The sequence below is a fragment of the Cellulomonas sp. HD19AZ1 genome (assembly GCF_004535805.1).
Classification (GTDB): domain Bacteria; phylum Actinomycetota; class Actinomycetes; order Actinomycetales; family Cellulomonadaceae; genus Cellulomonas; species Cellulomonas iranensis.
Map to the genome: position 1 here is coordinate 345,318 of NZ_SPHX01000002.1, position 113,124 is coordinate 458,441.

The window sequence follows — 113,124 nt, forward strand, 5'->3', positions numbered from 1 at the left end:
GCGCGTCCTGGCGGGCGCCCAGCTCGTGGTCGGCGCGACGCTCGCCGGTGTGCTGCTGTTCGCCGGTCAGGCCCTGCACAACGTCGCCCACGGCGCGTACGCGGTCGACGACGTGTGGACCACCGTGACCGACCCGCTGACCGCGGGGCTCGGCTGGGCCGCGCTCGTCGCGGCACCGCTCGTCGCGCTGACGACCGTCGCGCTCACGGCCGTCGGGCTGGCGCGCGCCGCCCGCGCGACCGCCCCCGCGGTCGCGGCGTGAGCGTGCGCCTGGACGTCGACCTCACGTCGGGCGTCCCCGTCTACGAGCAGGTGCGCGCGCAGGTCGTCGGCCACGTCGCCACCGGCCGGCTGCGGCCCGGCGACCGGCTCCCCACGATCCGCGCGCTCGCGACCGACCTCGGGCTCGCGCCCGGCACGGTCGCGCGCGCGTTCCGCGAGCTCGAGCGGGCCGGCGTCGTCGTGACGCGGCGGCGCAGCGGCACGGTCGTCGCGGCCGACGCGGCCCCGGCGCAGGCGCAGGCACGGCGCGCGGCGGCGGACTACGCGCGAGCGGCACGTGCCGCGGGCCTCTCGACCGACGAGGCCGTGGCCCTCGTGCGCGGCGCCCTCACGACCGGCGACGAGCCGCCGACCGTCTGAGCCGACCCGTCACAGCGCCTGCCAGGCGGGCTTGGCCGCGTACGTCTCGCGGTAGTAGTGCGCGAGCTGCAGGCGGCTCGCCGCGGCCTCGTCGACCAGCACGGTCACGTGCGGGTGCAGCTGCAGCACGGTCGCGGGCCACAGCGCGCTCACCGGCCCCTCGACCAGCTGGTGCACGGCCTCGGCCTTGTGGCGGCCCTGCGCGAGCAGCACGAGGTGCCGGGCGGACGAGATCGTCGCGAGCCCCTGCGTGAGGCAGTGCGTGGGCACGCGGTCGACGTCGCCGCCGAAGAACCGCGCGTTGTCCTCACGGGTCTGCCGCGTCAGCGTCTTGATGCGCGTGCGCGACGCGAGCGACGACCCGGGCTCGTTGAACGCGACGTGGCCGTCGGTCCCGATGCCGAGGACCTGCAGGTCGACGCCGCCCGCGTCGACGATCGCCGCCTCGTACGCCGCGCACGCCGCCGGCAGGTCGTCGGCCAGCCCGTCGGGCCCCTGCACGGCCTCCGGCCGCAGGTCGACGCGCGCCACGAGCTCGGTCTCGATGACGTTGCGGTACCGCTCGGGGTGGTCGGCGGGCAGCCCGACGTACTCGTCGAGCAGGAACGCGCGGGCCCGCGCGAACGACAGGCCGCGCTCGGCGTGCCGGCGCGCGAGCTCGTCGTACACCGCGAGCGGGCTCGAGCCGGTGGCCAGGCCCAGCACGGCGTCGGGCCGCGCCGTGAGCAGCCGCTCGACGGCGTCCGCGGCCAGCCGGGCCAGCTCGGCACCGGGTGCGATGACGACCTCCATCAGACGTGCTCCCCTCGTCCCACGAGCGCGGCGCCCACGGCCGCGACCGGCACGTCCCGCGGTGCCAGGTGCACGCGGTCCGTCACCCCCAGCGACGCCAGGAACGGCGACGCCGCCGCCTCGCGCGCGAGCTCGGCGCGCAACGGGTCCAGCAGCCGCGTGCCGAGCTGGCTCACGCCGCCGCCCACCACGACGCGGTCGACGTCGCACGTGAGCACCAGGACCCGGACCGCGACCGCGACAGCGCCGACGAACCGGTCGCGGACCGCGACAGCGCGCGCGTCGCCCGCGTCGGCGGCGTCGAGCAGCGCGACGGGAGCCGGCCGCGCGTCCGGCGACGGCCAGGCCGCGTCGAGCGCGCTGCCCGACGCGTACTGCTCGATGCACCCCGCCTGACCGCACTTGCACGGCAGCCCGCCCGGCACGAGCGTGAGGTGCCCCACCTCCCCCGCGGCCCGGTGCGACCCGCGGCGCAGCGTCCCGTCGAGCAGCAGACCCGCGGCCACGCCCGTGCCCAGCGCGAGGAAGGCCACGTCGCGCGCCGTCGCACCCGGCTCGACCGTGTGCGCGGCACCCAGCACGGCGGCGTTGAGGTCGTTCTCGACGCGCACGCGCGCCGCGGGGCCCAGCACCGACGCGACCGCGGCGGCGAGCGCGAACGGCTGCGCGACACCCACGTTGACGGCGTGCTCGACCGTGCCCGTGACGGGGTCGACGACCCCCGGCACGCCGACCCCGGTGCCCGCCAGGCGCTCGACGGGCACGCCGTGCGCGCGGGTCAGGGTGCGCACGGCGGTCGTGACGACGTCGACGAGGCCGTCCGGGCCGGGGCGCGTGGCCGCGCGGTGCGTGCGCGCGACCCGCCCCGCCGGGTCGAGCAGCGCCGCGAGGACCTTGGTGCCGCCCACGTCGACCCCGACGGACCAGCCGGGTCCGCGCGGGTCGGGCGGCGCGGCGGGCACGCCCGTGGTCCCCCCCAGGGTGGTGCTCTCCATGGCTCAGCCCTTCACCGCCCCGGACACGAGCCCGCCGGTCATGCGTCCCTGCACGATCAGGAAGAACACGACGACCGGGACCGCGACGAGGACCGAGCCGGCCATGAGCGCCCCCCAGTCGGTCGCCTTGGTCGCCTGCTGGAACGTGCGCAGCCACACGGGCAGCGTCATGGACTCGGGGCGGGTCATGACGATGAGCGCCATGATGAACTCGTTCCACGCCTGCAGGAACGCGAACACGCCGGTCGAGACGAGCCCGGGCGCGAGCAGCGGGAACGTGACCTTCCAGAACGCGCGGGGGCGCGAGCAGCCGTCGATCATCGCGGCCTCCTCGAGCTCGACGGGCACGCCGTTGACGAAGCCGCGCAGCGTCCAGATGGTGAAGGGCAGCACGCCCGCGAGGTAGACGACGCCGAGTCCGACGACCGTGTTGAGCAGCTGGGCCGAGTCGATCATCTGGAAGACCGAGATCATCATCGCCTCGGCCGGGATCATCTGGACCACGAGGATCGACAGCACGAACGCGCGCCGGCCGCGGAACCGGAACCGCGTGACGGCGAGCGACGCCGCGAACGCGAGCAGCATCGCCGCGACGAGCACGAGGAACGTCACCTGCAACGAGTTCCCCAGCGCGGGCACGAACGGCGAGCGCACCTGCCGGAACATCGCGGTCTCGTAGTTGCGCAGCGTGAACGCGTCGGGCCACAGGTGCAGGTCGGGGCCGGAGATGAGGTTGGTCGGCAGGAACGAGGTGTTGACCATCCAGTAGACGGGGAACGCGAACGCCGCCGCGACGAGCACGGCGAGCACGCCCCAGCCGACCGACGCGGCCCGGCGGCGGCGCGAGCGGCGGCGCGGCGCGGGCGTCGCGACGGGCCGCGCGCCCGCGGGCGCGGCGGCGGCGGCCACGGGCGGCGTCGCGGGGGCCGGGCCGGCGGGTGCGAGGCTCACAGCTCCTCCTCCTTGACCGTCGCGCGCACGTAGTACGCCGAGATCACGAGCATGACGACGGTGAAGATCACGGCGATCGCGCTCGCGGCGCCGTAGTGGCCCTGCGCCATGCCCATCTCGTAGATGTAGACGCCGAGCGTGCTGGTCTCGGACTTGATGCCGCCGATGCCCTGCAGCACGAAGATCTGCGTGAAGACCTTGAGGTCCCAGATCATCGACAGGACGACCAGCACGACGTAGATGGACCGGACGTACGGCACCTGGATCCCGAAGAACCGCTGCCGCGCGCTCGCGCCGTCGAGCTGCGCCGCCTCGATCACCTCGCCGGGGACCTGCGTGAAGCCCGCGTAGAGCGTGAACGCGACGAACGGGATCGCGCCCCACACGACGACGAGCGCGGCCACCGCGAAGAAGGACAGCGGGTCGATGAGCCAGGGGTGGCCCGTCCAGCTCGTCGACGTGAGCCGGGTGAGCAGGTGATTGACGACGCCGTACTGCGTGTCGAACATCCAGCCCCACACGAGCATGGCGGCCAGCGGCGGCATCGCCCACGCCAGCAGCAGCCCGACCGACAGCACGAGCCGCAGCGCCCTGCCGAGCTTCATGAGCAGCAGCGCGACGAGCGTGCCGAGCGTGATCGTCAGGGCGACGCACACGACCATGAACGCGAAGCTGCGGGCCGTGACGGTCCAGAACCGGCCGTCGGTGAGCGTGGCCGTGTAGTTGTCGAGCCCGACGAACGGCGCGGGCACGCCCAGCAGCTGCGCGCGCTCGTACTCGTGCACCGACAGCCACAGCATGCGCACGAGCGGGTAGCCCGTGATGACGGCCAGCACCGCGAGGCTGGGCGCGAGGAACAGCCACGGCAGCAGCCGGGCGGGGGTGATCGCGCGCGACGCGCGCGGGGCCGGCGCGCTGGGCGGCGCGGCCTGGAGCGTGGTGGTGCTCATCGACTTCCTCCGACGGACGGGCGGGGGCCGGGCGGGCGCACGGGGCACCCGCCCGCCGGGCCCGCGCACGGCGGCGCGGGCCCGGCGGGCGCGGGGTCAGCCGTTGAGGATCGACTCGATGGTCGCGTCGAGCTGCTTCGCGACGGTCGGCACGTCGCCGCCCTGCGCGATCTGGACGAGGGCGTCCTGGATGACGCGCTGCGCCTCGACGTCGCCCCACTTCGGCGACGCGGGGGTGAGCTCGGCGTTGGCGGCCGCCGCGGCGGACGCCTGCGTGAACTCGTCGTCCGGCAGCGCCGAGGCGAGCGACTTCTTCGCCGGGATCATCGAGTTCTCGGCGAGGATCGTCTGGTACTCGTCGGAGAGCATGATCGTCAGGGCCTTCTTGGCCAGGTCGACGTTCTTCGACTTGGTGGCCACCGCGACGTTGGAGCCGCCCGCGAACACCTTGGCGGTGGTGCCGGCCTCCTTGCCGGGCAGCGGGAACGCGTGCAGGTCGGAGCCGTACGTGTCGGCGCAGCCCGGGATCTCGGCGTCGGCCGCGGCCTCGATGGAGCCCCGCAGCCAGTTCGGCGCGGACAGGAACGTGGTCTGCCCGGCGCAGAACGGCACCTGCAGCTCGGACTCGTCACCGTCCTTGGGGGCGTTGGACGCCTTCGTCATGAGCTGCTGGACCTGCTCGAGCCCCGCGATGCCGCCCTCGGAGGAGAACCCGGCCTTCCAGGTGCCGTCGTCCTGCGGCTCGGCGATGAAGCCGCCGTTCTCCCACACGAACGGCAGCGCGTTGTACCAGTCCTGCCCGGGGAACCACACGCCCGAGCGCTCGGGCGTCGTGACCTGCTCGGCCGTGCTCACGTACTCGTCGAGCGTCGTGGGCACCGCGGTGCTGCCGAGGAGCTGCTGGCTGTAGAAGACGATGCGCGAGCCGGCGTAGTACGGGGCCGCGTAGAACGTGTCCTCCCACGTGCCGGCCTTGACGAAGCCGGGCAGCAGGTCGTCGCCGCCGAGGTCGGCCTCGATGTCGTCGAGCGGCGCGAAGAACCCGGCGGACGTGAACGTCGCGGCCTGCGTGTTGCCGACCTCGACCACGTCGGGCGAGTCGGACGACGACAGCGCGGTCGTGAGCTTGTCGACCAGGCCCGTCCACGACTGCTCCTCGATCGTGAGCGTCGAGCCGGGGTTCTCGTCCTCGAAGGTCGTCGTGAGGTACTCGCGCGCCTTGTCGGGCGTGTCGGTGCCGACCAGCCACACGCGGATCTCAGCGCCGTCGGAGCCGCCCGACGACCCGCCGGTGCCGCCACCGCCCGCCGTGTCGCCGCTGGAGCACGCCGTGAGCAGGAGCGCTGCCGCGAGACCGGCGGCGCCGAAACGTAGGATCTTCACGTTGGGGTCCCTTCCCTGAGCGAGGCGGTCGTCGCCACGACGACCGCCGGGGGTGGTGCTGCCGACCTGCTGGACGGTCGGCTCGAGGTCGTCACGTGACCTCGGGCCGGCCCCGGTGCGCGGCTCGGGACCGTCACGTGATCCCGAGCTGCCCGGACAGGACGAGCACGGCGGCGCCCGCGAGCGCCGCGTCCTCGTCGAGCGTGGCCATCCGCAACCGCAGGTCGTGCCCGATCACGGGCATCGTCCGGTCGCGGAGCATGGTGGTCGCCGCCTCCCGCAGGGGTCCGTCGAGCAGCTCGTCCGGACCGGAGAGCAGGACCTCGGCGAGGTTGAGCGCGCTGACGACGGGCGCGAGGCAGCGGCCCAGCGTCCGTCCGACCGACGCCAGCGCGGCGTCGGCGTCCTCGGGGGCGAGACCGGCGGTGCGACGGCGCAGGGCCGGCGCGCTCAGCACGGTCTCGAGGCAGCCGGCGCGGCCGCACGCGCAGGGCTGCGGCGCCTCGCCCGGCGTGTCGTCGTCGACGACGGTGACGTGCCCGATCTCGCCGGCGGCGTGGCCGCGGCCGCGCACGAGCGCACCGTCCACGAGGAGCCCGGCGCCGACACCCTGGCCGACGGTGACGATCATGGTGCTCGGGTCGGCGCCGCCGTAGGTGTACTCCCCCAGCGCGCGCGTGTTGGCGTCGTTGGCGACGTGCACGGGCACGCCCAGCGCGGCGGAGAGCCGGGACGCGAGCGGCACGTCGTACCAGCCGCGGTTGGGCGCCTCGACGACGCGGCCCGCGTCGTCGATGACGCCGGGCGACGAGATGCCGACGCCCACGACGGGCCGCGCGGCGGCGGCGACGAGCCGACGCGCGACGTCCTCGACGAGCGCGAGCGCGGCCTCGCCGGTCGCGCCGCCGGTGGGGACGCGCTCGCGGCGCACGACCTCCCCGACGAGCGTCATGACGGCGCCGTGCACGGTGTCGTCGTCGGTGAGGTCGAGCGTGACGACGTGGTGGTCGTCGGCGCGCAGCCCGACGAGGGTCGCGGGCTTGCCGACGCGGGCCTCGGAGCGGACGCCGAGCTCGGCGACGAGGTCCTCGGCGAGCAGCGCGGCCACCAGGTCGGAGACGGTCACGCGCGTGAGGCCCGTGCTGCGCGCGATGTCGGCGCGGGACGACGGGCCCTCGTGGAAGAGGTGCCCGAGCACGAGCGCCCGGTTGTGGGCCCGCGCGTGCTCCGGGAGCACCTTGGCGGTCGGTCGCAGCTGGCGCTGGACCGGGCCTCCCGGGCGGCCCGTCCCGGACCTCGTCGTCGTGGACATGTTTGTTAGTACACCTTCCTTATTAATCGCCGTCAAGGGTCGTGAGTGACCGTGATCACATCGTGATCGGGCGTTCACACGGGTGCGCCCGGCGGGCGACGCGGCGGTAACACGGGCCTCGTCGCACGACGTCGCTGCAGGTCAAACGCGGGGCAGAGCCAGGACCGGGCCAGGACAGCGACGCTGACGGGAGCAGGGCGGGCGTGGCACGCGCGCGGGTCAGGCGCCGGTGAGCACCTCGGGGACCACGCCCTCGTCGGCGGCGGCGAGCCACCCGCGCGCACCCGCGTGCCGTACCGACACGGTCGCGCACCGGACTCCCTCGACGAGCGCGTCGAGCGAGCCGCTCCCCCGCGCGAGCGCCGCGGCCGTCGCGCCGTGCAGCACGTCACCCGCCCCCAGCGTGTCCACGACGTCGCCCGCGCCGACCCTCGCGGGGCGCACGCGCTCGTGCACCACGCCACCCCCGGCGACCGTGCGCCGCACGCGCACGTCACCCGCGCCGGCGCTGCGCGCGACGACCCGCGGGCCGTGCGCGGCCACGGCGGCGAGCACCGCCGCCACGGCGGCCTCCTGCTCCGCGCCCGTCGCCGCGCGCGGGTCCGCGAGGCCCGGGACCAGCAGGTCGGCCGAGAGCACCGCGTGGTCCACGACCGCGAGCAGGTCCGGCGTCGTCGGCTTCCACGACCCGCCGTCCAGCAGCACGGGCAGCCCGGCGGCGCGTGCCGCGCGCGCCACGGGCACCGCCGCGCCCGCGTGGTGGCCGTCGACCAGCAGCGCGGTCGCGCCGTCGAGCACGCGCACGTCCGCCGCGACGTGCGGCGCCCGCGCGCCGTTGACCGACACGACCGCACGCTCCCCCGTGCCGCGCGTCACGAGCACCGTCGAGACCGGCAGCACGCCCTCGGCACCCCGCGCGAGGTCCACGACGTCCACGCCCGCGGCCGCCAGACCCGCGCGGGCCACGTCCGCCAGCGGGCCGGCGCCCAGCACCGTCACGAGCGTCGTCGGCACGCCCAGAGCGACCGCCACGGCGGCCGCGTTCGCCGCGGGCCCGCCGAACGTCACGTCGAGGCCGTCGGCGACGACCTTCTCGTCGGCACCCGGCAGCCGGTCGACCACCTGCGTGACGTCGAGCGTCGTCAGGCCGCAGCAGACCAGTCGCGTGCTCATCGCGGCATCGTCCCAGACGCGCGCGCAGCCGCGGCGCACCAGCCACGGCGCGCGCCCGGACCACGACCGTGTGAACGCTCACACCTTCAACGTTTCACCGTGCCCGGCGCCCTTCTCGCGGGCCGCACGACCGTGCTTGGCTCCCCGCACGCCCGTGCCCACGTCCCGGGAGGACCCCATGCACCGCAGACCCCGCACCGCCCGGCCGCCGCTGCGCGCCGTGCTCACCGCCGCGCTCGTGCTCGCGCTCGGCGGCACGCTGGCCCTGACGACCGCGCCGGCCGCGTCCGCCGCGAGCGTCGACACCACCGCCTGGTACGTCCTGGTCAACCGGCAGTCCGGCAAGGTCATGGACGTGCGGGACACGTCGACCGCCGACGGCGCCGTCATCCAGCAGTGGCCGCGCAACGACGGCGCGTGGCAGCAGTGGCAGTTCGTCGACTCGGGGTCGGGCTGGTACCGCCTGAAGTCGCGGCACTCGGGCAAGGTCCTCGACCTGTGGGAGTGGTCCACCGCCGACGGCGCCGGGTTCCGGCAGTACACCGACCTCGGCGCGACCAACCAGCAGTTCAAGCTCGTCGACTCCGCGAGCGGCGCGTACGTCCGGCTCGTCAACCGGCACTCGTCCAAGGTCGTCACGGTCACCGACCGGTCCACGGCCGACGGCGCGACCGTCACGCAGCTCACGGACAACAACCAGTACAACCAGCAGTGGCAGCTCGTGAAGGTCGGCAGCGGCGCGCCCACGCAGCCGACGCCCCAGCCGACCGCCGCCCCCGGCGCGTTCCCGGCGTGGCCGACCGCCCAGGGGCAGCAGAAGGTGTCGGCGACCATCAAGATCCAGGGCACGCGCGACATGGGCATGGTCCGCTACTACGGCATCGCGCCGGGCGGCCAGGACGAGGGCCAGCCCCCCATGTTCGAGCTCGCGGACGGCGCCGTCCTCAAGAACGTCATCCTCGGGACCGGCGCCGGCGACGGCATCCACTGCCGCGGCACCTGCACGCTGCAGAACGTCTGGTGGGAGGACGTCGGCGAGGACGCCGCGACGTTCAAGGGCACGTCCGCGTCCCAGACCATGACCGTCGACGGCGGCGGCGCGCGCCTCGCGTCCGACAAGGTGTTCCAGCACAACGGCCCCGGCACGTTCGTGATCAAGAACTTCCAGGTCAGCGACTTCGGCAAGCTCTACCGCTCGTGCGGCAACTGCTCGACCCAGCACGCCCGCACCGTGCAGGTGCAGAACGTGCTCGTGACCGCCCCGGGCAAGGCGCTCGTCGGCATCAACCCCAACCTCGGGGACCGCGCGACGATCACCGGCGTGACGGTCGTCAACGACCCGTCCCGCAAGATCGCGATCTGCGAGGAGTACCGCGGGGTCACGTCGGGCGAGCCGACGAAGGTTGCGACCGGCCCCAGCGCCGCGTGCGGCTACAGCCCGTCCGGCATCACGTACCGCTGAGCGACCCCGCACCGGTCCGACGCGCGCGCGGCCGTGCCCGGTCGACGAGCCCCCAGGCCGTCGCACCGAGCACGGCCGCGGCCGTGAGCACGGCCGGCCACGGCCCGGCGACGTCGGCCGCGACGTGCGACGCGACGAACAGCGCGAGCCCCACCACGAGCACGACGACGGGCCGCCACCACCCGACGCGCGGCACCGCCACGCGCAGGCACCACGCGGCCGTGACCAGCAGCACCAGACCGCCGAGCCAGCGCACGCCCGTGCCCTGGGCGAGCGCGAACGCGACGACGAGACCGGTGGCGGCGACCGCCGCGACGGGGACGCGGGACATGCCGCCCACGGTAGCCGCGGCGCACGACCGGACGTCCCGTGCGAGAACGCACCCACCGGCCCTACGGTGGGCGGGTGCGCGAGTCGCACCCCGCTCGTCGAACCCTGGAGAACCCCGTGCCCACGCCGCCCATCGACCCGACGACCACGAGCGCCTGGCAGGCGCTCTCGGAGCACGAGAGCACGCTGCGCCCCGACCTGCGCACGTGGTTCGCGCAGGACCCCGAGCGCGCGCAGCGCCTCACGCTGCCGCTCGCGGACCTCACGGTCGACCTGTCGAAGAACCTCGTGACCGACGAGACGATCGCGCTGCTGGCGCGTCTCGCGGACGAGGTGCAGCTCACCGACCGGTTCGCCGCGATGCTCGCGGGCGAGCGCATCAACGTCACCGAGGACCGCGCGGTGCTGCACACCGCGCTGCGCCGCCCCGCGGGCGCGCAGCCTCCCCTGGTCGTCGACGGGCAGCAGGTCGACGAGGACGTGCAGCGCGTGCTGGCCGAGGTGTCCGCGTTCGCCGAGAAGGTCCGCTCGGGCGCGTGGACCGGCGTCACGGGCGAGCGCGTGCGCACGGTCGTCAACATCGGCATCGGCGGCTCCGACCTCGGGCCCGTCATGGTCTACGAGGCGCTCGCGCCGTACGTCGCCGACGACCTCGAGGTGCGGTTCGTCTCGAACATCGACCCGACGGACCTCGCGCAGAAGACGGCCGACCTCGACCCGACGACCACGCTGTTCATCGTCGCGTCCAAGACGTTCACGACGCTCGAGACGCTGACCAACGCGCGCCTGGCGCGCGCCTGGCTGTGGGAGCGGCTCGTCGGCGAGGGCCGCATCGAGGACACCGACGAGGCGCGGCGCGGCGCGGTCGCGCAGCACTTCGTCGCGGTCTCGACGGCGCTCGACAAGGTCGCCGAGTTCGGCATCGACCCGGCCAACGCGTTCGGGTTCTGGGACTGGGTCGGCGGGCGCTACTCGGTCGACTCCGCGATCGGCACGTCCCTCGCGATCGCGATCGGCCCCGACGCGTTCCGCGAGCTGCTCGCGGGCTTCCACGCGGTCGACGAGCACGCCCGCACGACCCCGTTCGAGCGCAACGTGCCGTTCCTCATGGGCCTGCTCAACGTCTGGTACGTCAACTTCCTCGGCGCGCACACGCACGCCGTGCTCCCGTACGCGCAGCAGCTGCACCGCTTCCCGGCGTACCTGCAGCAGCTCACCATGGAGTCCAACGGCAAGTCCGTGCGCTGGGACGGCACGCCCGTCACGACGCAGACCGGCGAGGTCTTCTGGGGCGAGCCCGGCACCAACGGCCAGCACGCGTTCTACCAGCTCATCCACCAGGGCACGCGCCTCATCCCGGCCGACTTCATCGCGGTCGCCAACCCCGCGTACCCGCTGCGCGACGGCGAGACCGACGTGCACGCGCTGTTCCTCGCGAACTTCTTCGCGCAGACCAAGGCGCTCGCGTTCGGCAAGACCGCCGACGAGGTGCGCGCCGAGGGCACCGCCGAGGAGATCGTGCCCGCGCGCGTGTTCTCGGGGAACCGCCCCACCACGTCGATCCTCGCACCGGCGCTCACGCCGTCGGTCGTGGGGCAGCTCATCGCGCTGTACGAGCACATCACGTTCGCGCAGGGCGTCGTGTGGGGCATCGACTCGTTCGACCAGTGGGGCGTCGAGCTGGGCAAGAAGCTCGCCCTCGAGATCGCCCCCGCGGTGCAGGGCGACGCGGCCGCGCTCGACGCGCAGGACCCGTCGACCCGGTCGCTCATCGCGAGGTACCTCGAGCTGCGGGACTGACCCGCGCGGCCGTCGCGGCACGGCGACGGCGCACGCACCGCGGCCCGCGGTCGGCACGGCTCCCCGAGCGGGGTGGTCGTGCGGACCGCGGGCCGTCGTGCGTCCGGGACGCGTGCGCGGGCCGCGGACGGGTCCTGGCCGAGGGCGCGGCACCTGCGACACGACGGTCGACGGCGGCGACCCGTCAGGCCCGCGTCAGCGTGCCGTGCAGGTGACCGCGCCGACAGGCGGCTCGCCGGTGCCCTGGAAGCCGAGCTCGGCCGCCGCGCCGGGTGCGAGCGCGCCGTTCCACGCGACCGCGTCGAACGTGACCGACGACGAGCCCGACACGGTGGCGCTCCAGGCGTGCGCGACCTGGTTCGCCGGCAGCGGCACCGCGACCTGCCAGCCGGACGTGGCCGACGTGCCGCTGCTCGTCACGCGCACGGTCGCGACGAAGCCGCCCGGCCACCGGCTCGTGACCGTGAGGACGGCCGTGCAGGCCGCGCCCGCGGGCGGGGTGGGCGTGGGTGTCGACGTGGGCGTCGACGTCGAGGTCGGCGTCGGGGTCGGGGTCGCGGTGGGCGTCGGCGTCGGCGTCGGGGTGACGGTGGGCGACGGGCCGGGCGTCGGCGCCGTGCCCTCGACGAGCGCGAGCGCCCGCTCGACCACGGGCAGCCAGGTCGCGGCCATGCGCACCGTGCCGGCGTCGTTCGGGTGCACGCCGTCCGACGTGTCGCGCGCGGGGTCCCAGCCGGTCCAGTGGTCGGCGACCAGCACGGGCGAGCCCGGCGTCGACGTCGCGGCGGCCCACGCGGGGACCTCGGCGTTGAGCGCCTCGGTGCGGGCCGGGCACTGCGCGCACGACGGCGGCGCGACGGGGATGATCTGCGCGGCCACGACCACGACGTGCGGGTCGACCGCGCGCATCTGCCGCACGAGCGTCGTCCACGCGTCGAGGACCTGCTGCGGCGTCCGTGCGCTCCACACGTCGTTGGTCGCGAAGTGCATGAGCACGACCTGCGGGCGCGTGGCCGCGAACCACGCGGCCGCCTCGCCGGACGCGGCGACGTTCGTCACGAGCGCCCCGCCGTGCCCCTCGTTGTCGCCGTCGTGCGCGATCCCGCAGCCCTGCGGCGGCAGGGTGCCGACCATGTCCACGCGGTGCCCGGCGGCGGTCAGGTCGCGGTGGAGCAGCGCGCGCCAGCAGCCGGGCGAGCCCGTGATGGAGTCGCCGAGCGCCATGACGCGGACGGGCTCGGCGTCGGCCGCGACGGACGGGGCGACCGAGGCCGCCCCGGGAGCCGCGAGCGCACCCGGCGCGGTCGCGGCACCGGCCGGCACGAGCAGCGCGAGACCGACGACGGTCGCGAGCGCGCGGAGCCGCCGACGACGGACGGGGCGGGACGGAGGGCTGGTGGCCATGCTCACGGCTCCTTCGACGCGGGTCCGCGCGCGGCGCGGGCGGGCGGCGCACGCCCACGGGGCCGAGCGTCGCGCGGACCCGCCGCGCGCGGGACCGTCGAAGCGTTTCACCGTCGACCGCGTCGCCGTCGGGCAGACACGCGGCCTCGCGCTCGCTCGCCGACGACCCGCACGCCGCCGCGTGGCAGGCTGGCCCCGACGACGCGCACGGCGTCGGGAGCCGGACGGGAGGTGCACCGTGGCCGAGCCGCAGGGCCGGGTCCGCGTCGACGCCTGGGCGTGGGCGGTGCGGCTGTTCCCGACGCGCTCGGCCGCCGGGGCCGCGTGCCGCGCGGGCCACGTGCGCGTCAACGGCGAGCGCGCCAAGCCCGCGACGCAGGTCGTCCCGGGCGACGAGGTGCAGATCCGCGGCGCGGGCCGCGAACGGCTCGTCGTCGTGCACCGGCTGCTGGTCAAGCGCGTGTCCGCGGAGATCGCGCAGGCCTCCTACCTCGACCGCTCCCCCGCACCCGTGCCGCGCACCCAGGTCGCGGTCGCGGCGCAGCGCGACCGCGGCGCGGGCCGGCCCACCAAGCGCGACCGCCGGGCGATCGAGCGGCTGCGGGGCCGCTGACGCGTCAGCGCGCCGCGTCGCCCGTCGGGCCGGGACCCGCCCCGAGGCCCGCGATCCAGTCGCGCACACCGGTCGCGTCGAGCAGGTCCGCGACGCGCGGGCTCACCGCCGTCAGCCGCAGCGGGACGCCGCGCTCGTCGGCGTCCCGCGCGAGGCGCACGAGCACCGACAGGCCGCTGGAGTCGAGGAACGTCACGGCGCCCGCGTCGACCTCGACGCCCGTGACGTCGGGCTCCGCGAGCGCCGCCCACAGCGGCGGCGTGTCCCGCTCGCGCACCGCCAGGTCCACCGCGCCGTCGAGCACGACGCGCAGCACCGCGCCCTCGCGGCGCACGGCGAGCCCGCCGTCGCGCACGCCCGGTCCCGTCGTCACGCGCCGAGTGTGCCGCGCGTCACCGGGCGCGGCACGCCGAACGGGCGCGTCGGCGCCCGGGTGCATCCTGGAGGTGTGACCGCCGCCCACCCCGTGACCGCGCCGCCGCGCGCCCCGCACGCGACCGGCGACGTCGGTACGGTCGTCGCGTGCCCGGGGCACGTCGACCCGCGACGCACGGTCGGCCGCCTGCGCCGCGGCGCGGGCGACCCCACGTGGGCCACCGTCGACGGCGCCGTCTGGCACGCGACGCGCCGGGCGTCCGGGCCCGCGACGCTGCGCCTCACCGGCGTCCCGGGGGGCGTGCGCGCCGACGCGTGGGGGCCCGGCGCGGCCGACGTGCTCGCCGACGTGCCCGGTCTGCTCGGCCTGCTCGACGACCCGACCGGGTTCGCGGCGCACCTGCACCCCGCGGTCGCGCGCGCCCACCGCACGCACGCGTCGCTGCGGCTCGCGCGCGGCGGCGACGTGTGGTCCACGGTCGTGACGTCGGTCCTCGAGCAGCGCGTCGTCGGAACCGACGCCAAGGCGTCGTGGCGCCGTCTCGTCGCGCGGCACGGCGACCCTGCTCCCGGGCCCGCGCCGGCGGGCCTGCGCGTCGCGCCGCCGCCCGCGGCGTGGGGAGCCCTGCCGGTGTGGGAGTGGCGGCAGGCGGGCGTCGACGCGCACCGCGCCGACGCGGTCCGGCGCGCCGCCGCCGTGGCGCACCGGCTGACGCCCGACCTCGCGCCCGCCGAGCTCGCGCGGCGCCTGCAGACCGTGCCCGGCATCGGCCCGTGGACCGCGGCGGAGGTCACGTCGCGCGCGCTGGGCGACCCCGACGCCGTGCAGGTCGGGGACGCCCACCTCCCGCACCTCGTCGGGTGGGCGCTGACGGGGCGACGCGCGGACGACGCCGGCATGCTGCACCTGCTCGCGCCGTGGGCCGGGCACCGTCAGCGCGTGCTCGTGCTGCTGGAGGTCGCGTACCGCGGCGCCATGCCCGCGTACGGGCCGCGGGGGCGGCGCGCCCTGCCGATGCGCTGACGGGCCGCGCCGGCGGGCGGGTCGCGGGGCGCGCGGCACGCCGAGGGGCTGCGCGGGCGTGCCCCCGCCGCGCCGCGCCGGGATACTGGCCGCTCACCGTCGCACCACTCGAGGAGGACCCCGATGAGCAACGACACCGGCGCCCGCAGCACCGACCCGGCCCCCGAGGCGCCCACGCGCGCCCTGAGCGGCGTGCTGTGCCTCGTGCTGTTCGTCGGCGCGTTCGCGCTGCTCACCATCGGCTTCAGCAGCAGCGACGGCACCACCGGCGCGCTCGTGGCGACCGCGGGCATCCTGGCCTTCGGCCTCGCGTTCGCGATCCCGACGACGATCCTGCCGGCGCTCGAGGAGCGCGACCGCCGGTGACGCCCGCCCCCGCGAGCCTCGTGCTCGTGCGTCACGGCGAGAGCGTCGGCAACGTCGCGGCCACGCACGCCGAGCGCACGCAGGCCCTCGTCGTCGACGTCGCGACGCGGGACGCCGACACGCCGCTGTCGGAGCGCGGCCGTGAGCAGGCGAAGGCGCTCGGCGCGTGGCTCGCGGACCTCCCGGCCGGCGAGGTGCCCGAGGTCGTGTGGTGCTCGCCGTACGTGCGCACGCAGCAGACCGCGCGGATCGCGCTCGAGACCGCCGGCCTCGACCTGCCGGTGCGTCTCGACGAGCGGCTGCGCGACCGCGAGCTGGGCGTGCTCGACCGCCTCACGTGGCGCGGCGTGCTCGAGCACCACCCGGCCGAGGCCGAGCGCCGCCGGCACCTCGGCAAGATGTACCACCGCCCGCCCGGCGGCGAGTCGTGGGCCGACGTCGCGCTGCGGCTGCGCGCGGCGCTGCGCGACCTGCAGGAGCGGGACGCCGGCCGGCGCGTGCTCGTCGTCGTGCACGACGCGGTCGTGATGCTGCTGCGCTACGTGCTCGAGGAGCTCACCGAGGACGAGCTCATGACGATCGTGCGCGGCAGCAGCGTGCACAACGCGTCCGTCACGCGTCTCGACCGGGTCGACGGCGCGTGGCGGCTCGCGGCGTTCGACGACGTCGCGCACCTGGCCGAGCTCGACGCGCCGATCACCGAGCACGAGGGCACGGAGGACACGCATGGGTGACACCGCCGTCCTGAGCCCCACGCTGCTGCGGGAGCACCCGCTGCCGGAGCCGACCGGTGGCAAGGACGCGCGCGGCGGCGTGCTCGTGCTCGGCGGTGCGCGCGGCACGCCGGGCGCCGTCCTGCTCGCGGGGCTCGCGGCCCTGCGGGTCGGCGCGGGGCGGCTGTCCCTGGCCGTCGCGGAGTCGGTCGCAGGGCCGCTCGCGGTCGCGGTGCCCGAGGCCGGCGTGCTCGGACTGCCCGAGCGCCCCGACGGCGCCGTCGCCGGGCCCGGCGACGGCGTCCTGGACGCCGAGCTCGCGCGCGCCGACGTCGTCGTGGTCGGCCCCGGGCTGGACGCGCCGGCCGGGACGCTCGCGCTGCTGCGCGCCGTGCTCGCCCACGCCCCCGCGACGACGCCGCTCGTGCTCGACGCGTTCGCGCTCGGCGTGCTGCGCGACGCGTCGGACGTGCGCGAGGCCGTGCGCAGGCGGGCCGTGCTGACGCCGAACTCCACCGAGGCCGCCTACCTGCTCGGGTCGTCCGACGCGGCGCCCGACGAGGGGCACGACGACGGCGACGAGCCCGTCGCGGCCCGGCTGGCCGACGCCTACGGCACGGTCGTGGTGTGCGCGGGCGTCGTCGCCGAGCCCGGGGGCCGGCGCTGGCGCTCGTCGACCGGGCACTCGGGCCTCGGCACGTCCGGCAGCGGCGACGTGCTCGCGGGCGCCGTCGCCGGGCTGCTCGCGCGCGGCGCCGACCCGGCGCAGGCCGCGTGCTTCGGCGTCGAGGCGCACGGGCTCGCGGGCGACCGCCTCGCGGCCGCCGTCGGACCCCTCGGCTACCTGGCCCGCGAGCTGCTCGACGAGCTGCCGCGCGTGCTGGTCGAGCTGCGCTCCCGCTGACCCCGGCCCGGTCGCCCCGGACGCCCCGGCGCGACCGGCCCCCGATGGCGCAGACTGGTGCCGTGGACACACCTCGCATGAACGTCGAGTCGTTCAACCTCGACCACCGGACCGTCGCCGCGCCGTACCTCCGGCTCGCGGACCTCAAGCAGCTGCCGCACGGGGACGTCATCTCCAAGTTCGACGTGCGCTTCACGCAGCCCAACGTCGCGCACCTCGAGATGCCGGCCGTGCACTCGCTCGAGCACCTGTTCGCCGAGCACTCGCGGAACCACTCCGACCGCGTGCTCGACTTCTCCCCCATGGGCTGCCAGACGGGCTTCTACCTCATGCTCGAGGGTCGCTGGAGCACCGAGGAGGTCGCCGAGCTGGTCGCCGCGACGCTCACGGACGTGCTCGACGCGACCGAGGTCCCCGCGGCCAACGAGGTGCAGTGCGGCTGGGGCGCGAACCACACGCTGACCGGTGCGCAGGACGCCGCGCGCGCGTTCCTCGCGCAGCGCGACGCGTGGGCCACGGTCACCGCGTGAGCACCGACCTGTCCGCCGCACCCGGCGTGCGGGTCGACGCGGTCGTCGTCACGGCCATGGGCGTCGAGGCGTCGCCGTTCCTCGACCGGGCGACCGCCGTCGGCGACGAGGTCGACGTCGCGGGTGCCGCGCGCCGCGTGCTCGACCTCGGCGGCCCGCGCGTGCTGCTCGTGACCTGCGGCATCGGGCTCGTCAACGCCGCGACCGCTGCCGCGCTCGCGCTGCACGGATCGGGGGCCCGCGCGGTGCTGAGCGCGGGCTCGGCCGGCGGCATGGGCCTCGACGTGCGCGTCGGCGACGTCGTCGTCGGCGCCGACACCGTGTACGGCGCGGCCGACGCGCGCGTGTTCGGGTACGAGCTCGGGCAGGTGCCGCGCATGCCCGCGCGGTACGACGCCGACCCGGCGCTGCTCGCCGCGGTCGCGGGCGTCGACGCGGGCGGGCTCACGGTCCGGACCGGCACGATCGTGTCGAGCGACGTGTTCGTCGACGCCGAGCGCGTCGTCGGCATGCGCGAGGCGTTCCCGGGTGCGCTCGCGTGCGACATGGAGTCGGCCGCGCTCGCGCACACCGCGCACCTCGCGGGCGTGCCGTTCGTGTCGGTGCGCGGCATCTCCGACCTGTGCGGCCCGATCGCGGGCGTCGACTTCTCGGCGCACGTCGACGACGCGGCGGAGCGGTCCGCGACGATCGTCCTGGGGCTGCTCGACGGCGTCCTCGCCGACGCCTGAGCGCACCCCGCGCTGCACGACGGGTCCGGCGCCGACGCGCACCGGACCCGTCGGCGCGTCCGGCATCGGTGCGCGCGTCGCCCTGCCGCGCGGCTCGTCCGCGTCGTGACGCCGCCGTGCCGCCCGACGAGTTCGCCGCGCGGCACCGGTCTGCAGGGAATGACGTCGACCCGGCACGGGTTGGCGTCACAGACTGGCGGCGCGCGGTGACGACGCCCGCGACCCCCACCCGGCCCCGACGGCCCCTCGGACCCGCACGCCCCGCCCCGGGGCCCGACGCGACAGGCGACCCCCGTGACCGACCGCACCGACCAGCCGACGACCGTCGTCGAGCCGTCCGCCCGGACCTCCGACGCCGTCGAGGCCCCCACCACGCTCTCCGCGCGCGACCGGCTCGCGATCGCGCTGCTCCTGGTCTCGACGTTCGTCGTGATCCTCAACGAGACGATCATGGGCGTCGCGCTGCCGCGCCTCATGCACGACCTCGACGTCACCGCGAGCACCGCGCAGTGGCTCACGACCGCGTTCCTGCTGACCATGGCCGTCGTCATCCCCGTGACCGGCTTCTTCCTGCAGCGCACCACGACCCGTGGCGCGTTCCTCACGGCCATGAGCCTGTTCGGTCTCGGCACGCTGATCTGCGCGCTCGCGCCCGGGTTCCCGGTGCTGCTCGCGGGCCGCGTCGTGCAGGCCATGGGCACCGCGGTCATGCTGCCGCTGCTCATGACCACCGTGATGACCGTGACGCCGCCGGCGTCGCGCGGCCGCACGATGGGCAACATCTCGATCGTCATCTCGGTCGCCCCCGCGCTCGGGCCGACGATCTCGGGTCTGATCCTGTCGGTGCTGTCGTGGCGGTGGATGTTCGGGCTCGTGCTGCCCATCGCCGCGGTCGCGCTCGTGCTGGGCGCGCTGCGCCTGCCGAACGTCACCGAGCCGCGCCAGGCGCGCGTCGACGTGCTGTCGGTGCTGCTGTCCGCGGTCGCGTTCGGCGGGCTCGTGTTCGGGCTGTCGAGCGTCGGGGAGGCCGCGCACGGCGGGTCGCGCGTCGTGACGGCCGCCACGCTGCTCGCGGGCGCGGCCGGCCTCACGCTGTTCGTCGCGCGGCAGGTCTGGTTGCAGCGCACCGACGCGGCGCTGCTCGACCTGCGCACTTTCCGCTCGCGGACCTTCGCGGTGGGCGTCGCGATGATGGCCGTCATGATGATGGCGCTGTTCGGCGTCATCATCATGCTGCCGATCTACGCACAGGACGTGCTGGGGCTCGACACGCTGCGCACGGGCCTCATGCTGCTGCCGGGCGGTCTGCTCATGGGTCTGCTCGCGCCGCTCGTGGGCCGCGCCTACGACAAGGTCGGCCCGCGCCCGCTGCTCGTGCCCGGCACGATCCTGGTGAGCACGGCCACGTGGGGCATGGCGCTGCTGCTCGGCGAGGGCAGCGCGCCGTGGATGGTCGTCGTGGCGCACCTGACCATGTCGGCGGGCCTCGCGCTGGTCTTCACGCCGCTGTTCACGTCGGCGCTGGGGTCGGTCGTGCCCGAGCGGTACTCGCACGGCAGCGCCGTGATCGGCACCGTCCAGCAGGTCGCCGGTGCGGCCGGTACCGCGCTGTTCGTCACGGTGCTCTCGGCCACGGCCGCGGGGCTGGCGGCGGGCGGCGCGTCCACCGCCGCCGCGACCGCCGGCGGCGTGCACGCGGCGTTCCTCGGCGGTGCGCTGCTGACCCTCCCCGCGATCGCCGCGGCGTTCGCCGTGCGCCCGGCCCCTGCGGGCACCGCCGCACCGGCCCACCACTGAGCCGACGGACCGATCACCCCGCCGCGGGCCGGGCGTCGGGGGCGGCGTCCGGCCCGGGTGCGGTCCCGGCCAGGTGGGCGACGGCGTCGAGCACGGCCGCGTGCAGGCGGGGGTCGCCCAGCGGGCGGAAGTGGCCGTCGAGCGGCAGCCGCACGTTGACGGCGCCGGGCAGCTCGCCGCCCGCCGGCACGTGCGGGTCGAACCGGGCGTACAGCGACCAGGTCCGGGCGTGCGTGGCGACCTCGCGCGCGATCGCCCGCACGTGCGGGTCGCGCGGCGACAGCGCACGCACCGACCGCACCGGGAACCACCGCGCGTAGACCGACCCGGCGAACGGCGTGTTCACGGCGACGAGCCCCGCGACGCGCCGCCCGGCGTCCGGGTCGCCCATCACGAGCTTGCCGATCAGCCCGCCCTTGGAGTGCGCGACCAGCACGACGCCGCGCAGACCGAGCTCCTCGACGCGCGCCGCGACGACGCGCGCCGACGCCGCGAGCGGGCGGCCGTTGAGCCCGAGGCCGGGCACGACGTGCACCGGGTGACCCGCCGCGAGCAGCGCACGCGCGAGGTCCGCCATGACCGGCCAGCGCTCGTAGATGCCCGGCAGCAGCAGCACGGGCGCCCGGTCCCCCGCGGCCCACGCGTCGGCCCGCACCGGCCACAGCGCCCGCAGCTGCGCGCCGACGATCCACGCGTAGTCCCGGGCCCACGCGACCCCCTGACGCGCGCGGTGCCGCGCGGTCGCCACGCGTCGCCCCAGGGCCCTCGGCCCGCCCGGCGTCGTGCTCATCGCCGCACGTGCTCCAGCACGAGGTCGCCGACCTGGCGGCTGTGCTCGTAGATCACGGCGTGCGACGCCCCGGCGATCTCGACCCAGCGGCCGTCGGGCGCGGCGTCGGCGAGCAGCTGCGCCCACGCGCGCGGCGCCACGTGGTCGTGCTCGCCGCGCACGACGAGCACGGGCACGTCGACCGCCGGGAGCCGGTCCTCGATCGGGTAGCGCAGCATGCGCGGCAGCACCTGCGCGAACCAGTGCGGCCCGCACTCGACGTACCCGCGCAGGGCGATGCCGCGCGTGCGCGGCGACTCGTGCACCGAGCTCTGCAGCAGCCGCAGCGCCTGCCGCGGGACGGAGCGCTCCTGCGCGTTGACCGGCGGACCGATCAGCACGGCGTGCGACGCGATCCCCGGGTGGCTCGCGAGGACCTCGGTGACGATCTGCGAGCCCATCGAGTGCCCGAGGAACGTGGGCCGCTCGAGGCCGACGTGCTCGACCCACCGCGCGATGAGCCGCGCGAAGTCGTCGATCTCGAGGTGGCGGTCGGGCCGCGGGACGCCGGCGAACCCGGGCAGGTCCAGCAGGTGCACGGCCCCGACGCGGCCGAGGTGCACCGCGAGCCGCTCGAAGTACTCCGAGCTGACGCCCAGGCCGTGCACGAGCACGATGTCGCGCCGGTCGGCGACGGGCACGTCGTCGGTCTCCTGGATCCACGTCGTCCACGTGCGCAGCGCGAGGCCGCCGATCCGCACGCGGTCGATGCGCACGTTGAGCCCGTTCGGCGCCTGCGAGGCCCGGACCGTCTGCGGCACGTGCACCCTCCCCGGTGGTCCTGCTGCGCCCGCGCGGCGCGCGGACCAGCAGGATCGTCGCACGGCGTCAGCCGGCGGGCAGCGTGAGCACGGCGCGCAGGCCGCCGGTCGGCGACTCGTCGAGCGTGACGTCGCCGCCCTGCTCGCGCGCGACCTCGCGGGCGATGGCGAGACCGAGGCCCGTGCCGCCGGCGTCGCGCTCGCGCGCCGCGTCGAGGCGCACGAACCGCTCGAACACGCGCTCACGGTCGCCCGGCGGCACGCCCGGGCCGTCGTCGTCGACGACGACCCGGACGGCGTCGTCGACACCGGCGTCGCCCGTGCGCCGCTCGACCCGCACGGCGACGGCGGAGCGCGCGTGCCGCGCGGCGTTGTCGACGAGGTTGCGCACGGCGCGCGCCGTGGGCCCGGCGGCCCCCAGGGCGGTCGCGGCACCGGTCACGGTGACCTCGACGCCGCGCGCGTCGGCGGTCGGCACGACGGACGCGGCGGCCTCGGCCGCGACCTCGGCGAGGTCGACGGGCCCGCGCGCGGCCGGTGTCGCGCCGACGCGCGCGAGCACCAGCAGGTCGTCGACCAGGGCCTGCATGCGCGCGACCTGGGGCGCGAGGTCGGCGACCAGGTCGGCGACCGGGTACGCCTCGGGGTGGGCGGCCGCGACCTCGACGGCGGCCCGCGCGGCCGCGACGGGTGAGCGCAGCTCGTGCGCGGCGTCGGCGACGAACGTGCGCTGGCGTGCCGCGGCGGTCTCGAGCCGGTCGAGCATCGCGTTGAGGGTGCGGGCCAGCGCGCCGAGCTCGTCGTCGGCGGCGGGCACGGGCAGCGACCCCGGCCCGCCCGCGAGCGCGACCCGGTCGGCCGCGGCCCGCAGGTCCTCGACGGGCGCGAGCACGCGCCCCAGCAGTGCGCGCAGCACGAGCGCGAACCCGACGGTGAGCACGGGCACGACCAGCAGCAGCGCGACGCGCAGCGCGCGCACCACGCCCTCGACGTCGGCGAGCGGGACGGTCGTGACGAGCGTCGCCGGCTCGCCGCGGTAGGTGACGGCGCGCACGGCCGCGCGCGCGACCCGGTCGTACGCGCTGGCCTCGGTGCCGACGACGAGCACGCGGCCGCCCGCGCGCTCGCGCCACGCCGTCAGCGTGGCCGCGTCGACGACCGGCAGGGTGCGGCTCGCGGTGGTCGAGGTCGCGAGCACGGCGCCGGAGGCGTCGAGGAGCTGCGCGACCTCCCCCGGCTGCGTGACGGGCAGCGCGTCGGGCACGCGGTCGTCGGCGACGAGGGCGGCGAGCGTCGCGGACCGCTCGCGCACGGCGGTGTCGACGGCGGCGGTGCGGGCGACGCCCACGACGCCCGAGAGCGCGAACGCGCCGACGACGAGCACGACGGCGACCGACGCGGTCGCGACGAGCGTGAGGCGCGCGCGCAACGACGTGCGGCGCCACCACGCGTCCCGCGCCCGGCTCACGCGGCCCCGCCGACGCGGTACCCGGCGCCGCGCACGGTCGTGACGGCGTCGCGCCCGAGCTTGCGGCGCAGGTACCCGACGTACACCTCGACGACGTTCGGGTCGTCGCCCCGCGTGTCGAACACGTGGTCGAGCAGCTCGAGCTTGCCGACGACGCGGTCGGCGTGCCGCAGCAGGTACTCCAGCAGGGCGGTCTCGCGGACCGTGAGCTCGACCGGTGCGCCGTCGCGCGTGACGGCGCGCGTCGCGGGGTCGAGCTCGAGCGCGCCGACGCGCAGCACCGCGGGACGCGGGGCGACGGGCCGGCGCACGAGCGCGCGCAGCCGCGCGACGAGCACGACGAACGAGAACGGCTTGGTGAGGTAGTCGTCGGCGCCGACGTCGAGCCCGTCGGCCACGTCGTGCTCGCCGTCCTTCGCGGACAGCATGAGCACGGGCGTCCACACGTCCTGCGCGCGCAGCGCGGTGACGACGTCGTAGCCGTTGCGCCGCGGCAGCATGACGTCGACGACGAGCACGTCGTACTCGCCGTCGACGACCATCCGCAGGCCCGTCTCGCCGTCGTGCGCGGCGTCGACCGCGAACCCCTCGGCGGTCAGGCCGCGGCGCAGGGCGCGCACCAGCCCGACCTCGTCGTCGACCACGAGCACGCGCACCCCGGCAGCATCCCACCCGCGTCCGGGCGCGGGTGGCACGCCGCTCAGGTTCCGCTCAGGCACCGGGGCGCACGGTGGGTCCCATGGACACGACCCCCGTCACCCCCCGGTCCCGCGTCCGCGCCGCGTGGGCGGTGCCCGCCGTCGCCGTCGTCGCCGTGGGCGCGGCGTTCGCCGCTCCCCCGCTGCTGGCGTCCGCCGACACTGCCGGTCTGCCGACCGTGCAGCCCGACGAGCTCGTGACGCGCGTGCTGGAGGCCGAGCCGCAGGCGCTGTCGGGCACGGTCGTGCACACCGCGCGTCTCGGCCTGCCGGACCTGTCGCTCGTGCAGGTGGGCGGCGCGGACCCTGTGAGCCTGCTGGGCGGGTCGACGACGCTGCGCGTGTGGACCGACGGCGAGGCGCGCTCGCGCGTGTCGCTGCTGGGCACCGCGTCGGAGTACTCGGCGGTCACCGACGGCACGCAGGCGTGGACGTACTCGTCGTCGGACGACGAGGTCGTGCACTACGCGCTCTCGCCGCAGGACGCGGCCCGTGCGCAGGCGCTGCGCGACGACCCGCCGACCCCGCCGGCGGACCTGCCGACGCCCGCCGAGCTGGGACGTCAGGCGCTCGAGCGGGCGCAGCAGGACGCGACGGTGAGCGTCGACGCCGCCACGAAGGTGGCCGGCCGGGACGCCTACCAGGTGGTCGTGACGCCGACCTCGACGACGACGCTGGTCGGCCGGATCGTGGTCGCGGTCGACGCCCGGACGTGGACGCCGCTGCGCGTGCAGGTGTGGAGCAGCGACGACGCGCAGACCCCGGCGCTCGAGGTCGGGTTCACGGACGTGACGTTCGCCGCGCCGGCGGACTCGGTGCTGACGTTCACGACGCCGCCGGGCGCGCAGGTCCGCGAGGTCACGGTGCCGCTGCCCGATGACGCGACGCTCGCGGCGCACGGCGACGTGCCGTCGACGCTGCCCGACGACCCGGCGGACGCGCCGCTGCCCGACGGCGTGACCGTCACGGGCACCGGCTGGGACGCGGTCGTCGAGGTGAGCGACGTCGACGTCGCGGCCCTGCTCGCGGGCGACCCGTCGGCGGTCGCGTCGCTGCCCGACGTCGAGAAGTCGTTCGGCGGCGGCGAGGGTGCGAACCAGCTCTTCGACCAGTTCATGGGCGAGGGCGACGGCCCGCCGGTCGACCTCGACACCGCGACGCTGTACGACCAGCTGACGACACCCGTCGAGGGCGGGCGTGCGCTGCAGTCGTCGCTGCTGTCGGTGCTGGTGCTCGACGACGGCCGCGTGCTCGCCGGCGCCGTGCCGGTGGACACGCTGCGCGCGGTCGCCGGCGCGTGACGGCCACGCTGCGCGCCGCGGCGCCGGCCGTGCCGCACGCTGGTGCCGTGACCGCCGACGCCATCCGCACGCACGCGCTGACCAAGCGGTTCCGCACGGGCCAGGTCGCGGTCGACGGCATCGACCTGGCCGTGCCGCGCGGCGCCGTGTACGGGTTCCTCGGGCCCAACGGCTCGGGCAAAACGACGACGATCCGCATGCTGCTCGGGCTGGTCGCGCCCACGTCGGGGCGGGTCGAGCTGCTGGGCGAGCCGGTGCCGCAGCGTGCCGCGCACGTGCTGCCGCGCGTGGGGGCGCTGGTCGAGGGGCCCGCGTTCCAGCCGTACCTGTCGGGCCGCGCGAACCTCGCGCGGCTCGACGCGGTCGACGCGTCGACCGACCCGAGGACGGCGCGCACACGGGCCGAGGCCGCGCTCGAGCGCGTCGGCCTGACCGCGGCGGCGGACAAGCGGTACCGGCAGTACTCGCTCGGCATGAAGCAGCGCCTCGGCCTGGCCGCGGCGCTGCTGCGGCCGCGCGACCTGCTGGTGCTCGACGAGCCGACCAACGGGCTGGACCCGCAGGGCACGCGCGAGGTGCGGCACCTGGTGCGCGAGCTCGCGGACGCCGGCACGACCGTGCTCGTGTCGTCGCACCTGCTGGCCGAGATCGAGCAGGTGTGCACGCACGTCGGGATCATGGGCCGCGGGCACCTGCTGCTGCAGGGCCCGCGCACCGAGCTGACCGCGCGGCGCGCCGCGCGGATCGCGGTCCGCACGCCGGCCGCCAGCGCGGACGCCGCCGTGGCCGAGCTGCGCCGGCTCGCGCTGGACGACGTCACCGCCGACCGCGCGGTCGCCGACGGGACCGTGACCGTGTGGGCGGCGGTGCGCGACGACACGGGTCCGGCACCGCAGGACGTCACGGCCGCGCTCGTGCGCGCCGACGTCCCGGTCGTGGGTCTCGACGTACGTCGACCCTCGCTCGAGGACGTGTTCGTCGAGCTCACCGGGGAGGGCTTCGATGTCGCCCGCTGACACCACGGCACCTGCCACGCCCGCGGGGGCCGCCGCCGTGCCCGCGCCGGGCGCCGACGTACCCGTGCGCCACCGCGGCGCGCTCGCGCGCCTCGTGCGCGCCGAGCTCGCGCTCGTGCTGGGCCGCCGCCGCAACCTCGTGCTGCTCGTGGGCCTCGCGCTCGTGCCGCTGCTGCTCGGGGTCGTGCTGTACCTCGCGCAGGACACCGCGCTCGCCGGGCAGGGACCGCCCTTCGTGTCCCGCGTGACGGGCAACGGGCTGTTCCTCGTCGTCGCGTCGCTGTTCCTGTGCACGCCGTTCCTGCTGCCGCTGACCATCGGCATCGCGTCGGGCGACGCGATCGCGGGCGAGGCGTCGGCCGGCACGCTGCGGTACCTGCTCGTGGTCCCGGTCGGGCGCGGCCGGCTGCTCGCGGTCAAGGCGCTCGGCGCGCTCGTGTTCGCCGCGGCCGCGGTCCTCGCGATCGCCGTGGTGGGGCTCGTGGTCGGCGCGGCGCTGTTCGGGGTGGGTGACCTCACGCTGCTGTCGGGATCCACCGTCCCGCTCGCGGACGGCGTGCTGCGCGTCGCGGGCGTCGTCGCGTACGTCGGCCTGTCGATGACGGGGCTGGTCGCGGTGGGGCTGTTCTTCTCGACGCTCACCGAGGTGCCGATCGGGGCGATGGCCGCGACCGTCGTGGTCGCGGTGGTGTCGAGCGTGCTCGACCAGCTGCCGCAGCTCGCCGCGATCCACCCCGCGCTGCTCACGCACCACTGGTTCGACTTCGCCGAGATGCTGCGCGTCGTGCCGTCGGCGGACGTCCTCGCGCAGGGCCTGGCGGTGCAGGCGGGCTGGGTCGTGGTGTTCGGCGCGCTCGCGTGGGCGCGGTTCACGACGGCCGACGTCACGTCCTGACCGGCGCGCACCGGCGCCGGACGGTGCCACACTCACCGGTGTGAGCGAGCACGACGACGAGACCTACCGCCCCGACGGCCTGACCTACGGCCTGCTGCTGGTGCGGGCCACGCGTGACGACGTGCTGCGCGTGCTGGTGCGCGAGCGCTTCTCCGGGTGGGTCGGGCCGGCGCAGGACGGCTGGGTCGTCGCGGTCGCCGACCGCCCGCGCGGTCACGTCGCGGCGCGGCGGCGCTACCTGCCCGACGTCGGCGAGCTCGTGTCGGGCGACCTGCACGCCGTCGTCGTCACGGTGGTCGTGGCACGCGACCTGCTGCTGCAGGTGTGGGCGCACGACGACGGCGCCGAGGTCGTGACGTACCTGTCGGACGCGCACCTCGCGTTCCCCGACGACGAGGACGCGTTCGGCCCGCAGGGCGCGCACGGGGCGCGCACGCTCGCGGCGCTCGCCGGGCGCCCGGACGCGGGTGACGAGCTCACGACGCTGCTGTCGGACGAGCGCGGCGAGTCCGACGCCGAGTCGGAGCGGCTCATGGCGGTGTGCCGCCTGCTGGGGTGGCCGCAGTGGCTGGTCGCGGTCGACTCGCTGCCGCGGCGCGTGCCCGGCGGCCCGGACGCGGACGCGTTCACGCGGCTGCGCGCGGGTCGGACGGGCGTCGGCGGGCTGCTCGCGGCGCGCGCCGCGGCGGTCGTGCGCCGCGACGAGTGACGCGGGTCAGACGATGCGGGGCGCGTCGGGCGCGAGCCGGCGCTGCAGGCCCGCGCCGAGCGCGAGGCCCGCGAGCACGCCGAGGCTGATCGCGACCATCGACACCCCGGTGGTGACGATCGTCGTGACCGCCTGGTCGGTCGAGTGCCCGAGCACGGACGTCACGCCGACCAGGCCGAGCGCACCGGGCACGAGCACCCAGAACCCGGGCAGGAACGTCACGAGGAACGGCGGGCCCTCGCGGCGCGTGGCCGCGAGCATCGCGACGGGCGTCATCGCGAGCGCGCCGACGAACGACGAGACGACGGCGCCGAACAGCACGCCGCCGAGCACCTGACCGGCGTACGCGACGAGCAGCACGAGCGTGATCCACGGCAGCGTGCCGCGGTGCGCGTCGTTGTGCAGCACCACGCCGACCGCGTAGACGAGCACGCCCACCCACGGCGCCGCCCACCCGAGCGGCTGGCTGCTGGCCGACCCGACCTCGGCCGCGGGGACGCCGACGAGCCCCGCGGCGACCGTGATGCCGAGCGCGAGCAGCACGAGCTGCATGACACCGGCGGCGAGCCGCGCGGACCCCGCGATCATCTGCCGGGTCGCGAGGTCGATGACACCGGTGGTCAGCAGCGCACCGGGCAGGAACGTCACGAGCGGCGCGACGAGCGGCGCGAGGAGGCCCACCGACCAGCCGGTGCGCACCAGCAGCAGCACCGGCAGGGCGACCGCGAACGCGCACAGGCCCACGAGCAGACCCTGGTAGAGGGCGGGCACGCGCCGGGTCGCGGTCGTCAGCAGCGCGACCCCGCCGCCGAGCACGGCCGCGACGAGCACGTCGAGGCCGCCGCCGCCGAGCACGAGCGCGAGGCCCGCGGCCATCGCGACGTAGCCGGCGGCGCGGCGCGGCACGGTCGACGTCGGCTGCGACAGCACCACCGCCGCGAGCGCGTCGAGGCCCGCCCGAGGGGTGACGTCACCGCGCTCGGCGGCGTGCGCGAGGTCGAGGACGTCGCCCACCTGGTCGAGGCGCAGCACGCGACTGCCCGCGCTCGACACCGCCGTCTGCACCGTGCCGTGCCCGGGCACCGAGACCATCACCGCGGTCGGGAACGTGACGACCGACGCCTCGGGCAGCCCGTTGACGGCAGCGACGCGCTGCAGCGTCGTGTTGACCTGGACGATCGGCGCGCCGGCGTCGACCATCGCCTCGCCGAGCCGCACGAGGAACCGCACGGCCTCGTCGCCGCGCGCGGTGAGCGGGTCGGCCGTCGCGGCGGCGTCGGTCACGGCTGCGTCCGGCACGGCGGGCACGGCGCCGTCCGCGGTCGGCGCGTCGGTCACGGGTGGCAGCACGAGGGTCGTCGCGGCGTCGCCGGCGGGCGTCGCGACCGCCGGCGACGTGGCGGCGGTCGGCGCACCGTCCACCGGGGCGGCGCCCGCGCGCGCGGCGGCGGCCGGCGCCCCGACGCGGCGCCACCACCACCACAGCCCCACGGCGGCGCCGACGAGCACGAGCAGCGCGCCGAGCACCACCGCCCACGGCACGGTCGACTCGGCGACGGCCGGCTGCGAGGGCCACACGGGCACATGCACGGTCGACGTGGTCGTCGGCGTGGGGTCGGGCGTCGCGACGGTCGGCGACGGCCCGGGCGTCGAGGTCGGTTCGGGCGTGGTCGTGGCCTCGTCGGAGGGGGTCGGCTCGGGCATCGGCCCCGGCGTCGCGTCGGTCGGCGTCGGTGCGGGCGTCGCACCCGGGGTCGGGGTCGGTGCGGGCGTGGCGCCGTCGGTCGGGGTCGGGCTCGGGGCCGGCGCGTCCGTCGCACCGGGTTCGGGACCGACGACGCCCTGCCCGGGGTCGACCACCGGGGCGTCGGGCGCGGGCGCGTCCGGCACGGCGGCGGACGCGGGCACGACGAGGACGGCGGGCACGTTCATCCCTCGACCCGGTGCACGACGACGGCCGTGTCGTCGAGCGAGCCCTCGGGGGTCATCCCGGCCAGGACGCCGTCGGCGATCTCGTCGGGGTCGGCGCCGACCAGGCCGACGAGCAGGCGCTCGAGCGCGGCGAGCCGCGAGCGCAGGTCGGACCCCCGGCGCTCGAGCAGGCCGTCGGTGCACAGCACGACGACGTCGCCGGCGGCGACCGCGACCACGTCGTGCGGGCGCGGCTCCCGAGCGACCGTCAGCGGCGTGCCGCGCGCACCGGTCAGCCACGTGACGGTGCCGTCGGTGCGCAGCACCGCGGCCGGCGGGTGGCCCGCGCTGGTGTACGTGTAGGTGCCCGCCGCCGGGTCGAGGACGCCGCAGTGCACGGTCGCGTACTCGGCGCCGGGCAGCGTGCGCGCGAACGCGTCGAGGCCGTCGACCGCCGGCGCCGGTGCGTCGGTCCGCAGCAGCAGGGCGCGCGCGGCGCTGCGGAGCTGACCCATGCGCGACGCGGACTCCAGGCCGTGCCCCACGAGGTCGCCCACGACGATCCCGGCGCGCCCGCCCGGCAGGTCCGCGACGTCGTACCAGTCGCCGCCGACCGCGAGGCCGCGCGTGGCCGGCACGTAGCGGGTCGCGACGCCCGGGCGGTCGACGGGTGGTTCGAGCATCGCTCTCTGCAGGACGTCGGACACGCGTTCCAGCATGCCGACCTCGCGCTCGTGCCGCAGCGCGCCGGTGAGGGCCCCCGCGACGGCGTCGGCGACGAGCCGCGCGAACGTGCGCAGCTGGTCGTCGACGGGGCGCAGCGCGCCCGCGCGCAGGGCGAGCAGGCCCTCGCGGTCGTCGATCGCGACGAGCGGGAGCGGCACGACGAGCAGGCGGCCGGCCTGCTGCACGGTGGCGGTCCGCGCGGCGCGCTCGACGAGCGCGGCGTCGACGTCGTCGGCCGGCCCGTGCACCCACCGCAGCCCGCCGCGCGGGCCCAGCGCGGCGCCGACGAGCGTGAGGTCCGGCCCGTCGGCGAGCGTCGCGGCGGCCGCCGCGACCACGGCCCCGACGTCGGGCCCGGCCGCCTGGAGGCGCGACTGCAGCAGCGACAGCTGCCCCACGCGGCGCCGCTCGACGACCTGCGCGGTGCTCTCGGTCGCGATGTCGAGCAGCCCGCGCACCTGCCCGTCGACGTCGAGCAGCGGGCTGTAGGAGTACGTGAAGAACGTCTCTTCGTCGAACCCCGAGCGGTGCATGACGAGGCGCTGGTCGACGACCCACGTGGGCCGCCCGGCCTCGACCTCGCGCACCGAGGGCTCGATCGCGTCCCAGACCTCGGCCCACACGGCGGCCAGGGGCGAGCCGAGCGCGCCCGGGTGCTTGTCGGTGCCGAGCATCTCGCGGTAGCCGTCGTTGTAGATCATCGTGAGCTCGGGGCCCCACGTGACGAGCACGGGGAACTCGGTGCCGAGGCACAGCTCGACCGCGGCGCGCAGCGGCAGCGGCCACGCGGCGGGCGGGCCCAGCGGCGTCGCCGCCCAGTCGACGGACCGGACGGCGGCCCCCATGGCGCCGCGCGCCGTCGCGCGCAGGAACCAGGGCGACCTCATTCGTCCGAGGCTACCCGCGGCGCGCGGCGCACCTCGGGGCGGGCGTGATCCCCGCGGCACGGCAGGATGGGTGACGTGACCACCACCCACGAGCCCGCCCGCCGGCTGCGCTCGGCGCTGTTCCTCGACTTCGACAACGTGTACATCGGCCTGCAGCGCCTCGACCCGCGCGCGGCCGAGGCGTTCGCGACGGACCCGGGCCACTGGCTGTCCGAGCTCGGCCAGGGGTCGGACGTCGACGGCGACCTGACGCGCCGCTTCCTGGTCCGGGCCTGCTACCTCAACCCGTCGGTGTACTCGCGGTTCCGCCCGAACTTCACGCGCGCGGGCTTCCGCGTCGTCGACTGCCCGTCGCTCACGCAGCAGGGCAAGTCGAGCGCCGACATCAACCTCGTGCTCGACGCGGTCGACGCGCTCGCGGCGCCCACGCGGTACGACGAGTTCGTCATCGTGTCCGCCGACGCCGACTTCACGCCGCTCGCGCAGCGCTGCCGCGCCGACGACCGGCGCGTGACGATCATCACGGCCTCGCCCGCGGCGTCGGCGTACCGCGCGGTCGCGGACACCGTGATCGGCGCCGACGCGCTGGCCGACCTCGTGACGCAGACCGCGTCGCCGCTCGACGCCGAGCCTGTCGTGGCGCCCGAGGCCGCGACCGAGGCGGTCGCACCCGCCGCGGCGCCGGCCACGTCGAAGGCGGCGGGCTCGCGCTCGGCGTCGCGCCCCGCGGGCGCCCCGGCGGGATCCTCGGCCGCGACCGAGCCGGCGGCCGCCACGGAGACGAACGCCTCCGGCACGAACGACCGCGCGGAGGCGGCGCCCGCCCGCACGACCTCGAAGGCCCGCGCCGCCGAGCGGGTCGTCGACGAGGGCGAGGCCCGGGCGCGGCGCGCGGTCCGGCGTGCGGTCCGCAAGGCGGACGCACCGCTGCCGCTGGGTGCGGCCGCGCAGGTCGCGCTCGACGCGTACCCGGGGCTGGGCACGTCGCAGTGGGCCGGGGCGGGCGGCTTCACGGCGTGGCTCACGCGCGTGCTGCCCGATCTCGACGTGTCGACGCGCCCGCCGGGCCACGTGTGGGACCCGGAGCGCTTCGGCGAGGCCGACCTGCCGGGGGCCGTCGCCGACACCGACCCGAGCGACCTGCAGCGCCAGGTCATCTCGGTCACCGACACGCCGGGCCTGAGCCAGGCGCAGTACCGCGTGCTGCTCGAGACGCTCGCGGCGGACGTGCGGGCGCACACGTTCGAGCGCGTCGCGACGTCGCGCCGCGTGCACGAGGCGTGCCAGCAGTCGGGCACCAAGGTCGGGCGCTCGACCGTGAACTTCGTGATCTCGGGCGTGCTCTACACGGGGCTGTCGCTGGCCGACGGTCCGTCGGCCGAGCAGGTCGCGGCGGCGTGGGCGGACAACGTCATCGGCCTGTGCCGCGGTGCGCGCATGGAGCTGACGAACGGCGACGCGGCGGCGATCCGCGCCTGGGTGGGCGGCGGGCTCGTGCCGGCCTGACGGCGCCGCGCGGGCGCCCCCGCGGTCAGCGCGCGGGCGCCTGCGCGAGGAAGTCGACGACCAGGGCGGCCAGCCGGTCGGGCGCGCACACGGGCAGCAGGTGCCCCGCGCGCGGGACGACCGCGAGCCGGGCGTCCGGCAGCGCGTCGACGATCAGGCGCGTGTGCTCGGGGCGCACGACGTCCCGCTCGCCCACCACGACGAGCGTGGGCGCGGTGACGAGCGCGAGGTCGGCCGGGTCGATGCTCGGGTCGTCCACCATGAGCGCGAGCCGCTCGGCGGGACCGCGCAGGGGCGGCACGAGCCGGGCGACCGACGCGACCACGGCGTGCGCGAGCTGGACCTCGACGAGCGCGCGCATCGTGAGCCCCTCGGGGAAGAGGTTCGCGCCGACGACGACGAGGCGGTCCACCCGGTCGGGGTGACGCACGGCCAGCTCGAGCGCGACGTTGCCGCCGTCGGAGAACCCCAGCACGTCGGCGTGCGCGAGGCCGAGCCGGTCGAGGACCGCCGCGACGTCGTCGGCCATGGCCGCGATGCGCAGCGGACCGGCGCCGCGCGGGCTGCGGCCGTGCGAGCGCGAGTCGAGGCCCACGAGCAGGCGCCCCGCGCCGAGCGGCTCGACCATGCGGTCGAACACGTGGTGGTCCTCGCCGTTGCCGTGCAGCAGCACCAGCGGGCGTCCCTCGCCCCTGGTGACGACCCACAGCGGGCCGACCCGGCCGCCGGGGGCCGGGAGGCGCTGCACGGTCGGGGCGACGTCCACGACGCCGACACTAGGACGCCCGACCGGGAGCCGCGCGGGCGCGGGCTGTGGCCCGGCTGTGCGGCTGCGCACACCGCCCGTCCGGAATGGTCCCGGGGGTGCGCGGGTTGCCCCTGACGTGACAGCGATCTCCGTGCTCGACCTCGTCCCCGTCCGCTCCGACCAGACCACGGCGGACGCCGTGGCCGCGACGCTCGCGCTCGCGCGGGTGGCCGACGAGCTCGGCGCGCGCCGCTACTGGGTGGCCGAGCACCACAACATGCCGGCGGTCGCCGCGACCAACGCGCCGCTGCTGATGTCGCTGATCGCCGCCGCGACGTCGCGCGTGCGGGTCGGGTCGGGCGGCGTCATGCTGCCGAACCACTCGCCGCTCGTGGTCGCGGAGCAGGTCGCGCTGCTGGAGGCCGCGTTCCCGGGCCGCGTCGACGTCGGGATCGGCCGTGCGCCGGGCTCGGACCCGGTGACGAGCCACCTGCTGCGCCGCGGCGCGAGCGGCGACGGCGTCGACACGTTCGACGACGACGTCGCGGCCCTCGCGGCGCTCGTGCGCCCCGAGGGCGTGGACGTGCGCGTGGGGTCGACGTCGTACCCGCTGCGCGCGACGCCGCGCGCGACGTCGGCACCGCAGCTGTGGCTGCTCGGCTCGTCGACGTACTCGGCCCAGCTCGCGGGGCGGCTCGGGCTGCCGTACGTGTTCGCGCACCACTTCGCGGGGCGCGGCACCGCCGAGGCGGTCGCGCTGTACCGCAGCACGTTCCAGCCGTCCGACGCGCTGCCCGAGCCGCGCACGATCGCGGTCGCGAACGTCGCGGTCGCCCCGACCGCGGACGAGGCGCGGCGCCTGGTGCTGCCGCAGGTGCGCACCATGTGGCGGCTGCGCAGCGGTCTGCCGCTCGAGGCGCAGGAGCTCGTCGAGGACGCCGAGGCCGCTCCCCTGCCGGCCGCGGCCGACGAGGGCGTCGCGGCGCTCACGGCGTCGTGGGTCGTCGGTGACCCGGCGTCCGCGGCCGCGGAGCTGCGCGAGCTCGCGGGGCGCATCGGGGCCGACGAGGTCATGGTCGCGCCCGTCGCGGGTGCGACGCGCGGCACGCCCGCCGACGCGTCGCCCGCACGTGAGCGGACGCTGCGCCTGCTGGCGGACGCCCTGGCCTGAGCCGGCCGTGCCGGCCCGTCCGGACGGACGGGCACGGACCCACGCCCGTCGGGCCGGTGCTCCCCGGCCCGACGGCTGCCGTCACAACCGCGGGTCGACCGGCGCCGACTCCAGCGCGAGCACGCCGAACACCGCCTCGTGCACGCGCCACAGCGGCGCCCCCGCGACGTACCGCTCGAGCGCCTCGACGCCCAGCGCGTACTCCCGCAGCGCGAGCGACCGCTTGCGCCCGAGCGACCGCTGCCGCAGGCGCGGCAGGTGCGACGTGTACTCGGGGCCGTACACGATCCGCAGGTACTCCCGGCCCCGGACCTTGACGCCCGGCTGCACGAGGCCCCGCGGTCCGCGCACGAGGTTCGCGAGCGGCTTGACGACCATGCCCTCGCCGCCGTCGTCGGTGAGCGCCTGCCACCACGCGGTGCCCTCGGCGACCGACGCGGGGTCGCCCGTGCGGACCACGAGGCGGCGCGTGCCCAGCAGCACGCCCGACGCGTCGGCCGCGACCAGCCGGTCCGCGACGCCCAGGTGCCACAGGTGGTCGCGGTCGGTGAACGTGCGGCTGCCCGCCGCGAGCACCTGGAACGGCGCGAGGCGCACGCCGTCGAGGCCGTCGACGTCCCACACGTAGCGGCGGTAGGCGGCCGTGAACCGCTCGGCGTCGTCCGCGCGGCGGCGCGTGCGCGCGAGCAGCTCGGCGACGTCGAGGCCCCGGTCGCCGGCGGCCGCGAGCGCGTCGACCGCCGCGGGCAGCACCGCGCGCGCCGCGGCGCCGACGGCCGCGTACTGCGTGCGCAGCAGCTCGCCCGCCTTGGCCGACCACGGCAGCAGCTCGCAGTCGAGCAGCAGCCACGCGTCGTCGCCGTCGGCGAGCAGGTCGTCCCACGCGCCGGCCGCCGCCACGGCGGACGCCACCGTGTTGACGAGCGCCTGCGTGCGCGCCGCGTCCTGCCAGAACGCGCGGCCCGTGCGGGTCCACACCGCGCCCGTCGCACCCGCGGGCAGCGCGAAGCGCGCCGCGGCGACCGTCGCGTCGCGGCACACGAGCACGACGGCCCGCGAGCCCATGTGCTTCTCCTCGCACACGACGTCGGCCACGCCGTCGTGCGCGTACTGCGCGAACGCCTCGCGCGGGTGCTCGAGCAGGTCGCCCTCGCGCGCGGTCGCGCACGGGCTCATGGTGGGTGGCAGGTGCAGCAGCACGCGCGGGTCGAGCGCGAACCGGCTCATGACCTCGAGCGCACCGACCGCGTCCTCGGGACGCAGCGACACGCGACCCATGAGCCGCGTCTCGACCACGCGCCGGCCGGCGACGTCGTCGAGGCGCAGGCGGTCCGGTGCGCCGCGCACGACGTCACCGTCCGGGCCGCCGCCGGGCGCGCCGGACCGACCCACGACCACGGGCGCGCCGTCGGTCGGCTCGGCGCGCGGGAACGGCCGCACCGGGTCGCACCAGACGCGCTCGGCGGTGACCTGCACGGCCTCCCGCTCGGGGTACCGCAGCGCCGAGAGCCGCCCGCCGAACACGCACCCGGTGTCGAGGCACAGCGTGTCGTTGACCCACGTGAGCGCGGGCGTCGGCGTGTGGCCGTAGAGGACCGTCGCGCTGCCGCGGTAGTCCTCCGCCCACGGCAGGCGCACGGGCAGGCCGTACTCGTCGGTCTCGCCGGTCGTGTCCCCGAACAGCGCGAACGAGCGCACGCGTCCCGACGCGCGCCCGTGGTACGCCTCCTTGAGGCCCGCGTGCGCGACGACGAGCCGCCCCTCGTCGAGCACGTAGTGCGCGACGAGGCGGTCGCAGAACGCCCGGACCCGCTCGCGGAACTCCGGCGGCTCGGCGGCGAGCTGCGCGAGCGTCTCGGCGAGCCCGTGCGACGTGCTGACCTGCCGCCCCGCGAGCGCGCGCACGAGCTTGGACTCGTGGTTGCCGGACACGCACAGCGCGTGCCCCGCCTCGACCATGCCCATGACGAGCCGCAGCACGCCCGGGCTGTCCGGGCCGCGGTCGACGAGGTCGCCGACGAACACCGCGCGCCGCCCCTCGGGGTGCGTCGCGTCGACCGGGCGCCCCTCGGCGTCGCGCACGAGCACGTAGCCGAGCCGGCCGAGCAGCGTCTCGAGCTCGGCGCGGCAGCCGTGCACGTCGCCGACCACGTCGAACGGGCCGGTCACGCCCCGCAGGTCGTTGCGCAGCGGCACGCGCACGACCTCGGCGGCCTCGACGGCCGCGACGCCGTCGAGCACGTGCACCGTGCGGAAGCCCTCGCGCGCGAGCCCGCGCACCGAACGTCGCAGCTGCTGCGCCTGGCGGCGGACGACGTGCGCGCCGAAGCCGCGGTCGGGGCGCGCCGCGTTGCGGGCCTGGGCGACGTCCTCGGGCACGTCGAGCACGATCGCGACGGGCAGCACGTCGTGCTCGCGCGCGAGCGCCACGAGCCCGCGGCGCGCGTCGGGCTGCACGTTGGTCGCGTCGACCACCGTGAGCAGCCCCGCGCGCAGCCGGACGCCGACGAGGTGGTGCAGCAGCGCGAACGCCTCGGGCGTGGCGGCCTGCGACGTCGGGTCGTCGGACACGACGCCGCGGCACCAGTCGGACGAGACCGTCTCGAAGGGCCCGAAGTGCCGGGCCGCGAACGTCGACTTGCCGGACCCGGACGTGCCGACGAGCACGACGAGGCAGGTCGCGGGGATCTCCAGGCGGGTCATGAGGTCACCTCCGGGCGACGGGTGAGGACGGCGAGCTGCGTGGGCGGCCCGACGTCGGGGTCGTCGTCGCCGACGCCGCCGAACGAGACGTCGTAGCCGTGCGCGGCCGCGGCCGCGCACGCCCAGTCGCGGAACTGCGCGCGCGTCCACTCGAAGCGGTGGTCGTGGTGCCGCAGGTGGCCGTCGTCGAGGCCGTAGCGCGCGTTGTGCTCGACGTTCGGGGTCGTGACGACGAGCGTGCCGGGGCGCGCGTGCCCGAGCACGGCCTGCTCGAGCGCGGGCAGGCGCGGCGGGTCGACGTGCTCGACGACCTCCATGAGCACGGCCGCGTCGAACCCGACGAGCCGGTCGTCGAGGTACGTGAGGGCGGACTGCGCGAGGTCGACGCGGGCGCGCTGCCGCTCGGGCAGCCGGTCGAGCCGCAGCCGGCGCGCGGCGACCTGCAGCGCGCGGTGCGACACGTCGACGCCCAGCAGCCGGTCGAACGACGCGTCGGCCAGCAGCTCGCGCAGCAGCACGCCCTCGCCGCAGCCGAGGTCGACGACCGTGCGTGCGCCGGCGGCGCGCAGCGCGGCGTGCACGGCCTCGACGCGGAGCCGCGCGAGCGCCGGCGTGCGCGGCCCGTCGTCGGCGACTGCGTCGGCGTCGGCGTCGGCGGGGGTGCCGGTGGTCGCGGACGGCGCCGCGGACGTGTCGTCGACGTCCTCCGGGCGTGCCGCGACCGCGTCGTCGAGCGCGTCGGCCGGCACGTGCTCGACCTCGGCGAGCCGCTCGAGCGCCGACGCCGCGAGCGGGCGGCTGCGCCGCAGGTAGCGGTGCACGACGACGTCGCGGCGCGGGTGGTCGGCGAGCCACGCCTCCCCCGCGCGCAGCAGCTTGTCGACCTCGTCCTCGCCGACCCAGTAGTGCTTCTCGCCGTCGAGCGCGGGCAGCAGCACGTACAGGTGGGACAGCGCGTCCGCGAGCCGCAGCGTGCCGCGCAGCCGTAGGTCGACGTAGCGCGAGTCGCCCCAGGCCGGCACGCGCGGGTCGAGCGGCAGCGGCGTCGCGGCGACGTCCCAGCCGAGCGGCGCGAACAGCTCGGCGACGAGCGCGACGTCGCCGCGCACCGCGACCGCGGGCACGTGGACCTCGAGCGGCAGCGCGCGGGACGCCAGCTCGGGGCGCCGGTCGCAGCGCCCCGTCATGGCGGTGCCGAACACGCGGCGCAGCGCGACCGCGAGCACCGACGCCGACGCGTACGGCACGTCGTTGACGTAGGCGGCGAGCGGTCCGTCGCCGCGGCCCGCGCGGTCGCGCACGAGGCCGACGGGGTCGACCTCGACGAGCAGCGCGACGGTGCACCGCTCGGCGTCGGCGCGCGGGTAGAGCACGTGCGCCGTGCCGACGCCCGCGTCGAACGTCTGCACGCGGTCGGGGTGCTTGTGCAGCAGGTGGCCCAGGTCGGACGCCGGGGTGGCGGCGTCGGGGGCGTCGGCGGTCAGCGTGAGCAGCACGCGCGTGATCGTGCCAGGTGGTGGCGGGCCGGCCCAGGGCTTTGGCGGTGACGCGCCCGCGTGCACACCCGGCTCGGCGACGTGCCGAGCTCTGCGACGCTCCCCGCTCGGCGGCGCCCCGCTCAGCGGCGCTCGAGCAGCGTGAGGACCTCGTGGTGCCCGGTGTGCGGGAACATGTCGAGGACCTGCGCGCGCACGAGCCGCAGCGACGGCATGTGCGCGAGGTCGCGCGCGAGCGAGCCGGAGTGGCACGACGAGTACAGGACGCGCGGCACGCCGCTGCCCTCGAGCCAGCGGCTGAGCGGCTCCCCGAGCCCGCGCCGCGGGGGGTTGACCACGACGAGGTCGGGCACGTCGTGCGCGGCGAGCGCGAACGCGGTCGCGTCGCCCGCGAGGAACCGGGTGCCGGGCAGCCCCGCGTCGTGCGCGGTCTGCTCGGCGCTCGCGACGGCCTCGGCGCTCGTCTCGACCCCGACGACCGTGCGGCCCGGCCGCGCGAGGTGCAGCGCGAACCCGCCGACGCCGCAGTACAGGTCCCACGCCGAGGCGACCTCGGCCTCGTCGGCCCACGCGACCGCCTGCCGGTAGAGCGCGGCCGCGACGTCGGTGTTGGTCTGGAAGAAGGACCGCGGCCGCAGGTGCAGGTCGAGCCCGTTGACCCGCATGCGCAGCGTGCCACGCTCGGTGAGCAGGATCTCGCGGTCGCCCTCGAGCACCGCGGCGTGCGCGGGCTGCACGTTGACGGACGCGACGACGAGCGACGGCAGCGCCGCCTGCAACGACGGCAGGTGCTTGCGGATGCGGGCGAGCGCCTCGGTGCTGCGCAGCACGAACCGCACCAGGAGCTCGCCGTCGGGCGACCCGGTGACGAGCACGTGCTTGAGCTCGCCGCGGCGCGTCGGGACGTCGTACGGCACGAGGCCCGCGCGCGTCACGAACGCGGCGAGCGGCGGCAGCGCGGCGCTCACGGCCGGCGGGTACAGCGGGCAGCCCTGCAGGTCGACGCCGTGGCCGTGCGCGTCGAGGATCCCGAGCGTGGGGGCGTCGACCGTGCCGGCGACGACCATCTTGGCCTTGTTGCGGAATCCCGCCTCGGCGCTCGTGACGGTCGGGAGCCACGTCACGCCCGCCGGGTCCCCGAGCACGGTGCGCACGTGCCGCTGCTGCGCGTCGACCTGCTCGGGGTACGGCTGCGCGAGGAGCGTGCACGAGTGGCACACGCCCGCGTCGAAGTACCCGCAGCGCACGTCACCAGCCTACGGGCGTCGCCCGCGACCTCGCAGGGAGCGCTCGCCGTCAGTCCCCGGCCGTCGACGCGCGCACCACGACGCGCGGCTCGATCGTCTCGACCCCGGCGTCCTGCTGGCCGGCGACGAGCGCCGACAGCCGGGTCGCGGCACGCCGACCCATGGTCTCGAAGTTCATGTCGACACTGGTCAGCGCGGGACGGGAACCGGCGATCATCGGCTGCCAGTTGTCGAACCCGATGACGGCGACGTCGGCCGGCACGCGCACGCCGCGCTCGCGCAGCGCGTCGAGCACGCCGCGCGCGATCTGGTCGCTGCCGCACACCACGGCGTCGACCGCGGGGTCGGCGTCGAGCACGGCGGTGACGCCCGCGCGGCCCCATGCCTCGCTCCAGGAGCCGTAGCGCACCGGGCCGACCGGCTCGACGCCCGCGTCCGCGAGCGCCTGCGCGACCCCCGTGGCGCGGTCCTGCGCGGCCGCGTACGTCGCGTCGCCAGAGACGTGCGCGATGCGCCGACGCCCGAGCGCCAGCAGGTGCTCGGCCGCGAGCCGCCCGGCGGTGACGTTGTCGGGCACGACCGACGCGTCGCGCGGGTCGACCGACGGCGCGTACGCGTACACCGCGGGGACCGGGACGTCGGTGCCGAGGGACGGCCGCGGGTCGGTGGTCGAGCCCACGACGATGAGGCCGTCGACGCGGCGGCCGAGCAGCGCGCGCAGGTGGTGCTGCTCGCGGATCGCGTCGCCGCGCGCGTCGCACAGGAAGACGGACGTGCTGCCGGCGCCGAACGCGTCCTCGGCGCCCATGAGGATGGGCAGGCTGAAGCGGCCCTCGAGGTCGTGCGTGAGCAGCCCGACCGTGCCGGTCTGCCCCGCGGTGATGGCGCGCGCGAGCGAGTTCGGGGTGAAGGACAGCCGGTCGGCGATCTCCTGCACGCGGCGGCGCGTGTCGGGGTGGACCTCGGCCTTGCCGTTGAGCGCCTTGGAGGCGGTGGCCACCGAGACGCCGGCGAGCTGCGCGACGTCGCGCAGCGTCACGGGCCGCGGCCTGCCGTCCGTGGTCGTCATGGTCACCCTCCGTCGCTCCCTGCCCGCGACCGGCCGGACCGACGCGCTGCGGACCTCATCATGCCCGAAAACGGCATCCTGCACACCCGGTTGACCGACGTATCTTCCCAGTGTTAGCGTCCCGAAACGGGTTTCGGTCGCTTTCGGCCGACGGTGGTCTCACCGGTCCGCCGCAGCGACGCGGCGTCGGGCGCCCGGCAGGTCATCACGCATCGACGAGGAGCGGAGCGGGCACCCCACCCGCACCGGCCGGGCACCCCACCCGCGCCACCGACCTCGTCCTGACGAACGGGAGCCCGGTTGATGGACATCAACGGCAACGACGCACGGCCCACCCCTCGCCGCCGCAGGTGGCTGACGCTCGCGTCCCTCGCCGCGGCGAGCGGCCTGCTGCTCGCCGCCTGCACGGGCGGCACGTCCGCCGGCGGCGGCGACGCGACCGGCGGATCGGCCGGCGGCGACACCGTCACGGTGTGGCACTACTTCTCGGACGAGAACCAGGTCCGCCTCATGGACGAGCTCGCCGACAAGTTCGAGGCCGAGCACGACGGCGCGACCGTCGAGAACGTCTTCGTCCCCTACGACCAGCTCAACTCCAAGCTCGTCTCCGCCGCGGGCGCCAAGACCGGCCCGGACGTCGTCGTGTTCAACGGCGCGGAGGCCTCGACCCTCGCGCTCGGCGGCGCGCTCGCGCCCCTCGACGACTACTGGGCCGGCTTCGCCGACGCCGACAAGGTCTCACCGTCCGTCATCCACCAGGTCGACGGCACCACCTACGCCGTGCAGGGCTACGTCAACCTGCTCGGCCTCTGGTACAACGCCGACATCCTCGCCGAGATCGGCGTCGAGCCGCCCACCACGATGGACGAGCTCGAGGCCGCGATGGCCAAGGCCAAGGACGCCGGCTACGCGGGCATCACGCTGTCGGCGCTGCCGCAGTCGCAGGGCGAGTGGCAGGCCTACCCCTGGATCACGTCCGAGGGCTTCAGCTACGAGGACCCGCAGGCCGACGCGCTCGCCGCGGGCCTGGCCCGCGTGCGCGGCTGGGTCGAGAACGGCTGGCTCTCGCAGGAGTCCGTGACGTGGGACCAGACCGTGCCGTTCCAGCAGTTCGCCGCCGGGAAGACCGCGTTCGCGGCGAACGGCAACTGGCAGATGGGCACCGCCAAGTCCGACGCGCAGTTCGAGTACGGCGTCGTCCCGCTGCCGCTGTCCAGCACCGGCGGCGTCTACCTCGGTGGCGAGGGCGAGGGCATCGGCGCGTTCAGCAAGAACCCCGACCTCGCGTGGGAGTACCTCACGGCGACGTACCTCGACGCGAAGGGCCAGCTGCTGCCGGCCGAGATCGTCGGCTCGCTGCCCTCGCGCACCGACGCCGCGGCCGACGAGGCCGTGACCGGCAACGCGCTGCTCGAGCCGTTCGCGCAGACCATCACGAAGTTCGGGGCGAACTACCCGGCCTCGGTGATCCCCGCGCAGTCCGTGGCCGACGTCCAGCTCACGCTCGGCCAGGCGTGGAGCGCCGCGGTCGGCGGTCAGAAGTCGCCGCAGCAGGCCGCCGACGACGCGATCGCCGCGCTCGGCCCGCTGCTCGACTGAGCCGCAGACCCACCCACCACCCGTCCGCCCGCGCCCGGTCGTCCGGCGCGACACCCCCTGGAGGTCCCCATGACCACCTCGCTCGCGCCGGCGGCCGGGCGGGCCGTGACCCGCCCGGCCCGCGGGCCGCGGCGCCGCCCGCCACGGCAGACCCGGATGCTGTTCCTGCTCCCGGCCGCCGTGTTCCTCGGCCTGCTGAGCATCTACCCGCTCGTCACGCTGCTGCGGATGGCCGTCTCGAAGGTCACCGCCGCGACCCTCAACGCCGACTGGGCGTTCACGGGCCTGGAGAACCTGCGCGCCGGGTTCGAGTCCGGCGACACGACCGCGGCGCTGTCGCGCACCGCGGTGTTCGTCGTGGTCGTCACGGTGCTCGGCATGGGGCTCGGCCTGGGCGGCGCGATCGCGCTGCGCACGTCGGGCCGGTGGTCGGGCGCGCTGCTCGCCCTCATGGTGTTCGTGTGGGCGCTGCCCCCGGTCGTCAACGGGTCGGTGTGGAAGTTCCTGCTCGCCGACTCCGGCCTGGTCAACACCGTGCTGCTCGCCACCGGGCTGCGGGACACGCCCGTGCCGTTCCTCTACGACCAGTACTGGGCGCTCGGTGCCGTGGCGTTCGTGAACTCGTTCGCCGTCATCCCGTTCAACGCGCTCGTGTACCGCGCGGCCCTGCTGACGATCGACCCCGAGGTCTTCGAGGCCGCGCAGCTCGACGGCGCGACCAAGTCGCAGCAGGTGCGCCACATCATGGTCCCGTCGGTGCGGCCCACGACGCTCGTGCTGCTGATCCTCACGCTCGTCTACGGGTTCCGCAGCTTCGACTTCATCTACGTCATGACCTACGGCGGGCCCGGCACCGCCACCAACACGCTGCCGTTCCTGGGCTACCTGCAGGCGTTCGTCCGCTACGACTACGGTCTGGGCGCCGCGACGTCCGTCGTCGCCGTGCTCGGCGTGCTCGTGCTGGCCGTCCTGTACGCCCGCAGCATCCGCAAGGAGGAGGCGCACGGATGAACCAGGTGAAGGCCGGCCCGGTCGCCGTGGCCACCAAGCTGCTCCTCACGCTCATGTACGGCGTGCCGATCCTGTGGATCCTCCTCACGTCGGTCAAGAGCTCGGGCGACGTGTTCGACCGCGCGTCGACGTTCGTCTTCTCCCCCACGCTCGACGCCTACCGCGAGGCGATCACGCCGACGCTGTGGCGTGCGATGGGGCAGTCCGCGACCATCGCCGTCGGCGCGACCGCGCTCGTCCTGGCGATCGCCGTGCCGGCCGCCTACGGCCTGGCGCGCACGACCGGCTGGCTGCCGACCGTCGGGCTCGGGATGCTGATCGTGCTGCAGATGATGCCGCAGACCGCGACCGTCATCCCGCTGTTCCAGATCTTCAGCAGCTGGCGGCTGCTCGACACGACGGCCGCGGTGATCCTGGCCGACGCGGCGCTGCTGATCCCGTTCGCGACGCTGCTGCTGCGCCCGTTCTTCCGGGCCGTGCCGCCGCAGCTCGAGGAGGCGTCGTCGATCGACGGCGCCGGGATCCTGCGGACGTTCTGGCAGGTCGTGCTGCCCGTCGCACGCAACGGCGTGTTCACGGTCGGGACGCTGATCTTCCTGCTCGCGTGGGGCGAGTTCCTCTACGCCGTGAACTTCTACCTCACGCCCGGCAGCTACCCGCTCAGCGCGCTGCTCGCGCAGCAGGTCTCGGCGTTCGGCATCAACTGGCCCGGCCTCATGGCCCTGGCCGTGCTGACGTCCGTCCCGATCCTCGTCGTCTTCAGCCTCACCTACCGCCAGCTCAAGGACGGCCTGACGGTCGGCGCGGTCAAGTAGCCCGCGCCCCGTCCCCCACCGCCCGCCCCGGCACCGCCGGACCGAACCACCCCCGGAGCTCGTCATGCCCTCGTCCGAGACCGTCGACCTGCGCGTCGGCCCCCACCAGCACGGCCGCCCGGCCGTCCCGTCCCGCGCCCGCTGGCGCCCGCTCGGCCTCGACGAGGTCACGATCACGGGCGGCTTCTGGGGCGACCTGCAGGCGCTCAACGCGCGCACGATGATCGCGCACGTCGAGGGCTGGCTCGAGCGGCTCGGCTGGACGGGCAACTTCGACGCCGCCGTCGAGGGGCGGCTGCCGCGCGACCGCCGGGGCCGGGAGTTCTCCGACTCCGAGACGTACAAGCTGCTCGAGGCGATGGCCTGGGAGGTCGGACGCACGGGCGACGCCGACCTCGACCGGCGCCTGCGGTCGATCGCGGCGCGCGTGGCCGCGGCGCAGGAGCCCGACGGCTACGTCTCGACGATGTTCGGCCGCCCCGGGCAGCAGCCGCGGTGGTCGGACCTCGAGTGGGGCCACGAGCTGTACTGCATCGGGCACCTGGTGCAGGCGGGCGTGGCCCGGGCCCGCACGTTCGGCGACGACGAGATCGTGCGCGTCGCGATCCGCGCGGCCGACCTGGTGTGCCGCGAGTTCGGCGCCGACGGCCCGCAGCAGGGCGTGTGCGGCCACCCCGAGATCGAGGTCGCGCTGGTCGAGCTGTACCGCGTGACCGGTGAGCGTCGGTACCTCGACCAGGCGCGGCTGTTCGTCGAGCGGCGCGGGCACGGCGTGCTCGGCGAGATCGACTTCGGCCCGCAGTACTTCCAGGACGACGTGCCGGTGCGCGAGGCCACCGTGCTCGACGGGCACGCCGTGCGGGCCCTGTACCTCGCGTCGGGCGCCGCGGACCTCGCGGTCGAGGACGGCGACGACGAGCTGCTCGCGGCCGTCACCGGGCAGGTGCTCACGACGCTCGCGCGGCGCACCTACCTGACCGGCGGCATGGGTGCGCACCACGAGGGCGAGTCGTTCGGCGCCGACTTCGAGCTGCCGCCGGACCGGTCGTACTCGGAGACGTGCGCGGGCATCGCGTCGGTCATGACGAACCACCGCCTGCTGCTGCAGGACGGCGACGCGCGGCACGCCGACGCGGTCGAGCGCACGCTCTACAACGTCGTCGCGACGTCGCCCGCGCAGGACGGCCGGGCGTTCTACTACACGAACACGCTGCACCAGCGCGTGCCCGGCCGTGAGGTCGCGCCGGACGAGGTGAGCCCCCGCGCGGCGTCGAGCCTGCGCGCGCCGTTCTTCGCGGTGTCGTGCTGCCCGACCAACGTCACGCGCACGGTCGCGACGCTCGGCACGTACGTCGCGACGGTCGACGACGACGGCGTGCAGCTGCACCAGTACGCGCCGGCGACGGTGCGCACCGAGCTGACGGCGGGCCGCACGGTGGCCCTCGAGGTGACGACCGCCTACCCGCACGACGGTCGCGTGACGGTCCGCGCGGTCGAGGCGCCCGCGGGCGGCTGGACGCTCACGCTGCGCGTCCCCGCGTGGGCGCAGGGCGCGAGCGTCACGCTCGCCGACGGCACGTCGCAGCCGGCGGCGCCCGGGTACGTCGCGGTCCCCGGGCCGGCCGCCGGGCAGGAGGTCGTGCTCGACCTGCCGGTGCGCGCCCGCTGGACGTTCGCCGACCCGCGCGTCGACGCGGTGCGCGGGCAGGTCGCGGTCGAGCGCGGGCCGCTGGTCCTCGCGCTCGAGTCCACCGACCTCGGGCAGGACGTGGCCGCGGCCGTCGTCACGACCGACGCCGCACCCGTCGAGCGCGACGGCGCGGTGCTCGTCCCCGTCGCGACGCGCCCGCTGCCCGACGTGACGTGGCCGTTCGGCGACGACCCCGCGCCCGCACCCGACGCGCCGCGGCTCGTGCCGCTCGTGCCGTACCACGCGTGGGCCGAGCGCGGGCCGTCGACGATGCGGGTCTGGCTGCCGACCGTCTGACGCGTCCCCGACGCCCGCGGCGCCGCCCCCACCCGGGCGCACCGCGAGCGTCGGCGCGCGCACGACCTGCCGCGCCGCGACGGCCGCCGTAGCCTGGGACCGGCCCGGTCGCCCGGTCGGACCGAGCCCGACCCCGAGGCAGGACGCGCATGGCGACCCACGACGGCGACCGCAGGACGGGCGGCGTCGCCCGCACGATCGGGCGCGTGGTGCTCGGCGGCTTCCTCGCGTTCGCGGGCACGAGCCACCTGACGTTCGCGCGCGAGGAGTTCCAGGCGCAGGTGCCCGCGTGGGTGCCGGTGGGCACCGACGCCGTGGTCGTCGGGTCGGGGGTCGTCGAGATCGCCCTCGGCACGGCCCTGGTCGTGGCGCCGCGCCGCTACCGGCCGTGGGTCGGCGCGGCCGCGGCGGCGTTCTTCGTCGCGATCTTCCCGGGCAACGTCGCTCAGTACCTCGAGGGCAAGGACGGCTTCGGGCTCGACACCGACGCCAAGCGCCTCGCGCGGCTGCCGTTCCAGGGCCTGCTCGTGGTGTGGGCGCTGTGGTCGACCGGCGCGTGGCGCGCGTGGCGCGCGCACCGGCGGCGCTGACGCCGCGAGAGGGTGGGGGGCGTGACGCACCTCGCCCCGCCCCCGCCCGACCGCTACGCCGCCGTCGTCCGCGCGAACCTCACGACCCCGTGGCCGTACCACCTCGTGCACCTCGCGGGGTCGCCCGACGACGTGCGCACGCCCGTCGAGCTGTACCCCGCGTTCCACACGTCGTTCGACTGGCACTCGTGCGTCCACATGCACTGGCTGGGCGTCGAGGTGCTCGCCGCGGGCCACGAGGACGACGCGCTGCGCGCGCTGCTGTCGGCGAACCTCACCCCGGAGCGCGTCGCGGGCGAGGTCGCTTACCTGCGCGCGCACCCCGCGTTCGAGCGGCCGTACGGCTGGGCGTGGGCCGCGCGGCTCGCGGCGTCGTGCGCGGCGGCCGCCGCGGCCGGCGACCCCGCCGCGGCCGCGTGGGCCGAGGCGACCGCCCCGCTGGCCCGCACGGTGCTCGACCTCGTGGTGCCGTGGGTCGCGCGCACCGAGCACCCGGTGCGGCACGGCGTGCACTCGAACACCGCGTTCGGGCTCGCGCTGCTGCTCACGGCGGCCGACGACCTCGGGCACGACGACGTCGCCGACGCGCTGCGCACGCACGCGCGCCGCCTGTACGGCGCCGACCGCGGCTGGCCCGCGGCGTGGGAGCGCAGCGGGCACGACTTCCTGTCCCCCGGCCTCGCCGAGGCGGACCTCATGGCCCGCGTGCTGCCGCCCGCCGAGCTCGCCCCGTGGTTCGCGGCGTTCCTGCCGCGGCCGGGCGACCTCACCGCGCCCGCGCGCGTGGTCGACCCGACCGACGGGCACGCCGTGCACCTCGACGGCCTCAACCTCTCGCGCGCCGGGGCGCTGTTCCGCCTCGCCCGCGCGCTCGACGACCCCGGGCTGCGCGATGCGGGCGACCGGCTGCTCGCCGCGGGCCTGACCTCGCTCGCGAACGACGACTTCGTGGCGACGCACTGGCTCGCGTCGTTCGCGTGGGACGCCGCGACGAGCCGCTGACGCGGGTCCGCCTGGCGCGCTGCGACGGACGCCGCGCGCCTCGACGCGCGACCGCCCCCGCACCCGTCGACCCGGGTGCGGGGGCGGCCGTCGATCGACGTCAGCCGACGCGCACCAGCTGCCACTGCTGGTTGGCGCCGTTCCAGCCGTCGTACTGCACGACGTTCGCTCCGTCGGCGGTCGACGCACCCTGCACCTCGAGCACCTTGCCCGAGTTCCGGTTCTGCAGCGTCGCGTAGCCGCCGCTGATCGTCACGTTCCACTGCTGGTTGGTGCCGTTGAGGTCGGGCCACTGCACGACCTCGCCGCCGTTCGCGGTCGAGAAGTTGTACACGTCGAGCACCTTGTTGGACAGCCGCGACTTGAGGCGGTAGCCGCCGTTGCCGGACGCGACGAACTGCCACTGCTGCTGGTTGCCGTCGTTGCGCGACCACTGCACGATGTCGGCGCCGTCCGCGGTCGACAGGTTGTACACGTCGAGGGCCTTGCCGCTGTTGCGGTTGACGAGGACGTACCAGGCGCTGGTGTCGATCGACGTCGAGCCGCCGTTGTTCCCGCCGCCGTTGCTGCTGCCCGCGTTGAGCGCGTTGAGCGTCGACGTGTACGCGGCCTTCTTGTTGCCGTTGCCGTCGAAGAGCAGCGGGTTCTTGCCCGTGCGCCACGAGTCCGTGTCCCGCACGCCCCACACGGTGATGCCGGTGCAGCGGCTCACGGCGAGGCACGCCTCGACGACCTGGCGGTAGGCGTTCGCCTGGTTCGAGCCCTGCTCGATGTCGAGCTCCGTGATCTGCACGTCGACGCCCAGGTCGGCGAACCGCTGCAGGTTGGCGCGGTAGTCGCTGGGGATCGTCGTGCCGAAGTGCGACTGGAAGCCGACGCAGTCGATCGGGACGCCGCGCGCCTTGAAGTCCCGGACCATGTCGTAGACCGCTGTCGACTTCGGGTTGATCGAGTCGGTGCCGTAGTCGTTGTAGCAGAGCTTGGCGCCCGGGTCGGCGGCGCGGGCGGCGCGGAACGCGGCCTCGATCCAGTCGTTGCCGGTGCGCTGGAGGTTCGAGTCGCGGCGCGAGCCGCGGCCGTCGTCGGCGAAGGCCTCGTTGACGACGTCCCAGGCGTAGATCTTGCCCTTGTAGTGCGTCGCGACCTGGGTCACGTGGTTGAGCAGCGCCTGCCGCAGCGCGCTGCCGGACATGCTCTGCATCCAGCCGGGCTGCTGCGCGTGCCACGCGAGCGTGTGCCCGCGCACCTTCTTGCCCTTGCCGAGCGCGTCGTTCACGATCCGGTCGCCGTTGGTGTAGCTGAACTGGCCCCGGTTCGGCTCCGTGGCGTCCATCTTCATCTCGTTCTCGGCCGTGATCATGCCGAACTCGCGGTCGACGATCCCCATGTACGTGGCGTCGTTCATGCGACCGGCCGCGATCGCGGTCCCGAAGTAGCGGCCCTTCTCGGAGGCCGCGGCGTGCAGCGTGCTGCCGGCCGCGACCGCGGGCGCCGACAGCGTCAGCGTGAGGGCCGCGGCGACGCCGGCGGTCAGCAGGGCCGCCGCCCTGCGCCGGCCCGTGGTGCGTGGTGTCGTGCTCACCGGATCTCCTCTGGGTGGGTGGGTCGACGCGCGGGCGCGCCGGGGGTGACGCGCCGCGTGCGGGCGCGCCGGACCGGACCGGCGGCGCACGCCGCCGGCACCGGCCGGGTCGAGGGGTCAGGGCGCCGTGAGGTCGAACCGCCGCACGGTGACGGCGCCGCCGAGGGCCTGCGTCGCGTGGTTGAAGATGCCGAACCTGTAGCCCATGAAGAACTGCCAGTCGGCGTTGAGCGTGAACGCGGGGCCCAGCGGCGTGAACGTGCGACCGTCGGTGCTCCACGAGAACGTCGCCTGGCGGCCCGAGCCGGGCCGGATGTCGGCGGTGACCCGCAGCCACACCCGCGTGCCCGGCAGCGCGGCCGAGGCCCGCTCGGTGCCCGTGCCCGTGGTGTTCCACGACGAGTCCATCGTCAGGCCGTCGGTCATGACGACCCGCCGCGCCCCGTCCGAGCCCCGGACCACGCCGATCCACGCCGAGGACTGCCGCAGCATCGCCAGGCCCGTGCGGTCGCCGTTCGCCATGCCCGCGACGTCGAGCTCGACGGTCGCGGTCGACGACGGGCCCTGGACGCGGTGCGTCAGCGTGTTGCGCGCGGCGTACAGGTCGCGCGTGACGGTCGCCGTGCGCAGCGTGAGCCCGTCGGACACCGTGAACCGCGACGTGTCGGGGTTGTGGTTCCACTCCCACTGCGGGCCGAGCCGCGTGCCGGCGAACGTGTCGGTGCCGGTGAGGGGCTTGACGGTGCGGGTCGTGGTGATGTTCGGGCGGGGGTAGGTCGCGCCCCAGCGGCCGTTGACGGTCTGGACCGACGGCCAGCCGTTGCTCCACGTGATCGGCGCGAGGGTCGGCATGCGTCCGCCGGGGTAGGCGTCGGTGAACGCCATGTACCACCAGTCGCCGTTCTGGGTCTGCACGATCCCGCCCTGGTGCGGCACGCCCCCGCCGGTGATCGGTCCGGGCAGGTCGAGCAGCACCTGCCGCTGCTCGTAGGGGCCCCACGGCGAGGTCGAGCGCAGCACGTACTGGCCGTTGGCGGGCCGCGTGAGCCAGATGTAGTAGTAGCCGTCCTTCTTGTAGAACCGCGCGCCCTCGAGCGTCCCGACGTTCGAGGGCGTCTGGTACACCTGCTGCGCGCGCACCTGCTGCGTGCCGTCGGCGTTGAGCTGCGCGACGCTGATGGTGCCGTTGCCGTAGGCGACGTACATGGTGTCGTCGGTGTCGACCAGCAGCCCGGCGTCGTAGTAGCACTGGTTCATGCGGGCCTTCTTGGTCCACGTGCCGTCCACCGCGGACGCGGTGTAGACGTACGTGCGGTTGAACTCGGTGCAGCCGTACCAGTAGTACGTCTGGTTGCTGGCCCGGTAGCCGAGGGTCGACGCCCAGATGCCCTTGACGTAGCGGTGCCCGCCGACGAGGTCGTAGCGCTGGTCGTCGAAGTCGAGGCGCGGCACGGAGTGGCCCGCGAACTCCCAGTTCACGAGGTCGTAGGAGCGCAGGATCGGGGCGCCCGGCGAGTAGTGCATGGTCGACGCCGAGTAGTAGTACGCGTCGCCGACGCGGATGATGTCGCCGTCCGCGAAGTCCTGCCACACCACGGGGTTGGTGAACGACCCGCCGGCCGGCGGCGTCGTCGGGGTGGGGGTCGGGGTCGGCGTGGGGGTGGTCCCGCCGTCGGCGCGCACGAGCTGCCACTGCTGGTTGGCACCGCCCCAGCTCGTGTACTGCACGATCTCGGCGTCGTCGGCCGTCGAGGCGTTCTGCACCTCGAGCGCCTTGCCCGAGCTCCGGTTGACGAGCGTGACGTACCCGCCGGCGACGTCCTGCAGGCGCCACTGCTGGTGCGCTCCCCCGTTGTCGGACCACTGCACGACGCGGGCGCCGTCGGCCGTGGAGGCACCGGTCACGTCGAGGACCTTGCCCGAGTGCTGCGACACGACGCGGTACCAGCCACCGCCCGCGTCGACGAACCGCCACTGCTGGTTGGTGCCGCCCGAGCGGGTCCACTGCGTGAGGCGCGCGCCGTCGTTCGTCGCGAACCCGTACACGTCGAGGGCCTTGCCGCTGCCGCGGTTGACCAGCACGTACGTCGCGCCGGTGTCCGGGGTGGCGGCCGACGCCGGGGTGGCCGCGACGGTCGCGAGGACGCCGGCGGACACCGCCGTGACGAGCGCGAGCAGCGCGCCGAGCGCGCGTCGGGGGCGGGCGGGGCGAGGGAGGGACATGGCGTGCTCCTCGGGCGGGCGCACCGCCGACGACGTCGTGTGATCGTTCACACCACGTCGCACGACGTCGGTGTCGTGCACGGCGGGATGGCGTCATGCTGCCCACGGCGCGCCGCCGCCGACAAGACCTCACGCGGTGTCGAAGCGTTTCACCACACGTGCGGGGTCACGGCACGGACGGACCTCACGGCGTCGCGAGCCCGAACCGCCGCACCGTCGCGGTCCCGCCGAGCGCGACGGTCGCGTGGTGGAAGATCCCGACGCGGTACCCCATGAAGAACCGCCAGTCGGCGTCGAGCGCGAACGACGGGCCCAGCGGCGCGAACGTCCGACCGTCGGCGCTCCACGCGAAGACCGCCCCCGCACCGCCGGGCCGCACGTCGGCCTCGACGCGCAGCCACACGCGCGTCCCCGTCAGCGGCGCCGACGCGCGCTCGGTCCCGGTGCTCACGGTGTCCCACGACGCGTCCATCGTCAGGCCGTCGGTCATGACGACCCGGCGCGAGCCGTCCGCCTCGTGCCGCACGCCCACCCAGGCGGACGTCTGGCGCAGCATCGCGAGCCCCGTGCGGTCGCCGGGCCGCGTGCCCGCCAGGTCCAGCTCGACCGTGACGGTCGAGGTCGGTCCCTGCAGCCGGTGCGTCAGCGTGTTGCGCGCCGCGTACAGGTCGTCGGTGACCGTCGCGGTCGTGAGGTGCAGGCCGTCGCCCACCGCGAACCGCTCGACGTCGGGGTCGTGGTTCCACTCCCAGCGCGGCGCGAGCCGCGGACCGGCGAACGTGTCCGCCCCCGTGAGCGGCTCCACCCCGGGCCCGGGCCCGAGCGCGGGACGCGGGTACGTCGTGCCCCACCGACCGTCGACCGTGCCGAGCACCGGCCAGCCGTCCTCCCACGTCACGGGCGCGAGCGTCGGCATGCGGCCGCCCGGGTAGGCGTCGGTGAACGCCATGTACCACCAGTCCCCCGCGGGCGTGCGCACGAGGCCGCCCTGGTGCGGCACGCCGCCGCCCTCGACCGGCCCCGGCAGGTCGAGCAGCACCTCGCGCAGGTCGTAGGGCCCCCAGGGCGACGCCGAGCGCAGCACGTACTGCCCGTTCGCGGGGCGCGTCAGCCAGACGTAGTACGTCCCGTCGACCTTGTAGAACCGCGCGCCCTCGAGCACGCCGACGCTCGCGGGCGTCTCGAGCACCACCTGCGAACGCACCTCGCGCGTCCCGTCGGCGCTGAGCTGCGCGACGCTGATCGTGGTGTTGCCGTACGCGACGTACAGCGTGTCGTCGTCGTCGACGAGCAGCCCCGCGTCGTAGTACGGCGTCTCGAGGCGGGCACGGCGCGTCCACGGCCCTTCGACCGCGGGCGCCGTGAACAGGTACGTGCGGTCCTGCTCGACGCACCCGTACCAGTAGAACGTCGCGTCGCTCGGGCGGTAGCCGAGCGTCGACGCCCAGATGCCCTTGACGTACCGGTGCCCGCCGACCAGGCCGTAGCGCTCGTCGTCGAAGTCGAGACGCGGCACCGAGTGGCCCGCGTGCTCCCAGTGCACGAGGTCGTACGACCGCAGGATCGGTGCCCCGGGCGAGTAGTGCATGGTCGACGCCGAGTAGTAGTAGACGTCGCCGACGCGGATGACGTCGCCGTCCGCGAAGTCCTGCCACACCACCGGGTTGGTGAACACCCCCTCGGCCGGGGGCGCCGCCTCCGGGCGGTCCCCGGCGTGCTGCCGGTCGGCGGGCGGGGGTGTCGTCAGGACGTCGTCGGCCACGCGGGCATTCTGCCCCGGCCGCGCGCGGGCCCGGCGCAGGGCACCCGGCGCGCCCGCGTCACGCCCCTGCGGCCGACGGCGCGGGCGGCAGGGTCACCGTGAACGTCGTGCCCTCGCCGACCGCGCTCGTCACGCCGACGTGCCCGCCGTGCGCCTCCACGACCGCACGCGTGATCGCGAGCCCCAGGCCCACGCCGGGCACCGCCCGCCGCGTCGCCGTGCTCGCGCGGTAGAAGCGCTCCGTGAGGTGGGTCAGCTCGTCGGGCGGGATGCCGATCCCGGTGTCGCTCACGGCGAGCCGCCCGCCGCCGTCGGCCTGCGGGCGCACCACGAGACGCACCGTGCCGCCGCGGTCGGTGAACTTCAGCGCGTTGGCCACGAGGTTGTCGACCGCCTGCCCGAGCCGCAGAGGGTCGGCGTGCGCGGGCGTCGGCGCGAGGTCGCTCTCGAGCGTGATCCCGGCGGCGGCCGCCGCGGGCGCCGCGGTCGCGAGCGACGCCGCGGCGATCGTCGCGAGGTCCACGGGCTGCGGCGAGATCGAGAACGTGCCCGCGTCCATCTGGGCGGTCAGCAGCAGGTCGCTCACGAGGCGCAGCTGACGGCGCGCGTTGCGGTCGATGATCTGCAGGTACTCGCGCTGGTCCTCCGTCAGCTCCTCGGTCTCGTCGAGCAGCAGCTCGACGTAGCCGAGCACGGCCGTCAGCGGGGTCCGCAGCTCGTGGCTCACGAGCCCGACGAACTGGTCCTTGAGCCGCGCGGCCTCGCGGTCCGCCGTCACGTCGGTCGCGACGACCACGTAGCCGACGACCGCCCCGTCGTGGTCGGTGCGGCGCGTCACCGCGGGGTGCACCGTGACGTGCGAGCCGTCGCGACGCACGTACGTCCAGTCCCGCACGTCCTTGCCGGCCGCCGCGCGCGGCGCCAGGACCGACCGCAGCAGCGTGGGGTGGTCGGACGCCGCGGGCGGCGCACCGTCCTGCGGGTCGCGTTCGAGCAGCTCGTCGAGCAGGTGGAACTCGGTGAGGTACCGCCGCCCCACGACCTCGCCCTGCGCGAACCCGAGCAGCCGCTCGGCGCCCGCGTTGAACACCTCGACCATCCCGTCGGCGTCGGTCGCGATGATCGCCTGCTCGGTGGCCGAGTCGATCACCGACACGAGCTGCTGGTGCGCGGCGCGGCGCAGCGACACGGACTTGCCGAGCGACGCGGCCGCCTCCCGCGTCCGGCGCAGGGCGTCCGCCTGCTCGGCCTGCAGCCGCGCGAGCACCTTGTTGCGCTGCCGCAGGCGCGCCGTCGACTCCTGCACGACGAGCCCGATGATGAGGGCGATGGCCGCGACGAACAGGCTGCGGACGACGACGGGCTGGGAGGCGTGCGTCGAGGGGCTCAGCGCGAGCCCGAGCAGCACGGTCGCAGCCGCGCCCAGCGTGCCGAGCAGCACGCCGACCATGCCGGCGCGCGCGGCGAGCGCGAGCGCGGGCAGCAGCACCATGCCCGCGAACGGCGACGTCATGCCGCCGGACCCCTGCCGCAGGGCCGCGACCGCGACGAGCTGCAGCAGGGCCAGCGCCTCGGGCGCCCACTCCGGCAGCCGCTCCCACGGCACGAACGCCGCGAGCACGAGGCACGCGACGGTGACGGCGGCCGCGAGGACGACCGCCGAGCCGGAGGTCGCCTCGAGCCCCGGCGAGAGCAGCGCCAGCAGCGCGAGCGTCATGAGGATCGCGAACGGCAGCTGCCGCTCGACCACGGACGCGCCCGAGCCGAGGTACCGCGCGACCGGGCCGAGGTAGCGCAGCTCCGGCTGCGGCGACGTGGTCGAGGCCTCCTCGTCCTCGCGCGGCGCGGCGTCCTCGAGGGCTGCCGCGTCGACGGCGTCGCGGCGGGACGGGCTCATCGGACGGCCGCGACGACCAGGACGACCAGGACGGTCAGCAGCGCGGCGCACGCGCCGGCCACCGTGAACCAGCGCTCCGCGCGCCGGTTCGCCTCGATCTCGTGGCGCAGGGCGTCGTCGGTCAGGCGCGCCCACGCCTGCGGTCCGTCGGCGTGCCGGTGTGCGTTCATGCCGTGACCCTGCCCGTCTTCTCGGTCTTGTCCCACGTCTGCGCCGCTCCGCGCCAACCCCGCACGTACGCGTCCAGTGTGATCGCGCACAGCAGCGGTCCGTAACCCACGAGGTACAGCAGGGGTCGCGACGCCCAGCCGAGCAGCCGCGTGCCCTCGACGTCACGGATCAGCCGCGCGAGCACCATCGACAGCACCGGCCACGAGTAGAGCAGCAGGGTCCAGGCCTCGACGCCCGCGGGCGTCAGCGTGATCCCGAGCCAGGCGGGCACGGTGTCGAGCCAGAACCCGGGCGTCGCGGACGCGACGACCAGCACGAGCGCACCCACGCCGGGGAACAGCAGGCCCTCGAACCACGAGCGGCGCGCGGTGTCGAGGTCGACCAGCAGCGTCGTGATCGTGATGAACAGGTACGTGCCGAGCCCGAACCACCACAGCTGCCCGAACAGGGTCTGCGCGGTGCCCGGCGACACGAAGTACAGGCCGATGAACCCCGTGGACGCCGCGACGAGCGTGAACGGCAGCGCGAACACCGAGAACCAGACGAGCCCGAAGTCGAGCCGCCCGAGCCGGTGCCCGCGCGCGGGCCGGAACCACGTGCGGCGGAACCGCGCGGTGATCTGCACGTTGCCGCGCGCCCAGCGCACGCGCTGCTTCCACAGCGCGCGCACCGAGTCCGGCTCCTCGGCGAGCACGACGGCCTGGCCGTCGAACACGACCGTGCGGCCGTCGAGCTGCGTGAGGAACGTCGAGAACGTGTCCTCGGCGAGCGTCGAGGTGTCGATGCGGCCGCCGATCGCCTCGAGGTTGGCGCGCGTGTGCAGCTGCGCACCGCCCGCGAGGCACGCGACGGCGCCCATGACGTTCTGCGCGCGGCGCGCGCACGCCTGCGCGGTGACGTACTCGTAGCCGATGAAGCGCGCGACGGCGCCTGGCCGCCCGCTGCCCTCGCGGATGTACGCGGTCACGGCTCCGACCTGCGGGTCCGCGAGGTGCCGGGTCATGCGACGCAACGAGTCGGGCCGGTAGATGACGTCGGCGTCCATGATGAGCAGCGCCTGCATCCAGTCGTCGCGCAGCAGGTGCTCGATGCCGTGGTTGAGCGTGTGCGCCTTGCCCTGGCCGCCCTGCTCGCGCCGCAGCAGGTGGATGCGCCCCGGGTGCTCGACGGCCTTCGCGCGCACGACGTCGGGCGTGTCGTCGGTGCTCGCGTCGTCGACCACGTACACGCGCAGCCGGTCCGCCGGGTACTCGAGGCGCATGAGCCGCTCGAGCGACGCCGCGAGCACGGCGCCCTCGTTCCAGGCGGGCACGACGACGGCGACGCGCGGCAGGTGCGGGGCCGCGCGCCGCAGGTGGTTGCGCAGGCCGTGCACCGGTACGAGCAGGTACTGGTAGACGCCCGCGAGCGCGGGGACGATCCCGACGACGACGAGCACGACGAGCAGCGTGACGAGCGTGTCGTGCCCGACCGCGGGCCAGCTCACGCCGTCCCCTGCGCGCCGCGCAGCCAGCGGTAGACGCCGACGTCGTCCGCGTGGTGCGCGTCGGTCGACGCGACGAGCGCGACGCCCGCGGCGCGCAGGCGCGCGACGACGCGCGGGCCCGGGCAGCGCCACTTCTCGTTGACCTCGACCGGCGTGCCGGTCGCGACGAGCACGCCCGCGAGCGCGTCCAGCAGGTCGTCCGGGACGTCGTCCTCGGCGATCCCGACCTTCGGCAGGATCGAGAACGGGTGCGCGAGCTGCGCGCGCCCGGCGCGCTCGACGGCGCGCAGCGTGCCCGTCACCACGAGCTCGACGACGTCGGCGCGCGTGACGCGGCCCTCGTCGAGCAGCCGCAGGGTCGTCGACGGGCTCCACGGCCCGTCCGTCCCGGGGACCTGGTGGTCGGCGAGCAGCACGCGGTCGGCGCCCGAGGGCGTCCCGAGCGCGGCGAGCACGTCACGGGGCGCGTCGATCGTCCCGGTGACGTCGAGGATCTTCGCCTCGACGCCGGTGAGCACGCGCAGCCCCTCGACGGCCGGGAGGGCGGCGACCGCGGCGAGCATGGCGGGCACGTGCGTCGACGACGCGCGGACGTGGTCGACCATGCGGATCTCGCGGAGCCCGGCCCGGCGCGCGGCGGCGAGGTTCTCGGCCGGTGTGCTGCGGGCGTCGTCCGAGAACGTCGAGTGCACGTGGTGGTCGCCGTCGAGGCGGGGCTGCGTCATGGGGCGGGCAGCACCTCGTCCACGCCGAGGAACACGTCCTCGAGGTAGCGGACGTTCGCGATCTCGGTGTGCGCGACGTGCCGCGGAACGGCGCGTCCGAGCACGTCGTCGAGCAGGAGCGACGGCATGTCGACGCCGGCGGCGATCGTGAGCGGCATCGCCCCGGGGAACCGGGGGTTGACCTCGAGCAGCGCGGGCACGCCGTCGGCGTCGCGCTTGAGCTGGACGTTCGCGACGGAGGTCAGCCCGACCGCGCGCGCGACCGCGGAGGCGGCCTCGACGAGCTCGTCGTCGAGCAGCGTGACGCCCGCGACCGCGACGCCCGAGTCGACGCGCAGGCGCGCGCGCGGCACCGCCGCGACGACGTGCCCGGTCGAGTCGGCGAGCACGTCCACCGAGTACTCCTGCCCGGGCAGGAGCTCCTGCACGAGCAGGTCCTCCTCGTCGTGCACGGTGTCGAGCTCGCGCTCCGAGGTGACGGTCCGCACGCCGCGCGACCCGGCGCCGCGGCGCGGCTTGACGATGACGGGGTAGTCCCAGCCCGACAGCGCCTGCGGCGTCCCGAGCAGCTCGGTGCGCGGCACGCGCAGCGCGCCGGCGCACGCGTGCGCGAGCGCGAGCTTGTCGAGGCACAGGTCGAGCGTGCGCAGCGACGGCGCGGCCAGCAGGGTCCCGGCGGCTGCGAGCAGGTCGCGCACCGCGGCGAGCTTGGGGAGCTCGACGTCGACCGTCGAGATGAGGACGTCGATCTGGTCGTCGGCGCACATCTGCCGCACGACGTCGACGAAGTCGTCGGCCTTGCCGGCCGGCACGAGGCGGCGCCCGCCCGCGACGACGAGGTACAGGCCGCTGGCCCACCGGTCCATGTCGGCGGCGACGACCTCGACGTCGTCGCGGCGCAGCAGCGACCGGATCACGGCGACGCCGGCGGGCCCGCCGGCCCCGGTCACGAGCACGCGGGTGGTGCGGGTCATGCGGTCCCCTCCCCTGCTGCCGTCTGCTCGGGCAGCGTCGCGGCGGCGGCGATGCCCGCCGTGGACGTGGTGGCCGCGAGCCCCGACAGCATCGCGGCGGCGCGGACCGTCTCGAGCGGCTCGGCGTACGTGCCCGTGCCGAACCGCGACCAGTAGCGCGCGGTGGCGCGGACGGCGTCGGGCGCCATGTAGTCGCGGTGCGCCTGCGACGCGAACGCGGCGAGCATCTGCAGCTTGGTCTCGACGTACCCGTCGACGGGCACGAACCGGCTGGGCCGGTAGTCGATGGTCGACGACGGGCTCTGGAAGCACGCGAGGGCCGCGACCCGGCGCGTCGCGACCATCGTGGCCTCGTGGACGGCGCGGTGGTCCTGGTGGCGGTCGTGCGACGAGTGCGTGTACACGACGGTGGGCTGCACCTCGCGCACGGTGTCCTCGATGACGGTGATGAGACCGTTCGCGGGGTCCATGCGGGTGTCCTCGAAGTCGTGCAGGTACAGGCGCGCACCGATGACGCCCGCGGCGGCGAGCGCCTCGTGGCGTCGGACGTCGGCGTCGCCGCCGACCGCGCCGCCGGACAGCGTGAGGATGACGACGGCGTCGCCCGCGGCGCGGTGCGACGCGAGCGTCGCGCCCACGCCGATCTCGACGTCGTCGGGGTGCGCGCCGATCGCGAGCACGACGTCGCGCGCGCCCGCGGCGTCGCGGCGGCGGCGCGCCTCCGCGGCGAGCCCGGTGACCTTCTCGAGCAGCTGCGCGGCGGTCACGGGCTTGACGAGGAACTCGTCGGCGTCGCGGCGCAGGGCCTCGACCGCGTAGTCGACCGACGCGAACGCCGTCATCACCGCGACGGGCACGCCGGGCGCCTGCGCGCGCAGCTCGCCGAGCAGCTCGAGCCCGCTCATGCCGGGCATCTGGATGTCGGTGAGGATCACGTCGGGCGTCTGCCGCGCGACCTCCGCGAGCGCCGAGACGGCGTCCCCGCACACGGTGACGTCCATGCCGCCGCGGCGTTCCAGCACCGTGCGGAAGAACCCCGCGGTGTCACCGTCGTCCTCGACGACCAGAACCCTCGTGCGTTGCTCGGCCACTGCCGACCTCCTAGCCCCCACCAGCAGCGTCGTGGTCACGCTACGGCTTCCGGGGGCGTCCGTCGTGCCGCGTCTCGCGCGTCGTCACGGAGCGAGCGGGACGAACCGGGCGCATCGGGACGCACCGCCCTGCGCGACGTCCCGCCGGGCGGGTGAAAGCCGTCACGGTCGGCTCCGCGCGGCCGCCGCGAGACGTCGCGCGACCACCGGCGCGACCGCGACGGGCACCGTGCAGAGCGCGGCCACGCGCGCCCGTGCGGCGCCACGTCCGGACGCGAGCCAGCTTGCAGACCGACCGGTCCACTATATAGTGGACCGGTCAGTTCAGAACTGGTGGTGCGAGCGCGCGCCCGTCGACCCGACCCCCGCGCACCCCGCAGCGTCCGGGCCACCGCCCGCGACGCGCCCGCTCCGCGCCACCGGCACAGCATCGGAGCACCGCATGTTCGTCAGCACCCAGATCCAGCTCGCCGCCCGCCCGCAGGGCTGGCCGACCCACGACGACTTCCGCACCGTGCAGGTCACGCACGGCCCGCTGCAGGACGGCGAGGTCCGCGTCCGCAACGCGTTCGTCTCGGTCGACCCCTACATGCGCGGCCGCATGAACGACACCCGCAGCTACGTCGCGCCGTACGCGCTCGGCGAGACCGTCACGGGCGGTGCCGTCGGCCGGGTCGTCGAGTCCGCCGACCCGTCGCTGCCCGTCGGCACCGCCGTGCTGCACCAGCACGGCTGGAGCGACGCCGTGCAGGCCCCCGCCTCGACGTTCCGCGCCGTCGCCGAGATCCCCGGCGTGCCGCTCTCGGTGCACCTGCACGTGCTCGGCATGACCGGCCTCACCGCCTACGTCGGGCTCACCGCGATCGCCGGCCTGCGCGAGGGCGACACGGTGTTCGTGTCCGGCGCGGCCGGTGCCGTCGGGTCGAGCGTCGGGCAGATCGCCAAGCTCCTCGGCGCGGGCCGCGTCATCGGGTCCGCCGGCAGCGCCGAGAAGGTCGACGCGCTGACGTCGCGCTACGGCTACGACGTCGCGTTCAACTACAAGGACGGCGACGTGCGCGGCCAGCTCGCCGCCGCCGCACCCGACGGCATCGACGTGTTCTTCGACAACGTGGGCGGCGACCACCTCGAGGCCGCGCTCGACGCCTTCAACGACGGCGGCCGCGCCGCGCTGTGCGGCGCCATCTCCGGCTACAACACGACCACCCGCGCCCCGGGGCCGGACAACCTCGCGAACGTCATCACGCGCGGCCTCACGCTCCAGGGCTTCACGCTCGCCGGGTACCTGCACCTCGCGCCCGAGTTCACGCAGGCCATGACCGGCTGGTTCGGCGCCGGCACGATCGCCTACGACGAGACGGTCGTCGACGGCATCGAGCACACCGTCGACGCGTTCCTCGACATGATGCGCGGCGCCAACACCGGCAAGATGCTCGTCCGCGTCGACGGCTGAGCCCGCACGAGTCGAGGACCGGGACCGCGCGACACGACGCGCGACGGCCCGACCGACGGAGGCCCGCACCCGCCCGGGTGCGGGCCTCCCGCGCGCGGTCGTGGCGCGCGAGCGCGGCAGGCACCCGCCCGGTGCGCGGTCTCACCCGTCCGGCGCCGTCACACCGCGGCGCGCCGGACTCATAATCCGAGCATGGGTCTGGTCGACGAGTCGATGCCGCGGCTGCACGGCGGCCGCGGCCTGCTCGCGGTCATGTTCGGCGTCATGGCCGTGATCGTGCTCGTCGCGCTCGGCTGGTCCGTGAACCCGCAGGCGTCGGTGGTGCCGTGGGTCACGGTCGCGGCGCTGCTCGCGGCGCTGTCGGGGCTGACGCTGGTGCTGCCCGACCGCCGGTGGACGCAGCCCGCGCTCCTCGCGACCGGCATGGTCGGGCTGGGCGTGCTCGTGGCGTGCTGCCGCACCGCCGAGGGCATGATCTCGGTGTCGCTCGGCCTCATCACCGCGGCGCAGCTCGCCGCGTTCGCCTTCCCCGCGCGGCAGGCCGTGCCGCTGGTCGGCTTCGCGCTCGCCGTGACCACGGTCGGCATGGGCAACGCGGCAGCGCCGTTCCACCCGATGTCCTGGGTGTCCGTGATGGTCGTGACCGTCGCGTCGACGTCGCTGCTGGGCTACGTGACGCACTGGTTGCGGCACCACGCCACGACCGACGACCTCACCGGCGCGCTGACGCGCCGCACGCTGTTCGCCCGCGTGGGCGTCCTGCTGCGGCACGCCCGGCGCTCGGGTGCGCCCCTGGCGCTCGTGTCGGCAGACGTCGACGACTTCAAGGGCGTCAACGACACGCGCGGCCACCACGCGGGCGACGAGGTCCTGGCCTCGCTCGTGGCGACGTGGCGCTCGGCGCTCCGGGGGTCCGCGGCCGTCATCGGGCGCACGGGTGGCGACGAGTTCGTCGTCGCGCTCCCCGGGTACGACGAGGCGCGCGCCTCGGCGTGGGTCGAGCGCACGCGCGCGGACTCCCCCGCCCCGTGGAGCGCGGGGATCGCCGTCGCGACCCCCGACGACACGGTGCCGGACCTGCTGCGCCGCGCCGACGCGGCGCTCTACGCGACGAAGCACGCCCGGCCCGGCGCGCCGCGCGAGCAGCACCCGGCGTGAGGCGCACGCTCGCTCGTGCGGGTCGTCACTCCCACGGTCGCGCGGCGAGCGCGGCCAGGTCGACCACGCGCCCGCCGGCGACCACGACGGCGCGGGGCACCCTCCGGACCAGCGCGTCCATCGGGTTCTCCGCGTCGAGCAGCACGACGTCCGCGCGCGCGCCGGGCACCAGGTCGTGCACCTCGTCGGTCACGAACGGCGCGCCGTCGCGAGTCGCGATCTCGACGACCCGGCGCAGGTCCTCGTCCCGCACCACGCCGCCGGCGCGCGCGTACTGCCACGCGATGCCGAGCAGGTCGCCGTCGCCGTAGGGGCTCCACAGGTCCCGGATGCCGTCGGTGCCGAACCCGAACCGCACCCCGGTCGCGTCCATCTCCGCCAGCGGGAGCTGCCGCATCCGCACCGGTGCGACGGTGGTCATCGTGACGCCGAGCGCCCCCATCCGGTCGAGCAGGTCACGACGCCGCGCCGCGTCGACGTCGACGACCGCGAACCCGTGCGCGACGTTGACCTTGCCTGGCGCGATCCCGTCGCGCTCCACGCGTTCGAGGATCAGCTCGATCTCGAACGCGCCCAGGTCGCCGGGCTCGTGCAGGTGGATGTCCAGCCCGCAGCCGTGCTCCGCGGCGATCCGGAACAGCCCGTCGAGCTGCCCCACCGGGTCCCGGTCGATCAGCGCCGGGTCGAGGCCGCCGACGTGCTCCGCACCCGCGGCGGCGGCCCGGTCCAGCAGCTCCAGCACGCCCGGCCGGCGCAGCACGCCGTCCTGCGGGAACGCCACGACGGTCAGCTCGATCGCGCCGTCCAGCGCGGCAGCCGCCTCGCGCACCGCGTCGATGCCACGCAGCCCCACCCCGAGGTCGACGTCGACGTGGGTCCGCACGCGCGTGGTGCCGGTGCGCAGGTACTCGCGCAGCACGCGCTCGGCGACCGGCGCGCTCGGGATGCCGAGCTCGTCACGGCGGGCCCGCTCGTGCGCGATCCGCCCCTGCGTGCCGCCCTCGCCGGCGTAGGACTGCCACGGCAGACCCCACCAGCTCTTGTCGGCGTGCGCGTGGGTGTTCACCAGGCCGGGCAGCGCGAGCAGCCCGCGCCCGTCGACGACCTCGGCCTCCGTCGTCGTCCCGTCCTGCGTGGGCCGGACCCAGACGATGCGGTCCCCTGCGACGCCCACGTCGGACGGGTCACCGCCCCACGGCCGCACGTCCCGGATGATCAGCGTCGCGTCGTCGTGTGCCACCGGACCATCGTGCCAGCGGGGTGACGGTGCCCCGCGCGACGCGTGCAGCCGCGGTGTCGCCGGCCGGGCCTACCGCGGCGCGGAACGGGGCCCGGACGCACGACGAGCCCGCCGTCGCCGGCGGGCTCGTCGTCTGCTCGCTTCCTGGACCGCTGCTCGTCCACGAAAGAACGTGAGCGAGAGCGTCATGGTGGGGTGGTGGCGGAATGATGTTGCCCACGGTGATCCTCGTCGACGACGAACAGGTGGCAGACGACCAGGTCCTGGTCGGGCCCGATCTGCACGAGCGCGCTTGAGAGTCGACGGGTCTCATGCATGTCGTCGACAGCAAGTTCATCCACAGAACCGCATGGATCTCGCCCTACGACGCCCCGGCGACGTAGGTCGACGAGCGCCGCGCCACTGACGGTCGAGCGCACAGAACGCCGTCCGCCCACCATTCTCCACACGACCCGCATGGCATCTCAGGGCGATCCGGACGCCCGGCCGATCCGCGACCTGAATCGGCGTGACGTGCCCAGCGCGAGCATCTACCGTGGCGTCGCACGCTGCATGGAGTGGATCAATGGCAGATCGCCCGGCTCCGGACCGGGAGGGTGCAGGTTCGAATCCTGCCTCCATGTCTCGTCCTGGAGTAGCTCACCGGAAGAGCACCCGGCTGTCACCCGGGAGGGTGCGAGTTCGACTCTCGCCTTCAGGTCCCTTTCCCGTTCGAGGAGTCTCATGCACGACGAGCCTCAGGCCGAAGCCTCGCCTTGGTACGCGGCAGGTCGACTACGGGCCGCCCTGCGCACGGCGGCCACGAGCAAGGACGCCGCCACGCGGGCCCGCGCCACGGCCAGAGCTGACCGCTGGCGCGCGGTGCTCGACGGAATGGCAGGCGGCGAGCTGGGGGTCGGCTCGCGTACGCCTGTGGCGGGCATGCCCGCCTGGGTCACCCTGGAGGTCGTGACCGGCGGCTTCGCGACCGGACGCCTGCTGGCTGAGCAACCACTCGACGAAGCGGAGACGTCGCGACTCGCCGCGTTGCCTCCAGGACCCGGTTCGACGTCGCGCGAGCGGCTGAACTTCTGGTACCTCAGCGACGCCGGACAGTCGGAGCTGCTGGCCGCACTGGCACATGACCGCTACCGCATCGACCTTCCCGAGCACGCGGCGCTCGCCGTGATCGCCCTCCTGGTCGATCACGGGAACGTCGAGGCCGCACTGGACCTCTTGGCAGAGATCGGCCCGTTCCTGAGTCGGCTGCGGTTCACCCCCCATCTCACCGAGCGGGCGGTGCCCACCGGAACCGGTGTCCACCTGGAGACCGTCGGGGCGATCCGGTCGGGGCTGCGGTCGTCCACGCCCCCGGCGCAGATCGTCGCGATGCGAGAGACGCTCACGCTGTGGGACCCGCTGTACGACGACCTCGTCGCGCTGTGGGCCGCGACTGTCGATGGCGAACTGCCACGCCTCGTCGACGGCGACGGCACCACCCGCGTGGAGGGTGGCTGGCCGGCCAGACGGTACCCGGACGACTGGGCGGTGCGGCGCGCGGCGTGGCTGGCCCGCTACGTCGAGACGGTCGAGCGGGCCGCGGTGTCGAGCCGGCACCAGCACTCCAAGAGCAACTTCAGCAGGCTCCGTCGCGCGCTCGCGGCGGCCGGGGACGACGGCGCCGGCCTCTCCGGCCGCGACGTGGGTTGGGTTCGTCGGGCGTTGGCCAACACGATCACCCGGCACGGCGCGCCGGGCAGTGAGGCGCGCGCGGCGCTGCGTGCGGTGCAGGCCGTGGTTGCGGCTCGGCCGACGCACGCCGCTCTGGCGCACCTCGTGGCGAACCGACTCGACCAGTTCCCGGCCGAGAGCGGCCTGCCCGACCTTGATCGGGTCGTCGCGGCCATCTCCCGTGCGGAGGAGCCGGCGCTCTCTGAAGATGCACCTGTGCCGCCCTCCGTGGTGCGGAAGGTCAGCCGTGCCCTCGAGGCGCCCGTCGAGGAGCTCATCGCCCGCGGGGTCATCGGCTCCGGTGAGGTGCTCGCCACGGTCCTGCCTCAGGTGACGGCTCCGTACGTGTCGGCGGGCATCGCCGACCCGGTGCTCGCAGGTCTGCATGCGCGCACCTACTCGGCGTTCCGGCGTCGGCGCAGCCTGCTGCTGCTGGACCTCGAGCACCAGGTGAGCTTTGACGAGGTGCCGTGGGTCGCCGCGGTGTCTGGCTTCCGCGACCGCAGCAGCTCGTCGAGACCCGCTCGGCAGGCCCTGACCAGATCAGTCCTGCTCGCGCTGGACTCATTCCCGGAGACGATCCTGCCCAACCCGCTGGTGCGTGAGCTCGGCGCGCTCGCAAGCGTGGCCGACGTGCGCCTTGCACTGGTCGACGAGGTCGCAGCGGACATCTTCATGGGGACCTTCACAACGAAGTGGCGGACCGCTGCCCGCGCGGCGAGCGAGGGCCTGCACGGATCGCTCTACGCCCGCTACTACGACCTGCCGGGCCCGGAGACCTGGGCGGCTGCTCCTCCGCCGAGCGGCTGGGCGCGGAAGGCTCGCAGGCGCTGGGGCAAGGAGACGGCTGACGACTTCGCCACGCTGTGCCGCACGCGGGCACGCGAGGCGGGCGCCGTCGGCCGCTCGTGGAGCGTGGCGGCGAACGGGGCAGTGCTCGAGCAGAGCCAGATCCTGACGACCCACAATCTCGCGGTCCTGACCTTCGCGCTCGACCTGGAGCCGACGCTTCGCGAACGTGCCCCCGAGCTGGCCGAGCGGGTGTTCTCCTGGATGCTCCACGCACACGCGCACCTCCCGGACCAGCACCACGCCGCGCTGCAGGCCGTCAAGAACATCGCCTACGGGTGGCGCCAGGCGATCTACCTCCTGAGCTTCTGCGACGAGCCGTCCCAGGCCTCGGCGGTGCGACGGCTCCACGACGCGACGGCCACCGGCAACGCCTCGCAGCTGCGGCCGGTCGTCGACGGCCTGGCGCACGTGCTCGCCGGCGGCCGCTTCGACGAGCTCGGAGTCGCCGAGGGCGGCACGGGACGACGGCTGCTCGGCTGGTCCGTCGGTGGACACTGGCTGGTGCCGCCCAGGGGCGCCTGATCCCGTGAGTGAAGGACCCGCCTCCCACCCGCGACGTCCGCGAGCACGGCGACCAGGCCGTCGCGTGGGGTGACGACGTCGCCTCGACTCGCCTCAGAAGTCGACCGCCCCTGTGCGCCCGACGCCGTCCGCGGAACAGGAGCGCCTGCCGCCGGAGCCGGTCGACAACGGGTGCGCGCACCTCACCGGGAGCAGGCGGAGGCGACCGAGGAGACGAACCCGGCCGACCACCGCAGGCGACCGGCGTGAGCATGCGAACGGCCCTGCACCCGTCGAGGGTACAGGGCCGTTCGTCATTCGCTGCTTGCAGCCGCGACACACGATGTGCAAAGACATCGCGCGCAGCCTGCAAACACCTCGTGGTGGAGGTGGCGGGAATCGAACCCGCGTCCGATGACGTGGGACCAGGGCTTCTCCGGGTGCAGTCCGCAGTAGATTTTCTCAGCCCCCACGATCACGCGGACAAGACGTGGACGGGCTCAGTCGGCTAAGAGTCCCGCCCGCCCCACCGACGAGGACGGACAGCAGTGGCTCTCTAGATGACGCCGGGAACTAGACCGAGAGCATGTCTAGGCCGACGGACTTCGAGGCTCGCTCAGGCGGCGAGGGCGAAGTCGGTGCGCTTGGAATCGGCACCTATGAGTCGCACGGAGCGTTTACGAGATAACCGTGCATCCTCGACCCGCTTCACCTGGCTCGACGATCACCGTCGAAACCGATCACCCCCATGGGTGTGTTCAGTTGTCAAGCAGTCGCCGCACGCACCCGGGGGGCGCGTCCGACGAGGTCAAGCCTACGTCACAACCACCGGGGCGTCTCCGTGATTCCCGCGGGCGAGGGCCGCCCGGACCGCCCTGGCCACCTGCGCGGTCGTGTCCCGCGTGGTGGAGCACCCCTGTCGCGTCGTGGCGGGCCTCCCTACCATCGGGCCATGGCGACCGGAGACGACCTCACCACTCCCCCCGGCACCCCGACGGACGGCGTCGCGCTCGCCGCCAGCGCGCGGCAGGCGACGACGTACCGGAGCCGGAACCTCGGCATGCTGATCCTGCTCGCCGCGATCGGCGTCGGCGCGTTCGCGGTGGCGGCGCTGGCGTTCCGCGGTCCCACCGGTGGGCCCGGCGCCGGGTGGTTCATGCTCGCCGTCGGGGTCCTGTTCCTGCTGTTCGTGGTGCTCCGCGGCCGGCGCGTGGCGACCGCGGCCGGAGAGACGACGAGGCCGCCCTTCGTCACCGCCGGGCCGTCCGGGCTGCGCACGCGCGACGGCGTCGAGCTGGCGTGGGAGGAGCTGTCCCGGGTGATCGTCGTGCTCCGTGCCAAGAAGCAGGCGGACAGCCACGCGCGGGGGAACACGCAGGTGGGCCAGCAGGTCGCCGCGGCCGCGCAGAACGCCGAAGGGCTGACCGGCCGGATCGAGCTCGAGGCCCGCGACGCGGCGCTGCTCCGGTCCCGGCTCGCCGCGACGGGGTCGCCCGCGGCGACCGTGAAGGGCGCCAAGCTCGTGCTGCCCTTCCGCCTCGTCGCGGAGGACGCCTACCCCGCGTTCTCGCAGACGCTCCACCGGTACGGCCAGGCGCACGGGGTGGGTGTCGTCGAGCGCAGCGAGTCGTACTAGCCGGTTCGAGCTCCCGCCCCACGGGGCCGCGCGACCTGCGCCCGACGACGGCCCTGCACCGGGCCGGGAAGCGGCCCCGGTGCGTGCGCCCGGGTGAGCTCAGGAGCCCTCGGACGACCCGCCGTCGCCCTGCCCGCCGGGCAGCGCGTCGTCCCCCGCGCCACCGGGCAGCGCGTCGCGCGGCGCGGACGATCCGTCGTCGGAGCCCCGGGGCAGCGCACGGCCGGGCCGGTCACCGCCGTCCAGCAGCCGTCCGTCGCGGTCACCGTCGTGGTCGGGGACGCCCGCGAACGCGCCGGGGCCGCGGTGGTTCCCGACGCCGTGCCCGAACGTGGCGAGGGCGACGCCTCCGCCGCCCACCACGAGGCCGACCAGGAGCGCCGCCGCCGCGAGCACGGCCGCGACGACCGCGCTCACGGTCCGCCGCGGGCGGGCGGGCGCAGCGGGCACGGCCGGCGCGGCACCGGGCACCGCCGGCCCCCCGGCACCTGCGGGCGGCACGTACGCCGGCTGCACGTAGCCGGGCGCGGGCAGCGCGGGCCCACCCGGGGCGGGAGCTCCCGGGCCCGCGTGCCCGGGGGCGCCGGACGACGCGGCGTCCGCGCCGGAGCCACCTGCGCCCGTCGGAGCCCCGGCGCCGGCAGTCGGGTCGGGGTTCGGGTTCGGGTTCGCCGGCGTGCCCGGCGGGGTCGTGCGGTCGTCCATGGTTCCTCCTGTCGGCGCCCCTGCGGCGCCCGCTGACCCCAGGACACCGCACGCTCCCGGACGCGGGCTGGGGCGGACCTCGGCGCCACCTGTGCACGTGTGGGTGGCGTGCCGCACGATGGGCGGATGGACCTGCCGGTGATGCCGCCCGTCGCGCCGATGCTCGCGAAGTCCGTCAAGGAGATCCCGGACGTGGGGCACGTCGAGCCCAAGTGGGACGGGTTCCGCACGATCGTCTTCCGCGACGGCGACGAGGTCGAGCTGGGCAGCCGCAACGAGAAGCCGATGACGCGGTACTTCCCCGAGCTCGTCGAGGCGCTGCGCGCGAACCTGCCGGACCGGTGCGTGGTCGACGGCGAGATCGTGCTGGTCACGGGCGACCGGCTCGACTTCGACGCGCTGCAGCAGCGCATCCACCCCGCGGCGAGCCGCGTGAAGCTGCTGTCCGAGCAGACGCCCGTGTCGTTCGTCGCGTTCGACCTGCTGGCGCTCGGCGACGAGGACCTCACGGGTCGCCCGTTCGCCGAGCGCCGCGCGCTGCTCGTGCAGGCGCTCGCCGACGCGCGCCCGCCCGTGCACGTGACGCCCGCGACCGGTGACCTCGCCGAGGCGCGGCGCTGGTTCGAGCAGTTCGAGGGCGCGGGCCTCGACGGCGTCGTCGCCAAGCCGCTCGACGGCACGTACCAGCCCGACAAGCGCGCGATGTTCAAGATCAAGCACGAGCGCACGGCGGACTGCGTGGTCGCGGGCTTCCGCTGGCACAAGACGGGCGACGTGGTCGGGTCGCTGCTGCTGGGCCTGTGGGCGGACGACGGCCACCTGCAGCACGTCGGCGTGAGCGCGTCGTTCCCCATGGCGCGCCGCCGCACGCTGCTCGACGACCTCGCGCCGTACCGCGACGTCGACCTCGCCGAGCACCCGTGGGGCGGCTGGGCCGACCAGCAGGCGCACGCCGGGCAGCGCATGCCGGGCGCCGTGAGCCGCTGGAACGCGACCAAGGACCTGTCGTTCGTGCCGCTGCGACCCGAGCTGGTCGTCGAGGTGGCCTACGACCACATGGAGGGCGACCGGTTCCGGCACACCGCGCAGTTCCGCCGCTGGCGCCCCGACCGCGACCCGCGCTCGTGCACGTACGCGCAGCTCGACGAGCCCGTGCGGTTCGACCTCGCGGAGATCCTCGGCACCTGACCGGCGCAAGCACCGACTCCTGACCGGCCGTCCGCCGCGCCCGCTGGCGGGCCCGGACGTCACACGGTGAGCAGCAGCGTCGTCGTCACCACGAGCGTCGCGACGACCTCGCCCGCCCCCAGCGGCGCGGGACGCACGTGCGGCCACCGCCACGGCACGACGACGGCCCGCGCGAGCAGCAGCACCGCGACGACCCCGAGCGCGGGGTGCACCCACCACGCGCCGACCGCGAGCGCCGCGTGGTACACGACGGACAGCCGGCGCACGCGCGGGTCGTCGCGGTCGCGGATGAGGCACTTGACGTACGGCACGGTGCCCAGGAAGTACGCGGCGAGCACGGCCGTCGCGGTCCACAGCCGCGCCGGCGCGACGGCCGTGACGCCGAGGCCCGCGGCGACGGGCGCGAGGAGCGCGGCGGCGAGGATCGTCACGGTGTCGTTCCACCACGACCGGTCGGCGCGCCGCAGCGACGCCACGAGGCTCACGCCCAGCAGCACCGCGAACGCCGGCGCCCACAGCAGCAGGCGCGGCGCGGACGCCACGAGCGCGACCAGCAGCGTCGCGCCCGCACCGCCGTACACGACGACCGGGCGCCGGTACCGCGCGCGACGCCCCGAGCGCAGCCAGATCCCCGCGGCGTGGTAGGCCAGGTAGCCGACCAGCCACGCCGCGAGCAGCAGCGCGTGCCGCCACGTCCACCCGCTCAGCGTCGCCCCCACCACGGGCGGCACCACGAGCATCGCCCACGCCCCGTGCTGCCGCGGCACCCACCCCTGCGACGGGCGACGTCGCCGCGTCGGGCGCGGCCGGGCCGTGGTCGGGGCGGTCATCCGGTCACGCTAGCCGCGGCGTCGCGACGGACGTGCGGGACCGTGGTCCCTGGTGCGGCGACCCGTGCGTCAGTCCGCGAGGCCCACCACGTACCCGACGAAGAACAGGCCCACGAGCACCACCGCGACGCCGATGACGGCGTACGCGACCCAGTTCGCGCCGGTCGACCCGGTGCGCGGCTGCCGGTCCGACGCACCCGACGTCGACGACTCCCCCGGCGGCGTGTCCCCGGGCGCGACCGACCCGCCGGGCTCGAGGCCGGGCGTGCTGTCGGGGTCCGGGTCGGGGGTGCTGGCCGTCATGCGGGTCCTCTCGTCGGCGTCCCCTCCACGCTCGCCCGAGGACGCCACGCCGGCAACCTGAACGGCGCCCACGCCCGTGACGGCGCCCACGACGTCCTGCCGCCGCGGGGCGCCGGACGCACCGGGTCCGCGGGGCGTCCGAACCGCCCACCGACGCGCGCCCGGCGCGCGGCGCCCGTAGCGTCGAGGCACGACCCCCGACCGCGACCAGGAGGCCGCCATGACAGCGACGCAGCGCCCGCACGACGTGGTCGTCGTCGGGTCCGGGTTCGGCGGCCTGTTCGCGACGCGAGCGCTCGCGGACGTGCCCGGCGTGCGGGTCACGGTCATCAGCAGCGTCAACCACCATCTCTTCCAGCCCCTGCTCTACCAGGTGGCGACGGGGATCCTGTCGTCGGGCGAGATCGCACCCGCGACGCGCGACGTGCTGCGGCGCCAGCGCAACGCGCGCGTCCTGCTGGGCGTGGTCGAGGACGTCGACCTCGACGCGCGCGAGGTCGTGCACCGCTCACCGCTGGGCGAGGTCCGCACGCGCTACGACTCGCTGGTCGTGGCGGCAGGTGCCGGGCAGTCGTACTTCGGCCGCGACGAGTTCGCCGAGCACGCGCCCGGTCTCAAGAGCCTCGACGACGCGATGGAGGTCCGCGCGCGCGTGCTGGGGGCGTTCGAGCTGGCCGAGCTCACGGACGACCCCGAGGTCGCGGACCGGCTGCTGACGTTCGTCGTGGTCGGCGCCGGGCCGACGGGCGTCGAGATGGCGGGGCAGGTCGCCGAGCTCGCGCACCGCGTGCTGCCCGGGCAGTTCCGCCGCGCCGACCCGGCCCGCGCGCGCGTGCTGCTCGTCGACCCGGTGGAGCACGTGCTGCCCGGGTACCCGGAGCGGCTCGCGTCGGCCGCGGCGCGCGAGCTCGACCGGCTGGGCGTCGAGCTGTGGACGGGCTGGAAGGTCGTCGAGCTCGACGCCCGGTCGGTGACGGTCGAGGACGCCGACGGCCGCCGCCGCGAGATCCCGACGGTGTGCAAGGTGTGGGCGGCGGGTGTCGCGGGCGCGCCGCTCGGGCGCGTGCTCGCCGAGCGGTCGGGCGCCGAGACCGACCGGGCCGGGCGCGTGCGCGTCGCGCCGGACTGCACGCTGCCGGGCCACCCCGAGGTGTTCGTCGTCGGGGACCTCATGAGCCTCGACGACCTGCCGGGCGTCGCGCAGGTCGCGATCCAGAGCGGGCAGCACGCGGCCGGGCAGATCGCGGCGCGCGTGCGCGGCGAGCCGACGGGGCAGCGGTTCGTCTACCGCGACAAGGGCAGCATGGCGACGGTGTCGCGGTTCTTCGCGGTCGCGCAGGTGGGGCCCGTGCGCACCGCGGGCGTGGCCGCGTGGGCGCTGTGGCTCGGCGTGCACCTCGTGTACCTGGTGGGCTTCAAGAACCGGCTGACGACCCTGCTGCACTGGGCGGTGTCGTTCGTCGGGCGGGGCCGCGCCGAGCGCGCGTCGACGTGGCAGCAGGTGGTGGCGCGCAACGTGCTGCGCCGCACGGGCGACGCCGCGCTCGGCGCACGCGACGCGGCCGGCTGACCCCGACCGGCCGCGGCACGCGTCACGGGCGCGGGCTCACCAGCCCCCGCCGCCCCCGCCGCCGACGCCACCGCCGGAGAACCCGCCGCCGCTGAACCCGGACCCGCCCGAGGACCCCGGCGTGGGTGCCGTGATGGCCGACGTCGCGACGGACTCGAAGCGGTCGAGCGCGCCCACGAACCCCGTGGCCCAGAACGCGTGCGCGGTCGGCGCGTACGACCCGACGTACCAGCCGGGCTGCTCGAGCACGCGCCCCTGCGCGGCGAGCTCGGCGAACACGCGCGCCCACCGGTCGGTCAGGCCGAACACGATCGCGTACGGCAGGTACCGGCTGAAGACGTCCTCGCCCTCCTCGAACCGCAGCTGGTTCGCCTCGGCCGTCGCGAGGTACCGGCGGAACCCGAGGGCCTGGGCCAGCACCGCGGTGCCGTCGGCCGTGCGCGCGGGCGCCCGGTTGGACACCGCGAGCACCAGCACCCCGACCAGCGTGATCGCGATGCCCACGAGCGCCAGCCCGGGGACCGTCTCGATCGCCATCGCGACGAGCGCCACCGCGACGCCGAGCCCCATGATCCCGAACGCCGATGCGAGCCACGCGTTGCGCACCTTCTTGGGGTTGCCGCGGAACCAGCCGACGCTCGCGACGTGCTCGTACATCATGTCCTGCACCTTGGCGAGCGACGACGCGAACGTCGTGCTCAGGTCGGACAGCTGGACGCGGTCCTCCTCCTCGAACAGGTCGGACAGCAGCCACGCCTCGAACGGCAGCAGACCCTCGGTGCCGGCGCGCAGGCGCACCAGCGTCCAGTCCTTGGGCTTCTTCTTCGGGTTGGACCGCGGCACCTCCTCGATGCGCAGCCAGCCGCGCACCGCGAGGTCGACGATGGTCGCCGTGACGTCGACGGGGTCGGCCTTCTCGTCGACGAGCGTGCCGATCTCCCCCGGCCGCGCGTCCTGCGGCGGCTGGAACTGCACGCTCACGGGCATGCGGCGGTCGCGGTACCCCGTCGCGACCTCCTGGCCGTCGGCCGGGCGCAGCCCGGGCGTCAGGCCGAGGTACGCGCGGTCCCGGCCCGTGCGGCGCACGCGCCGCACGACCAGGCCGCTGCCGACCAGCAGCAGCGCGCCCGCCAACGCCCCGGCGGGGTTGGCCGGTGCGAGCGGCAGCGTCGGGTCGGGCTTGGGGCGCAGGATCGGCTGCACGCCCGGGAACGTGCCGCCGGGCCACCCGGTGACGGTCGTCAGCTGGTCGCCGACCGTCACGACGTCCTGCGTGAACGACGCCGTCCCCCCGTCGGTCGTCACCGACCGGCAGGGCGTCGTCGAGCCGTACGGGCCCACGAAGCACGCGGCGCCCTCGACGGGCGCGGGCCCCGACACGGTGACCGACAGCTGCGACAGCGGGATCTCCCACCCGGGGCCGATGACGTTCCAGTACAGCTCGTCGCCCGAGTGCTGCGCGTTCGCGGGGTTGATCCAGCCGTCGACGGTGAAGGTCACGACGTACGTCTGCACGCCCGTGACGTCGTCGACGTCCTCGTCCCCGATGCGCAGGACCATCGCCGACGTCTCGTCCTCGCGGTCCACGCCGGCCGGCGCGCCCGTGGGGCTCGACGCCCGCACGTCGCTGAACTCGAACACGCGGTCCTGCTCGTCGTCGTAGGACACCCGCGTCGGGAACGTGAGGTACGGCCCGTGCCCCGGGTCGTCGCCGTAGTCGAAGTCGAGCTCGATGCGCACGTCGACGCTGCCGTCGACGGCCGCGTCGGCCGTCACGTCGTAGCGCGTGATCTCCCGCCCGCTGGACAGGTCGCCGGGCGCGGGCGCCGCGAGCGCCACGGGCGGCGCGAGCAGGATCACCCCCAGCGCCACGACGAGCACGAGGGCGAGCACGGCGAGCCGCCGCACCGCACGCGCCAGAACAGGGTCGGATCCGTCCGGACGCACGTCGGTCACCGGTCGCGTCGCTCCCTCATCGCTCGCTGCGCCTCGAGGTTGTCCTGCCGCTCGCGCAGGGCCTGGCGCTTGTCCCAGTCCTTCTTGCCGATCGCCAGCGCGATCTCGACCTTGGCGCGACCGTCGAGGAAGTACAGCGCGAGCGGCACGATCGTGTGCCCCTTCTCGCGCGTGCGCGCCTCGAGACGATCGATCTCCTCGCGGTGGAGCAGCATCTTGCGCTTGCGCCGCGGCGCGTGGTTGGTCCACGTGCCCTGCGAGTACTCGGGGATGTGCACGCCGTGCAGCCACGCCTCGCCCGACTCGATCTCGCCCCAGCCGTCCACCAGCGACGCGCGGCCGGCGCGCAGCGCCTTGACCTCGGTGCCCGTGAGCACCAGGCCGGCCTCGAACACGTCCTGGATCAGGTAGTCGTGCCGCGCCTTGCGGTTGGCGGCGACCATCGTGCGGCCGTCCACCTTCGCCTTCGCCACCGCGCGGCCCTCCGTCCCTGTGCTGTCCCGTGCCCGGTGCTCGGGCGGTCGTCGCGGCGGTCCTCACGACCGCCGACGTCCGACACTACCGGCGCCCACCCGCGTCGTCCCACGGGAATCCGCGGACGACGCGCAGGTCACAGCCCCAGGTACGGCCGCGGGTTGGTCGTCGAGCCGTTGACGTACACCTCGAAGTGCAGGTGGCAGGCCGCCGACGTGCCGGTGTTTCCCGCGTAGCCGAGCAGCTGGCCGGCGCTCACGCGCGCCCCGGCGCCGACGACGAACGACGACATGTGGTTGTAGCTCGACATGAGCGACGACCCGTCGACCCAGCCGTGGTCGACCATCACCTGGTTGCCGTACCCGCTGCGGAACCGGGCCCACTGCACGGTCCCGTCGCGGCCCGCGTAGACGGGCTCGCCGCAGCGATCGCGCAGGTCGATGCCGGCGTGCATGCGCATGTAGCCCAGCACGGGGTGCATGCGCATGCCGTACTCGGAGGTCACGTAGATCGGGTTGTGCGCGGTGGGGTTGCCGAACTTCGCGCCGGGGCGCGCACCGCCGGGCTGCGGGCTCGTGCCGCCGCCGCCACCGGTGCCGGTGCCACCACCACCCCCGCCGCCGTTGTTCTGGCCGGCCTGCGCGCGGCGCGCCGCCTCCTCGGCCTCGCGCTGCTGACGCTGCTGCTCGACGATCTGCGCGAGCTCGCCCGCGAGCTTGCCCCGCTCGGCGTCCGCGGCCGCGGCCTGCGCCTCGACCTCGGCCTTGCGGCCCGCGATGGCCGCCTGGCGCTCCTGCTGCTCGGCCACGAGCTGGTCGAGCGCCTGCTTGGCGCTGGCCGCCTCGGCCTGCGCCTGCTGCGCCTCGGCGAGCTTCTGGTCGGCCGCGGCCTTGAGCTCGTCGACCTTCTCGCGCACGGCCTGCTGCCGCGCCTGCGCGTTCTTGTTCCGGGCCGCGAGCTCGGTGAGCTCGTCGAGCACCTGCGTCTGCGTGCGCATCGCCGTGGACACGAGCCCGTACTTGCGGACGAAGTCCTGCGAGCTCTCCGCGTCGAGCATCACGCTCATGCTGGAGACGTCACGCCCGCCCTGGTAGGCGCTGCGCGCCATCTGGCCGATGGCCGCACGGATCTCCTGCTCGCGCTCGCCGTCGACGACGATCTGGTCGCCGATCGACGCCTCCTCGTCGCGCGCCGCCTGCAGCCGTGCGGCGAGGATCTCGGCCTCGCGCTGCGCGGCCTGCGCGGCGGCGACGGCCTCGTCGAGCCTGCTCTGCGCGGCGGGCAGCTGCGCCTCGACCTCCGCGAGCCGGGCGACCGCGTCCGCGAGCTCGCCGCCGAGCTCCTCGAGCGTCTCCTCGAGGGCCGCGGCGCGCTGGTCGGCCTCGGCCTGGCGGCGCTCGACGTCGGCGCGCTTGTTCGACAGGTCGTCGGCGAGCGCCGGCGCCGAGCCGGCGACGAGCGCCGGGACGGCGACCGCGAGCGCGGCGACGAGCGCGACGCCTGCGTGCAGCGCGCGGCGGGTGCGGGAGGGACGGTCGGGTCGGCGCATGCTCACACCTTCGTGTAGCGGCTGAGGGTGACGAGGGACGAGATCGCGGCGAGCACGAACGCGACGAGCACCAGGAGCGGTGCGATCGTCAGGACGTCCGACGTCCCGACGTACGGGATCCACGTCACGGACTTGCCGAGCCAGTCGGTGACGAGGTATTCGACCCCGAGCCACAGGCCGCCGATCGCGAGCCCCGCGCCGAGCGTCGCAGCGATCGCGCCCTCGAGCATGAACGGCAGCTGGATGAACAGCGTGGACGCACCGACGAGCCGCATGATGCCGGTCTCGCGGCGGCGGCTGAGAGCGGACAGCCGGATCGTGGTGGTGATCAGCAGCACGGCCGCGAGCAGCATGATCGCGGCGAGCCCGCCGGCGGCCCACGTGGCGCGGTCGAGCACGAGGAAGAGGTTGTCGAACAGCCGCCGCTGGTCCTGCACCGACTCGACGCCCGGGCGACCGGACACGACGTCGGCGACGACCTGGTACTGCTCGGGGTCCGTCAGCTTGATGCGCAGCGACGAGTTCATGTCGTCGGCGGTGGCGGCCGACGCCCAGAACTGGTCGCCCCACTGCCGCTTGAACGTCTCGTACGCCTCCTCCTTCGACTCGGTGAAGATCTGCTCGACGTAGCGCGCGACGTCGGGCGCGTCGAGCGCCGCGAGGATGTCGTCGCGCTGCTCCTGCGTCACCTCACCGGCCGCGCACGTGGGCGCCGCGGAGTTCTCGGGGCACAGGAAGACCGAGACCTCGACCTTGTCGTAGAAGTCGTCCTTCATCTTGCCGATCTGCGTCTGCAGCAGCGCGGCGGCACCGAGGAAGGTCAGGCACACGAACGTCACGAGCACGACCGACACGGTCATCGACAGGTTGCGGCGCAGGCCGATGCCGATCTCGGACAGGATGAACTGGGCGCGCATCTCCCGATCCCCTCAGCGGTCCGAGCCGTAGACGCCGCGCGACTGGTCGCGCACGAGCTCACCGGTCGACAGCTCGACCACGCGCTTGCGCATCTGGTCGACGATCTCGTCGTCGTGCGTGGCCATGACGACCGTGGTGCCGGTGCGGTTGATGCGGTCGAGCAGGCGCATGATCCCCAGGGACGTCGTCGGGTCGAGGTTGCCGGTGGGCTCGTCGGCCAGCAGGATCGACGGCCGGTTGACGAACGCGCGCGCGATCGCGACGCGCTGCTGCTCACCGCCCGACAGCTCGTGCGGGCGACGCTTCTCCTTGCCGGCGAGCCCGACCATGTCGAGCACGTCGGGCACGGTCGTGAGGATGTGGTGACGCGGCTTGCCGATGACCTGCAGCGCGAACGCGACGTTCTCGAAGACGGTCTTGTTGGGCAGCAGGCGGAAGTCCTGGAAGACCGCGCCGATCTGCCGGCGCAGGTGCGGGACCTTGAAGCCGGACAGCGTCCCGAGCTCCTTGCCGGCGACGAACACCTTGCCGGCCGACGCGCGCTCCTCGCGCAGCACGAGCCGCAGGAACGTCGACTTGCCGGACCCGGACGCGCCCACGAGGAACACGAACTCGCCGCGCTCGACGTCGAGCGTCACCCGGTCCAGCGCGGGCCGTGCGCCGCGCGCGTAGACCTTCGTCACGTTCTCGAACCGGATCACGACCGACCTCGCCTCGTCCTCTCGGGGGGCACGCCCCCGACGGCCCGCGGTCCGCGAGCCCCATCGAGGGTAGGAAGGCGTTCACCCGCTCGGGCGCAGGACACGCCGCCCCGTCGCCTGTGAATCACGCGCAACGCCCGACTCGTCCCGTTCCGTCCCGGACGTGCGTCCGGGACGGGTCGGCGGGCTCAGGCGTCCGCGACCTGCTGCGCCCGGCGCCAGCGCACGCCGGCCTCGATGAAGTCGTCGATGTCGCCGTCGAACACCGCGGCCGGGTTGCCGACCTCGTGCTCGGTGCGCAGGTCCTTGACCATCTGGTACGGCTGCAGCACGTACGAGCGCATCTGGTCGCCCCAGGACGCCTTGATGTCGCCCGCGAGCTCCTTCTTCTTGGCGTCCTCCTCGGCCTTGCGCACGAGCAGGAGCCTCGACTGCAGGACGCGCAGCGCGGCGGCGCGGTTCTGGATCTGCGACTTCTCGTTCTGCATCGACACGACGATGCCGGTGGGGATGTGCGTCATGCGGACCGCGGAGTCGGTCGTGTTGACGGACTGCCCGCCGGGGCCGGACGAGCGGAACACGTCGACCTTGATCTCGGACTCGGGGATCTCGATGGAGTCGGTCTGCTCGATGAGCGGGATGACCTCGACGGCGGCGAACGACGTCTGACGTCGCCCCTGGTTGTCGAACGGCGAGATCCGCACGAGGCGGTGCGTGCCGGCCTCGACCGACAGGTGCCCGAACGCGTAGGGCGCCTTGACCTCGAACGTCGCGGACTTGAGCCCGGCCTCCTCGGCGTACGACGTGTCGAGCACGGTCGTCGGGTAGCCGTGGCGCTCGGCCCAGCGCAGGTACATGCGCAGCAGCATCTCGGCGAAGTCGGCGGCGTCGACGCCGCCGGCGCCGGCGCGGATCGTGACGACGGCCTCGCGCTGGTCGTACTCGCCCGCGAGCAGCGTGCGGACCTCGAGCTCGCCGAGGTCCTTGCGGATGCCGACGAGCTCGGCCTCGGCCTCGGCGAGGGTGTCCTCGTCGTCCTCCTCGGCGGCCATCTCGACGAGCGTCTCGAGGTCGTCGATGCGGCCGCGCAGGCGCGTGACGCGGTCGAGCTCGGACTGCGCGGCGGACAGCGCGCTCGTGACCTTCTGGGCGGCCTCGGGGTCGTCCCACAGGTCGGGGGCGGACGCCTGCTCGGAGAGCTCGGCGATCTTCGCCCGCAGCGCCGTGGGGTCGCTCACCGACTCGATGGAGTCCAGCGTGGTGCGCAGGTCGCGGAGCTCGGCGGGGAAGTCGGTGGTGGCCACGGCGGTCCAGGCTACCCGCTCCGCGCCGCACGAACGGGCGTGCGGCGACGCGCCCGGACGACGCGGGGGCGACACCGGGTCGTGACGCGTCGCGACGACGCGGCCCGGCTCGTCCGCGGCGCGTCCGTCGGCGCCCGCCGGCACGCGCGCGACCTGCCCGTCGCCCCGCCCGTGGTCGGCGCGGGCGGCCGGGCCGTGGTGCCCGCCCGGCCGGTGGTGCGCGGCGGCACGCCACCCGGGCCCGTCTGAGGCGCGGCGGGGTTCAGGCGGCGCCGCGCGCGACGAGGACGGGGCACGCCGCACGCGCGACGAGCCACTGGCTGACCGAGCCGAGCACGAGCCCGCCCAGGCCGCCGAGGCCCCGCGTGCCGACGACGAGCAGGTCGGCGCGCTCGGCGTGCTGCGCGAGCACGCGGGCCGCCGGCCCCTCCGCGACGACGCCGTCCACGGTGACGCCCTCGGCGCCCGCGAGCCGCACGAGCGCGGCGTCGAGCGCCCGCTCGGCGGCCTGCCGCGCGAGGTCGGCCGGCGACGTGCCGGGCTGCTCGGCGAGCCAGGACACGAGCGAGCGGTTGGTGGGAGGCTCCTGCCAGCACGCGACGACGGTGAGCCGGGTCGCGGTGCTGGTGGCGATCGCGTCGGCGCCCGTGACGGCGGCGTCGACCGCGGCGAACGAGGCCGCCGACCCGTCGACGCCGACGACGACGTGCCCGGTGGGCTGCGGCGCGACCTGCGTGCGGGGCACCACCACGACGGGGCACGGCGCGTGCTGCAGCACGCCGAGCGACACCGACCCGAGCAGCACGCCCGACAGCCGCCCCGCGCCCTGCCGTCCGACGACGAGCAGCCGTGCGTCCTGCGCGAGCCCGACGAGCGTGCGCGCGGGCGGGCCGTCGTCGAGGACCGCGGTGACGGCGAGCCCGGGCGACTGCTCGCGCGCGACCTGCGCGCCCTCGTCCGCGACCTCCTGCGCACCCTGCCGGACGTACGCCGACGCGGTGCGCAGCGGCGGCACGTCGAGCTGCCCCTGCAGCCCCCACACGTGCACGACCCGCAGCTCCGCGCCCAGCCGGTGGGCCGCGACCGCCGCCCACCGCACCGCCGAGACCGCCTCCGGCGACCCGTCGTACCCGACCACCACGTGCGTGCCCATCGCGCCCTCCCCGAGGCTCGGCCGTGCTCCGATCGTCGCGCGGGGTGCCGGGTGCGGCAAGGCGCGGGCCCGACACCGCCTGCGGCGCGACGGCGCGGGTCTGCTACCCCCCGCGCCGCACGAGTCGCCGGGCCCCGTCGCCGTCCCGCGCCGGTGCGCCCCACCTGCCGGGCGCCGCGGGGCCGCCGCCGCCCGCGTGCCCGGGAGACCCGTGCCCGGGAGACCGCCGTGCCGGCCGCTGCACGACGGCGCACGCGGCGATCGCGACCGCCGCGGCCACGAGCAGCGCACCGCCCAGGAGCGGCGGCGCGCCCGGTCCGCGCGACGACGCCGCACCGCCCAGGGCGGCACCGGCGGCGATGCCGACGTTGAACGCGACGACGGCGACCGCCGAGGCGAGCGTCGCGCGGTCGCCCGCGATCGCGAGCATCTCCGACTGCACGAGGGCGGGCAGCAGACCGAAGCACAGCCCTGCGACGACGCCCGCCGCGACGACGGCCACGGGCGCACCGGTCGCCGCGAGCGCCGCCAGCAGCACACCTTCCACGGCGGCCACGGCGCACGCCCGCGGCAGTCGGGACCGTCCGGACAGCGGACCCGCGACGAGCGCGGCCACCACGACCGCGACGCCGTACGCGCCCAGCGCCGCCGTCGCGGAGCTGCTGGCGCTCTCCGCGAGCGGCGTCAGGAACGTGTAGAAGGTGAAGTGCCCCGCCAGCGCGAGCGCGAACGCCGCGGCCAGCGCCAGCACCGCACCGGGCGGCGCGCCGCCGGCACGACCGTCGGCGGCCGCGGCACGCACGCGCTCGGGCGGCGCACCGGCCGCGGCGAGCGCGACGGCCACGGCCGCGACCAGGAGCGGCACGCGCCACGACCACGTCGAGAGCGCCTCGACCACCGGGACGCCGAGCGCGAGGGCACCCGCGTTGCCCAGCAGCACGTGGGCCACCGCCCGCTCGGGCCGCCCCGACGAGCGTGCCGCCAGCGCGAGCGCGAGCGGGAAGAAGCACCCGTGCGCGACGCCGGTGAGCGCACGCGTCACGAGGAACGCCGGCAGGTCCGCAGCGGCGACGCTGAGCGCGGCAGCCGCCGCGAACACCGCGCCCGCGACGACGACCGCACGCCGCAGGGGCGCGGCGCGCAGCAGCAGCGCGCCGGGGACCGCGACCACGGCGGTCGCCGCGGCGTACGCGGTGGACCCGAGCGCGACGCGCTCGACGCCCGCGCCCAGGTCGCGCGCGATCGTCGAGACGGCTCCCACCGGCGCCATCTCGACGGTCACGGCGAAGAACACGGCGACGGGCAGAGCCGCGCGCGCGGCCGCGTCCCGCAGGTCAGACGGCACGCTCGGCCACCGGCAGCTCGGGCACGCGGGGCGGCAGCGCCGCCGTGACGCGGGCCGCGAGCCCCCGCACGCTCAGCACCGCGGTCGGCACGCGGGCCGTCAGCTCGCCTCCGGCGCCCTCCGGCACGAGCACGACGCTCCCCGGGCCGGCGGTGCCGCCGTCGACGTCCACCTCGCCGGACAGGACCACGACCAGCTCGTCGACGCCGTGCGGGGCGTCGAAGGAGAGCCGCTCGCCGGCACCCAGCCGGTGGTGCTCGACCGACTCGGTCTCGCTGTGGAGCATGCCGCGACGCACGAGGCACGTCCACGTGTCGTCGGGGTCGACGCGCGTGACGATCATGCCGGCCCCACGCGCAGCTCGACCGTGAACAGCTCGCATTCCTCGGCGGCCGTCAGCCGCCCGCGCGTCCCGGCCGGGACGAGGAACGCGGCGGGCGCCGTGACGCTGCTGGTCGCGCCGGGCAGGTCGAGGACCGCGGAGCCGGCGTTCACGAACCCCGCGATCTCGCTGCTGTCGGCCCCCGTCACCAGCTCCTCCCCCGCCAGCAGGACGTGGCGGTCGACGGCCACCAGCGGGCCGTCGAAGACGGTCGTGGTGTCGACGTGGGGCGTGACGGTCAGGTCGGTGAGGTGCACGGGCACGGGGCGGCTCCGGGGGGTGACGGGCCCCGGCGGTGCCGGGGCGGCGAGGGCGGCCTGCGTGGCCGGGGCGAGGGTCTCGACGACCCACCAGCTGAGGTCGTGGTCGCCCGTGTTGCGCAGGCCGTGCGTGTTGCCCGGCGGCGTGAGCGCGAGCGACCCGCGACGGACCGCGTGCGGACGACCGTTGAAGAAGAACTCGCCCTCGCCGTCGAGGACCAGGTAGATCTCCTCGGTCCGGGTGTGGCGGTGCTCTCCGCTCACCGCGCCGGGCGGCAGCGTGGCCCACTCGACGGCCTCGGTGGGCGACTGCAGGTGGCGTCGCGTGTAGAACGCCTTCCATCCGGTGCGGCCGGGGCTGCCGTGCACGCCGTGGATCACGGCGTGCACGGCAGGGGTCCGCGGCGGCGGCGCCGGGAGACCGGTGACGTTCACGCCGTCGCCTCGAGCCCGGCCGTCGAGAGGACCGCGACGGCCTGCAGGCCCGCGGCGATGTCCTCACGCGTCACGTCGTCGACGAACGTCGCGGCGCCGATGCCGACGGGCAGCGGCAGGCGCTGCCGCCCGTCGCGGTGCCGCGTCGTGTCCTCGAGCGCCCGGACGAGGTCGTCGAGGCGCATCGCCGGGTGCGTGGTCGGCAGCCCGAGACCCGTGAGCGTCGCGAAGACGCGGTCCGCCTGCTCGGCGGTGACGAGGCCACGGTGCAGCGCGACGCCCGTGGTCAGCGCCATGTCGAGCCCCACCGCCTCGCCGTGCAGGAGCTCGGGCAGGGCACGCATCTCGATCGTCGGGCTGAAGGTGTGCCCGTAGTCGACGACACGCTCGAGGACGTGCTCCCAGAGGTTCGGGCGGAGCTCGTCGAGCATGCCGCCGATCGCCCGCTCGAGGATCTCCCGCTCGACGGACGTGCCGGACTGGAACCGGGACCGCAGGACGGCGGACCCGTGCGCCTCGAGCAGGTCGAACAGGCGCTCGTCCTTGATGAGAGCGATCTTGAGGATCTCCGCGAGGCCGTTGGACACGTGCCGGGCGTCGAGGGTCGCGAGGAACGTCGTGTCGAGCACGCTGCGCGAGGCCGCGAAGTAGGTCCCGATCTTGTTCTTCCCGGCCCGGAAGTTCACGCCGGTCTTGACCCCGACGCTCGCGTCGACGATCCCGATGAGCGTGGTCGGCACCCGGACGAACGGGGTGCTCCTGCGGTAGATGCTGCTGGCGAAGCCGACGATGTCCGTGAGCACGCCGCCGCCGATCGCGATGATCGGCTCGCGGCGCCGGTCGAGCTTGAACGCGTCGACCGCCTCCAGGACGGTCTCGACGGCGGACCACTGCTTGCTGGCCTCGCCGTGCGGCAGGACGAGGACCTGGTGATCGCGCAGGTTCGTCCGCGCGTAGGCCCGGATGCGGTCGCCGTAGATCTCGTCGACCGTGCTGTCGGTGACGATGAGGCGACGCGCGCCGCGCTCACCGTCGAGCAGGGCGGGGTTGTCCGGGTGGAGCACGTCGGTGGTGGTCTCGACGCGGTACTCCACGGGTTGGTGGGCGGACACGGTCCAGGCGCTGGCGATGGTCATGGTCAGACCTCCTGTGACGACGCGGTGGCGGGGACGGTGAGCGGGACGACGGCGGGGGCTGCGGGGGCTGCGGGTCGGCGGCGTGCGGCTCGCGACGGCAGCCGCAACGCCCGCAGGCGCGTGTTGGCGGGCGTCTCGACCCAGCGCCAGAGTGCCCAGGCAGCGCCGAGGCTGACGGCGAAGACGAGCACGACCAGCAGGACCGCCACGAGCGGCGGCAGGCCTGCCGCGGGGACGAACCGGCGCGTGGCGGTGAGCACGATGTCGTGCACCATGTAGAGCGCGAACGAGATCTCGCCGAGCCGGACCGCCAGGGGCGTGGTGAGCACGGCCGGCGGCGTCGGAGCCTGCGCGACCGCGACGACCAGCGCCGTCACGGGCAGCACGAACACGGCGTCGAGCGTCCACAGCACGGGCACGACCAGGCTGAGCAGGTAGCCGGCGGCGACGAGCCCGAGCGCCACGACCACGGGCACGCGGGGCAGCGCACCCTCCCGCACCGCGCGGGCCGCGAGCATCCCGAGCGCGAACTCCAGGAACCGGACCAGCGGGAACGCGTACACCGACCACACCTGCAGCACCGAGGCCCCGAGCAGCGGCGACTGGGCGTGCGCGGGGCCGAAGACCGCCCCGACCGGCAGCTGCCGGGCCACCAGCGGCAGGAGCACGACGACCACGACCAGGGCCGCCCCGGCGGTGACCAGGTGGCGCCGCGGCACGCGTGCGACGAGCGGCAGGGTGACCGGGAAGAGCGCGTAGAAGACCATCTCGGCGGACAGCGACCAGCTCGGGTGGTTGATGCTGAAGAAGGCCGTGTCGCGCGGCACCCAGGAGTGCAGCAGGAGCAGGTTGGCTCCCGCCTCCCACACGAGCGCACCCCCGAGACCGGCGACGGCCAGGGCCACGGCGAACGTCACGACGTGGTTGGGCACGATCTTGGCGACGCGGCGCCACAGGAACCGCCCGGGGGTGTCCCCCGGACGCGCGGACCACGTGAGGACGAAGCCCGACAGGACGAAGAAGAACGTGACGCCGAGCCAGCCACCGTTGCGCAGCACGCCCTGCAGGGGGTCGACGAGCGCGGGTGCGTCGAGGAAGAAGCGGTTGAGGGACAGGTGGAAGACGACGACGACCAGCGCGGCGAGGAAGCGCAGGCCGGTGAGCGCGTCGAGGCGACCGTGCGGCGCGCCTGCGGGCTGGTCAGCTGACCGGGAGGCTCTGTGCATGGCTGAAGAGTCCCTTCGGGTCGTAGGCCGCCCGCGCCCGGACGAGGCGCGGGAGGTTGTGCTTGTAGTAGAGGTCGAGCGAGCTGAGGCCCGAGGTGTTGTGGGCCGGGTCGTCGAGGTCGGTGTCGGCGTAGTTGACGAAGGCGCCGTCGGTGTCGGCGTTCGGGACGGGGACGCCGCCGGTGTCCGCGAACATGGCGGCGTAGGTCGAGCGGGTCCACGCCAGGTTCGCGGCGTCGTCCTCGGGGTCGTCCCAGATGGACACCACCTGGAACTTGATGATCGAGTCACGCTGCGCGACGGCGGTCGCGTCGGGGGCCACGGTGTTCACCGCCCCGCCGTAGGACGCGATCATGAGCAGCGCGCCGGGGTGGGAGAACGACGGGTCGGTCAGGGCGCGGTAGGCCGCCGCGACCGCGGTCGGGGTCCAGGTACGACGCAGGTACGCGGACTTGCCGTCGAACCTGCGCGTCGGGTCGGGTCCGGTGAAGCCGGTCCACTGCGTCCCCTGCAGCCAGGGCACGCGTCGACGCTGCAGCACGGTCGGCACCGGGATGCCCTGTGAGAGCGCTCCTACGTGACGGTCGAGGACGCCGTCCGCGTCGGGCACGCCCGCGTCGACGACCGTGTCCAGGGTGATCGTGCCGTTGGCGCGGTGCCAGGTCTTCAGCTGCGAGAACAGGCCGGCCTCCGGCGTGCCGGCCGCGCTGTGCTCCTCGTGCCACCGCCCGTGGTTCGCGAGCAGCCGCCCGAAGCTCGCCTCGTCGAGGTCGTCCCACCGCCACGCGACGGTCGAGAGGATCACGTGCCGCGGCGGGGTGGGCAGGGCGGCCTCGGGCCGGTCGCCCGCGGCCGCCGGCGACCGCAGCCAGTACCGCGTCGCGACGCCGAAGTTGCCGCCGCCACCGCCCGTGTAGGCCCACCACAGCTCATGGTCGGGGCTGCGGGGGTCGCGCGTCCCGACGGACGTCCGCACCGTGCCGTTCGCGCGCACGTGCACGGCCTCGACCGCGGCGAGGTGGTCGACGACGAGGCCGTCGCGGCGGTTCATGCTGCCGTAGCCGCCGCCCGCGATGTGTCCACCGGCCGCCACGGTGGGGCAGTTGCCTGCCGGGACGTACACGCCCCACTGCTTGTAGAGCAGCTGGTACACGGCGCCGAGCTGGGCCCCCGCACCGACCTCGAACGCGCGCCGGCGCGGGTCCCAGCGCACCTGGTTCATCGCCGCGAGGTCGATGATCGCGGTGACGTCGTCGTTCGAGACGAAGCTCTCGTACCCGTGGCCGCCGCTACGGACGGCGGGCCTCAGCCCTAGCCGCTGGATCGTCCGGATCTCGGCCGCGACCTCGCCCGCGTCCCGCGGGAAGGCGATCCGTCGCGGCGACCCGATCCACCGCAGGTTGGTGCCCTGCCGCAGGTCCTCCCACTGCTCGGAGGCCGGGGTGACGACCCGGTACGGACCCGGCGCGGGCGGACGCGCGTCCTCGGGCGGCGCGTCGAGGCCCCGGAGCCCGATCCCGGCGAGCGCCGCGGCCCCGAGCGTCGCCGTGCCCGCGCCGAGGAACGCGCGTCGTGAGGTGGTGGTCATGCGGGGACCCTCCGTGCGATCGGGGTGCGGGTGTGCGCCGCACCGTCCTCGTACGGCAGGGTGCCGTCGGGGAGGTTGATGAGCTCGAGCTGCACCCCGGTGGGTGACAGCACGTAGTTCCAGCGGTCGCCCGCGATCGGGCCGTCCGTGATCGTCTCGGGCTCGCCGAGCGGCACGAACCCCCCCGCCTCGAGGAGCGCCGCGCGCGCCGCGTCGACGTCGTCGGCGTGGAAGGCGACGTGGTGCCCGCCGACGTCGCTGTTGGCGGGACGCGGTCCCGCACCGGGGGCGTCGAGCACCGCGACGGCCGCGCCGCACTCCCCCGCGAGCACGACGCCGCGGGCGCCGAACGCGTCGACGCCGCCGGTCCGCCGCAGCCCGAGCACCGACTGCAGCTCGTGGACGAACGGCGCGACGTCGCCGCGGTGCACGAACAGGGCGCCGAGCAGCTCGTCCGTCCCGGGCTGCAGCGCGAGCGCGATCCCCGAGGGCAGCAGCACCTCGAACCCGCCCGGGGCGTGCGCCGGGCGCACGGCCGCCACGCGGGCGAGCTCGCGCGCGGCGGCGGCCGGGTCGGGCGTGCGCCGCAGCAGCGCGAAGCCTCCCGCCTGACCCGGCAGCGGACCGGGACGGCGCGGTCCGTCCCCGGCGTACTCGAAGAGCTCGAGGTTGACGGCGAGCGCGTTCACGGCCGCGACCCGCAGCGCGAACGCCCCCCGGGCGCCCAGCTTCTCCGTCATCCACCCCGGGTACGGCTCGTCGAGGGGCCCCTCGACGTAGCAGAGCCCTGCGCCGAGCGCGTCCCCGAGGTCCCTGACCGCGTCGTCGAGGTTCGCGACGGTGAGCCCGAAGTGGTCGATCCCCCGTGTCGGTGCGTGCGACATCTGCCCCCCTGTCAGTGTCGTGGCCGTGCTGGTCGGTCAGAGCTGGGTGCCCCCGGTGGCGTCGAGGACCTGCCCGGTGACCCACCGCGCGTCGTCGGACGCGAGGAACGCGACGGCGCCCGCGACGTCGTCGGGCCGCCCGACGCGCCCGAGGCTGGTGCTCGCGGCGACCTGGGCGATCGCCTCGGGGTTGTCGCGCAACCAGCTGGCGTTGATGTCGGTGTCGATGACGCCGGGCGCGACGGCGTTCACCGTGATGCCCCGCGCGCCGAGGTGCTTGGCGAGCGTGAGGGTGAAGGCCTCGATCGCGCCCTTGGTCATGGCGTAGCCGATGATCTCGGGGAACGCGATGCGCGTGACGCCGGACGAGATGTTGACGATCCGCCCTCCGTCGCGCAGGCGGCCGAGCGCCTCGCGCACCAGGAGGTACGGCGCGGTCACGTTGATGCGCTGCTGGAGCTCGAGGTCGGCCGGGTCGAAGTCCTCGATGGTGCCGCGCAGCGTCACGCCGGCGTTGTTCACGAGCGTGTGGATCTGGTGCGCGTCGATCCCGGCCTCGGCGGCCGCCTTGTCGTGCGCGTCCCAGAAGGCGGTGGCGACGTCGTCCGCCGCGAGGTCGGCGCGGAAGGCGTAGGCGGTGCCGTGGTCGCGCCGGATCGCGGCGACGGTCTCGGCCGCGGCCTCGGGGTTCGACCCGTAGTGGACGCCGACCGCGAACCCGTCCCGCGCGAGGCGCGTGGCGATCGCACGGCCGATCCCGCGGCTCGCGCCGGTCACGACGGCGACCCTCGCGGCCTCCTGCTCGATGCCCTGTGCTGTGCTCTCGTGGCTCATGCGGGTAGAGTGGCATACGTGTAGTGATCACTACAAGAGTCGATCTCGTACCGGTTCGGGAGGTCCGCCCCCGCGACTACGCTCGTGACGAGGACGGCGGGGGTCGTCGGCGACCTCGGCCCCGCCCGGACCGGGTCGACGTGGACCGGGAGCACGAGGCGGGAAGGACGACGATGTCTGGTCGCGCAGGTCAGGGGCGGCGCTTCGACGTCGAGGAGGCGCTCGACGCGGCCCTCGCCGTGTTCTGGGAGCACGGCTACGAGGGCGCGTCGCTCGCGTCGCTGACCGAGGCGATGGGGATCAACCCGCCGAGCCTCTACAAGGCGTTCGGCTCCAAGGAGGAGCTGTTCTTCTCGGTCGTGCGTCGCTACAACGAGACGCACGGGGCGTTCCTCGGCACGGCGATCCGTGAGGAGCGGGACGGCCTGGCGATGCTGCGGCGCGTGCTGTTCGAGGCTGCCGAGCACTACCCGTCGCGCGACTACCCCGGCGGGTGCCTCGTCATCAGCGCTGCCGTGACCGTCACCGAGGCGAACCGTCACGTCGCGGAGCGGCTCGCGACGATGCGCCGTGAGAACGTCCTGGCGATGGCGCAGCGGCCCGACGTGTCCGAGGCCATGGCCCGGTTCACGGGCGCGACGCTGCAGGGCATGAGCCAGCAGGCGCGCGACGGCGCGACCGCCGAGGACCTGCGGCACATCGCGGAGCTCGCGACGATCGCGCTGGAGGCGGCGGCGCACGCGCACCGGAAGGTCGCCTGAGCGGACCGCGGAGGTCACGACGCGCGCGCCACGGACTCGACCTCGAGCGCGATCCCGTCCGACCACGGTGCCGTCACCCACGTGACGAGCGGCGGCCGCGTGACGGCCCCGAGGCGGACCCGTGCGGTGCGACCGTCGGGCGTCGACGCCTCGAGGACCCGCACGCCGTCCCACCGCGCGACGGGGTCGGGGTGGTCCGCCAGGTACTGCTCGACCGCGGCCCGCACGGACGCGTCGGTGAGCGGCACCCCGGCAGACCCGCGCCCGCCGCCGGGCTCGAAGTACCGCTCGCTGACCTGGTCGGCCGCGGCGAGCGCGGCCAGGTCGGCGGTGGCGAGCAGCCGCTTGCGGTCGAGGTGCACCCCCGTCGCGGCACCGACGACCAGGACGAGCGCGAGCGCGACCACCGCGAAGCCGAGGGACAGCAGCATCACCTGACCGTCGTCCGGCCCGCCCCACGCGCGTGCGCGGACCGCCCGGGCGAGCGTCCTCACCGCGCCACCCGGTAGGCGTCCACCGGTGCGACGCGCTGCGCGCTCACGGGGACCTCGAGCGGCAGGACGTCCCCGACGAACGCGGGCACGAACGGCAGCGGCACGCGCACCTCCACGCTCGCCGCGACCTCGGCACCGGGCGTGAGGCACGGGGACGCCGAGCACGTGAGCGCGAGCGCACCGGCCGCGTCGTCGTCGAAGCCCTGGTCGCGGAGCGCGACGCCGACGACCGTGACGGCACGCTCGGCACCCTGCGCCGCGTCGTCGGCCACCACGTAGACGCGCGCGGCCTCGCGCGCGGCACCCTCGACGGCGAACGTCGCGGCCTGGACGCGTCCGAGCACGAGCACGAGGTAGACGGTCGGGACGAGGAGCACGAGCGTGACGCCGAGGAACTCGACGAGGGCGCTGCCGTCGTCACCGCCGGTGCGCACCCGTCGCGCGGCCCACCGCCGCAGCCGGCCGACCCACCGGCGCGACGCCGCGCTCACGCGTCCTCCACGGGGGCGTGCCCGCGCAGCTCCATGACGCCGGCCGGGCCGAGCAGCCCGACCACCGGTAGCGGGGCGCGCACCGTGACGCGCACCAGGCGCAGGCCGTCGACGACGACCTCGTCCGCCGTCACGTCCTGCGCGTACGACGCGGCGAGCGACGAGCGCAGCAGGTCACCCGCGCGAGCGGCGCCGTCGGCGGGCGCGCGCCCGACGTGCGCCGCGTACCGGGCACCCTCGGCCGCCGCGTCGACGCACGTGTTGCGCACGTGCTGCACCAGCGCGAGCTGCACCACCGCGACGAACAGCACCACCACGAGACCACCGACGAGCGTGAAGTCGACCACGGCGGCCCCGGCGTCGTCTCGCCGCGCGGCGCTCAGCCGCCGGAGCGCGGCGAGACGCCGTTCACGGCCTCGACGAACAGGCCGCGCAGCGCGTCCTCGGCGACGAACCACAGCACGGCGACCAGCCCGGCGGTCATGAGCGTCACGAGCACCCAGCCGGGCACGTCGCCCCGGTCGCCGCGCTCCCCCGCCGCCGGCCCGGTGCGCCGCACGAACGCGTCCCACGTCCGCTGCCAGATCTTCATCCTCGACCTCCGTCGTCGTCGGGAGCACGCCGGACGACGCCTCCTCGTGCACGGCGGGCGGGCTCACAGCCCCACCCGCAGGACCACCGCGCTGGGGAAGACGGCGAACACGACGGTGACCGGCAGGATCAGGAACACCACCGGCACCATCATGAGCACCTCCTTGCGCCCGCCCGTCTGCATGAGCGCCCGACGCCCCTCCTCGCGCACGTCCTGCGCCTGCGCGCGCAGCACGTCCGCGAGCGGCGAGCCGCGCTCGACCGCGACGGCGACCCCCTCCGCGAAGCGCGCGAGCGCGGGCAGGCCCGTGCGGTCGGCCAGACCCTGCAGCGCGCTCGCGAGGGGCGCACCGGCGCGCGCGTCGGCGAGCGTCCGCGCGAGCTCGTCGGCCAGCTCGCCGTGGGTCTGCCGGACGACGCGCTCGAGCGCGCCGGTCGCCCCTTCGCCCGCTCCGACGGCCAGCGCGAGGAGCTCGGTGACCGTGGGCATCTCGGCGAGCAGGCGCGCCTCGCGCCGGGCCACCTGCCGGCCGAGCCACCAGTCCGGGGCCAGCGCGCCGACGAGGCCCGCGACCACGACCAGTGCGACGAGCGGCACGACCGCCCCGCCGCGCGTGGCCGCGAGCAGGACGGCGAGCGCGAGCCCGGCCGCGAGGCCGAGCGACCCGGCGACGACCTGCTGCGCGCGGAGCTGCTCGACCGTGTCGGACCTGCCCGCACGGGCGAGCCGGCGGCGCAGCTCGGCCGAGGAGGAACCGAGCCGGGAGACCACGCGCACCCCGTCCGCCAGGAACGGGGCGACGATCCGCTCGACGACCCCCCACGGTCCGCGCACGGGCTCGGCGCGCAGCAGCGACGACGTGCCGCGCGTGCGCAGGTACGGGCCGACCCGCTGGTCGAGCGTGATGCGTCGCGCGCGCAGCCGCGCGACGACGAGGACCGCGCCGCAGCCGCCGAGCAGGCCGACGAGCCCGCCGAGGAGCGCCGGGCTCACCGCAGGACCCGCGGGTCGTCGGGCAGGCGCGCGACGCGCACCATGAGCCGGTAGGCGACGACGGTGACGACGGCACCCGCGACGAGCAGCACGGCACCGGCGGGCGAGTCGTACGCCGAGATGGCCTCGGGGCGCGACGCGAGCATGCCCAGCACGACCCACGGCGCGGCGACGGCGAGCCGCGCGGCGTACACGGTCCAGCCCTGCCGCGCCTCGAGCTCGCCCCGCGTGCGCAGGTCGTCGCGCAGGAAGGACGACAGCGTCCGCAGCAGGCGCCCCAGGTCGGTGCCGCCGACGTCGCGCGTGAGCCGCAGCGCCTCGACGATGCGGTCGGCGACCGGGTCGGCCAGGCGGTCCTTGAGGGCGTCGAGGCTGTCGGCGAACCGACCCGTCGCGCGGTAGTCCTCGGCGAACGCCCGGAACGGGGCGCGCAGCTCGGCCGGGCCCCGGTCGCCCAGCTGGGCCACCGCCTCCGGCAGGGCGAGCCCCGCGCGCACGCCCGACGCGAGGTGGTCGACGACGTCGGGCCACAGCTCGCGCGCCCGGGCGAGGCGCCGGCGGGCACGGCCCCGCACGAGGGCCCACGGCGCACCCGCGGCGAACGCCGCGACGCACCCGGTGACGGCCGGGACCGGCACCACGAGGAACGATGCCGCCGCGACCACCAGCCCGACGGCGGCGCTCGCCGCGACCAGCCCGCCCGGCGACACGCCCGTCACCTCGGCCTGCGTGAGCACGTCCTGCACGCGCGCCGCCCAGCCGCCGGAGCGACCCACGACACCGCCCGCGCGCGGCCACCACGACCACCACACGCACGCCAGCCCGACACCCAGCAGCAGGCCCACCACGACGCCCACGCTCACGACCTCCGCAGCAGGGACGCGACGTCGACTCCCGCTCGCGCGAACCGCTCCGGGTGCGGCGGGAAGCCGTCGCCGCGGACCAGGACGCCGTCGCGCGTGGTGAAGAGGTCGGCCGTCTCGACGACGCCGGCCTCGACCCGCCCGGGGACGGCGACGACCTCACGCGTGCGTCGACGGCCGCGGGCGTCGAGCTCGAGGTGGACCACGAGGTCCACGGACGACGCCACCGTGGGGACGACGAACCGGTCGGAGATGTTCTCGCCGGCCAGCAGCGGCAGCGTGCACAGCTTGGTGAGCGCCTCGCGCGCCGAGCTCGCGTGGATCGTGCACATCGCCGGCACGCCGCTGTTGAGCGCGATGAGCAGGTCGAGCGCCTCGGCCTCGCGCACCTCGCCGACGAGCAGGCGGTCGGGGCGCATGCGCAGCGCCTCCTTGACGAGGCGACGCAGCGTGATCTCGCCGGTCCCCTCGAGGTTCGGCTGCCGCGTCTGCATCGCGACCCAGTCGCGCACGGCGGGACGCAGCTCGAAGACCTCCTCGCAGCTGATGACGCGCTCGCGCGGCGGGACGGCGCCCGCGAGCGCGTTGAGCATCGTCGTCTTGCCGGCCTGCGTGGCGCCCGAGACGAGGACGTTGAGCCCGACCCGCACGGCCGCGTGCAGGAACGCCGCGGCCTGCGGCGTGAGGGACCCGAGGGCGACCACGTCGTCGAGGCTGGTGGCGCGCACCACGTACTTGCGGATGTTGACCGACCAGTGCCGCCGCGTGACGTCGGGGATCACGGCGTGCAAGCGCTCCCCGCCCGGCAGCGACGCGTCGACGAACGGGCTCGACAGGTCGAGGCGCCGGCCGGAGACCTTGAGCATCTGCTCGACCAGGTCGCGCACCTGCGCGTCGGTGAGGATCGTCGTGGTGAGCTCGGGCTCGCCGCGCCGCGCGACGAACACCTGCGAGGGGCTGTTGATCCAGATCTCCTCGACCTCGGGGTCGTCGAGGTACCGCTGCAGGGGCCCGAGGCCGGCGACGGCGTCGACGACGGCCTTGTGCGCGGCGGCGGCGTCGCCGAGCGCGGGGACCGCCCCGAGCAGCGAGCGCTCGTCGTAGTCCGCCATGGCGGCCTGCACGAGCGCGACGACACCGGCACGGTCCCGCACGGGGTCGACGCCGCGGCGTCGGATGAGCTCGCGCACCTCGCTCTCGAGGATCGCCACCCCGTCCATGCCGCCGCCCCCTGCCCTGCCACCTGCACCGACGCACGCCGGTGTCTGGTTCGTCCGATTCGGGCGTCACGGTAGGGCATCACGCCGCGCGGCGGGTCGGGTCGTCCACAGGCACGGCCCCTCGGGTGACCCGGATCACCTGTCCGGGTGATCCACCCGGCGGTCCGGTCGTGCGGCCGGACCGACGGGGCCGCCCTGCGCGCCGGGGCGCGACGCGCACCGCCGGTCCCGTGGCCGGACGCGCGTGCGCCGCTAGGTTGTGAGCGTGAACACTCCTTCTCCCACGGGTGACCAGCACGTGCTGCGGCACGGTGACCAGGTCGCCGTCGTCACGTCCGTCGCGGCGAGCGTCCGCGAGTACCGGGTCGGCGAGCGCGACGTGCTCCTGCCGTTCGACGTCGGCACGATCGCGCCGGCCTTCTCGGGTGCGGTGCTCGCGCCGTGGCCCAACCGGCTGCGCGACGCGACGTACCGCTTCCGCGACGTGACGTACCAGGTCCCGCTGACCGAGCACGAGCGCCTCACCGCGCTGCACGGCCTCGTCGCGTACGCGCGGTTCGACGTCGTCGAGGCCGCGGACGACGCGGTGACGCTGCGCCACGACCTCGTCCCCACGCCCGGCTACCCGTGGCCGCTGCGCCTCGACGTGACGTACCGCCTGGCCGACGACGGTCTGACCGTCACGGTCGCGACGACGCACCTCGGCGAGGGCGTGGCGCCCTACGGGGTCGGCTTCCACCCGTGGCTGTCCCCCGGCCCGGGCGGTGTCGACGCGAGCACGCTGCGCCTCGACGCGGCGCGCCGCGTCACGGTCGACGACCGGCTCCTGCCGATCGGCACGCAGGCGGTCGCCGGCGACTACGACCTGCGCGAGGGCAAGCCCCTCGCGGGCGTCGCGCTCGACGACGCGTGGCTCGACGTCACGCCCGACGCCGAGGGCCGCACGTGGGCGACCCTCACCGGCTCCGACGGCCGCACGGTCGCCGTGTGGGCCGACGCGACCCTGCCCGCATGGCAGGTCTGCACGGGCGACGGCATCCCCGGCATCGAGCGCCGCGGCGTCGCGGTCGAGCCCATGACGTGCGTGGCCGACGCGTTCCGCACGGGCGACCTGCTGGTCGAGCTCGAGCCGGGCACGACCCACGAGGTGCGCTGGGGCCTCCAGCTGCGCTGAGCACGACGCGCGTCGGCGCACGAGCACGGGCGGGTCCGCTGCGGCGGGCCCGCCCGTGGCGTCCCGGCACGGGCCGGGGCACGGCCGACGTCCGTCCGCGTCGCGGGGACGGACGCGTCGCGACGCCTGCTCCGTCAGGAGGACGGCCGTGTCAGGCCGAGCGCGGCGCACGCCTCGACGCCGACCCTCGCGGGTGCCGGCGGGACGACGTCAGCCGTAGTACTCGCCGTCGGACTTGACGCCCTTGGTGTACTCCCAGTGCCACGGCTCGAACGGACCCGAGCCGCCCTTGCGCGCCCAGGACGGGTTCTCCCAGCCGAACGTGCCGGCCATCTCGTTCATCCACGCCATCTTGACCGAGGAGTTCTGCAGCCCGCACAGGTCGACGGCGAGCCCCCAGCCGTGGTTGCTCTTGCCGGGCGTCGCCGCGAGGCCGCCCTTCTCGGCCTTGACGGCCTTCTGCTGCGCGAGCGTGCGGTAGCCCGAGCTCAGGCACAGGTCCGTGCCGAACTTCGCGATGTGCACCTCGTTGAGCTCCGCGAGCGCGACCGCCGCGTCGGCGCGCATCTGCGTGCGACCGTCCCACAGCGTGCACAGGTCCTTGGTGGCGAGCAGACCGTTCTCGCCCGAGGGGCGGACCGAGCCGTCGCAGCCGGGCAGCGCCGAGCGCTCCTCGCCGCGCGACGCGACGAGCTCGCGCACGCGGGGCGTGCCGTCGGCGGACACCAGCGCGGTGGGCGGCAGGTCCGACAGCGGCATCGCCGTCAGCGCCGACACGGTGGACGGGCCGTCGACCCGGGTGGACGCGCTCGCGGCCGTCCCCACCACGACCTGGCCGTCGGCCATGCCCTGCGAGACGGGGACCACGACGGTCACCGCGACGAGCGCGGTCAGCACCCCGCCACGGCCCAGCACGGTCGCGGAGCGGCGGCGCGGCGCGGCCGCGGTGGCCTCGACGGGAAGCGCGTCGACGGGGGTGCGGGTCGCGGGGACGCCGCGAGAACGGCGCACACGTGCGGCAGGTTCCGCTCGGTGGGATCCCACGACACCTCCGTTCCGACGTCCCCGGTTGCCATCGGTCCCCCGATGCGGTCACGGAACCATAACGGCACCCGGCCGTCGGCTCCAAGACCCGATCAGGTCACATGCCCGACCCGATCCGGACACACCTCGCGACACGCCGCCCGACACGCCGCGCCTTCACCGATCTCTCACGGGCCATGTCACAACCTCGGGGCGGGCACGGCCTGGGCCGGACGTCCCGCGGCCCGTCGCCGCCCCGCGCTGCTCAGTGCAGCTGGCCGCGCTGCATCGCGTCGCGGACCTCGCCCACGAGCTCCTCGAGGATGTCCTCGAGGAACACGACACCGGCCGTGCGCCCGCCGTCGTCGACGCGCGCGAGGTGCGACCCCGAGCGCTGCATGGCCGCGAGCGCCGTCTCGACCTCGTCGTCCGGCGTCACCACCGCGAGCGTCCGCACGCGCCACGCCGGCACGGGCGCCGTCCGCGTCTGCCCGTCGGCGTAGAGGACGTCCTTGATGTGCAGGTAGCCGGTGGGCAGCCCCGCGTCGTCGACGACCGGGAACCGGCTGAAGCCCGTGCGGGCCACCAGGTGCTCGATGTCGTCCGGCGTGCCCGACGCGTCGACGGTCACGAGCTCGTCGAGCGGCACCATGACCTGCGCGGCCGTGCGGTCCGAGAACTCGATCGCCCCCGCGAGCAGGCCCTGCTCGTCGGCCAGCAGGCCCTCGGCCTGCGAGCGCTCGACGATCGACTGCACCTCCTGCGCCGTGAACGCCGACGCGACCTCGTCGCGCGGCTCCACCCGGAACAGCCGCAGCACGTGGTTGGCCAGCCAGTTGAGCGCGACGATCACCGGACGCATGACCCGCGCGACCCACACCAGCGGCGGGCCGAACAGCAGCACGGCCCGGTCGGGGCCGGACACCGCGAGGTTCTTGGGCACCATCTCGCCGAGCACGACGTGCAGGTACACCACGACGAGCAGCGCGAGGACGAACGCGATCGGGTGGGTGAACGCCCCGGGCACGCCGAGCGCCTGCAGCGGCCCCTCGATCGCGTGCGCGATCGCGGGCTCGGCCACCAGGCCCAGGCTGGTCGAGCAGATGGTGATGCCGAGCTGCGCCGCGGCGAGCATGAGCGAGACGTGCTCCATCGCCCACAGCACGGTCGCCGCGCGGCGGTCCCCGCTCTCGGCGAGCGGCTCCATCGACGAGCGCCGCGCCGACATCAGCGCGAACTCGGCGCCGACGAAGAACGCGTTCGCCGCGAGCAGGACCACGGCCAGGGTGAGCGCGAGCGTGCTGTCCATCACGCCTCCTGCGTCGCGTCGTCGGTGAGGTCGCTGACGCGCACGCGCTCGACGCGGCGGCCGTCCATGCGCTCGACGACCAGCCGCACGTGGCCCTCCACGACCTCGTCGCCCTCGACCGGGATGCGGCCGAGGCGCGCCATGAGCAGCCCGCCCACGGTCTCCCAGGGGCCGTCGTCGGCCACGCGCAGCCCGGTCGCCTCGTGCAGCTCGTCGGGGCGCAGGACGCCGGGCAGCACCCAGGACCCGTCGCCCTGACGGGCGAGGCTGCTGCGCGTGCGGTCGTGCTCGTCCGCGACCTCGCCGACGAGCTCCTCGACGACGTCCTCGAGGGTCACGGCGCCGGACGTGCCGCCGTACTCGTCGACGACGACGGCCATCTGCAGGCCCTGCCCGCGCAGGTCGACCAGCAGCGGCCCGAGCCCCACGGTCTCGGGCACGCGCGGCGCGTCGACCATGAGGGCCGCGGCCGGCACCTCGGCGCGCCGGTCGTGCGGCACGGCCATCGCCTTGCGCAGGTGCACGAACCCGACGACGTCGTCGACCGAGTCCCCGATCACGGGGAACCGCGAGTGCCCGGTCTGGCGGGACAGCGCCATGACGTCGGCGGCGGAGTCGTCGCGCCGCACGACGACGAGCCGCGTGCGGTCGGTCATGACGTCGACCGCCGTGAGCGTCGAGAAGTCGATCGAGTTGGTGAGCAGCGTGGCGGTCGCGGCGTCGAGCGTGCCCTGCTCGGCGGAGCGCCGCACGAGCGACGCGAGCTCGGCCGGGGACCGCGCGCCGGACAGCTCCTCGCGCGGCTCGACGCCGACGCGCCGCAGGATCGTGTTCGCGGTCCCGTTGGTCGCGGCGATCACGGGACGCAGCGCGGACGTGAAGCCCGCCTGCAGGGGCGCGACGAGCCGCGCGGTGCCGAGCGGCCGCGAGATCGCGAAGTTCTTGGGGACCAGCTCGCCGAACAGCATCGAGAACCCGTTGACCAGGACGAGGCCGACGACGGCGGCGATCGCGGTGACCGCGGCACCGGCGACGCCCGCGGCCTCCAGCGGCACGCCCAGCAGCCGCACGACCGCCGGCTGCGTCGTGTACCCGAGCAGCACGGTCGTGATCGTGATGCCGACCTGCGCGCCGGACAGCTGCGTCGACAGGTGCCGCAGCGCCCGCAGGACCGAGCGCCCCCGCGTGTCGTCCTCGGGGGTCTGCTGCTCCACGAGGCCGGGGTCGAGCGTCACGAGCGAGAACTCGGCGGCGACGAACACCGCGGTCCCGGCCGTGAGGAGCACGCCGAGGCCCACGAGGAGCCAGTCGGTCAGCACGCGGCGACCACGTGCGCGGCGCCGGCGCGGGACGTGCCGGCGCGTGGCGGACCCGCCCGGTGGTGCCGCGCGGCGGCACGTCGGGAGCGGGTGCGGGGGGACGAGGAGGAGGTGCCGGCTCGCTCGCGTCGCACGGGGGCCCGACCCCCGTGACGGCCCGGGCGCGCGCTGGACGCGACGGGGACGCGATGCCGGCAGCGACTCGAGCTGCTCATGGTGAGCGACATCCTACGGACAGACCGGACGACCGCGTGGCTCGCCGGGCCCGCGCACGGGTCCGTGTGCCACTCTGGCCCCATGGTCACCACCGTGTCGCGCCCGGGCACCACCACGGTGCTCGTCGTGGAGGACGAGCCCGCCATCGCGCAGGCGATCGTGCACCGCCTCGCCGCCGAGGGGTGGACGGTCGAGTCGGTCGGCGACGGCCACGCCGGCGTCGCGGCGGCCGCGCGGCTGCAGCCCGACGTCGTCGTGCTCGACGTCATGCTGCCCGGCATCGACGGGCTCGAGGTGTGCCGGCAGATCCAGGCCGAGCGGCCCGTGCCGGTGCTCATGCTCACGGCCCGCGACGACGAGACCGACATGCTCGTGGGGCTCGGCGTCGGCGCGGACGACTACATGACGAAGCCGTTCTCGATGCGTGAGCTCGTGGCGCGCACGAAGGTGCTGCTGCGCCGCACCGAGCGCGCGGCGCGCGCCGCCGAGCTCGCGACCGTGCAGCAGCCCGACCCGCCGCTCGTCGTCGGCGACGTGACGATCGACAGCGCGCAGCGCCGCGTCCTGCGCGGCACCAGCGAGGTGCACCTCACCCCGACGGAGTTCGACCTCCTGCTGACGCTCGCGTCGTCGCCGCGCACCGTGCTGACCCGCGAGCGGCTGCTCGCCGACGTGTGGGACTGGGTCGACGCGAGCGGCACGCGCACGGTCGACTCCCACGTCAAGGCGCTGCGCCGCAAGCTCGGGCCGGACCTGATCCGCACCGTGCACGGCGTGGGCTACGCGTTCGAGCCCGCGGACGACGGCACCCCGGCGGACGACGCGTCGTGACCTCGCCGTCGTCGCCCCCCGCCCGGCACGTCCGCGGCGACGACCGCTGGCACCTGCCCGACGTGCGCCCGCTGGACCCGTTGCGCAGCATCAAGATCAAGCTGGGCGTGCTGGTCGCGTCGACCGTGACGATCGCCGCGTTCGTCATCTGGTGGGGCTACGGGCGCTCGCTCGGGCCCAGCAGGACGCTGCCGCTGGCGATCGTGCTGTCGCTGATCCTCACGCAGCTGCTCGCGCGCGGCATGACCTCGCCGCTGCGCGAGATGACGGTGGCCGCGCGCGCCATGGCGGCGGGCGACTACAGCCGACGCGTGCGCTCGACCAGCCGTGACGAGGTCGGGCAGCTCGCCGAGGCGTTCAACACCATGGCGGACGACCTGCAGCAGCTCGACACGTTCCGGCGCGAGCTCGTCGCGAACGTGTCGCACGAGCTGCGCACGCCCGTGACGGCGCTGCAGGCCCAGCTCGAGAACATGGTCGACGGCGTGAGCGAGCCCGACCCGGCGACGCTCGCGACAGCGCTGGCGCAGACCGAGCGGCTCTCGCGCCTGGTGTCGTCGCTGCTCGACCTGTCGCGGGTCGAGGCGGGCGCGATGGAGCTGCGCACGCAGGACGTCCCGCTCGCGGACCTGCTCGGCGAGGCCGCCGACGAGGCGTCGCTGGTCGGCGCGGCCAAGCGGCTGCGGTTCGGCGTGGACGTCGAGCCGGCCGACCTGACCGTCCCGGCGGACCCCGAGCGCCTGCACCAGGTGGTGGCGAACCTGCTGCAGAACGCGGCGCGCCACTCGCCCGAGGACGACGAGGTGCAGGTCGTCGCGCGCCGCGTCGGCGAGGACGTGCAGATCGACGTCGTCGACCACGGCCCGGGCATCGCGCGCGAGCAGCGCGCGCACGTGTTCGAACGGTTCGTGCGGGGCAACACTCCGGCGCTCACGGGCCAGGGCTCGACGGGCGGGACGGGCCTGGGGCTCGCGATCGTGCGGTGGGCCGTCGAGCTGCACGGCGGCTCGGTCGAGGTCGCCGACTCCGCGTCGGGGTGCACCATGCGCGTCCGTCTGCCGGCCACGCCCGCGACCCGCGCTTGAGCCGGTCAGCACGCCCGCTTGCCCCGCGATTTCCCCGGCGTTGACGCACGCGCGGCGTCGGGGTGAAGAGGCTGCGCAGATACCGCCACGCACGGTCCGCAAGGGGCCTGGGACCCAGGCGACCACGTAGTGTTGTCATCAACAGAACTGGCGACGGCGCGGTCCGGTACCGCGCACCGGAAGTGGGCGATCCCAGCGTGACGCAGAACGCGCAGTCCGACTCCCCCCGTGCCGACTTCGGCGCGAACGAGTGGCTCGTCGACGAGCTGTACGAGCAGTACCGGAAGGACCGCAACGCGGTGGATCCGGCCTGGTGGGACTTCTTCGAGGGCTACAAGCCCGAGACGTCGTCCACCGGCTCGAACGGCGACGCGAGCACCGCCCCGACGACGGGCGGGACGACCGACGCGGCGACGACGCCGCCGGGTCAGGGGGCCGCCACCCCGCCGGGGGACGCCGCCACCGGCGGGTCCGACCCGGCGACCGCCGCACCCGCTCCCGCCGCACCCGCTCCGGCCGCGGCGGCGAGCGCGCCCGCGGCCCCCGCCCGGCCCGAGGTGCCCACGGGTCCCTCGCCCGTCGCGACCGCGCAGCCCGCGACCGCGCCCTACGCCGAGGTCGCGACCCGCCGCTCCGCCGGCGACGGCGTGCAGCCCGTCGACGACGTGCAGAAGCTCCGCGGCCCCGCGGCCCGCGTGGTCACCAACATGGAGGCGTCGCTCGAGGTCCCGACCGCGACCTCGGTGCGCGCCGTGCCGGCCAAGCTCATGGTCGACAACCGCATCGTCATCAACAACCACCTCGCGCGCGGCCGCGGCGGCAAGGTCTCGTTCACGCACCTCATCGGCTTCGCGCTCGTCGAGGCCGTCGGCGAGATGCCCGCCATGAACGCGGCCTACACGCTCGTCGACGGCAAGCCGGGCGTGCTGCAGCCCGCGCACGTCAACCTGGGCCTCGCGATCGACCTGGCCAAGCCGGACGGCACGCGCCAGCTCCTCGTGCCGTCGATCAAGAAGGCCGAGACGCTCGACTTCGCGCAGTTCTGGACGGCCTACGAGGACGTCGTGCGGCGCGCGCGCAACGCCAAGCTCACGGTCGACGACTTCGCCGGCACGACGATCTCGCTGACCAACCCCGGCACGATCGGCACCGTGCACTCGGTGCCGCGCCTCATGCAGGGCCAGGGCACGATCGTCGGCGTCGGCGCGATGGACTACCCCGCCGAGTTCGCGGGCACGTCGGATGAGCAGCTCAACCGCATGGGCGTCTCGAAGGTCCTGACGATCACGTCGACCTACGACCACCGCATCATCCAGGGCGCGCAGTCCGGCGACTTCCTGCGGATCCTCGGGCGCAAGCTGCTGGGCGAGGACGGCTTCTACGACCGCGTGTTCGCGGCGCTGCGCGTGCCGTACGAGCCCGTGCGCTGGGTGCGGGACGCGAACCACGACCCGGACGCCGAGGCGATCAAGCCTGCCCGCATCGCCGAGCTCATCCACGCCTACCGCTCGCGCGGGCACCTCATGGCGGACACCGACCCGCTCGCGTACCGCCAGCGCAAGCACCCCGACCTGGACGTGCAGAACCACGGCCTGACGCTGTGGGACCTGGACCGCACGTTCCCCACGGGCGGGTTCACCGGCAAGACGCGCGCCACGCTGCGCGACGTCCTCGGCCTGCTGCGCGACTCGTACTGCCGCACGGTCGGCGCCGAGTACATGCACCTGCAGGACCCGCGGCAGCGCCGCTGGCTGCAGGAGCGCCTGGAGTCCGGGTACGCGCGCACGCCGCGCGAGGACCAGCTGCGCATCCTGCGGCGCCTCAACGCCGCCGAGGCGTTCGAGACGTTCCTGCAGACCAAGTACGTCGGGCAGAAGCGGTTCTCGCTCGAGGGCGGCGAGTCGCTCATCCCGCTGCTCGACGCGATCCTGTCGCGCGCCGCGAACGGCGGGCTCGACGAGGTCGGCATCGGCATGGCGCACCGCGGCCGGCTCAACGTGCTCGCGAACATCGCCGGCAAGTCGTACGGGCAGATCTTCAGCGAGTTCGAGGGCAACCAGGACCCGAAGTCGGTGCAGGGCTCGGGCGACGTGAAGTACCACCTCGGCACCGAGGGCGTGTTCACGGCCGAGTCCGGTGCGACGACCGCGGTGTACCTCGCGGCCAACCCGTCGCACCTCGAGGCCGTCGACCCGGTGCTCGAGGGCATCGTGCGCGCCAAGCAGGACCGCATCGACCTCGGCGGCGACGGCTTCTCGGTGCTGCCGATCCTCATCCACGGCGACGCGGCCTTCGCGGGCCAGGGTGTGGTGTTCGAGACGCTCAACCTCGCGCAGCTGCGCGGGTACCGCACGGGCGGCACGATCCACGTCATCGTCAACAACCAGGTCGGGTTCACCACCGGCCCGTCGTCGTCGCGGTCCTCGCAGTACGCGACCGACGTGGCCAAGGGCCTGCAGGTCCCGATCTTCCACGTCAACGGCGACGACCCCGAGGCCGTCGTGCGGGTCGCCGAGCTCGCGTTCGAGTACCGCGAGCAGTTCGACCGCGACGTCATCATCGACCTCGTCTGCTACCGCCGCCGCGGGCACAACGAGGGCGACGACCCGTCGATGACGCAGCCGCTGATGTACAACCTCATCGAGGCCAAGCGCTCGGTGCGCAAGGCGTACACCGAGACGCTCGTGGCCCGCGGCGACATCACGCTCGAGGAGGCCGAGCAGGCGCTGCGCGACTACCAGTCGCAGCTCGAGCGGGTGTTCACCGAGACCCGCGAGGACGGCTGGACGCCGCCCGCGGCGGACAGCGAGACCGTCGCCGGCCTCGAGCGGCCCGAGTCGCAGCACGAGGACGCGGGCGTCATGGTCGGCTGGCAGACCGCCGTGCCGGCGTCGGTGCTGCAGCGCATCGGCCAGGCGCACGTCAGCCCGCCCGAGGGCTTCACGGTGCACCCGAAGCTGGCGCAGCTGCTCGCCAAGCGCGAGCAGATGAGCCGCGAGGGCGCGATCGACTGGGGCTACGGCGAGATCCTCGCGTTCGGCTCGCTGCTCGTCGAGGGCACCCCTGTGCGGCTGGCCGGGCAGGACTCGCGCCGCGGGACCTTCGTGCAGCGGCACGCCGTGCTGCACGACCGCGAGACGGGCGCCGAGTGGACGCCGCTGCTGTACCTGTCGGCCGACCAGGCGAAGTTCTGGGTGTACGACTCGTCGCTCTCGGAGTACGCGGCCCTCGGGTTCGAGTACGGCTACTCGGTCGAGCGCCCCGACGCGCTCGTGCTGTGGGAGGCGCAGTTCGGCGACTTCGTCAACGGCGCGCAGACGGTCATCGACGAGTTCATCTCGTCGGCCGAGCAGAAGTGGGCGCAGCGCTCGTCGGTCGTGCTGCTGCTCCCCCACGGCTACGAGGGCCAGGGCCCCGACCACTCGTCGGCGCGCATCGAGCGGTTCCTGCAGCTCGCGGCCGAGGACAACATGACGATCGCGCAGCCGTCGACGCCCGCGTCGCACTTCCACCTGCTGCGCCGTCAGGCGTACCAGCGCCCGCGCCGCCCGCTCGTGGTGTTCACGCCGAAGTCGATGCTGCGGCTCAAGGCAGCAACGTCGTCGGTCGAGGACTTCACGTCCGGCACGTTCCGCACCGTGATCGGCGACGACCTCGCGTCGGCCAAGGCCGACCAGGTGACCCGCGTGCTGCTGTGCTCGGGCAAGGTCTACTGGGACCTGCTCGCGCACCGCGTGCAGTCGGGCGACCAGCAGACCGCGATCGTGCGCCTCGAGCAGCTGTACCCGCTCGAGCCCGACGCGCTGCGCGACGCGCTCGCGCCGTTCGACGGCGCCGAGCTGGTCTGGGTGCAGGACGAGCCGCGCAACCAGGGCCCGTGGACGTTCGTGTCGACGCACCTGCCGCAGGTCGTCGAGCGCCCGGTGAGCGTCGTGTCGCGGCCCGAGTCGGCGTCGCCGGCCGCGGGCTCGGCCAAGAAGCACGCGGTGGAGCAGAAGGAGCTCGTCGAGGCGGCCTTCCGCCGCTGACGGCTCCCTCGGCCCCCGTGCGGACGCGGCCCGCGGCTCACCCGAAGGTGAACGAGAACACCTGGACGCCCGGCGTCGCGCGCAGCTCGACGGTGCCGGTCGTGAGGTCGGGCCGCGCGAGCAGGCGGTACGAGCGCGGCGACCCGGAGATCTCGTGCTCGACCTCGTCGACGACCGCCCCCGACGCGTCGCGCACGACCGCGGTGACCGTGCCCTCGCCGCCGACGACCGTGCGGACCTCGCTCGCCGAGAACCGCAGCCGCAGCGCGGCGTCGTCGCCCGCGGTCGCGCCCTGGTAGTCGGTGGTCCACGTGCCATCGAGCGCGACGGTGTCGGCCGGCTGGTCGGTGGGCGCGGTGTACGTGTGCTCGCCCTCGACGTACTCGCCCGCGACGTTGGTGCGCTTCCCCACGGACAGGAAGGTCTCGGGCGTGATCTGCGCGCCGTCGGGCGTGCGGTCGTCGACCTGCGTGCGCGGCGGCAGCGCGACGCCCGGGTCCGCGTCCTGCAGGAGCTCGCGCACGAGGTCCTCGGTCACGTCGTAGCCCCCCTCGCCCTGATGCACGTGCCGGACCTGCCCGTCCGCGTCGACGAGGTATGACGCGGGCCAGTACCGGTTCCGGTAGGCGCTCCAGGTGGCGTAGGAGTTGTCCTGCGCGACCGGGTACGTGATGCCGAGGCGCCGCGCACCGTCGACGACGTTGTCGGTCTCGCGCTCGAACGCGTACTCGGGCGTGTGCACGCCGACCACGACGAGCCCGGCGTCGCGGTACGCCTGCCACCACGCCTCGACGTGCGGCACCGACCGCTGGCAGTTGATGCAGGAGTAGGCCCAGAAGTCGAGCAGGACGACCTTGCCACGCAGGTCCGCCATCGTGAGGTCCGCGCCGTCGGGCGTCTGGAGCCACGTGTCGATGCCGCGCAGCTCGGGCGCGGGGCCGCAGTCCTCGAGCGCGGTGGCGCCTTGCGTGCAGCGGGACAGGCCCTCGTTCTCGGCCGTCACGACGCCGCCGAGGTCGAGCTGCTGCGTGACGCGCTCGTCAGCCGCGAGGCGCTGCTGCAGGCTGTCGGCCCAGCCGGGCAGCGCGCGCTGCAGCCCGTCGGTGAGGTTGAACGTCAGGGCCGCCGCGAGCGCGAGCATGACCGCGCCGCCGACGGCGCGGACGCGACGCTGGTGCGTGCGCAGGAACGCGAGACGCTCGGTGGCACGGCGGCCCGCGAGCGCGAGCACGAGCAGCGGCAGCGCGGCACCGATCGCGAACCCGACCGTGAGCACCACGGTCGACGCGTCGACGCGCCCCGTGGCGCCCGCGACGGTCACGGCCGCGAGCACGGGGCCGGCGCACGGCACGTACACGGCGCCGAGCCCGAGCCCGAGGACGAACGCACCCCGGTCCTTGCCGGGAGCGCGGCGCGGTGCGAGCCGCGCGAAGGGACGCTCGATGACCTGCTCGAACCGCGGGACGAGCAGACCCAGGCCCATGACGACGAGGACCGCGATGCCGGCCCAGCGCAGCGTGTCGCCCGGCAGGCCGAGCGCGTTGAGCACGACCGTGCCGGTGAGCGTCGCGAGCGAGAACGCCGTGACGAGGCCCGCGACGACGAGGTAGGGGCGTGCACCGCTCGCCCGCGGCGGCTCGGTGGGCGCACCGCCGCGCGTGAGCAGCGCGGGCTGCTCGAGCACGCCGACGCCCGCGGCGGCGCCGCGGACGGGCGTGGCCGTGGTCGCCCGCACGGGTGCCGCGCGGCTCGGTCCCGTGCGGGCGCCCTGCGCGCCCGCACTGAGGAGCACGACCGGGAGCACCGGGAGGATGCAGGGCGAGATCCCGGTCACCAGGCCGCCGACGAGTCCGACGAGCGCCACCACCACGAGGTCCATGCCGGGGGTTCGGCGCGGGCGGTCCCCCGGATGGGTGCGGCTCGGCGGCGACGTCGCCGGGCCGTGGGTCGCGAGCTCGGTGAGAACTCGTCGTCGATCCGACCCATCCGCCCCGGGGGACGGCTCCGAACCACGGGCGACGGCGGAGGACGAGAGGTCCTCCGCAGCACCCTGGAGGAGACGACCATGCAGATCTCGACCCGCACGCGCCTGTCCGCCGCGCTGCTGCTGACGACCGGCCTGGCACTCACCGCCTGCAGCTCGGGCGACGACACGGGCGCGGAGACGACGCCCGACGCGATGACCTCGATGGCGCCGACGCCGTCGGCCACGCCCGACGACATGGCGACCGAGGGCGGCGACATGATGGCGTCCGGTCTGGTCGGCCCGGGCTGCGCCGACTACGCGGCGACGGTGCCGGACGGCGCCGGCTCGATCGAGGGCATGTCGACCGACCCGGTCGCGACGGCCGCGTCGAACAACCCGCTGCTGACCACGCTCACGGCCGCGGTCTCGGGCCAGCTCAACCCCGACGTGAACCTGGTCGACACGCTCAACGGCGGCGAGTTCACGGTGTTCGCGCCGGTCGACGAGGCGTTCGCGAAGATCGACCCGGCCACGATCGAGTCGCTCAAGACCGACGCCGCGACGCTGTCCTCGATCCTCACGTACCACGTGGTCGAGGGCCGGCTCTCGCCCGACCAGATCGCCGGTGAGCACACGACCGTCCAGGGCGGCACGGTCGACGTGACCGGCTCGGGCGACATGCTCAAGGTCAACGACGCGAACGTCGTCTGCGGCGGCGTGCAGACCGCGAACGCCACGGTGTACCTCATCGACGGCGTGCTGATGCCGACGATGTGACGCACCCCTGACCCGGTGCGGGGCGGATGCCAGGGCCCGCACCGCACCGCGGCCCCGGCGACCTCCGAGCGCCGTGCGGGCCGGGCGCCCCCGTCCTCCGCCGAGGACGGGGGCGTCGCCGCGTCCGGGCCGCTCGTCGCGACGTCGGACGCGCCGGCTCAGGCGGTGAGGGACGCCGCGTCGTCCGTGGGGTCGTCGGCGGCGCAGGTGAACTGGCGCCGGTAGCTCAGCGGCGTGGTGCCCAGCGTGCGCGCGAAGTGGTGGCGCAGCAGCGCCCCGGTGCCGAAGCCGCTGCGCCGCGCGACCTCGTCGACGGGGGCGTCGGTGCGCTCGAGGAGCTCCTGCGCGCGGGCCACCCGCTGCCGGGCGACCCACGCGGCGGGCGTCGCGCCGGTCTCGGCGCGGAACCGGCGCGCGAACGTGCGCTCGGAGGTGAAGGCGCGGGCGGCGAGCGCGGGCACCGACAGGTCCTCGTCGAGGTGCTCGACCATCCACGCGAGCAGCGGCGCGAGCGTGTCGGCCTGCGGCGGCAGCGGGGTCTCGACGTACTGGGCCTGGCCGCCGTCGCGCTGCGGCGGCACGACCATGCGCCGCGCGACGCTCGCGGCGGCGGCGGCGCCGAGCTCACGCCGCACGAGGTGCAGGCACGCGTCGATGCCGGCGGCCGTGCCCGCGCCCGTGATGACGCGGCCGTCCTCGACGTACAGCACGTCGGGGTCGACGGTCGTCGCGGGGAAGCGCGCGGCGAGCGCGGCGGCGTGCATCCAGTGGGTGGTGCAGCGGCGGCCGTCGAGCAGGCCGGCCTCCCCCAGGGCGAACGCGCCGCTGCAGATGCTCAGGATCCAGGCCCCGCGCGCGTGCGCGGCGCGCAGCGCGTCGAGGACGTCGTCGGGCAGGTCAGCGGGCGGCACGCCGTAGGCGGGCACGACGACGAGGTCGACGTCGCGCGTGGCCTCGAGCCCGTGCTCGACGACGATCGAGAACCCGGACTTGGTCGGCAGGGTCGCCCCGGCCCGCGGGCCGCAGACCCGGAAGTCGAACACCGGCCCGCCGGTGTCGGAGCGGTCGATGCCGAAGACCTCGCACGCGGTGCCGAGCTCGAAGGCGGCGGCGTTCGGGAGCGCGAGGACGGCGACGGAGCGGAGCACGTCACCACCGTCGCACGCTGTTGGCAGGATTTCAATGGTCGGCGGCACTTCTGCCACTCGTGGCGTCTTCACGCCGAGCGCAGAGTTTCTGCCATGAACCTCGTCCTGCTCCTGCTGGCCCTCGTCGCCTTCACCGCCTGGATCGCGTGGCTCGTCGTGCTCGTGCGTCGCGACGGCCTCGGCGACCGCGAGCCGCCGCGCTCCCACCCCGCCTGGGACGACGCCGGCACCCCCGCGCCGCACACCCGCGTCGGAGCTCGCTGAGCGCCGCGTCACCCCGCGTGCCGCACGACACGTCCGCCGCCCCGCGACGATGACCACGCCGAGGCCCCGACGGCCTGCGAGACTGTCGGCAGCGCCGGACCGGCCGGCGCGGCGGCACGGGCAGGAGTGATGGCGTGGGTGAGCTGCGGCTCGCGGTCGTCGGCGACGAGCTGGTCGCCGGCGCAGGAGACCCCAAGGGCCTGGGCTGGGTGGGCCGCGTCGCCGCCCGCACACCGCTGCCCGACCCTCCGACGGTCATGACGCTCGCCGTGCCCGGCGAGACCAGCACCGACCTGGGCGGCCGCTGGGACGCCGAGGTCTCGCGCCGGCTCGCGCCCGAGGCCGACAACCGCCTGGTCGTCGCGCTCGGCCGTGCCGACGTGGCCGCGGGCCTCTCGCTCGCACGCAGCCGGCTCAACCTCGCCAACGTGCTCGACGTCGCCGAGCAGCGCCGCATGCCGGCGTTCGTGGTCGGACCGCCCCCGGGCGACCCCGCCGACGGCGACAAGCTCGCCGAGCTGTCGGTCGCCCTGGGCGACGTCGCGGCACGGCGCCGCGTGCCCTACGTCGACATGTACTCGCCCCTCGCCGCGCACGACCAGTGGCTCGCCGACATGGCGGTCTCGCCGCGGCACCTACCCGGGCAGGCCGGCTACGGCCTCATGGCGTGGCTCGTGCTGCACACCGGCTGGCACCAGTGGCTGGGCCTGCCGGATGACGCGGCCTGACGCACCACCCGACCCCGCCCGCGCACCGGTCGACCCCGACCCGTCCGCACCCCACCCCGTCACGGGGTGGGGTGCGACCCTCGACGTATGCGTGCGGACAGCGGTCATCCTGCTGGTGCCCGCCGCGCTCGCGCTCACGTGGTTCGCGGCGAACACCCCGGCACCGGAGGACCGCGTCGGGCTGGGCACGGGCGTCCGCATCGTCGCCCTGGCGTACGCGGTGCACGTCGCCGCGACGTTCGCGCTCGGCTGGCCGGCGGGCACGCTCACCGCGCACCTGGTGCGCCACCGCACCTCCGAGACCGCGCACGTGCTGGCGTTCGCCGCCTGCGGCGCGCCCCTGGGCGTGCTCACCGCCCTGCTGCTGGCGGCGCTGGTCGAACGCTCCTCGGTGACCCTGGCGCTCGGGATCGCGCTGGTGCTCGCGGTGGTCTACTGCCCGGTCGGCGCGGCGGTCGCGGCCGCCGCCCGCGCCTGGACCGGCCGAGCGCACCGGCGGCGACGTCGCGCGTCGCCGCCGGTGCCGCCGCTGCCGTCGCCCTGACGGCGCGGTCCGGCGGGCCTCAGCGCAGCGTCGCGCGCATCGTGCGCAGCGCCGTGTCGAGCACGGTGCGCAACGTCTCGACGGTGAGCGCGTCCACCCCGCCCGCGGCGTCCGCGCGGCGCAGGTCCGCACGGACCTCGTCGCCGAACCGGCGGACCATCGCCTCCGCCTCGACGCGCCGTCCGTGCGACGCGGCGCGCTCACGGTCGGGCGCGCCGGGCTGCGGCACCGCCGCGTCCCGGGCACGCTGGGCCGCCGACGCGAGGTCGGCGCGCAGCCCGCGCATGGCCGCACGGACGTCGTCGCGCACCTGCGTGGCGTGCTCCCGCACGGTCTCGGCGATCTCCGCCTCGAGGTGCGCGAGCTCGCCGCGCCGCTCGTCGAGCTCCGCGCGACCCGCGGCCGTCAGCGTGTACGTCGCCTTGCGCCCCTCGTCGGACCGCTCGACGAGCCCCTCCTCCTCGAGCCGCGCGAGCCGCGGGTAGACCGTGCCGGCGCTCGGGCGGTACGTGCCGCCGAACCGGTCCGTGAGGGCCGTGATGAGCTCGTAGCCGTGCCGCGGCCCGTCCTCGAGCAGCGCGAGCAGGTACAGGCGGAGCTGGCCGTGCGCGAAGACCTTCACCATCAGACGGCCTCGTCCTGCACCGGCGCGTCCTGGACCGGTGCGTCCTGCACCGGCGCGTCCTGCACCGGCGCGTCCTGGACCGGCCCGGCGCGCAGCACCGTGACGTGACCGGTGACGGTCGTGGCCGACAGGAACGTCCCGCCGTCGCCCGCGTCGACCTCGACCGTCCGCTGGCCGGGCGACGACCCCTTGTGCTCCTGCCCGTCCACGACGAGCCGGCCCGAGACCGACTGCGCGCGCGCCCGCAGCCCGGCGCCGGCCGGGATGCGCACCGTGAGGTCGCCCGAGACGGTCGTGACGGTGAGCGAGGACGTGCCGCTGCCGACGTCGAGCGAGACGGCGCCGGAGACCGAGTTGCCCTGCACGAGCGTGAGCTGACCCGACGCGGACAGCTCGCCCGAGACCGTGTTGAAGCGCAGGTCGCCGTCGAGGCCGCGCGCCACGACCTCACCCGAGACGCTGTGGGTCGAGAGCCGCCCGTGCAGGTCGTCGACGACGATCGAGCCCGAGACGGTCGACACCGAGGCGTCCTGCCGCAGCCCCGCGACGAGCCCGTCGGCGCTCACGGTGCCGACCTTGGCGAGCACGTCGCGCGGCACGGCGACGTGCACGTCCGCGCGGTCCTTGTCCTGGAAGTTGCGGAACTTCTCGACGAAGCCCTCCCAGCCGCCGAGCGTGAAGCTGTACCCGATGCGCAGCTCGCCGTCGGACAGCGTGACCTCGAGCGGCCGGCCGTCCACGCGGTGCACCTCGAGGCGCGCACCGCGCGCGTCGGGGTCGTCGTGCGCGACCACGTCGACGCGCCCGCCGACCAGCCCCACGCGCAGCGCGCGCAGGTCCTCGACCTCGATCACCTGCGGGCCGGCGACGACCCAGGACTCCGTCGACATGGTTCCTCCAACGCGATATGTCGTGTGCAAGCGACACGCTATATCGCGTTCTGGGTGCCGGCAACCCCCTGCCGCGGCACGCGTCCCGTCAGGCGACGACGCCGGCGGCGCGCAGCTCGACCGTCAGGTCGTGCGGGTTCGACGCCACCGACAGCGCCTCCTCGTACGTCACGACCGCGTCGCGCACGA

At 75.3% G+C, this 113,124-nt stretch carries 104 protein-coding genes, 2 tRNA genes and 1 other RNA gene (2 of these 107 running past the window's edge); 42 read left to right on the plus strand and 65 right to left on the minus strand.

From position 1 onward, the window contains the following. Positions 1-262, plus strand: the end of a protein-coding gene (locus tag E4A51_RS05105) for a hypothetical protein (protein WP_134851046.1). 668 nt of this gene lie to the left of the window's left edge; 262 of the gene's 930 nt are visible here — the last part of the coding sequence; its start codon lies beyond the left edge, outside the window; the stop codon is at positions 260-262. After that, entirely contained in the window at positions 259-642 is a 384-nt protein-coding gene (locus E4A51_RS05110; RefSeq protein ID WP_134851047.1) for a GntR family transcriptional regulator, read from the plus strand. The genes E4A51_RS05105 and E4A51_RS05110 overlap by 4 nt, the downstream gene beginning before the upstream one ends. A gap of 9 nt (positions 643-651) precedes the next feature. Here the strand turns inward: E4A51_RS05110 and nagB are convergent, their stop codons facing one another. The 7 genes from nagB to E4A51_RS05145 form a co-directional block, all read right to left on the minus strand. Next, the gene (gene nagB / locus E4A51_RS05115) at positions 652-1,434 is read right to left on the minus strand and encodes a glucosamine-6-phosphate deaminase (protein WP_134851048.1); all 783 of its coding nucleotides are present in this window, start codon (positions 1,432-1,434) and stop codon (positions 652-654) included. Further along, complete coding sequence (locus E4A51_RS05120) at positions 1,434-2,429, minus strand: ROK family protein (RefSeq protein ID WP_082131315.1); 996 nt, start codon at positions 2,427-2,429, stop codon at positions 1,434-1,436. The genes nagB and E4A51_RS05120 overlap by 1 nt, the downstream gene beginning before the upstream one ends. Positions 2,430-2,432: 3 nt before the next feature. Continuing rightward, positions 2,433-3,380 (minus strand): carbohydrate ABC transporter permease, encoded by a 948-nt coding sequence (locus E4A51_RS05125; RefSeq protein WP_370297481.1) that lies wholly within the window; start codon positions 3,378-3,380, stop codon positions 2,433-2,435. Beyond that, on the minus strand, positions 3,377-4,330 hold the full coding sequence (locus E4A51_RS05130; protein ID WP_134851049.1) for a carbohydrate ABC transporter permease: 954 nt from the start codon (positions 4,328-4,330) through the stop codon (positions 3,377-3,379). The genes E4A51_RS05125 and E4A51_RS05130 overlap by 4 nt, the downstream gene beginning before the upstream one ends. Before the next feature lie 96 nt (positions 4,331-4,426). Continuing rightward, positions 4,427-5,713, minus strand: a complete 1,287-nt coding sequence (locus E4A51_RS05135; protein WP_046527986.1) for an extracellular solute-binding protein — start codon at positions 5,711-5,713, stop codon at positions 4,427-4,429. A 133-nt stretch (positions 5,714-5,846) separates the two neighbouring features. Next, positions 5,847-7,025 carry an ROK family transcriptional regulator gene (locus E4A51_RS05140; protein WP_070318415.1) on the minus strand — a complete coding sequence of 393 codons (1,179 nt, stop codon included), beginning with the start codon at positions 7,023-7,025 and terminating at the stop codon, positions 5,847-5,849. A gap of 219 nt (positions 7,026-7,244) precedes the next feature. After that, positions 7,245-8,198 carry a PfkB family carbohydrate kinase gene (locus E4A51_RS05145; protein WP_070318428.1) on the minus strand — a complete coding sequence of 318 codons (954 nt, stop codon included), beginning with the start codon at positions 8,196-8,198 and terminating at the stop codon, positions 7,245-7,247. Between the two features lie 178 nt (positions 8,199-8,376). On the opposite strand from E4A51_RS05145, the gene E4A51_RS05150 reads away from it, so the two are divergent. Beyond that, on the plus strand, positions 8,377-9,660 hold the full coding sequence (locus E4A51_RS05150) for a pectate lyase (RefSeq protein WP_070318414.1): 1,284 nt from the start codon (positions 8,377-8,379) through the stop codon (positions 9,658-9,660). On the opposite strand, the gene E4A51_RS05155 is transcribed toward E4A51_RS05150, so the two are convergent. Beyond that, complete coding sequence (locus E4A51_RS05155) at positions 9,647-9,991, minus strand: hypothetical protein (protein ID WP_134851050.1); 345 nt, start codon at positions 9,989-9,991, stop codon at positions 9,647-9,649. The genes E4A51_RS05150 and E4A51_RS05155 overlap by 14 nt on opposite strands. 116 nt (positions 9,992-10,107) lie before the next feature. Here E4A51_RS05155 and pgi point away from each other — a divergent pair, with 116 nt between their 5' ends. Continuing rightward, complete coding sequence (pgi, locus tag E4A51_RS05160) at positions 10,108-11,790, plus strand: glucose-6-phosphate isomerase (protein WP_046527983.1); 1,683 nt, start codon at positions 10,108-10,110, stop codon at positions 11,788-11,790. Positions 11,791-11,985: 195 nt separating this feature from the next. On the opposite strand, the gene E4A51_RS05165 is transcribed toward pgi, so the two are convergent. Continuing rightward, the gene (locus E4A51_RS05165) at positions 11,986-13,194 is read right to left on the minus strand and encodes a cellulose binding domain-containing protein (protein ID WP_082739561.1); all 1,209 of its coding nucleotides are present in this window, start codon (positions 13,192-13,194) and stop codon (positions 11,986-11,988) included. Between the two features lie 238 nt (positions 13,195-13,432). Between E4A51_RS05165 and E4A51_RS05170 the strand changes: the two genes are divergently transcribed. Then, positions 13,433-13,807 (plus strand): RNA-binding S4 domain-containing protein, encoded by a 375-nt coding sequence (locus tag E4A51_RS05170; protein ID WP_046527981.1) that lies wholly within the window; start codon positions 13,433-13,435, stop codon positions 13,805-13,807. A gap of 4 nt (positions 13,808-13,811) precedes the next feature. Here the strand turns inward: E4A51_RS05170 and E4A51_RS05175 are convergent, their stop codons facing one another. Continuing rightward, entirely contained in the window at positions 13,812-14,180 is a 369-nt protein-coding gene (locus tag E4A51_RS05175; RefSeq protein WP_206119947.1) for an STAS domain-containing protein, read from the minus strand. A gap of 75 nt (positions 14,181-14,255) precedes the next feature. Here E4A51_RS05175 and E4A51_RS05180 point away from each other — a divergent pair, with 75 nt between their 5' ends. From E4A51_RS05180 to E4A51_RS05210, 7 genes are all read left to right on the plus strand, one after another. Continuing rightward, entirely contained in the window at positions 14,256-15,206 is a 951-nt protein-coding gene (locus E4A51_RS05180; RefSeq protein ID WP_240696387.1) for a DNA-3-methyladenine glycosylase 2 family protein, read from the plus strand. 123 nt (positions 15,207-15,329) lie between these two features. Then, positions 15,330-15,572: a hypothetical protein gene (locus E4A51_RS05185; RefSeq protein ID WP_070318412.1), complete on the plus strand. Its 243-nt coding sequence runs from the start codon at positions 15,330-15,332 to the stop codon at positions 15,570-15,572. Then, on the plus strand, positions 15,569-16,306 hold the full coding sequence (locus tag E4A51_RS05190) for a histidine phosphatase family protein (protein ID WP_046527979.1): 738 nt from the start codon (positions 15,569-15,571) through the stop codon (positions 16,304-16,306). Before E4A51_RS05185 ends, E4A51_RS05190 begins: the two co-directional genes overlap by 4 nt. Next, positions 16,299-17,189 carry an NAD(P)H-hydrate dehydratase gene (locus tag E4A51_RS05195; protein WP_134851051.1) on the plus strand — a complete coding sequence of 297 codons (891 nt, stop codon included), beginning with the start codon at positions 16,299-16,301 and terminating at the stop codon, positions 17,187-17,189. The genes E4A51_RS05190 and E4A51_RS05195 overlap by 8 nt, the downstream gene beginning before the upstream one ends. Positions 17,190-17,266: 77 nt before the next feature. After that, positions 17,267-17,719: an S-ribosylhomocysteine lyase gene (locus E4A51_RS05200; RefSeq protein ID WP_046527977.1), complete on the plus strand. Its 453-nt coding sequence runs from the start codon at positions 17,267-17,269 to the stop codon at positions 17,717-17,719. Continuing rightward, positions 17,716-18,450, plus strand: a complete 735-nt coding sequence (gene mtnN / locus E4A51_RS05205; protein ID WP_134851052.1) for a 5'-methylthioadenosine/S-adenosylhomocysteine nucleosidase — start codon at positions 17,716-17,718, stop codon at positions 18,448-18,450. Before E4A51_RS05200 ends, mtnN begins: the two co-directional genes overlap by 4 nt. Positions 18,451-18,744: 294 nt before the next feature. Further along, positions 18,745-20,247, plus strand: a complete 1,503-nt coding sequence (locus E4A51_RS05210) for a DHA2 family efflux MFS transporter permease subunit (RefSeq protein ID WP_070318410.1) — start codon at positions 18,745-18,747, stop codon at positions 20,245-20,247. A gap of 13 nt (positions 20,248-20,260) precedes the next feature. Here the strand turns inward: E4A51_RS05210 and E4A51_RS05215 are convergent, their stop codons facing one another. From E4A51_RS05215 to E4A51_RS05230, 4 genes are all read right to left on the minus strand, one after another. Beyond that, the gene (locus E4A51_RS05215; protein WP_134851053.1) at positions 20,261-21,037 is read right to left on the minus strand and encodes a triacylglycerol lipase; all 777 of its coding nucleotides are present in this window, start codon (positions 21,035-21,037) and stop codon (positions 20,261-20,263) included. After that, positions 21,034-21,837 (minus strand): alpha/beta fold hydrolase, encoded by an 804-nt coding sequence (locus tag E4A51_RS05220; protein ID WP_143320409.1) that lies wholly within the window; start codon positions 21,835-21,837, stop codon positions 21,034-21,036. Before E4A51_RS05220 ends, E4A51_RS05215 begins: the two co-directional genes overlap by 4 nt. Before the next feature lie 67 nt (positions 21,838-21,904). Then, the gene (locus tag E4A51_RS05225) at positions 21,905-23,305 is read right to left on the minus strand and encodes an ATP-binding protein (RefSeq protein ID WP_070318409.1); all 1,401 of its coding nucleotides are present in this window, start codon (positions 23,303-23,305) and stop codon (positions 21,905-21,907) included. Beyond that, complete coding sequence (locus E4A51_RS05230; RefSeq protein ID WP_134851054.1) at positions 23,302-23,961, minus strand: response regulator transcription factor; 660 nt, start codon at positions 23,959-23,961, stop codon at positions 23,302-23,304. The genes E4A51_RS05225 and E4A51_RS05230 overlap by 4 nt, the downstream gene beginning before the upstream one ends. Before the next feature lie 83 nt (positions 23,962-24,044). Here E4A51_RS05230 and E4A51_RS05235 point away from each other — a divergent pair, with 83 nt between their 5' ends. The 4 genes from E4A51_RS05235 to E4A51_RS05250 are packed head-to-tail and all read left to right on the plus strand — an operon-like array spanning position 24,045 to position 27,924. Then, complete coding sequence (locus tag E4A51_RS05235; protein ID WP_070318407.1) at positions 24,045-25,304, plus strand: hypothetical protein; 1,260 nt, start codon at positions 24,045-24,047, stop codon at positions 25,302-25,304. A gap of 47 nt (positions 25,305-25,351) precedes the next feature. Then, the gene (locus E4A51_RS05240; protein WP_206119948.1) at positions 25,352-26,320 is read left to right on the plus strand and encodes an ABC transporter ATP-binding protein; all 969 of its coding nucleotides are present in this window, start codon (positions 25,352-25,354) and stop codon (positions 26,318-26,320) included. Beyond that, on the plus strand, positions 26,307-27,215 hold the full coding sequence (locus tag E4A51_RS05245; RefSeq protein WP_082739557.1) for an ABC transporter permease: 909 nt from the start codon (positions 26,307-26,309) through the stop codon (positions 27,213-27,215). The genes E4A51_RS05240 and E4A51_RS05245 overlap by 14 nt, the downstream gene beginning before the upstream one ends. A gap of 40 nt (positions 27,216-27,255) precedes the next feature. Next, positions 27,256-27,924, plus strand: coding sequence for a hypothetical protein (locus tag E4A51_RS05250; protein ID WP_046527971.1), 669 nt, complete (start codon positions 27,256-27,258; stop codon positions 27,922-27,924). A 6-nt stretch (positions 27,925-27,930) separates the two neighbouring features. Here E4A51_RS05250 and E4A51_RS05255 read toward each other — a convergent pair whose 3' ends face one another. Further along, positions 27,931-29,856, minus strand: a complete 1,926-nt coding sequence (locus tag E4A51_RS05255) for a threonine/serine exporter family protein (RefSeq protein WP_134851055.1) — start codon at positions 29,854-29,856, stop codon at positions 27,931-27,933. Beyond that, complete coding sequence (locus tag E4A51_RS05260; protein ID WP_134851056.1) at positions 29,853-31,448, minus strand: PP2C family protein-serine/threonine phosphatase; 1,596 nt, start codon at positions 31,446-31,448, stop codon at positions 29,853-29,855. Before E4A51_RS05260 ends, E4A51_RS05255 begins: the two co-directional genes overlap by 4 nt. A gap of 75 nt (positions 31,449-31,523) precedes the next feature. Here E4A51_RS05260 and E4A51_RS05265 point away from each other — a divergent pair, with 75 nt between their 5' ends. After that, positions 31,524-32,954 (plus strand): NYN domain-containing protein, encoded by a 1,431-nt coding sequence (locus tag E4A51_RS05265; RefSeq protein ID WP_167748827.1) that lies wholly within the window; start codon positions 31,524-31,526, stop codon positions 32,952-32,954. Positions 32,955-32,979: 25 nt separating this feature from the next. Here the strand turns inward: E4A51_RS05265 and E4A51_RS05270 are convergent, their stop codons facing one another. Further along, a complete protein-coding gene (locus tag E4A51_RS05270) occupies positions 32,980-33,720 on the minus strand; it encodes an alpha/beta fold hydrolase (protein ID WP_052748159.1) in 741 nt (246 codons plus the stop codon). Positions 33,721-33,838: 118 nt separating this feature from the next. Between E4A51_RS05270 and E4A51_RS05275 the strand changes: the two genes are divergently transcribed. Beyond that, positions 33,839-34,873: an LLM class flavin-dependent oxidoreductase gene (locus E4A51_RS05275; RefSeq protein ID WP_070318402.1), complete on the plus strand. Its 1,035-nt coding sequence runs from the start codon at positions 33,839-33,841 to the stop codon at positions 34,871-34,873. 81 nt (positions 34,874-34,954) lie between these two features. On the opposite strand, the gene E4A51_RS05280 is transcribed toward E4A51_RS05275, so the two are convergent. The 4 genes from E4A51_RS05280 to E4A51_RS05295 form a co-directional block, all read right to left on the minus strand. After that, a complete protein-coding gene (locus E4A51_RS05280; protein WP_134851059.1) occupies positions 34,955-37,576 on the minus strand; it encodes a polynucleotide kinase-phosphatase in 2,622 nt (873 codons plus the stop codon). Beyond that, on the minus strand, positions 37,573-39,072 hold the full coding sequence (locus tag E4A51_RS05285) for a 3' terminal RNA ribose 2'-O-methyltransferase Hen1 (protein WP_134851060.1): 1,500 nt from the start codon (positions 39,070-39,072) through the stop codon (positions 37,573-37,575). The genes E4A51_RS05280 and E4A51_RS05285 overlap by 4 nt, the downstream gene beginning before the upstream one ends. 122 nt (positions 39,073-39,194) lie before the next feature. After that, a complete protein-coding gene (gene rlmC, locus E4A51_RS05290) occupies positions 39,195-40,319 on the minus strand; it encodes a 23S rRNA (uracil(747)-C(5))-methyltransferase RlmC (protein WP_070318400.1) in 1,125 nt (374 codons plus the stop codon). Between the two features lie 49 nt (positions 40,320-40,368). Further along, positions 40,369-41,388: a LacI family DNA-binding transcriptional regulator gene (locus E4A51_RS05295; protein WP_070318399.1), complete on the minus strand. Its 1,020-nt coding sequence runs from the start codon at positions 41,386-41,388 to the stop codon at positions 40,369-40,371. Positions 41,389-41,691: 303 nt separating this feature from the next. Here E4A51_RS05295 and E4A51_RS05300 point away from each other — a divergent pair, with 303 nt between their 5' ends. The 6 genes from E4A51_RS05300 (at position 41,692) to E4A51_RS05325 (ending at position 48,392) form a co-directional block, all read left to right on the plus strand. Continuing rightward, positions 41,692-42,987 (plus strand): extracellular solute-binding protein, encoded by a 1,296-nt coding sequence (locus E4A51_RS05300; RefSeq protein WP_134851061.1) that lies wholly within the window; start codon positions 41,692-41,694, stop codon positions 42,985-42,987. Between the two features lie 69 nt (positions 42,988-43,056). Continuing rightward, positions 43,057-43,998 carry a carbohydrate ABC transporter permease gene (locus E4A51_RS05305; RefSeq protein ID WP_134851062.1) on the plus strand — a complete coding sequence of 314 codons (942 nt, stop codon included), beginning with the start codon at positions 43,057-43,059 and terminating at the stop codon, positions 43,996-43,998. Then, complete coding sequence (locus E4A51_RS05310) at positions 43,995-44,813, plus strand: carbohydrate ABC transporter permease (RefSeq protein WP_046527961.1); 819 nt, start codon at positions 43,995-43,997, stop codon at positions 44,811-44,813. The genes E4A51_RS05305 and E4A51_RS05310 overlap by 4 nt, the downstream gene beginning before the upstream one ends. A 64-nt stretch (positions 44,814-44,877) precedes the next feature. After that, on the plus strand, positions 44,878-46,800 hold the full coding sequence (locus E4A51_RS05315; RefSeq protein WP_134851063.1) for a glycoside hydrolase family 127 protein: 1,923 nt from the start codon (positions 44,878-44,880) through the stop codon (positions 46,798-46,800). Between the two features lie 149 nt (positions 46,801-46,949). Continuing rightward, positions 46,950-47,390: a hypothetical protein gene (locus tag E4A51_RS05320; RefSeq protein ID WP_134851064.1), complete on the plus strand. Its 441-nt coding sequence runs from the start codon at positions 46,950-46,952 to the stop codon at positions 47,388-47,390. Between the two features lie 21 nt (positions 47,391-47,411). Then, the gene (locus E4A51_RS05325) at positions 47,412-48,392 is read left to right on the plus strand and encodes a DUF2891 family protein (protein ID WP_134851065.1); all 981 of its coding nucleotides are present in this window, start codon (positions 47,412-47,414) and stop codon (positions 48,390-48,392) included. 100 nt (positions 48,393-48,492) lie between these two features. Here E4A51_RS05325 and E4A51_RS05330 read toward each other — a convergent pair whose 3' ends face one another. From E4A51_RS05330 to E4A51_RS05365, 9 genes are all read right to left on the minus strand, one after another. Further along, complete coding sequence (locus E4A51_RS05330; RefSeq protein ID WP_134851066.1) at positions 48,493-49,974, minus strand: endo-1,4-beta-xylanase; 1,482 nt, start codon at positions 49,972-49,974, stop codon at positions 48,493-48,495. Positions 49,975-50,091: 117 nt separating this feature from the next. Further along, on the minus strand, positions 50,092-52,197 hold the full coding sequence (locus E4A51_RS05335; protein WP_134851067.1) for a family 43 glycosylhydrolase: 2,106 nt from the start codon (positions 52,195-52,197) through the stop codon (positions 50,092-50,094). A 184-nt stretch (positions 52,198-52,381) separates the two neighbouring features. Next, positions 52,382-53,959, minus strand: a complete 1,578-nt coding sequence (locus E4A51_RS05340) for a glycoside hydrolase 43 family protein (protein ID WP_240696388.1) — start codon at positions 53,957-53,959, stop codon at positions 52,382-52,384. Positions 53,960-54,017: 58 nt separating this feature from the next. Then, entirely contained in the window at positions 54,018-55,856 is a 1,839-nt protein-coding gene (locus E4A51_RS05345; RefSeq protein ID WP_134851069.1) for a cell wall metabolism sensor histidine kinase WalK, read from the minus strand. Continuing rightward, positions 55,853-56,026 (minus strand): hypothetical protein, encoded by a 174-nt coding sequence (locus E4A51_RS18240; RefSeq protein WP_156441926.1) that lies wholly within the window; start codon positions 56,024-56,026, stop codon positions 55,853-55,855. Before E4A51_RS18240 ends, E4A51_RS05345 begins: the two co-directional genes overlap by 4 nt. After that, positions 56,023-57,513 (minus strand): glycosyltransferase family 2 protein, encoded by a 1,491-nt coding sequence (locus E4A51_RS05350; RefSeq protein WP_134851070.1) that lies wholly within the window; start codon positions 57,511-57,513, stop codon positions 56,023-56,025. The genes E4A51_RS18240 and E4A51_RS05350 overlap by 4 nt, the downstream gene beginning before the upstream one ends. Further along, positions 57,510-58,238: a PHP domain-containing protein gene (locus E4A51_RS05355; RefSeq protein ID WP_134851071.1), complete on the minus strand. Its 729-nt coding sequence runs from the start codon at positions 58,236-58,238 to the stop codon at positions 57,510-57,512. Before E4A51_RS05355 ends, E4A51_RS05350 begins: the two co-directional genes overlap by 4 nt. Next, entirely contained in the window at positions 58,235-59,212 is a 978-nt protein-coding gene (locus tag E4A51_RS05360; protein ID WP_134851072.1) for an ATP-grasp domain-containing protein, read from the minus strand. Before E4A51_RS05360 ends, E4A51_RS05355 begins: the two co-directional genes overlap by 4 nt. Continuing rightward, positions 59,209-60,303, minus strand: a complete 1,095-nt coding sequence (locus E4A51_RS05365; RefSeq protein ID WP_134851184.1) for a response regulator — start codon at positions 60,301-60,303, stop codon at positions 59,209-59,211. Before E4A51_RS05365 ends, E4A51_RS05360 begins: the two co-directional genes overlap by 4 nt. A gap of 442 nt (positions 60,304-60,745) precedes the next feature. Between E4A51_RS05365 and E4A51_RS05370 the strand changes: the two genes are divergently transcribed. Together E4A51_RS05370 and E4A51_RS05375 are read left to right on the plus strand one after the other, a co-directional pair. Further along, positions 60,746-61,756, plus strand: a complete 1,011-nt coding sequence (locus E4A51_RS05370) for an NADP-dependent oxidoreductase (protein ID WP_070318389.1) — start codon at positions 60,746-60,748, stop codon at positions 61,754-61,756. Between the two features lie 192 nt (positions 61,757-61,948). Further along, on the plus strand, positions 61,949-62,914 hold the full coding sequence (locus E4A51_RS05375; protein ID WP_134851073.1) for a GGDEF domain-containing protein: 966 nt from the start codon (positions 61,949-61,951) through the stop codon (positions 62,912-62,914). Positions 62,915-62,939: 25 nt separating this feature from the next. On the opposite strand, the gene E4A51_RS05380 is transcribed toward E4A51_RS05375, so the two are convergent. Next, a complete protein-coding gene (locus E4A51_RS05380) occupies positions 62,940-64,154 on the minus strand; it encodes an amidohydrolase family protein (protein WP_206119949.1) in 1,215 nt (404 codons plus the stop codon). A 551-nt stretch (positions 64,155-64,705) separates the two neighbouring features. Here E4A51_RS05380 and E4A51_RS05385 point away from each other — a divergent pair. The 3 genes from E4A51_RS05385 to E4A51_RS05395 all read left to right on the plus strand — a co-directional run bounded on the left by E4A51_RS05385 (position 64,706) and on the right by E4A51_RS05395 (position 67,238). Further along, positions 64,706-64,777: transfer RNA gene (locus E4A51_RS05385), tRNA-Arg, on the plus strand. A 5-nt stretch (positions 64,778-64,782) separates the two neighbouring features. Next, positions 64,783-64,854, plus strand: a tRNA-Asp gene (locus tag E4A51_RS05390). Positions 64,855-64,877: 23 nt separating this feature from the next. Then, positions 64,878-67,238, plus strand: a complete 2,361-nt coding sequence (locus E4A51_RS05395; protein ID WP_134851074.1) for a hypothetical protein — start codon at positions 64,878-64,880, stop codon at positions 67,236-67,238. A gap of 360 nt (positions 67,239-67,598) precedes the next feature. On the opposite strand, the gene ssrA is transcribed toward E4A51_RS05395, so the two are convergent. Next, positions 67,599-67,965, minus strand: a transfer-messenger RNA (tmRNA) gene (gene ssrA / locus E4A51_RS05400). Positions 67,966-68,169: 204 nt separating this feature from the next. Here ssrA and E4A51_RS05405 point away from each other — a divergent pair. Continuing rightward, positions 68,170-68,853, plus strand: a complete 684-nt coding sequence (locus E4A51_RS05405; RefSeq protein ID WP_134851075.1) for a hypothetical protein — start codon at positions 68,170-68,172, stop codon at positions 68,851-68,853. A gap of 99 nt (positions 68,854-68,952) precedes the next feature. On the opposite strand, the gene E4A51_RS05410 is transcribed toward E4A51_RS05405, so the two are convergent. Next, positions 68,953-69,558, minus strand: a complete 606-nt coding sequence (locus E4A51_RS05410) for a hypothetical protein (protein WP_134851076.1) — start codon at positions 69,556-69,558, stop codon at positions 68,953-68,955. 126 nt (positions 69,559-69,684) lie between these two features. Between E4A51_RS05410 and E4A51_RS05415 the strand changes: the two genes are divergently transcribed. Continuing rightward, on the plus strand, positions 69,685-70,746 hold the full coding sequence (locus E4A51_RS05415; protein WP_134851077.1) for an ATP-dependent DNA ligase: 1,062 nt from the start codon (positions 69,685-69,687) through the stop codon (positions 70,744-70,746). Positions 70,747-70,805: 59 nt separating this feature from the next. Here E4A51_RS05415 and E4A51_RS05420 read toward each other — a convergent pair whose 3' ends face one another. Then, positions 70,806-71,576, minus strand: a complete 771-nt coding sequence (locus E4A51_RS05420; protein WP_134851078.1) for a YwiC-like family protein — start codon at positions 71,574-71,576, stop codon at positions 70,806-70,808. A 69-nt stretch (positions 71,577-71,645) separates the two neighbouring features. Continuing rightward, positions 71,646-71,879 carry a DUF6480 family protein gene (locus E4A51_RS05425; RefSeq protein ID WP_134851079.1) on the minus strand — a complete coding sequence of 78 codons (234 nt, stop codon included), beginning with the start codon at positions 71,877-71,879 and terminating at the stop codon, positions 71,646-71,648. Between the two features lie 220 nt (positions 71,880-72,099). On the opposite strand from E4A51_RS05425, the gene E4A51_RS05430 reads away from it, so the two are divergent. Next, complete coding sequence (locus E4A51_RS05430) at positions 72,100-73,449, plus strand: NAD(P)/FAD-dependent oxidoreductase (protein WP_134851080.1); 1,350 nt, start codon at positions 72,100-72,102, stop codon at positions 73,447-73,449. 36 nt (positions 73,450-73,485) lie between these two features. Here the strand turns inward: E4A51_RS05430 and E4A51_RS05435 are convergent, their stop codons facing one another. The 6 genes from E4A51_RS05435 to prfB all read right to left on the minus strand — a co-directional run bounded on the left by E4A51_RS05435 (position 73,486) and on the right by prfB (position 80,351). After that, positions 73,486-75,405 carry a DUF2207 domain-containing protein gene (locus E4A51_RS05435; protein WP_070318380.1) on the minus strand — a complete coding sequence of 640 codons (1,920 nt, stop codon included), beginning with the start codon at positions 75,403-75,405 and terminating at the stop codon, positions 73,486-73,488. Further along, on the minus strand, positions 75,402-75,878 hold the full coding sequence (smpB, locus tag E4A51_RS05440; protein WP_134851081.1) for an SsrA-binding protein SmpB: 477 nt from the start codon (positions 75,876-75,878) through the stop codon (positions 75,402-75,404). Before smpB ends, E4A51_RS05435 begins: the two co-directional genes overlap by 4 nt. A gap of 137 nt (positions 75,879-76,015) precedes the next feature. After that, positions 76,016-77,428: a M23 family metallopeptidase gene (locus tag E4A51_RS05445; RefSeq protein ID WP_240696389.1), complete on the minus strand. Its 1,413-nt coding sequence runs from the start codon at positions 77,426-77,428 to the stop codon at positions 76,016-76,018. A gap of 2 nt (positions 77,429-77,430) precedes the next feature. After that, positions 77,431-78,345 (minus strand): permease-like cell division protein FtsX, encoded by a 915-nt coding sequence (gene ftsX, locus E4A51_RS05450; protein WP_046527936.1) that lies wholly within the window; start codon positions 78,343-78,345, stop codon positions 77,431-77,433. Between the two features lie 12 nt (positions 78,346-78,357). Continuing rightward, positions 78,358-79,047: a cell division ATP-binding protein FtsE gene (ftsE, locus tag E4A51_RS05455; RefSeq protein ID WP_046527935.1), complete on the minus strand. Its 690-nt coding sequence runs from the start codon at positions 79,045-79,047 to the stop codon at positions 78,358-78,360. Between the two features lie 188 nt (positions 79,048-79,235). Further along, positions 79,236-80,351, minus strand: coding sequence for a peptide chain release factor 2 (prfB, locus tag E4A51_RS05460; protein WP_070318378.1), 1,116 nt, complete (start codon positions 80,349-80,351; stop codon positions 79,236-79,238). A gap of 81 nt (positions 80,352-80,432) precedes the next feature. Here prfB and E4A51_RS18245 point away from each other — a divergent pair, with 81 nt between their 5' ends. Beyond that, positions 80,433-80,600, plus strand: a complete 168-nt coding sequence (locus E4A51_RS18245; RefSeq protein ID WP_156441924.1) for a hypothetical protein — start codon at positions 80,433-80,435, stop codon at positions 80,598-80,600. Between the two features lie 13 nt (positions 80,601-80,613). Here E4A51_RS18245 and E4A51_RS05465 read toward each other — a convergent pair whose 3' ends face one another. The 9 genes from E4A51_RS05465 to E4A51_RS05505 form a co-directional block, all read right to left on the minus strand. Beyond that, the gene (locus tag E4A51_RS05465) at positions 80,614-81,504 is read right to left on the minus strand and encodes a universal stress protein (protein ID WP_070318377.1); all 891 of its coding nucleotides are present in this window, start codon (positions 81,502-81,504) and stop codon (positions 80,614-80,616) included. Between the two features lie 103 nt (positions 81,505-81,607). Then, the gene (locus E4A51_RS05470; protein ID WP_134851082.1) at positions 81,608-82,849 is read right to left on the minus strand and encodes an MFS transporter; all 1,242 of its coding nucleotides are present in this window, start codon (positions 82,847-82,849) and stop codon (positions 81,608-81,610) included. Next, entirely contained in the window at positions 82,839-83,192 is a 354-nt protein-coding gene (locus E4A51_RS05475) for a hypothetical protein (RefSeq protein WP_070318375.1), read from the minus strand. Before E4A51_RS05475 ends, E4A51_RS05470 begins: the two co-directional genes overlap by 11 nt. After that, positions 83,189-83,881, minus strand: a complete 693-nt coding sequence (locus tag E4A51_RS05480) for a cupin domain-containing protein (RefSeq protein ID WP_167748828.1) — start codon at positions 83,879-83,881, stop codon at positions 83,189-83,191. Before E4A51_RS05480 ends, E4A51_RS05475 begins: the two co-directional genes overlap by 4 nt. A gap of 41 nt (positions 83,882-83,922) precedes the next feature. Beyond that, positions 83,923-85,062 carry a sedoheptulose 7-phosphate cyclase gene (locus tag E4A51_RS05485; RefSeq protein ID WP_134851084.1) on the minus strand — a complete coding sequence of 380 codons (1,140 nt, stop codon included), beginning with the start codon at positions 85,060-85,062 and terminating at the stop codon, positions 83,923-83,925. A 2-nt stretch (positions 85,063-85,064) separates the two neighbouring features. Then, the gene (locus E4A51_RS05490) at positions 85,065-86,288 is read right to left on the minus strand and encodes an acyltransferase (RefSeq protein WP_134851085.1); all 1,224 of its coding nucleotides are present in this window, start codon (positions 86,286-86,288) and stop codon (positions 85,065-85,067) included. Beyond that, positions 86,263-87,876, minus strand: coding sequence for an FAD-binding oxidoreductase (locus tag E4A51_RS05495; protein ID WP_134851086.1), 1,614 nt, complete (start codon positions 87,874-87,876; stop codon positions 86,263-86,265). The genes E4A51_RS05490 and E4A51_RS05495 overlap by 26 nt, the downstream gene beginning before the upstream one ends. Further along, entirely contained in the window at positions 87,873-88,760 is an 888-nt protein-coding gene (locus tag E4A51_RS05500; protein ID WP_134851087.1) for a hypothetical protein, read from the minus strand. Before E4A51_RS05500 ends, E4A51_RS05495 begins: the two co-directional genes overlap by 4 nt. A gap of 36 nt (positions 88,761-88,796) precedes the next feature. Beyond that, positions 88,797-89,594, minus strand: a complete 798-nt coding sequence (locus E4A51_RS05505; RefSeq protein WP_070318369.1) for an SDR family NAD(P)-dependent oxidoreductase — start codon at positions 89,592-89,594, stop codon at positions 88,797-88,799. Between the two features lie 173 nt (positions 89,595-89,767). Between E4A51_RS05505 and E4A51_RS05510 the strand changes: the two genes are divergently transcribed. Next, positions 89,768-90,355, plus strand: coding sequence for a TetR/AcrR family transcriptional regulator (locus tag E4A51_RS05510; RefSeq protein WP_046527926.1), 588 nt, complete (start codon positions 89,768-89,770; stop codon positions 90,353-90,355). A 14-nt stretch (positions 90,356-90,369) separates the two neighbouring features. Here E4A51_RS05510 and E4A51_RS05515 read toward each other — a convergent pair whose 3' ends face one another. From E4A51_RS05515 to E4A51_RS05545, 7 genes are all read right to left on the minus strand, one after another. After that, a complete protein-coding gene (locus E4A51_RS05515) occupies positions 90,370-90,849 on the minus strand; it encodes a pilus assembly protein TadG-related protein (RefSeq protein WP_240696390.1) in 480 nt (159 codons plus the stop codon). After that, on the minus strand, positions 90,846-91,340 hold the full coding sequence (locus E4A51_RS05520) for a pilus assembly protein (RefSeq protein WP_370297482.1): 495 nt from the start codon (positions 91,338-91,340) through the stop codon (positions 90,846-90,848). Before E4A51_RS05520 ends, E4A51_RS05515 begins: the two co-directional genes overlap by 4 nt. Then, entirely contained in the window at positions 91,337-91,687 is a 351-nt protein-coding gene (locus tag E4A51_RS05525) for a TadE/TadG family type IV pilus assembly protein (RefSeq protein WP_240696391.1), read from the minus strand. The genes E4A51_RS05520 and E4A51_RS05525 overlap by 4 nt, the downstream gene beginning before the upstream one ends. 32 nt (positions 91,688-91,719) lie before the next feature. Then, positions 91,720-91,932, minus strand: a complete 213-nt coding sequence (locus E4A51_RS05530; protein WP_082739544.1) for a hypothetical protein — start codon at positions 91,930-91,932, stop codon at positions 91,720-91,722. A gap of 63 nt (positions 91,933-91,995) precedes the next feature. Next, entirely contained in the window at positions 91,996-92,925 is a 930-nt protein-coding gene (locus tag E4A51_RS05535) for a type II secretion system F family protein (protein WP_070318367.1), read from the minus strand. Beyond that, positions 92,922-93,782: a type II secretion system F family protein gene (locus E4A51_RS05540; protein ID WP_070318366.1), complete on the minus strand. Its 861-nt coding sequence runs from the start codon at positions 93,780-93,782 to the stop codon at positions 92,922-92,924. Before E4A51_RS05540 ends, E4A51_RS05535 begins: the two co-directional genes overlap by 4 nt. 2 nt (positions 93,783-93,784) lie before the next feature. Next, positions 93,785-95,008 (minus strand): CpaF family protein, encoded by a 1,224-nt coding sequence (locus E4A51_RS05545; protein WP_134851089.1) that lies wholly within the window; start codon positions 95,006-95,008, stop codon positions 93,785-93,787. A gap of 265 nt (positions 95,009-95,273) precedes the next feature. Between E4A51_RS05545 and E4A51_RS05550 the strand changes: the two genes are divergently transcribed. Continuing rightward, entirely contained in the window at positions 95,274-96,182 is a 909-nt protein-coding gene (locus E4A51_RS05550) for an aldose 1-epimerase family protein (RefSeq protein WP_134851090.1), read from the plus strand. Positions 96,183-96,392: 210 nt separating this feature from the next. Here the strand turns inward: E4A51_RS05550 and E4A51_RS05555 are convergent, their stop codons facing one another. The 3 genes from E4A51_RS05555 to E4A51_RS05565 form a co-directional block, all read right to left on the minus strand. Next, the gene (locus tag E4A51_RS05555; RefSeq protein ID WP_046527921.1) at positions 96,393-97,193 is read right to left on the minus strand and encodes a M15 family metallopeptidase; all 801 of its coding nucleotides are present in this window, start codon (positions 97,191-97,193) and stop codon (positions 96,393-96,395) included. Positions 97,194-97,470: 277 nt separating this feature from the next. Then, entirely contained in the window at positions 97,471-98,514 is a 1,044-nt protein-coding gene (locus E4A51_RS05560; RefSeq protein WP_134851092.1) for a hemolysin family protein, read from the minus strand. After that, entirely contained in the window at positions 98,514-99,833 is a 1,320-nt protein-coding gene (locus E4A51_RS05565; RefSeq protein WP_206119950.1) for a hemolysin family protein, read from the minus strand. The genes E4A51_RS05560 and E4A51_RS05565 overlap by 1 nt, the downstream gene beginning before the upstream one ends. Before the next feature lie 297 nt (positions 99,834-100,130). Between E4A51_RS05565 and E4A51_RS05570 the strand changes: the two genes are divergently transcribed. The 3 genes from E4A51_RS05570 to E4A51_RS05580 all read left to right on the plus strand — a co-directional run bounded on the left by E4A51_RS05570 (position 100,131) and on the right by E4A51_RS05580 (position 105,993). Further along, the gene (locus E4A51_RS05570; RefSeq protein ID WP_046527919.1) at positions 100,131-100,880 is read left to right on the plus strand and encodes a response regulator transcription factor; all 750 of its coding nucleotides are present in this window, start codon (positions 100,131-100,133) and stop codon (positions 100,878-100,880) included. Beyond that, the gene (locus E4A51_RS05575; protein ID WP_046527918.1) at positions 100,877-101,965 is read left to right on the plus strand and encodes a HAMP domain-containing sensor histidine kinase; all 1,089 of its coding nucleotides are present in this window, start codon (positions 100,877-100,879) and stop codon (positions 101,963-101,965) included. The genes E4A51_RS05570 and E4A51_RS05575 overlap by 4 nt, the downstream gene beginning before the upstream one ends. Before the next feature lie 197 nt (positions 101,966-102,162). Then, positions 102,163-105,993, plus strand: coding sequence for a multifunctional oxoglutarate decarboxylase/oxoglutarate dehydrogenase thiamine pyrophosphate-binding subunit/dihydrolipoyllysine-residue succinyltransferase subunit (locus E4A51_RS05580; RefSeq protein WP_134851093.1), 3,831 nt, complete (start codon positions 102,163-102,165; stop codon positions 105,991-105,993). Positions 105,994-106,030: 37 nt separating this feature from the next. Here the strand turns inward: E4A51_RS05580 and E4A51_RS05585 are convergent, their stop codons facing one another. Continuing rightward, a complete protein-coding gene (locus E4A51_RS05585) occupies positions 106,031-107,872 on the minus strand; it encodes a cytochrome c biogenesis protein DipZ (RefSeq protein ID WP_134851094.1) in 1,842 nt (613 codons plus the stop codon). A gap of 186 nt (positions 107,873-108,058) precedes the next feature. On the opposite strand from E4A51_RS05585, the gene E4A51_RS05590 reads away from it, so the two are divergent. Further along, positions 108,059-108,736 carry a fasciclin domain-containing protein gene (locus E4A51_RS05590; RefSeq protein ID WP_046527916.1) on the plus strand — a complete coding sequence of 226 codons (678 nt, stop codon included), beginning with the start codon at positions 108,059-108,061 and terminating at the stop codon, positions 108,734-108,736. A gap of 158 nt (positions 108,737-108,894) precedes the next feature. Here E4A51_RS05590 and E4A51_RS05595 read toward each other — a convergent pair whose 3' ends face one another. After that, complete coding sequence (locus E4A51_RS05595) at positions 108,895-109,884, minus strand: GlxA family transcriptional regulator (protein ID WP_046527915.1); 990 nt, start codon at positions 109,882-109,884, stop codon at positions 108,895-108,897. 93 nt (positions 109,885-109,977) lie between these two features. Between E4A51_RS05595 and E4A51_RS18250 the strand changes: the two genes are divergently transcribed. The 3 genes from E4A51_RS18250 to E4A51_RS05605 all read left to right on the plus strand — a co-directional run bounded on the left by E4A51_RS18250 (position 109,978) and on the right by E4A51_RS05605 (position 111,420). Then, the gene (locus tag E4A51_RS18250) at positions 109,978-110,148 is read left to right on the plus strand and encodes a hypothetical protein (protein WP_167748829.1); all 171 of its coding nucleotides are present in this window, start codon (positions 109,978-109,980) and stop codon (positions 110,146-110,148) included. Between the two features lie 134 nt (positions 110,149-110,282). Next, on the plus strand, positions 110,283-110,876 hold the full coding sequence (locus E4A51_RS05600) for a GDSL-type esterase/lipase family protein (protein ID WP_046527914.1): 594 nt from the start codon (positions 110,283-110,285) through the stop codon (positions 110,874-110,876). A 91-nt stretch (positions 110,877-110,967) separates the two neighbouring features. Beyond that, positions 110,968-111,420, plus strand: coding sequence for a hypothetical protein (locus tag E4A51_RS05605; protein ID WP_134851095.1), 453 nt, complete (start codon positions 110,968-110,970; stop codon positions 111,418-111,420). Between the two features lie 19 nt (positions 111,421-111,439). Here E4A51_RS05605 and E4A51_RS05610 read toward each other — a convergent pair whose 3' ends face one another. The 3 genes from E4A51_RS05610 to E4A51_RS05625 all read right to left on the minus strand — a co-directional run. Continuing rightward, on the minus strand, positions 111,440-112,045 hold the full coding sequence (locus tag E4A51_RS05610; RefSeq protein ID WP_046527912.1) for a PadR family transcriptional regulator: 606 nt from the start codon (positions 112,043-112,045) through the stop codon (positions 111,440-111,442). Continuing rightward, positions 112,045-112,935, minus strand: a complete 891-nt coding sequence (locus tag E4A51_RS05620; protein WP_167748830.1) for a DUF4097 family beta strand repeat-containing protein — start codon at positions 112,933-112,935, stop codon at positions 112,045-112,047. Before E4A51_RS05620 ends, E4A51_RS05610 begins: the two co-directional genes overlap by 1 nt. Positions 112,936-113,023: 88 nt before the next feature. Then, on the minus strand, positions 113,024-113,124 hold the end of the coding sequence (locus E4A51_RS05625; RefSeq protein WP_046527910.1) for a type IV pilus twitching motility protein PilT. It continues 988 nt past the right edge of the window; the window shows 101 of its 1,089 coding nt (coding positions 989-1,089); its start codon lies beyond the right edge, outside the window; its stop codon occupies positions 113,024-113,026.

What these genes read in the sequence shown, in the direction of transcription:
- E4A51_RS05465 (WP_070318377.1), bottom strand. Translation starts at nt 81,504, where the DNA reads ATGGGCACGCACGTGGTGGTCGGGTACGACGGGTCGCCGGAGGCGGTC.
- E4A51_RS05245 (WP_082739557.1), top strand. Translation starts at nt 26,307, where the DNA reads ATGTCGCCCGCTGACACCACGGCACCTGCCACGCCCGCGGGGGCCGCC.
- E4A51_RS05560 (WP_134851092.1), bottom strand. Translation starts at nt 98,514, where the DNA reads ATGGACAGCACGCTCGCGCTCACCCTGGCCGTGGTCCTGCTCGCGGCG.
- E4A51_RS05530 (WP_082739544.1), bottom strand. Translation starts at nt 91,932, where the DNA reads ATGAAGATCTGGCAGCGGACGTGGGACGCGTTCGTGCGGCGCACCGGG.
- E4A51_RS05310 (WP_046527961.1), top strand. Translation starts at nt 43,995, where the DNA reads ATGAACCAGGTGAAGGCCGGCCCGGTCGCCGTGGCCACCAAGCTGCTC.
- E4A51_RS05430 (WP_134851080.1), top strand. Translation starts at nt 72,100, where the DNA reads ATGACAGCGACGCAGCGCCCGCACGACGTGGTCGTCGTCGGGTCCGGG.
- E4A51_RS05200 (WP_046527977.1), top strand. Translation starts at nt 17,267, where the DNA reads ATGAACGTCGAGTCGTTCAACCTCGACCACCGGACCGTCGCCGCGCCG.
- nagB (WP_134851048.1), bottom strand. Translation starts at nt 1,434, where the DNA reads ATGGAGGTCGTCATCGCACCCGGTGCCGAGCTGGCCCGGCTGGCCGCG.
- E4A51_RS05165 (WP_082739561.1), bottom strand. Translation starts at nt 13,194, where the DNA reads ATGGCCACCAGCCCTCCGTCCCGCCCCGTCCGTCGTCGGCGGCTCCGC.
- E4A51_RS05295 (WP_070318399.1), bottom strand. Translation starts at nt 41,388, where the DNA reads ATGACGACCACGGACGGCAGGCCGCGGCCCGTGACGCTGCGCGACGTC.
- E4A51_RS05620 (WP_167748830.1), bottom strand. Translation starts at nt 112,935, where the DNA reads ATGTCGACGGAGTCCTGGGTCGTCGCCGGCCCGCAGGTGATCGAGGTC.
- E4A51_RS05590 (WP_046527916.1), top strand. Translation starts at nt 108,059, where the DNA reads ATGCAGATCTCGACCCGCACGCGCCTGTCCGCCGCGCTGCTGCTGACG.
- E4A51_RS05235 (WP_070318407.1), top strand. Translation starts at nt 24,045, where the DNA reads ATGGACACGACCCCCGTCACCCCCCGGTCCCGCGTCCGCGCCGCGTGG.
- E4A51_RS05195 (WP_134851051.1), top strand. Translation starts at nt 16,299, where the DNA reads ATGGGTGACACCGCCGTCCTGAGCCCCACGCTGCTGCGGGAGCACCCG.
- E4A51_RS05260 (WP_134851056.1), bottom strand. Translation starts at nt 31,448, where the DNA reads ATGAGGTCGCCCTGGTTCCTGCGCGCGACGGCGCGCGGCGCCATGGGG.
- E4A51_RS05145 (WP_070318428.1), bottom strand. Translation starts at nt 8,198, where the DNA reads ATGAGCACGCGACTGGTCTGCTGCGGCCTGACGACGCTCGACGTCACG.
- E4A51_RS05150 (WP_070318414.1), top strand. Translation starts at nt 8,377, where the DNA reads ATGCACCGCAGACCCCGCACCGCCCGGCCGCCGCTGCGCGCCGTGCTC.
- E4A51_RS05315 (WP_134851063.1), top strand. Translation starts at nt 44,878, where the DNA reads ATGCCCTCGTCCGAGACCGTCGACCTGCGCGTCGGCCCCCACCAGCAC.
- E4A51_RS05410 (WP_134851076.1), bottom strand. Translation starts at nt 69,558, where the DNA reads ATGGACGACCGCACGACCCCGCCGGGCACGCCGGCGAACCCGAACCCG.
- E4A51_RS05255 (WP_134851055.1), bottom strand. Translation starts at nt 29,856, where the DNA reads ATGAACGTGCCCGCCGTCCTCGTCGTGCCCGCGTCCGCCGCCGTGCCG.
- E4A51_RS05130 (WP_134851049.1), bottom strand. Translation starts at nt 4,330, where the DNA reads ATGAGCACCACCACGCTCCAGGCCGCGCCGCCCAGCGCGCCGGCCCCG.
- E4A51_RS05490 (WP_134851085.1), bottom strand. Translation starts at nt 86,288, where the DNA reads ATGCACAGAGCCTCCCGGTCAGCTGACCAGCCCGCAGGCGCGCCGCAC.
- E4A51_RS05420 (WP_134851078.1), bottom strand. Translation starts at nt 71,576, where the DNA reads ATGACCGCCCCGACCACGGCCCGGCCGCGCCCGACGCGGCGACGTCGC.
- E4A51_RS05610 (WP_046527912.1), bottom strand. Translation starts at nt 112,045, where the DNA reads ATGGTGAAGGTCTTCGCGCACGGCCAGCTCCGCCTGTACCTGCTCGCG.
- E4A51_RS05500 (WP_134851087.1), bottom strand. Translation starts at nt 88,760, where the DNA reads ATGTCGCACGCACCGACACGGGGGATCGACCACTTCGGGCTCACCGTC.
- E4A51_RS05485 (WP_134851084.1), bottom strand. Translation starts at nt 85,062, where the DNA reads ATGACCATCGCCAGCGCCTGGACCGTGTCCGCCCACCAACCCGTGGAG.
- E4A51_RS05300 (WP_134851061.1), top strand. Translation starts at nt 41,692, where the DNA reads ATGGACATCAACGGCAACGACGCACGGCCCACCCCTCGCCGCCGCAGG.
- E4A51_RS05305 (WP_134851062.1), top strand. Translation starts at nt 43,057, where the DNA reads ATGACCACCTCGCTCGCGCCGGCGGCCGGGCGGGCCGTGACCCGCCCG.
- E4A51_RS05570 (WP_046527919.1), top strand. Translation starts at nt 100,131, where the DNA reads ATGGTCACCACCGTGTCGCGCCCGGGCACCACCACGGTGCTCGTCGTG.
- E4A51_RS18250 (WP_167748829.1), top strand. Translation starts at nt 109,978, where the DNA reads ATGAACCTCGTCCTGCTCCTGCTGGCCCTCGTCGCCTTCACCGCCTGG.
- ftsX (WP_046527936.1), bottom strand. Translation starts at nt 78,345, where the DNA reads ATGCGCGCCCAGTTCATCCTGTCCGAGATCGGCATCGGCCTGCGCCGC.
- E4A51_RS05495 (WP_134851086.1), bottom strand. Translation starts at nt 87,876, where the DNA reads ATGACCACCACCTCACGACGCGCGTTCCTCGGCGCGGGCACGGCGACG.
- E4A51_RS05405 (WP_134851075.1), top strand. Translation starts at nt 68,170, where the DNA reads ATGGCGACCGGAGACGACCTCACCACTCCCCCCGGCACCCCGACGGAC.
- E4A51_RS05475 (WP_070318375.1), bottom strand. Translation starts at nt 83,192, where the DNA reads ATGATCGTCACGCGCGTCGACCCCGACGACACGTGGACGTGCCTCGTG.
- E4A51_RS05545 (WP_134851089.1), bottom strand. Translation starts at nt 95,008, where the DNA reads ATGGACGGGGTGGCGATCCTCGAGAGCGAGGTGCGCGAGCTCATCCGA.
- E4A51_RS05355 (WP_134851071.1), bottom strand. Translation starts at nt 58,238, where the DNA reads ATGACGCAGCCCCGCCTCGACGGCGACCACCACGTGCACTCGACGTTC.
- E4A51_RS05155 (WP_134851050.1), bottom strand. Translation starts at nt 9,991, where the DNA reads ATGTCCCGCGTCCCCGTCGCGGCGGTCGCCGCCACCGGTCTCGTCGTC.
- E4A51_RS18240 (WP_156441926.1), bottom strand. Translation starts at nt 56,026, where the DNA reads ATGAACGCACACCGGCACGCCGACGGACCGCAGGCGTGGGCGCGCCTG.
- E4A51_RS05280 (WP_134851059.1), bottom strand. Translation starts at nt 37,576, where the DNA reads ATGACCCGCCTGGAGATCCCCGCGACCTGCCTCGTCGTGCTCGTCGGC.
- E4A51_RS05120 (WP_082131315.1), bottom strand. Translation starts at nt 2,429, where the DNA reads ATGGAGAGCACCACCCTGGGGGGGACCACGGGCGTGCCCGCCGCGCCG.
- E4A51_RS05185 (WP_070318412.1), top strand. Translation starts at nt 15,330, where the DNA reads ATGAGCAACGACACCGGCGCCCGCAGCACCGACCCGGCCCCCGAGGCG.
- E4A51_RS05415 (WP_134851077.1), top strand. Translation starts at nt 69,685, where the DNA reads ATGGACCTGCCGGTGATGCCGCCCGTCGCGCCGATGCTCGCGAAGTCC.
- E4A51_RS05360 (WP_134851072.1), bottom strand. Translation starts at nt 59,212, where the DNA reads ATGACCCGCACCACCCGCGTGCTCGTGACCGGGGCCGGCGGGCCCGCC.
- E4A51_RS05375 (WP_134851073.1), top strand. Translation starts at nt 61,949, where the DNA reads ATGGGTCTGGTCGACGAGTCGATGCCGCGGCTGCACGGCGGCCGCGGC.
- E4A51_RS05395 (WP_134851074.1), top strand. Translation starts at nt 64,878, where the DNA reads ATGCACGACGAGCCTCAGGCCGAAGCCTCGCCTTGGTACGCGGCAGGT.
- E4A51_RS05445 (WP_240696389.1), bottom strand. Translation starts at nt 77,428, where the DNA reads ATGCGCCGACCCGACCGTCCCTCCCGCACCCGCCGCGCGCTGCACGCA.
- E4A51_RS05585 (WP_134851094.1), bottom strand. Translation starts at nt 107,872, where the DNA reads ATGGACCTCGTGGTGGTGGCGCTCGTCGGACTCGTCGGCGGCCTGGTG.
- E4A51_RS05345 (WP_134851069.1), bottom strand. Translation starts at nt 55,856, where the DNA reads ATGAGCCCGTCCCGCCGCGACGCCGTCGACGCGGCAGCCCTCGAGGAC.
- E4A51_RS05335 (WP_134851067.1), bottom strand. Translation starts at nt 52,197, where the DNA reads ATGTCCCTCCCTCGCCCCGCCCGCCCCCGACGCGCGCTCGGCGCGCTG.
- E4A51_RS05320 (WP_134851064.1), top strand. Translation starts at nt 46,950, where the DNA reads ATGGCGACCCACGACGGCGACCGCAGGACGGGCGGCGTCGCCCGCACG.
- E4A51_RS05510 (WP_046527926.1), top strand. Translation starts at nt 89,768, where the DNA reads ATGTCTGGTCGCGCAGGTCAGGGGCGGCGCTTCGACGTCGAGGAGGCG.
- E4A51_RS05215 (WP_134851053.1), bottom strand. Translation starts at nt 21,037, where the DNA reads ATGAGCACGACGCCGGGCGGGCCGAGGGCCCTGGGGCGACGCGTGGCG.
- E4A51_RS05505 (WP_070318369.1), bottom strand. Translation starts at nt 89,594, where the DNA reads ATGAGCCACGAGAGCACAGCACAGGGCATCGAGCAGGAGGCCGCGAGG.
- E4A51_RS05140 (WP_070318415.1), bottom strand. Translation starts at nt 7,025, where the DNA reads ATGTCCACGACGACGAGGTCCGGGACGGGCCGCCCGGGAGGCCCGGTC.
- E4A51_RS05425 (WP_134851079.1), bottom strand. Translation starts at nt 71,879, where the DNA reads ATGACGGCCAGCACCCCCGACCCGGACCCCGACAGCACGCCCGGCCTC.
- E4A51_RS05370 (WP_070318389.1), top strand. Translation starts at nt 60,746, where the DNA reads ATGTTCGTCAGCACCCAGATCCAGCTCGCCGCCCGCCCGCAGGGCTGG.